This window comes from Photorhabdus heterorhabditis, assembly GCF_018448905.1.
GTDB lineage: Bacteria > Pseudomonadota > Gammaproteobacteria > Enterobacterales > Enterobacteriaceae > Photorhabdus > Photorhabdus heterorhabditis.
Genome location: NZ_RCWA01000006.1, coordinates 57,672 through 173,014, shown reverse-complemented (window position 1 = coordinate 173,014; position 115,343 = coordinate 57,672). Strand labels below are relative to the sequence as shown.

Below are 115,343 nucleotides of genomic sequence, written 5' to 3'. Positions count from 1 at the left end.
CCCCCCTGAGATGTTGTCAGGCTTTCCGGACTCACCAGACGCCGTATCACCGCTTCTTTGTATTCTGACGTCTCTTTGCCCATCAGTTTCAATGCTGCTGAGAGCCGAAACCACATGCCTGGCTCAACCTGAGCCATCACCCGTTTTTCCAATCCTACTTGACTGTCTGACCACCATTCTTTGCAGGTCGGATATCCCCCCTGTCCCGTATTAGCAAAACCATCATCACGGTGCGGTTTCCAGGGAAAATCCGAACGAGGCGTTTTTGACTGAAGCACATCATAATAACCCGCACTATTCAGAAACGTTTTTGACCCTAACCATTCAATATCCCGTAATACCACTTCATCTAGGGTTCTTCCCTCGTCCCGGCGTTTCCACTGATACAATGCCAGCGCATAACAGTCATGGGTGAAATCCTGTAATATCTGAGCCAGTGCCGGATTATTAATCCGCGTATGCTGGACCTCAAAACGCAGTTGCCTCAAGTCGGGACGGCAGGGAAGAGAAGCTATTGCAGCCTGAGTGACCCCTTTGGAAATCTGATGAACCAGTATCCACCAAACCGGAGCCGCCGCCGTTTTACCGTCAAGCGACGATATCACGGACGCATAACCCGTTTCAGCCAGTTTCGGTGTCCAAGTACCACAACTTTTTGCCCGCGAGTCATCATACGTAATGGTACTCAGACTCACATTGACCAACGGCACACAGCAAGCAATCATGACCAGAAAAGCGCCATACAAAGTGTTTTCAATCCGGGTTACTGAGAGCATGCCCTTATTCCCTTCATCCTCCCCTTCTTCCCGGACTTTCAGCCAGATACCTATCATTTTGAATGTCAACGGCAGCACAAATAACCCTGTGGCCAGCAGCACATTCCACAAGCCGTTATTCACTATCCAGCCCAGCAGGGTCAGAAAATATTCCAGATAGCTGTAAGTTGTCATGACTGCTCTCCGGAGACGAAGAACATGGCATACTCACAACATCCCACAAATCCCAGCGAAATGAGCGCCATCCGTTTCAGAGCCGCTTTCTGTGTTAACGGCAATGGGGATCGCCAAAGCTGCCACATGAAACAGGCAATCACACTGTACATGGCCAATCGCCAGGCCAGCCAGCCGTAACGGGTCGTGTACATCCAATGTTGTAAGGCACTGAACTGAGACGGATACGCCAAGCCAACTGCGGCAACAAGTAACATCCCCCCCATCATCAACATGACGATTAACCCCCGCCTGAAATGCCGTTTCAGTCCCACTATCAACCTCTGTTTAGTGCCAGCAGGTACCCGAATTTCACTTTGCTCAGACATCATTATTGTCCTTCACGCCCTTTCGGCGGCACGGACAAGGTGTGAATACGACTGTCGGTATTATCGGTGGATTGCCGTTGCAGATTCATTTCAACCCGATGTTGTTCACGCTCAAGCGTGGTCAGTGCGGTATTTTGTGCAATCGCCCGGCGCAACTCCATTTCATTCTTCAGGGCAGTAATTTCTCTGTCCAGTGTCGCAATACGACGATCACTCTCTGCCATAGCCTGCGCCTGCGCAGCGGCATTCGGTTCTGCCTGCCCGGTCATCAACATTCGCCGCATAGTGAGCGCAGTCTCAATGGTGTCTGCCATCGCTAACTCACTGGCCAACCGACTCACCAGCGCACCACTGTCCGGATCACGTTTCAGGGCCTGGACAACCCCGCGAGTCACCACCAGGCTACCCGTTTTGAGTTTTGCCAGATTGACTACAGTAAGCGCATTTTCCCCGCTGACCAGTTTCATCAATTGCTCAATGTTGGTTCTGGTCGCCTCTTCCAGCATCGGCGCAAACCCCGTCCCAGCGACACTTGCACCCGGCTGGTCTTCGGTACTACCACTAGTACACTGACGGCTGTCGGTACAGGTACGAACCGAACGATCACCTAACACCCTGACGACCGCGTCTGCGGCTTCTTCACTGTTCTTGAATTTCTGGCAAGCAGCGCCATTACATTGTGTGTGGCTGACATTGGCATGGCTATTCGCTGGCAGGTTGTTCATCATATTGAAGCCGGCTTTTGCCAGATCCCGGATAGGCTGAATCGCTTTCTGTCCTTTTCCTCCCCGTTTTTCACCTCCAATCCAATTTGAACCTTGTGTACCGTCCGCAACCTCCATTTTTTGTGTCGTGCCAACCGCATCACCGTTGCCAGTATTCACCAGCGTTTTGTATTCCTCCATCAACGCCGCTTTAGTCCATTTACTGCTATCCGAGAAATCCATCATACGCTGTGACATGTTCTGGCAACTCAGTTGTGATTTGTCAAACGCGATACCTGCCTGTAACACCCCGTTGGTCAGCATTTCATATAATCCCGGATTAGCACGCTGGATAACCATTGCCGGCAAACTGGCTACGGCCCCGGTAGCCCCCTGTATTACTTCCCCCATCAGGTTTTTAAACCCCGAAGTCAGGCCATTAAGCTGATTCCCTACCGTCGTTTTTAAATCAAAGTGACCGCACATCAGGTCACTGCTCCAACCGAGGTTTAATCCGCCCAGATGTTGCAGATGACTGCGGGTCGCCGGCTGCGATATCACTGATCCGCCACCTATGTTGTAAAACAGTTTGTCTGATACCGCCCCATTCAGGCTTTTCCCGTAACCTATCGGGCTGTCAGCAATGGCAAAACCTGCCGCCTGAACAACAGGAGTACGCATAAACGCCAGTGCTATCAACACAGGCAAAAATAATCGTTGTCTCATCCCATGATCCCAGTCTCAAAAATCGGTACTGTAGAGAAAAGTCTGTCCACGCCGCTGACAACAACTGTAGGGTTGCCACAATGCAAAGACATAATTCCCGTCCTTGGCCACTTCCCCGCTGTTATCCGGAAAAACAGCACAAGATGCGCTCATTTTCGGCGCTAAACGTTGCCATTGATGATTTTGGCTACCCGTATTCTCAACTACTTCGCCCGGTGGCCAGTAACCCTGTTTGCGGTTCCCTTTCAGGGGTTGATAAACATGCCCCTGCCCGGTACGGGTGATGATGTCTGCTACCCGTTGTGCTACTACCGCAGCCGCTTTATTATCATCCTGTTGTGTCACAAACCCGCTTCGCGGATAAACATTGCCCCACATATTGCCCCGAAACGAATAACCCAGTTCACGTTTACCTGGAATAAGCGCCTCGGGATAAAACGACTCTGGCACACCGGTCCGCCAAACCAGGCTGTCCAGCGTACTCAAAAAGTAAGGCATAAAAGGCGTGGCGGCACTTTTACACGCATACCCCGAAATTTTTCCGCCCATCATGGCAGTTGCCGGATGCCCAATCGCATCGGCATATTTAAAATGCAGATTATTTTTTCGGTTGCCTGGGATTTTCAACTGATTGTTACCGCCACCCATGACTATCCTGGAAAGTGCACCGGTGACCATATTTTCCACCCCACCGGCTGCCTGGCTGACCTGCGACATTTCTTTCCAGGGATTACCGCCAGGCGCGTTATAGACGGAGACCACGGCCTGAGGAATAAAATGCGCAACTTTTATCGAGGTCCGCACTTTGCACCCCCAGGGAGAACACAGCAGCCAGTAACAAATACCTTTTATCCGCCAACTGATGCACGATACCGACGCGGCACTGACCACAATCTGGGCCGTATTCACACTGGCAACGGCCACGGGCACCAGAACAACCGTTAGTATCAGGGCCATACCGAACTTTTTCAGCCGGGAATACCATGTTAATGACGATAAATCCGAAGATTTCATGGCTGCTTTTCCTGCTGATAGGTATCCCAAAGTAACCGGGCCTGTCTGACGTCTGTCGTACCGTACACAACATAATCATCATCAAAAACCACTGCCGGGAACTTCTTAAGGCCCAACGTCCAGGCATTCAGTAACCCCTGATAAGCCTGACCGATATGTCGCTCCTGTTGATGCCACGATGGAGACTGCAAAATCTGACGGGCCTGCTTGACTGCCTGTTGAGGATCAGCAGACAGCTTACTGAATAACTGTGATTGCAACTGCTCTGGCTTATCTAGGTACACAACTTGGACGTTTTGATCAGCATTGAGCGGTGGATGGCTTGTGTCGGTATATATCACTGTGCTGGCAAACACGGATACCGGCATTAACAACAGCAAAAGCATCCAAAATACCCAGATATTCATAGCCTATACTCCTGCATGGCTAAGAGATCTTCATCACGCACATCTGTCACCTCCCCGGATATCAGACCACGGGCACGGTCCAGCCTGCGCGCCACAACAAAAGCGGCATCCAATTCGCTGCAATGAAGCACTTTCATAATCGCCCTGCGTTCTGCCTTTTCCTCTTTCTCCGTCATACCCAGCGCCAGATACACACTGGGCGGCACCACCCGAAACAACGCCTCCACTTTTTTCGACAACACCACGCCTTCGGTGTAACAGCCCGGGAGTTTGCTGGCTGACAACAACACCGATTTTTGTTCTTCAGACAGCTTTTTAAAACGCGCTATCTGTTCGACTTCATCCGGCGGCATTGTCAGACACAACCACCATTCCGCCATATTCAGCATTTTCTCCGCACTATCCGGATAGTCCGCCAAATTCTGAGTAGCCAGCCACAACCAGGTGCCCAGTTTGCGCCACATCTTGACGACTTTGGTCATATAGGGCGACAACAGCGGATTAGTGGTCAGTATATGCGCCTCATCCACCACAAAATTAATTTCCCGGTCCTCAAACTGGTCACGCTCCGCCATATTGTTGATGGTATTGACCAGAGACACCATCGCCAGCGACATCTGGGCACCATACCCTTCGCGCGCCAACGTACCGAGGTCAATCAGCGTCACATCGGCTTCTGGCCACGGAGTTCCCGGACAATTAAACAATTCCCCCTCAAAACCACTGGTGAACATTGACATCGCCCCCGCCATCTCTTCGGCACGGGCACGACGCTGTTCGGTACGTAATGATCGCCCCTGTTCATCCCGCCGGCAGTCCCGGGCAATTACAGACAATGCCTTTTGCAAATCTTCTGCTATCATCTGTCGGCCATCGTCAGCGCTCGCTTTTGCCGCCATCATGATAGCTTCGCGGATCATGCCCCGATCCGCCCGTGTCAGACGCTCTTCCTCCTTCTTCTCCCCGCCGGTGATCATCATGCGGGCCGCAATTTCCATTTCACCCAGAATATCGCGTTGCTCATCGTCCCCGTCGTCTTCAATTTCCTCTGCCGACTTTTCACCCGCCAAATCCAGCTGAGAAGATGCCATTTGAAGCAATTGGTGGGCATCAGCAAACAGCGCCAGACTGACACCACAGCCCGGTTTAATGCTGATTTTGTTGACACTCAGCCCCAGACATTGACAGTAATCAGCAAACAACCCAAAACTGTTGCCCGCCTCCGCCACAAATAACCGGGGACGGTGCACCGCCATCAACTGCGATAAACTCGCACAAAGCGTAGCCGACTTCCCCGCGCCGGTCGGCCCGAACAGCAACAGATGCGCATTCTGGGTACGGTCATGTTTATTTTGCGGATCAAAGGTCAGCACATCGCCGCCCCGGTTAAAAAAGCTAAGACCCGGGTTACCTGTGCCGGTTGCTCGCCCTGTCACTGGCAGCAACCCAGCCACATGCTGCACCCAAGTCAACCGGGTATACCAGTGATGCTTGTCTCGTTGCGGGTTAAAACACATCGGTAAGGCACGCAGATAACCGTTTAACGGCGCGACGTCGCATTCGGGTTTAACCGGCTGCAACCCCGAGACCAACAGGGTGGCGGCCAGTTGCTGATGCCGACGGTTCAAATCGTCAACATCAGCCCCCTGTAACAGAAAGGTCAGTGCAGAACGGCACAGTTTATGTCTCAACCCCAGATGCGCCTTAGCTTCTTTTACGTCTGCACGCACTCGCCCTGATTCAGTATTTTCTCCCATTGCATTTTTTGACAATCGGTCGAAATCCCGCTCCAGTGTATCCTGCGCCTGTATGACAATGGTCAATGAAACAAGAGTACCTGACGGTAATAAATCCATCAGCGCATTGATATGTTCACCCCGGACCATTTCACCGGTCAGCGTTCCCGGTTCTGGAGGGCGACGCAGCCGTTCAACCGGTACCGCCCGATGAGCAATATTATCAAACCACCAGACACCGTTTTTCACGTCAGAACGCGGCGGGGTAAACCACAAGGTTTCCGTGAAATCATTATCTGGCTTCCACTCACCAGCCTGTGGGGTTGCATAACTAGCCGCCTGATACAACGTCGTTTTATCTATCCAATCTGGAGCGGGATTGAATAACCGCAGTAACCAGTGATGAACCTGTTCACCATCTTGTCGTTCACACAAAATGCCAGCGCTGGCCAGCGAGGCCGTCAGTCGGTTACAGACCTGATTAAGCAACGCCGCTGGTGACAGAACATCCTTCTGGCCTGCCGGGACCCAGCGATAAACGACCATTCGGGTACGGCGTTGCTGCCCTCTCCAAGGTTGACCGGTGATCAATGTGTCGTTAAACAGCCCTTCAGGCCGGGCAATACCCCGCAAATGTCGTTCAGTCTCAGCCAGCCACGTTTCGGTAAAGGCTGTGCCCTGTGCCCAGGGCTTGATATATTGACGAAGCTGCGTCAGCGATGACGACGAGTCATCTTCATCCTGACAAAAAAACTGCACCACCCAGGGAGAAATATCCTCTTCCTCCAGGCTGTCCTGCAACGCATCCTCCACCTGGTCACGGATCTCTTCCAGACGGGCAGCAGGGCGTCCTTCTGTCTGGACCGGAGAGACGGTATAAACCGCCCCGACTGACAGACCGTCATCCAGCAACAGACACTTTTCCTCGTCCAGGTATTCTGCCCAGGGCAAATAATCAATGATAGACGGTGAAGGGTTATACAGTGCCGCTTCATCAGCGTGCGTCATTTTGCCGGGCCGCTTTACAGGTTCACGCCCGATCACGCCGGAAGAAGGCGATAGGTTGTCCGCTTTACGCAGGCGGACTTTATTGAACCACGTCCACATCACAATGCCACCGTCCGCTCACCCGGCAGGGCATACTGCACCTGACTGTAAAACGAAAACACCGTACTGTATCCCGGCACAGGCGAATTTCCCGCAACCAAATGGGGAAAGAGATACATCACCATGTCCGGATTGGGTAGCCGTGGGAAGGTTTGACTGATTTCATTTTCCTGTGTACGACTATAACTTTCAGCATAGTCAGTCGAAATTTGCTGCTCCTGTTCATTGAGCCCCCGGCGCAGCACCTGACGGGCTTCCAGTGTGATCTGTGACGACGCGGCCTTTCCCTGCCACAATGCCAGCATAGTCTGATCTCCCGATGGCAACATGTCCTCTTTGGACGTGCTGCAACCGGTCAGGAGCGTCGTCACTGCAATCAGGCAAACCCAACAACCTGATTTCAATCTGACGCTGCACATACCGGCTCCACAGATATTCACTTTCTCAGTCCAGCCCATCGCTGTTCTCCTGTTCCAGGCTAAAGGGGTATTTCACCTTGCGCCCCTGTGTGTCGTAATCAATGGGGATTTGTTGGGTAATATGTACCGCCACGCTGGCTCCCGGCGGCACGTAGACGGCATCAAAGGTTTGGCCGTAACGGGCTTTGACCCATTTCGACACGGCTTTAAATCCTCCGGCAGCCGCTTGTCCCAAAACCGCTTTACCGGCATCTCCGGTCAGTGATGACGTTGCGCCACCATAACCGTTAGTCTGGGTGGTAAGCTGGCTCTGTGACAGCACATCACCGGCTGCTGTACCACCAGAAAGCGCAAATAAAGTTGGCAAGTAGCTGGATGCATTGGATTTCCGTGTCCCGCTGATACACGGAATACCGTTATCGTCAGACAACCAGCCGATACTGCCGCCATGATTATCCTGAACGTGATGACTGCCATCGATGCGATTATCCGATTTCGGCACGGTTCTGACGGTGCCGTCTGCAAAGACAAAGGTGAAAGAGGTGACATTGCCGCGCACGCAAGACAAGGTCCAGTCACCGGTAGCTGTACCCGAAATAATCGCTCCTTCCACGTCCGGCAGTTCAATGCCGTTGGCAGTCAGGTTATCTTTACCTATCAGTATCTTAAAAGGATACGGGTCAGTGACTTTGTCATTCACTGGCACCCGGCCTAATAATGCGGTCATCGCCTGGCTGCCGACCAGCGTCGTATTTTCGGGCAGGGTATAAACGGGCCGGATAGCCTCGTTTGTATCACCCTCGGTAATGGCTCGCTGATTTTTAGTCATACCGTCATATTCCACTTTCTGACGGCTCAATGCATTGTCTTCCAGAAATGACACAGGAAAACGGGGAGTCGCTGGCTGACCGCTCATTGCAACCTGTGAGTCAGCCGATAATACGTCCTGTGGGGTAATCCAGACCAGCCTGTCCCCGTCTGAAGTCGTATTTTGGCCGGTATCGTCCAATCCTAATCCCAGCGGAATATCACGCTCAACCAAAGGAGAGTTTGTACTTATGCTTTTATTGCCTAACTGACGGGTCAACTGGTCAAGTCGGCTGAACAGCGTTTGCTGCTCTGCCTTCAACACCTGCTGTTGCTTTTCTGTTTCTTCGCGGTTGCCCGCTACCACCTGGTTAATCTGGTCAGTCATGCTCTGACTGCCGTTTCGCCATTTCTCATTGTCCGCCAGTAATTGTGCGTTTTGTTTTTCCAGTGCCGCCTGCTGAACACGGATACTGCGCAAAGCTCCAATCAGGGTGCGCAACGTGTCTTCCGGGGTATCCCCCTCAATCCCCAATGCCCGCAGCTCCCCGGAAGACAGTTCCTCCAAAGCCTGATGACTCACTGTCTGGTTGACGGGCGTCTCTGATTGCCGACAACTCTTGATCCCCACGACCAGCCCCGCAATAACAAAAGCAGGCACGACCCACTTCACCAGACCGTTTGACTTAATTTGCATGGGGATTTCCTTGTCGCTTCATGGGCGTTTTTGACCTCACCGGTTCAGGCAGAAAGGCACGGTCAGGCCGACCTTTCACCACCAAATAAACGGTAGTCGTGTCTTCCGGCGTACCTGACGGTCCCAACCAACGATGCTGAAAGGTCGCTGCTATGAATTGCCCCTGCAACCTGCGTGGATCAAGCACCACGTTCTCACGGTGGGTATTACGCACTTTCAGCGCCACCACAGTGAGGTTATCCACCCCCCAGCCCCCTAACGGGGAAACTATTACCGGCGCAGAGGGATACAATGTGGTCAATCGGGGCGACAATGCCAATGATACCGGGTGAATGCCGGGAACAGCTTCTACTGTACGCAACGGCGCATACAGACTCTGCGCAGCATAACGGGTCAGGACCACCGGCAGAGGAGCCGTATAGGACGGTTTTTGACGCCGGGCGGCCTGACGTTCACCGGCAAGAGAGGGAGACGTTGCTGACGTATTATCCCCTTTGGCTCCATGATGAATCTGATGGTTGTCCGTCAACGTAATCACGTCCCCGTGGTACACCATACGAACCGGCTCAAGGGGACCTTTTCCATTTGTAGCTGTCACATCCAGCAAAATCACTTCACCACTTTCCACATCCTGAAGTTGTAGCCGGGTCTGGGTAAACGTTTCACTCGGATACAGATACACTGCACCACCGGTGCTTTGTACCCGCAATTTGCCATTCAACATCCCGGGAAAGCCAACCCGAACATTTTTATCCACAAAAACCACCCGCTCCTGTCCAACATGCAGGGCAACTGGCAGCGGGATACGCTCCCACTTCATCAACTCCACAGCCTCAACGGGTGAAACCATCACCAGCCCGGCGAATAATAATGCAGTCAATGCCAATAACTCGACGAGTACCTGTTTTTTCACTGGAATATCCCCTTTTTCGCCGGTGCCGGCTGCGATGCTGCTTCCAGCCGTTGCGGTGTGCTGTCATAACAATCCAGTGCCAGGCCAAACGGGTTACGCTCTGCATCCCCTTGCCAACGGGTGACTTTAAGCGGGTAACGTACCAGTGCCCGTTTGACCGGCTCAGCGTGAAAATATTCATCGGCCACTAAATCTAACCGGATAACCCAGTTATCCCGGTCTTTTACCATCACATTGCTGTCACGAAAGCCCCGTTCCGGAATTTCATACACCACCCGCACGCGATCTTTTAGCTCACCCACTTGTGAGCGGTTTTGAGCATCCTGTTCCAGAAATACCTGACAGGAGGGGGTCAGATAAGGAGAAAGCGCCGCTATTTTCGCTGGATAATCGACTTCCCCGTCTTTCGGCCAAGCATTCAATTGCTGAAAAATATAAAAACCAAAGGCATAGACCTGGGAGACAGGCACTTGCCACCACGGGCGGGTACTACCACTACGGACATCCGGCGGCGTATAAATGGTTAACGCTCTCGGCGCCATCATCCAGCCACTCAGACTCAGTAACAACAACAAAACCAGCACACCACAGGCCGCGCGTAACGTTAGGATATGCTGGTCCCGATCTTGAATTGCATGACGAAAACGGCTCATAACCGCCCCATTCGGGTCATTACCCGGTGACGGCGGCGCAACGACCAGCGTTGTGATGTGATAATCAGTGACGGGTCACCCAGACCCCAGCGCCGTTTTTTAACCTCCAGCCGTCGATAGAGATAATGCGCCGGTTTACCGCGTTTCATCCGGGCCAGGTATTTGCCGCCAAAGGCAATCAATAACAACGGCGCAATCAGTGCCACCGTCGGTATCATCACCCAACCCGTTACTGGTGTCAGTAACAAACCAATGACCGTGCCAGCTATCAGCCCCGTTAATGCCGTCCAGCCCAGCTCTGGGGTAGTAAATCCCCGGAACACGACAGGTTCAGCGTTAAGACGGTCAGGTAAAAAACGAATAGTCTGCACCATACTGACACTTCCCTGGGGTTAAAAGAGAATGGACGTCGATTTGCCCAGCAGCCAGATAACCGCCACTAACAGCACCACGCCAACCACCACAATCGCACCAAATTTAGTCCAGGAGGCTCTGTCACTGCGAACTTCAGAAAAAGTATGGATTGCCGCGGTCGCCACATTGATAAACGCGATCGCGGCAACGACCAGCCCGCCTATCACGATGCCGTCCTGCAAGTAACCTTTGACGGTATTAAAAATACCACCGCCACTCCCGCTGGAAGGCGGTTCAACCGTTGGCAATGCCGCTGTCACGGGTTGACAAACCAGATAAGCCAGCACACTGAGTGACATTGCACGGGTATTGATACAGGCAAACAGGCGGAACAGTGACTGACATCCCCGGTTTAACAGATCCATTTCATTTTCCCTTTTTTCCATTACAGGTTAAAAAAACCGATTAGCTGGCAAACATCCAGATAGCCATCACCAGCAACAACGCCACACGAATGACAAAACGGTTCATCGCCGCTTCACGGACCTTTTCATTGGCCCAGCCCTGCCAGACGTCCACCATTCCCCATGCGGCCCAAAGAAATAACACCGCTATCAGTAAACCGATACAGAGAAATTGCATCACATGAGGATCGAGATTGCCGGAAGCCGCCCTGAATGCATTACGTTGTACCTCGTTCACCGGATTCGCTCCTGACGATACTGACCGGTCACATCCAACGCAACCGCAGAAATCCCGGGTTGGGCACGGGAGGGGGTCAGATAGCGGTTAATGCCTTCACGGACAATATTGAGGTCCCGGTTAGCACGTAGATAATCAAAATAAAAACGGTCTGCCTGCCCCTCCTGAACGGCCAAAACCCGGGCACGTTCCAAACTGGCCTGCACCTGGTCAAGCTGTTTGAGTGTGGTGGCCAGCTCATCTTTTTCCCCGGCCAGCACAGGCCAACTCATTAGTATCATCAGGACAAAAAGACTATGGGAAAATAAACGGAAATAAACCATAGCATTACCCTAAATCAGCGTAGATATATACATCAACAGAGTGACGAAAAAGGGTAACGATTACAGTGAATAATTGTTTATCTGATTTTGAAAATTTTGGGTACTTGAATTTAAGGTTGAAACCAAGGCGGGATTCCACTTTGTATTTAACTTAAGGGGCTGTCCTAGATAAGTTATTTTATCTAGGATATCCAGATGAGAAAAAGTCGGATTAGCCAATACAAGCAAAAACGTCTTCATGGGCTCTTCGTTGCCGGGGCTACAACTCGAGTTAGTCGGTGTCAACAAAACGACTTCGGCTTACTATTTTCACCGCCTCAGAGTCCTTATCGCAGGTTATGTCGATGAATATTCTATGTTTGACGGTGAAGTCGAGATAGACGAAAGCTATTTCGGCGGTAAACGTAAGGGCAAACGCAGACGAGGCTCCTCGGGGAAAGTCCCTGTTTTTGGACTTCTCAAGCGAGGTGACAAGGTTTACACCCGCCTAATACCTAACGCTAAATCTGATACCTTAATGCCGATAATCACTGCCAAGATTAAGCCTGACAGCCTGGTCTACACAGACAATTTTGCCCGCTATGATGTGTTAGATGTATCCGATTTTAAACACTATCGAATCAACCATAGTACAGAGTGTGTAGACGCTAAAAATAGTCAAAATCATATCGATGGAATAGAGAATTTTTGGAACCAAGCCAAACGTCATTTGCGTAGATTTAAGCATACCAAAGGAGCATTTTGAGCTCTTTCTTAAGGAATGTGAGTGGAGGTTTAATACACCGGGTGTAAAAGACCAATTACACATTCTAAAACAAATAGTTAAAGGAAGAATATAATCGCGATCTAGGGCAGCCCCAAACATTTTTTATATTGAACATGTAAGACACTATTTTAAGGCTGATTTTCCCGGATTGGTCAGCTACACCTCCGTTTCCCCGTCATCAAGTATTTGAGAGCGTCTCACAGCAAATGAAAACGAGTACGGGCGTTTTATAACTTTAAACTTCATCTGATTATCAATGATTGTGGCAAACTTTTGGCGGTTAAGTTGATCTCAGGAAATTAGGATGATTGCCATCCCATCAAAGCGCGGGTACAAGGATTAACAGGATGGACGATAAAGGGTATTTATCACAGACCTTGTGCGATGAGCTGAAAGCAGAAGGAATAACGTTAATCACTCACCGTAATAATATGAAGGCAAAAGCATTATCTCTCTGGGATAAGCTGATGTTAAGAAGGCAATTTTTGATAGAAACGGTCATGGATCAGCTCAAAAATATTTCTCAGATAGCGCATTCAAGACACCGCAGTCAGCTCGGTTTTTTATTGGAAATCGTCGCTGGCCTAATTGCTTATACATTCCAACCTAAAAAATCAAGCTTGAATTTACAGGATTATGATATCACTATTTTTAAACGAAACCGAGGTTAATTAAAACAAAGTACCGGATAAAAAAACAATACCTTGTCAATAATCTGAAGAAAGCCCGCTCTGCGGACTTTCTCCCTTAAAGATGGAAAACTACGCGCTTACCCGTTGGAAGTGTCACATCAAGACTTAATTCGCCGCCTAATGCTTTCACATAGCGCTTAAGTGTTGATAGCCTTGGATCATTGTCAGCTTGTTCCATTCGAGCAACGGAAGGCTGTTTGACCCCCATAACAGCGGCCAATTCTGTTTGTGAAATTTTTAGCTCATCACGCAATTGGCTAAGGGCGATCTGGATACTGGCTTCTTCAACCCGTTCTGCGACTCGTGCCTGCATTTCAGGACTTTCTTTAGCCAACAGTTCTCTGTAAGTAGCCATGATTATTCCTCCAGTTTCGCAAGATGTTTATGGTACTCGGAATCAGCCAGCCGAATCATATCCTTATAGAAACGTTTCTCATTTAATCCCGTTTTATCGCCAGCACACAAAATAATTGCGCAGCGGGTAGGATCAAACGCAAAAAACGCTCTGATAGGATTACCAGCATGTTGTACACGCAGTTCCTTCATATTGGGGAAATCAGAACCACTCAATGTATCAACATATGGTCTGCCAAGTTTTGGGCCGAACTTTTCCAATACCCCCATAGCTTCATAGACTGACTCCCTTAGAGCATCTTCCTGAGTCAGGAACCACTCATCAAAACACTCTGTCGTTATGACTTCCCACATATCGACTCCATAGCCTATTTGTTATAATCAAGAATATAACGTATTCACTATAATTTCAACCATAGCAGCTCGATTTTATATTCTTTTTTCAACCGAAAAAGCCGAGTTTGAATTTACGGGGTTCTGAACTCGCTCTTCTTAAGCAAAGTTGAGATTAACTAATGTCAGTTTTGCACTTTGATGGAGGTACTGGAACAAAAGTCAAACGTTGAAGGGTGCTGATGATATGAGACAACATTTCAGCTATTCTATTTATTGCCTGCTGCTTATATTTATAATGCTCTTCAGTTCTCTGTAATACACTCTTTTTTAGATTTATTATTAACCTATTCATTTCACTGCAAGCAGAACCTTTTCTGGCTGTATATTCCCCATGAAAGTAACAATAAAACTAACAAATGTCGTCCTCTGCAAGATAGTAGTGATCTCTACGACTCAATTCATCAATTTTTGTAAGACGGTAAGTCACAGATGTTCCCTAATATCCTCATAGTCTTTAACCCTTATAGCCCCTAACGCTTCATATTTTTCCGGCCAGCTAATCGAAGTATTCTTAAAACAAGATTCTAATATAAATAATTTCCTGCCTTGATTCAAAGCCGCTCTAGCTTGCGTCATCGTTCCTGAGGTATCAGATGCCTCAACGATAATAGTCGCTTCAGATAATGCTGACATAGTCACATTGCGCTCAGGAAAAAACAGACGATTACTACGATAATCTTGCTCAATATAACGTTTAAATGGTACCTGGCTAATTAGCAAATAACTTTCTCTAATTGCCTTTTGGAGCTCACTATTCTGTCTTGGGTAAATATGAGACAATGGAGTACCAATAACCGCTATTGTGTTACCTCCCAACTCCAACGCAGTCGTATGAGCAACCGTATCGACTCCCTCAGCCAAGCCAGAAATGATAGTAAATCCATCATTCACAAGACATTTAACTAGCTTTCTTGTTCTACGGCGACCTTCATCAGATATCTTTCGTGAACCGACAACAGCCACACACCGAGTATTAACTAAATCCCACCAACCTTGATAATAAAATAATTCTATTGGGTGACGAGCATCCCTCAATTTATCAGGATACTCACTAGCTCCGTGCACTCTAACACCTAAATGCTCCACAGAATATTTATTAAGAATATATTTCAGTGACTTTTTGACAGACTCTCTTTCTTCTTCGGGGACAAGTTCAGATGGTATCGTACCATTAGGTGCCTGCCGGAATTTATCAGCAATAGTTTTAAATGTGGTGCCCTGCTCAGTCCACAGCGCTTCATATGCAGCCATCTCCTCAAATGGAGATATCGCTCGTTCGAAGGAATCTGAAGATCCAAAATCAAGTTGCAACATTTTATCTGTTCCCAATTCATAACATAAAAGGTTACTAAGAACACCTATACGGTAACTGCCGAAAAGGCAGTACAAAAATATGCTAAATGGTTAACTGAGTAAATGCCATTATTTTTTCTTTTTACTGCCAAATTAGGCTTTTTCGCTGAAAAATCTAACAAAAATCATTAAAAATTTTACCTATTTATTACCTCAAAGATATTTCTTAAAAGTACTCATCATCACGGTAATAGCGATCCCTAATAGGAGAGCTGCAGGCAACAAGAGTAAATTAGGATACACAGCCGATGGCCAGGAGAGATATAACAGACAGGGTACACAAAACGCCGGTTTCACAAACCGTTTGGCATGATGATAAACAAAACTCGACTCATAAGCGGCACCATAACGTCGCAAGTCACGTCGGCTTAGTCCTTCAACGACAGCAACGCCTATAACCATCACAAACAATGGCAAAGACAACACCAGAATAGTGAGCCGGATAATAAAGGTTACGGTCACATATACCGTTGCCAGCAGGTACTTCCGCAAACTTTCCGCCAGTAATACACTCCAATCGCTCAACTCTCTCACCATTTCATAGTGGCTCCGAGCTTGTACTGTATGTTGTTGGTTAATCCAGTCCAGTGCACCACTGTCTACAAACACCCACTGATAACTCCATTTTAACCCGATACTGAGCGTAGTCGCAGGCTCTGATAACAGTAAGCTGCGGGTAAATTCTTTAGACAACCAACCGCTTTCCGTGAGCATCACTTGTTGGCTATGCCTTTCGCCCTGTTCCGGCCAGAAAAAGGCTATCCCAAGGTATTCAACAACCAAACTAAAAAACAACGATACCAGCAAAAAGCCAATGAGCATCCATGGCAGCTCCCACAGGGCCGTTTTTAACGGGCCTGATTTTTTCGGTGGCATCTGCGGCGATTTAGCTTTCTGCTGCGTCATCGTCAGCTTCCTCATCAGGCGTCAGCACCGCTGGATTTAACATCACATTGAAGTCAACCTAACTGTCATCTGGCATTGCACTACCCGACCACCAGGATTCACTGGTACGGTAATGTTTACGCATATCATCAGCGATTTTTTGCAGACTTGCCGGCATCAGGTCATCATCATCGGCTGCTGGCAACGGCATGCGGATCTTCCATAACCGTCCCCCTTCAAGCAAAGCAAATGCCTGACCTTTCGGCAGATTAATCACCTCGGCGGGGGTAATTAACGGCGTTCTGATCGTGCTAACCCGATCCTGGGTATTAGAGGTAAAATGACCGCCTTGCTCTGGACTGGAAATATCGGTAATCCCGGAGACCAAAGTTTTAGTGTACACTTCCACCTCCGGCAACTGGCGGGTTAGCAGTTCGGCAGTGTTGTTTTCCCTGACCCGCAACATAACTAAGGTATTAAAATTTCCTGTTACCTGCGCCGCTTTAGCACTGCTGCCAATACGTGCTTCAATATCAGACAAAGTCTGGGTGTAAGCGGTTACCTCTATCCCGGCACCACCCCCTTTGTTAATCAGCGGGATAAATTCATCGCCCATCAGCTCATTGAATTCATCACAATGTAAGCTAATGGGGAGTTTTCTCGTTTTGCCTTCTGGTAAACCGTCATCCAGACCAAATTTGTAAATGTGACCCGCAACAGAAACTAGGTCCGCGAACATGGAATTACCCACTGCCGAAGCCACTTCGGCATCCGATAAAGCATCCAGCCCCACATAGACGATACCTTTCTTACGTATCACTTGTTGCCAGTCAAAGATGGGACGCGGATCATTCATATCCGTATAATCTGGTGCCAACAGAGCAGCTGTTTTCCCCGTGGTCAGCTTTTCCAGTAATGGCAACAGGGATGCCACAATTTTGTCAAAATAGGTGCGATCATAGCGAACCGCACTGCGCAACCCGTCCAGTATCGGATCGTAGAGTTTTTTCCCCGCTTCTGAGCTTAGTGCCATTTCAATCGCCCAGATTTTCACTGCATTCGTCTGCCCCTGCATATTGCGTGGCAAATCGTCTTCCGTCAGCAGACCCAGACTTTTCTCTACCTGCTCCCATAACACAGGCAGGCATTGCCTGATAATTTTTTCAGCATAAGTTTCATACAGTTCGCCAATATTGGTGACATAACGTAATATCAGGGTGTAATCAGGTCGCTGCCCCAGAGCCACCAAAGCACGAGTAACGATATTGACAAAACGCCAGGCAAACTCACGAAAAGCGGCACTGTTACCCGCCCCACTCAATTGTCCTGCTATACGAGAAGCGACTTCTGAAACCCGACCAAAACGCCCAACAGCATTGTAGCGAGCACTAATATCCGGCCAGCCCAGATGAAACACCTGGAACTCATCTTCCCGCCCGGCACGATGTGCTTCCGCCCACATGCGTTTGAACAGGTCTGCATCCCCTTTCGGATCAAACACAATCGTGATATTACCCCGCCGGATATCCTGCGTGATGAGTAACTCTGCCAGCCGGGTCTTACCAACTCGGGTTGTACCGAGGACCAACATGTGCCCGACCCGCTCACGCAAATCCATTGACACATTGACTTCATCCGGTTCAATGCCATGCAATGCTGGATTGCCTCCTACTGGCGGCAGTGGCCTCACCGGGTTCCACGGAGAATCACGTTGCGTCAGACGACATAAAGAGGGCAATGGGTACTCAAACCGCTGCTCAAATGCCCTCGCTAATTGATAATACCGGGAAGGTTGAACATAACGTTCGACTTCCGGGCGCAGGGTATCCAGAAATCGTTGTGTATGTTTTTGTTGCCAAAGAAACCCTTTCCCCAGAAACAATCTCTGATGACTGACGGGCACCTGGTGGCTGGCCATCACATAACGGGGCAATCGTCGGATATTGCGCCGGTAGTTCAGTATACGTAACCCCTGTCCGAATCGGAAACCTGATAACACGCCAAAACCTGCCGCCATGACATCACTGACCGATGGTGACAATGCCACCGCCCACGGCGCTGCGATACAGACACCGGCGGCAACCGCCGAAACAACAGCGGTATTCAGCTCAACAGCCGGACGTAACCGTGCTTCAATCACATAACGATCGCTCATCTAGCCCGCCATAACACCACAATTGCCAACAACAATCCCAATAAAAGCACCGGGAAACTGTGTGGTAACACCAGCTCGGATAATATAGGATGACGGGGCCACATCAACGCACCTTCTGGGTTAAGCCAGTATCGGTAATCAACACTGGATAATGCTGTAAGCGCAAACGACGAGCCAAATCACTGCCGGAAGCGGGGGCTAATACCAATCCCTCTGCAAGCTGACGCAGTTCATCCAGTTGTGCTTTATCCCGCACACTAACTAGCAATCCCACCGCCTGCTTTTTCCGAAGGCCAACCAAATTTTTCTTCAACCACTGTTTTGACAGGGCATCATCCCCAATCATGAACAACGCCCCCATTCCCGGCAATTGCAACGGACGAGCGTCAACAGGTCCGGGAGACAATTCAGGCGTTTCCACCGGTAACATGCCCCCTTCGGTTAAATCTGGCGGGGTCGCCTCCGTATTTGAAGAAGTCGTCGGTTCATTGTCCTGAGCGTTAATGGCATCAAAATACGCTGCTGTAGATTGTCCACCTAAATCAGCCACAATAGTCAGTGCAGCCTGAGAACAGGGCGTCAATATCATCATCATTAAAAATAAACGGCAGCGATAACGGATTAAGTTATGGATTAACATCTTCTTTATTTTTCCTTCGGTTCAATCCAGGTCTGTGTCGTATTAGCTACAGCAATATTGGTGGACAAAACAGGATATCAGGTCTCCAGCGTACTCAGTTTACGTGCGACGATTTTCCGATACTTACTCGCGGGTTGACCGCCAGCGGGATGGTGATAACAGCCTGCCGCATTCAACCAACTACCCGGATTGGATTGATAACAGGTTTTCAGAATACGGGCTGCCACATGAAGATTAGTATAGGGGTCCAAGGCATCCCAATAAGAACGAAAATAATGGCCGTTCCAGCCTAAATTCACTTGAGTAATCCCCACATCAATACGTTTGAGGGGTACGCTACGCATAAATCCCTGCAACGCCTGCCAGACCGCCTGTCGGGTTGCATAACGATAACTTTTTCCAGCCACATTGAGCGTCCACGGCCAGGGGCGTTCATGTTTCTCCTGTGGCAAACGTTTTGCCGATTCAGCCAGTGCCAACGCATAAAGCACTTCAGCAGGTACGCCATGCACCCGCGCAATCTGCTGATACCCAGGTGGGACGACCTGTTTTACCGCCGCGGCCATACCTTCGGTCACCCAAAAGAGGCTGCCCGCCACAACGAGACTCAAAATGCCACCACACGCCATCCGTCATTCTCATGTTGTAGTACGACCGGCATTTTCCCCTGACCAAATTGTCGCCAGCGCCCTTTGTCATGATTAAGCGTGATTTTTCGGCTACGGACTTTTTCTGAGGGAATATGATGTTTACCTGCCCAGGTACGTAAAACATCATCGTTGCTTTCGCTATCTACCAGGTAAATATCCACCTCACGGTCAGCGGACAAGGCAGCAGCCAGCTGGGCATCACAAGCCGCGCAATCCTCTTTCACAAATAACGCCAGCCGCCCTTGATTACCCTGTGCGATTCCGTCCCCCTTCCCTAAATTAACCGGCAAAATATTCGGCGCCAGACGCTTCCAGGCCGCATCCACCGCCCGCTGGAACGCCAGTTCCTTTTCAGTACGAACATATTCCTGCCTAACCCACAGTTCGGCATAACGTTGACGCTCCTGTACTGTTTCTGCCTCAATGCCCAATGCACTCAACGGATCGAGCCCAGGAGACTGAATGCCCCGTTGCCCCTGCATCAATTGCTGATAACGCTGAAACTCTGCTTCTGTCAGCCCCCACATTTGCGCCTGAATACGGTGGTTTTCAGCCTGCGTGACCTGTTGCTGAGTCGCTTTCATTCCCGTCTCTGTCTGTTCAGAGATAGCAACCTGTGCCGCCGAAGCTGACAGAGACATAACAACGCCAATCAGCACCACCCCCTTCCTCTGGCTGAAAAAATCTTTTCTCATCATTACCCTCCATTGACTGACAGGGTTTGACGGTGCCCTTGTACCTGGAACAAAGCCTGATGATCGGAGATACTGACCAACGTCCATTCAAATGCACTTTCACCCGGAGTCAATAAGCGCATTTGAGATATTTGAGAATGAGGAGCGGTGTCTCGTGGAATAATAACGGCATAAACTTGTTCTCCCCGACGTTCAATACCAGAAAGTAGGAAAGGAGCCACTATCCGTTTCTTCGTTCGAAGAACTTCCCGATCAGGTGTGCCCGCTTTTTTACCCGCATGCTTTTCCTGCTGAGATTTCCACGCGATTAATGCGTCAACGCACATTTCCTGCTGTTTCACGGTATTTTTCAATACACTCACTGCTTCGGTAAGATCCTGATGCGCACGGCTTAAATCAGCCACTGACTGTACCAGCGGTTTCTGTTGGTCGTTAACGGATCCCTGTTGCGCTATCAATGCCTGATGAAACCGGTCATTTTGCATTTGCCAGTCCTGACGGGAAACAAAGCCGGTATCTGCCTTATCAAGCCGTTCGTGCAGCTTTTGCAACTCATCAGGCAAATGCTGGAATGATCCATTTCGCATCAATGACTGAAATTCCACTAACTGATGATGTTGCTGCCGTACCACGAATGCCAGCAATGCGATGCTGACAATAACAAGCAATATTGACAGATACCCCAGACATTTTTTTAACAACAATCTAGGTTGGATCTTTTGAGAAACCGCTTGCTGAAAGCTGTCAATCTCAGCTTCAGACGTCGAAGACAGAGGAGGGATTTCAGTTGTCATACCACACAACATCCTTGTTTTATTTAGCACTGTGTCTGGCACACTTTTCAGTACTATCGAATTGCTTGACAAAACAACAGACACAGAAATGCGACTTATTCAGTAGTGATTAGAGTCTAATCATATGATTACCCGATACCAGGAAGCATACTGGGCAAAACCAGAGAGGATGACGATAAAAAATTCAACATGAAAGAATGAAAATTACACTCCAATATAGAGCATAAAATCTATGGTCACCACGTCAGGCTGCCCATACTGATGCATCGTCTTTTTAAAGAAACGCAGTGCGGTCTTCTTATCCCGATGAGCCGTCAGCAAAAAATCAGCTCGAATCCACTGCCCGGCAAAGGTAACGCCATTATCCTTTGATTTTGATACAGGCTTCATCCATGCGCCACCGACGCCCAACAGCGGGCTTACTACGCCGGTAACGTTTAATCATCAACGGAACTAAACAATGAACCCAACAAGAGAGCGGGGAATGATCAACGGCAATCCCACTCTCCGCCATCATTTCTTGCAGGCTCAGCGCATAGGCCAGATATCAGCGAACACACTGAGCGATGATATCAACAAAATAGTGCAGACGTTTGAATGCTTCTCGAATCAGGGACATCGTCAGTTCAACCAATAAAAAAATGCAATATTATCCAAACAGCGCTTAATGCAACAGAACAAGTGTCTAAATTACAATTCATTAGATTGACTAATTAGATTCAATTTGCTTATATGTTCCGTATTCTTTTTTAATCCTTTTTTAATCGTGTGAAAACTAACCAATTATTGATTTAATTACAGCCGCAAATAAACATTTGCGTTTTTTTGTGCTTTTTATGGGCTATTAGCATCAGACTTTGGGAGCGAATTCTCAAGGCGGTAGCCTGTCTATTTATTAGTTGTCTTATTGGGTTCCGCCGTATTTTGCCGCTGAAAAACGACATTCCTTCACATAGCGTATTCGGACGCCTCTTCGGCCTTAATATGCCCGGAGCAGTTTGAATCAGCTTTCAGATGTTGAGTGGCTGAAACACTTCCGGTCTTATCGCGCCAGGTGGTTAGGGAAAGATCACTAAAAGTATGTTTTTCGAACATAAAGCGCATATTTTCTTAACGAAAATGCAACACACCCATCAAGTAGATATCCAACTAACCATAGTAGTGAACAAGGAATATTATACCGGGGAGAGGCTACATCAATCTTTGCCATGTATAACATCCAAAAGGCAAAGTATAAGTGATCAGCAAGTCTACGTTACGAACCCCAAATTGTTAACTAGTAGTAAATAAGTATCAAGGCGTTATCTGTCATTCCGCAACTATATCTGTAATATACTGATTTAAAATCGTTTGTATAAAATTTATGCATTTGTTAATTCTTAATTAAAACAACAAATTATGAATGCGGTGCGGAATGTCGGGTTATAACTTGGAACATCTAATATTAATGTTTAAGGATACCTCCGATGCCAATGTTATTATCAAATACCCAAGAACGATTTTTTTTTGAATGGAAACTAACTCCCAATAGCCCTGCATTTAATACTCCTTTAGTATTCAAAATACAAGGTAATATAAATGTTAGTGCATTAAATTCAGCTTTGGCTTCAGTAGTGAAAAGACACAACACATTGAGAACAGTTTTTATAGAAGTCAATGATAAAGTTTTTCAAAAGATTCTGGATGATTTAGTTCCTGAAATGGAATTGGTGGATTTAACAGACATTCCTTCATATAAACAAAACGAAGTTAAAATAGACACCATAAATAAAATTATTAGTAAACCATTTGATTTAACAAAAGCACCCTTATTTAAATTTTGCCTAATTAAACTCTCATCAGAAAAATTTTATTTAGTTTTTAACTTGCATCATATTATTACCGATGGATATTCTGCAAACTTTATTCTACAAGATTTATCTTTCCATTATAATCAATTCATTATAAAAAATAGTGTCATTTTGCCAAATATAAATATCTCAATTAATGATTACCTAGATTATGAAGAGAATCTTATTAATAAATCTGAAGGATTTAAAGAAGGAATCAAATTTTGGCTTTCTGAATTAAAAGGGACTGAATTACTTATCAATCTACATGATAAAATTGCCGAAGAAACAACATATGATTTCAATGGGAAAAGATATTATTTTGATATTTCAGACGAATTAACCCATAGAATAAAAATTATTTCTAAAAAAGTAGGAGTAACTACTTTTATTTTATTAACTGGTCTTTTTAGCATATTAATTCGTTACTATACCGGGCAAGATAACATAACGTTAGGTTATACAAAATCAAATAGAAATAAAATGTTTAGCAATCTATTTGCCTGTCTTTTAAACCAATTGCCAATGCGTATAAAACTCAATGGTGATCTAACTTTTTCACAATTACTTGAACGTATAAAAAAGAACCGTAAGAATGCTCGTCAATATGAGAATGTTCCTACTAATATAATTCTAAGGTCGCTTAGAAAACAAGAAAATGCCTCCATACTCAGATTATATAATGTATCTATTTTAAGGACAAATTTTGTAACTTCAGGCCTTAATTTCACCAATGCCTGTTCTGAGTCTATTCTTATTGATACAAAAACCTCCAAGGACGATCTTACTTTCATCTATGACGAAGGTGATTCTCTTCAGTTTGCATTTGAGTATAAAACCGCTCTATTTAGCGACGAATATATTATTGAGATGGCACATAATTTCACTACTTTGCTCGAAAATATGCTCAAAAATCCAGATAGTAAAATCAGAAACATGCAAATTCTCGAAGATCAGAGATTAAAAGAAAAAATTCAAATAAATATAGAGCCTAGGATAGATAGATTACCTAACTTAACAATTTATGATCTATTTAATAAGCAAGTGTCGTTGGTACCAAATCATGTTGCGATAGAAACAAGCCATATAAAATTAACCTATGCAGAGTTGAATCAAGAAATAAATTCCCTAACAAATTTCTTAAAAGAAAAATTGATAAAATCCAATATAAATAAAAAGTTAATTGGATTATGCTTTGATCGTAATTATTACATGGTTGTTTCCATATTAACAGTATTAAGATTGGGTATAGGATATTTACCCCTTGATCCAGGATATCCAGAAGAAAGATTAAAATATATCAGCCAAGATGCTGATTTAGAATTGATTCTCACAAATACAAACGTGTTTAATAATAATAATTCGCTAAAATCAATTAACTGTGACTTAATTTGTGTGGATTCAATAAAATCCCAAGTAAAAAATGCAGTAATTAATTATCCAATATCACCGGACGATTTAGCATATGTCATTTATACATCTGGTTCTACAGGGAAGCCAAAAGGTGTAAAAATCACCCAAACGAATATAATAAGCTTTGTTCTCAGTGCTATTATAGAATTTAATTTTCAAAAAGAAGATAGTTTCTTGGGTATAACTTCCTGGAGCTTTGATATTTTTCTTTTAGAAATATTATTACCTTTATTGACCGGAGGGAAATACATACTTTATGACCAATCCGATAAAAATGACTTTAAAAAAATAAGTGAATTTATAAAGCAAAAGAAACCTACGTTCGTGCAAGCAACGCCCACCTTTTGGGAAAGCATTCTAACTTTTCTAACTGGTTACAAAAATAAAATAAAAATCTTATGCGGTGGGGAACCTCTTACCACAAGTGTGAAAAATGGTTTGCTTAACATCAGCCCAAATGTTTGGAATGTTTACGGCCCTACAGAAACTACAATCTGGTCTACTGTTTATAAACTATCAAACGATCAAGCAATTAAAATAGGTTATCCTTTTAATAATACTGAATTATACGTCCTCAATAAAGACCTTAACCTCCTACCCACTGGCGTTATAGGAGAGTTATATATTGGAGGGCTAGGCGTTGGTCAAGGTTATCTCAATCAGGGGATTTTAACGAAGAAAAATTTTCTACAAAATCCTTTTTCAAACTATAGCAATAAACTCTCATCAATAATATATAAAACCGGTGATTTAGTTAAATCAGGAAAAAATGGAGTGCTAGAGTATATAAGTCGCTGTGATTCTCAAGTAAAAGTCCGGGGGCATAGAATAGAGTTAGGTGAGATAGAAAAAGCGATTGAGCTTGAAGAGAAAATTGCTAAAGCAATCGTTGTTGTGGTTGAAAATAATAATGGGAAACAACTATTTGCCTATTATATAACTAAAAATAAGAATATCGTAGATCCAACAATAATACGTCAGCAAGTACAGCTTCATCTTCCATATTATATGGTACCTACACACTTTATTGCCTTACAACAATTTCCTACATTACCAAGTGGAAAAATAGACAGAAAAAAAATATCAATATTGAAACCCCAAAGTGGGGTTGTTGAAAAATATGATGAAGAGAGTTTCACAGAAACTGAAAAGCAAGTAGCTAATATTTGGAAGAATATACTGGACATATCCAGCCTAACTCATGAACAAACTTTTTTCGAACTAGGCGGTGATTCTATAACGGCAACAAAAGTTATTTATCGTATAGAAGACTGTTTAAAAATCACCCTATCAATTCGTTCTATTTTTGAACACTCTACAATAAAAAGCCTATCAGAATTTATTGATAATAACATAATTAAAAATACTCATGCTATAAGTATTAAGCCAACACCATCACATATTAAATTATTGTCATTAAAATCCCCACTCTCAGATGCCCAAAAAAGACTTTGGTTTCTATATAAGTTAAATAAGCAAAGCCCTGTTTATAATATCTCTGAGGCCTTTATGCTTAACGGAGAAGTTAACGTTATTGCTATCAAATATGCTTTAGAACAGCTGACTAAACGACATGAAACACTACAAGGAAGATTTATTGATACTGACGGAGTAACTATTCAGCAATATGATAAAGATCCCCATTTGAATTTCCAGGTTATAGACCTTTCTACTTCAGAGAACCTAAAGAGAGAGAGTATTTCAGATATAATTTCTAATGAAAGTAATAAATATTTCAAGTTGGAAGAAGAATCTCCATTTAGAGCTTTATTAATTAGTATCAAGAAAAAAAAACATATACTGGTTGTTTCTCTACACCATATCATTTCAGACGGATGGTCTATGGGAATTCTTTTAAAAGAATTTGCCATATTATATAAAAATTATGTAGTACAAGATTCTGGAATCCTACCGCCTTTGAAATATAAATTCAGCGATTATGTTGTTTGGCGAAATGAAAGATTAAACTCATCATATATAAAAGAAGGAATTAATTATTGGAAAAAACGCCTCGAAGGATCACCTGCACTTCTCTCATTACCAACAGATTATCCTAGACCCCCCATCTTCAGTCACCAGGGTAAAAGAGCAAGTTTATCCATATCCAAACAGCTAAGTGATAGATTAAATCTATTATGCAATGAACATAACGTGACATTATTTATGCTATTATTAGCGGCTCTAAAAACCCTCCTGTTCCGGTATACTGGTCAAAAAGATATTGTTGTAGGAACACTTGTTGCCAATAGAAGTCACCCAGATTTTGAAGATATTGTTGGGTTCTTTGTTAACACGCTCGCTATTAGAACAGAGTTGGACGAGAAATTTACTTTCCATGAAACTCTAAACATTATTAAAAATAATACATTAAAAGATTTTTCAAACCAAGAAGTACCTTTTGAATCTATTATTGAAGCTATCAACCCGACACGTTCTTTAAGTTATACTCCTTTATTTCAGGTATTATTTGTTCTACAAAACACACTACCAAGAAACATAGATTTAAGTCCCCTAAAAATAGAATTAATTGATCCTCAATTGAATGTTGCAAAATATGATCTAACGCTTTCATTAAATCCGACAATACAAGGGTTACGAGGATACATTGAATATAGTACCGATCTTTTTACTGAAAAAAGCATCATTAATATTATTGATAATTATAAAAACTTATTGGAAAAACTTACTCAAAATATTGATAAAAAACTAAGTTCAATAGATTTTATTTGTTCTAAACAAAAAAGTAATATATTAACTGAATATAGCGGCAGCAATAAAAAATATAATCTTAAAAAAGATATTATTCAAAGATTTGAAGAGCAGGCTACCCAATACCCTAACAATACTGCAATTATTGACAATAAGACACACACTTCAATTGATTATCAAACATTAGCCAAAGAAGTCGAAATATTAGCTAGATATTTACAGTCATTAGGAATAAAAAAGCAAGACAAGATTGCAATTTGTCTTCAACGTTCTGAATCACAAATTAAAATTATATTAGCTGTATTAAAAATTGGTGCTATATGTGTTCCTATTGATAACGCCATGCCTAAAAATAGGATTTTATCAATCTTACATGATGTCACTCCTGCTATTCTTATTAGCGAACAGATTGGCGAAATTGAGAGTTATGACTATTCTAATATACAATGCTGTCAAGTGGCCGAGCTTCTTCACAGTGCATTTAATCTTAATATAAGTAACGGTTATATAGAAAGAAATAATAATTTTAATACAACTGATTTAGCCTATATTATTTATACTTCTGGATCGACCGGCGAACCTAAAGGTGTTGGCATAACTAGAGGATGTCTATCAAATTTAATTGATTATCATATTGCTGATTTGAAACAAGACACACCGATATCAACACTCTATTATTCACCTCTAACATTTGATGTCTCTTTTCAAGAGTTATTTAGCACCTTATCTTGTGGTGGTACATTGCATATCATTCATGAAGATCAGAGAAGTAATTTTAGATGGCTATCATCGTATATTGATAACAAAAAAATAGAGCGAATTTTCTTACCTTATGTAGCACTAAATATTTTATCTGAAACAGCAACAAGTATTAATATATTTCCTAAACAGCTAAAGCATGTCATTACAGCAGGTGAAAAATTAGTCGTCACACCAGCAATAAGGACTTTCTTTTCTAAATTACCAGGTGCAAACCTTCATAACCACTACGGTCCAGCAGAAACGCATGTTGTAACAGAATTTATCCTAACCGGACAGCCAGAAACATGGCCTGATTCTCCGCCAATTGGTCAGCCAATAAGAAATGCTGAGATATATATCTTAGACTCAAATCTTCAGCCATTACCTATAGGAGGAATCGGTGAAATTTTTATTGGAGGTATACCTGTTTCGCCTGGCTATATAAATAAAGTAGATGAAACCGTTGCTAGATTCCTTTTTAATCCGTATTCCAATGATGATTTTAATTTATACCGCACCGGTGATATGGGATATTGGAGATTTGACGGTAATATTCAATATATCGGTCGGCAGGATTATCAAATAAAGAACAGAGGATTTAGAATTGAATTAGGGGAAATAGAATCAGTATTAGATAAATCTAAGCATATAAAAAAAGCTGCGGTTATTAATAAGCCTTTAGGTCAGGAAGAAGTAAGAATTGTCGCTTTTTGTATAGTGAATGAAACTAATTTATCCAGTGAAAATTATATAGAAATTATATTTAACGACTTAAAAGAATCCTTACCCGATTATATGCTTCCGGCAAAAATATTTATAGTTAAAGAATTACCAATCACGGCCAATGGTAAGGTTAACAGAAAAAAACTACTAAGTGTCAAAGAAGAAAATGAAGTTAAAAAGGTTAATAACAAAAACCTTAATGAGTATGAAAGGAAAGTATTTCTTATCTGGCAAGAAGTATTAGGTCATGATAAATTCAGTATAACCGATAATTTTTTTGATGTTGGCGGTAACTCCCTAGCGATGGTTCGAGTACAAAATGCTTTATCTAAAGAATTTAATAAAGAAATTAACTTAATTGAAATGTTCAAATACACAACCGTATCTTCAATAAGTAAATATTTAAACACACCACACATAGAAACAAATAAAAACCAAAGAATTGCAAGTGAAAAATTAATATTACGTAAACAGTTTCTCCTGCGAAAGCAGAAGAATAAATCCTAATTGGAGCATGGCAACATGAATATTGAAAATGAATTAACGTGTGATGATATGCTTAATGATGTAGCTATTATAGGAATGGCAGGACGATTTCCGGAAGCTGACAATATCGATCAGTTCTGGTCTAATTTATGTGAAGGGAAAGAGTCTATAAAATTCTTTTCCGAAGACGAATTATTGGCACTCGGCGTTAAAAAACAAGTTATAAAGCAATCTAATTATGTACCTGCAAAAGGTAGTATTGAAAATTCTGAGTTTTTTGATGCAGAATTTTTTGGGTATACTCCTTATGAAGCCGAATTACTCGATCCTCAACACCGGTTATTTTTAGAAACGGCCTTTCATGCATTAGAAGATGCCGGATATGACACTCTAAGATACAACGGTAATATTGGCGTGTTTGCTGGTGCTGCAATGAACACTTACTTAATAGATCTGTATTCGAATCCAGGAGATATCGACCCGGTCGGCGGTCTACATCTAATGTTGTCAAACGATAAAGATTATTTACCTACTCGCGTATCATATAAACTCAATTTAACTGGACCAAGTGTTAATATTCAAACAGCTTGTTCGACCTCTTTAGTTGCTGTCCATATGGCATGTCAAAGTGTTCTAAGCGGAGAGTCTGATATAGCTCTCGCAGGTGGTGTTTCGATTTCTATCCCTTCACAAACCGGTTACCTCTATCAAGAAGGCGGTTTTTTCTCTCCTGATGGACATTGCCGAGCTTTTGATGAAAAAGCCCAAGGGACAACTGACGGTAATGGGTTAGGCATTGTAGTATTAAAAAGATTGGCTTCTGCAATTGAAGATAAAGATCATATCTATTGCATTATCAAAGGATCATGTATCAATAATGATGGCAGTGGTAAAATTGGATACACTGCACCAAGTGAAGAAGGACAATTTACAGCAATTAATACTGCATTGAACATATCTGGTGTCAACCCAGAAGACGTCACTTATATCGAAACGCATGGAACAGGAACAATATTAGGCGATCCAATTGAGTTATCTGCCTTAAAAAGAGCTTACGCAAGCAAGAATAGAATTTCTCCTTGTCTGATCGGTTCCGTAAAAACAAATATCGGTCATCTTGGCATCGCCGCTGGAATAGCCGGTTTAATTAAAACTTCTCTTTCCCTAAATAAAGGAATAATACCATCATCGCTTAACTTTGATAAACCAAATCCAAAATTAAGACTTGAAGAAAATATATTTTATGTCAATACAAAGCTAACATCATGGAATACCATCTGTGCTAGGGAAAAGTATGCCGGCATTAGTGCTTTTGGCATAGGTGGAACTAATGCACATATTGTTCTAAAGGAGTACCAAGACCATAATATAAACTCAACCAATAATAAAAAAAATCCACACCTAATTATTTTGTCTGCTAAACGTGCTACCGATCTGGCTGTAATGTGTCAAGAATTATGCCATTTTCTAGAAAAAGAGAACTCTCCTAACTTAGCAAATATTGCTTATACTTATCAAATTGGCCGGAGTCAATTTGACTCAAGAGTTTCATTAGTATGTCATAATAAAACCGAGGCCATTAAACGTTTGCAGGAACTTCTTCATTCAACATCTGCCACAAAGGAAATTAACAACGACAAAGTGGTTTTCATGTTTCCTGGTGGTGGCACACATTATCTAAGAATCGGACAAGAGCTGTTTGAAACTCTCCCCATATTTCAAAAAACATTTAAACAATGTTCAGATCTATTATTAACTCAACTAAAATTAGATTTATGTTCAGCACTATACTCAGGGGACCTCCCATCTGAAGAAATAGAAACGTTACTAGAAAAAACATCTATTTCATTGCCATTAATTTTTTCAATCGAATACTCTTTGGCCTGTCAATTAATGCACTGGGGGATTCAACCGCATTCTATGATAGGTCATAGCCTAGGAGAGTATGTAGCTGCATGTATTTCAGGTATTTTCTCACTTGAAGACGCAATTTATTTAGTTGCATGTCGTTCTCGCTTATTAGAAGAAATCTCAGGTGAAGGTGCTATGCTATGCATCATGTGTAGTGCCGAAAAAACATTAGAATACCTAGACGGAACCGAGCTATCTTTAGCTGTTATCAATAGTCCTAATCAAACTGTCGTGTCTGGCCATCCTGAAGAAGTACAAAAGCTTGTAGCTCGTTTAGATAAAAATAGAATCGCATATTACAAAATTCCTATCCATACAGCTGGCCACTCTCATCTCGTTGAGCCTGTCCTTAAATCATTTGAAGAGGTTCTGCAAACAATAAAGTTTGGTTTACTAACTATTCCATACGTTTCCAATGTAACCGGTACATGGATAACACAAGAAGAAGCACAGAGTAAAAAATATTGGTTAGAGCATTTAAAAAATACTGTAAATTTCAGTGCCGGGATAAGTAAGCTACTAAAAGATGACTATCAAATATTTCTAGAAGTAGGGCCGGGTAGGGCTTTAACAACGCTTATCAAGGACCATAATCCTATCAGCCCGATATTAGCAATAAATTGTATGAAACGAGCTAAAAGTAATGATTCTGACTCATCAATTTTATTAAATGCAGTTGGAAAATTATGGGAGACTGGCGTTACTGTAGACTGGTCTAAGTTTAATGAAGAAAACAAATTTAGTCGGGTTAGCTTGCCTAAGTACCCATTTCAGAGAAAATATTTTTCAAGAGCAAGAAAGCCAGAGCTTCCGGCTCTACTAAATGATCAACTATCTTCATCAATTGCAATTGAAAAAAGTAAAAATATTGATAGGTGGTTGAATATTCCAATTTGGAAAGAAGCTATTTTATTGTCGCAAGAAAAAAAACCTGAATGTGTACTCGTTTTCCTTCATAAGGAAGATAGCATCTCTTGCCAGCTTTTAAGCAAGATTCAGCGCATAGCTGAAAATACTATTATTGTTTATTCCGGAGCTGAACCATACGAAAAAGCAGAAAATACTTTTTATATCAATCCTGGCGATCACTCACACTATGATAAACTCTTTTCAGAGCTTGATAAAGAAGGGAAGACTCCAGACGTCATAGTTAATTTATGGCTCATACCTAATTATACATTTAACGAAAAAGTTGATACCGTACTTATTGATTATTCTTTTTATAGCATATTATATATAGCGAAATGTTTGTCACAATACGCGATTGGTAAAGATATAGCGCTGTATTACTTCACCTGCCAGTTAGCTACTTTTAACATATATGATATCCCGAATGCTCTTAAGTCACTCATTCTTGGACCGAGCAAATCAATCTCTCAAGAATATCCCAACATTACCGTTCAATGCGTAGATATACCCACTGAATCAGAAGATCCTCAATATTATTTAGATGCTTTAATTAAAGAGGTTTTTTCTGAACCAGAAAACTCTAATTTTATTTACCGTCAAGGAAAACGTTGGAAACAAAATTATATAACTTTACCGACAACAGACGCTGTAAAAAACACTTCTGCGTTGAAATATAAAGGAGTCTATTTTATCACCGGTGGCTTAGGGCGTGTGGGTTTAATCCTAGCTGAATATCTAGCTACTCATTTTAATGCCAAATTAGTCTTGTTAACTCATTCAGACTTTCCTCCCGAAGAGGAATGGGATCGTATTGTTTCGCAAGTAGAAAGTAATCCAAAAATTATAAATTGCATAAATAAACTTTCCCAACTCAAAAAGTTAGGCTCAGAAATAATGGTAATAAAAGCAGATGTTGCCAGTAAAGAGCAAATGAGTGAAGCGATCAACCAAACCTTAGCAAAATTTGGAAAAATTAATGGTGTTATCCATGGCGCAGCTACGGTGGGGGAAAGAGCGGTTAGGTCTGTAACTGAATTAAATAGGAATGATCTTGAATTACAGTTAAATACAAAAATATATGGAACGTTGGCGCTTGCCAATGCTTTGGATAACGTTGAATTAGACTTTTGTATTTTAATGTCATCACTATCCGCAATTTTAGGGGGATTAGGGTATTCAGCATATGCCTCGGCCAATGCCTTCATGGACGCTTATAGCCATAATAAGGGTAGGCCGTGGGTTAGCATAAACTGGGATCTTTGGGATACAAATGATGGGAAGGTTTTTGGTAAAAGTTTATCAAAACTACCTATGTCTCCCTCTGAGGGGGCGGAAGTTTTTCATAGAATTACAGGCTTAGTTACCTTTTCTCAAATTGCAGTTTCAACCGGTAATTTGAATTCTCGTATCAACCAGTGGGTAAATAGAGAAGGTCTGCAACTACATGATAAAATAGCTGGAAATGATGTTTCCTGTCTAACAACTTATCCTCAATATACATCACAATATGTTACCCCGGCCAATTCACTAGAAACTGTTATCGTCAATATATGGCAAGAATTATTTGGTATAGCCGAGATTGGTGTAGAGACAGATTTTTTTGAAATAGGTGGACATTCCTTATTAGCTGTACGTCTAGTTTCCCGAGTTCGAGATGTACTTAAGATTGACTTTCCACTACGTGAATTATTTAAAGAGCCGACTGTTAGAGCAATGAGTGAAAAATTAGAAGAAATTGGTCATAAAAATGGTATTAATATTCATGAAATCTCAGATCTTTTAATTAGGATAAGTGGCCTATCCGAAGATGAAGTAAAAAAGGAAATATGGAAGGAATTAAATGATTAACTCTATATCACAACAACAATCATCTTGTTTATTGGAAAGCGAAGATCCTTTATTAAGTTCATTGATAAACAAAGAATCTAAGCGCCAAAAAAATGCTCTATCAATGGTAGCATCGGCAAGTGTTGCCCTACCAAGCGTTATTGCTTGTGAAAATACGACATTAATCAATGTTACAACAGAAGGTTATCCGAATTCACGTTATCATGGAGGTTGTAGGTTTGTTGACCAAATTGAAGAATTAGCTGTTGAAAGAGCAAAAAGCGCATTTAGCGCCAAATATGCAAATGTCCAACCTCATTCAGGTTCCTCCAGTAATGAAATTGTAATCTTTGGCTTGCTAAATCCAGGAGATCGCATTTTGGGGATGGATATTTGTAGCGGTGGTCACTTAACTCACGGTGCTCCGGTTTCTGCTATTGCTAAATATTTTGAAGTCTACTCTTATGGAGTTGATCCAAAAGGATATATTGACTATGAACAAATAGAAGATATAGCTTTACATTGCAAACCAAAACTTATTATTTGTGGTGCAAGCTCATATCCGAGGAAAATAGATTTTGCCAAATTCAGAAAGATAGCAGATAAGATCAACGCCTTTTTATTAGCTGATATTTCTCATATAGCCGGCCTTGTTGCTTCCGGGCTACACATGAGTCCAATAGACCATGCCCATATCACAACAACTAGTACATATAAGCAATTATACGGCCCTAGGGGAGGATTGATTTTATGTGGTAAAGATTATGATATCTGCGTAGAAAAAAACGTCACATTATCCCAAAAACTGCAAAAAGCAGTATTTCCGTTTTATCAAGGGACGCCGATCTTAAATGCTATTGCAGGAAAGGCAAGGGCTTTGGATTTTGTTAATAGTAAAGAATTCGCTTTGTTAATGAAAAACGTTATCTTGCATTCTAATACATTAGCCAATAATTTAATCGAATTAGGGTACAACGTTATTACTCAAGGCACGGATAATCATATGGTTTTAGTTAATCTGCTTGACAGAGGAATTACAGGATATTGCGCAGAAAAATCATTGGAAAAATGTAACATCATTGTTAATAGAAACCGTATTGCCGGAGATAATAAATCATCAATGATAGCAAGTGGGTTACGTTTTGGTACAAATTCCTTAGCTTTTAGAGGACTTGGTCAACCAGAATTAAAACAATGCACTGAAATTATTAATGAGATTCTAACCCACACAACCGTAATATCCGATACACAATTCCGATTGGATGAAAATATAAAGAACAAAGCTGTTAACCAAGTAAAAGCTCTGTGCGATCAATTTCCACTATATCATGTATAGCATGTTGCTGATTTTAGTAATTAGAGTTAAATGATGTTTAGATCATAATATTTGGAGCGATTTATGGCAGTAAAACTATCTAAAGGGTTCCCCATTCTTTCTGAACAGCAAAAAGAACTGTTTGATCTACTACTTAAAAAAAAGGGCATTCAACTGGCAGAAAAGGAAAAAATACAACCAACGACCCAAAGTGAAATCCCTTTGTCTCTTGCTCAAGAGAGGATTTGGTTTTTACATCAATTAGAGCCTAACAGTGCATTTTACAACACTCCTTTTGTCATTAAATTAAAAGGACAACTGGATTATTCTGCACTGGAAATGGCGGTACAAACGGTTATTGATAGGCATGAAATATTACGAACCATTTTCCCTACCGAAAATAACATGCCACTCCAAAAGATAATGCCATCTCTTAGTATAAAGCTGCCTATCATTGATCTCAGTAATTATGATGATATTGGTGACAGAGAAGCAAAAGCGCACGAAATTACAGATGAATCAGTACAGGATATCTTTAATTTAGAAAAAGGGCCATTAGTTAAAACCAAGCTAATTAAATTAAGTAATGTTGAACATTGGTTTATATTCTTAACACACCATATGGTATTTGATGGGTGGTCTGTACCTGTTTTAGGGCGAGAACTAACTATTGCATATAATGCTTACCTTGAAGGCGTTAAGCCAAATTTGGATGTATTATCAATACAATACAAGGATTTCTCTGTTTGGCAAAGGGAGCGATTAACGACAAAAGAACACTCAGAAAAACTATTAAACTACTGGAAAAAAGAATTAAATAATTTTATCCCTAATTTAACCATTGATGGGGACTATTCAAGACCTTCTATTCAGAGGTATAATGGAGCCTCTATATTTTTCGATATATCCCAAGAAAAAGTTAAAATATTGGACAAAATTTGTCAGGAAAATCATGTAACCTTATTTGTCGGTCTATTAACAGTTTTTAAATTACTAGTTTATATTTATACGGAAGAAACAGATATTACGATTAGTACAGGGATAGCTAATCGTAATAGAGCGGAAATAGAACCACTAATAGGATGTTTTATTAATATATTGCTATTACGTAGCGATCTTTCGAACAATCCTACATTTATTGAGCTAATCCGAAGAATAGGTAATAAGACAAGTGAAGCTTTCTCACACCAAGATCTTCCTTTTGAACTATTAGTTTCAGAGTTACAACCGAAACGTGATTCTAGTTTTAGCCCTTTAGTACAAATGATGATCGTATTCCACAATGCAGACTTAGAAGTTGATACAATGAATAATCTTTTTTCAGAAATGATTTCACCTGAAAAAAACATTGCACAATATGATTTGTTATTACATTTAATTAAATCAGATAACGGCGTTAAAGCTGTATTAGAATACAATACTGATCTTTATAAAAAAGAAACGGCAAGAAGTATTACCCAACGTTTTAATATTTTATTAGAAAAAATAATCACAAATCCGGCAATAAATATCAATAGATTGAATTTACTTAATCAAGGTGACGAGTATTTCCTAGCAAAAGTCAATAATACAACAATACCGATAGAAAATATTCAACTGCATGAACTTTTTGAAAGGCAGGTAGCCAATAACCCACAAGCAGTTGCCGTTTATGACGGGGAACAGGTTATAACTTATTCTGAGCTGTCTCATAAAGTTAATCTGACTGTACAAGCTCTTTATCAGTTTGGTGTAAAGCCTGGAGCGATAGTAGCAATCTGTGTAGATCCTTCCACAGAATTAATTCAATATATGCTTGCTATTTTAAAAATAGGCGCTGCTTATCTTCCTCTAGACTCTAGTTATCCTGAAGAAAGATTACAATACATGCTAGATAATGCAGAGGTAGCAACGATAGTTACTCAGAAAAAGTATGTTAAAAATATCAATACCGAAGAAAATAATAGACAATTACTTATTGTAGAAGAAGCAAACAATAATAGTCTACCGACCGACTCTAAACTCTCTTATCATGCGGATCCTGAAAGTTTGGCCTATGTAATTTATACATCAGGTTCGACAGGAAGACCTAAAGGAATTGCAATCAAACATCGAGGAATTGTAAATAACCTGCTCGACTTAAACTTAAATTTTTCTCTCAAACCAAGCGATCGGCTAATATTAATTTCATCAACAAGCTTCGATATGTCTGTCTATGAAATTTTTGGTACTCTAGCTGCCGGTGCGGCTGTAGTTATACCAGAAAGAAGTAAACATAAAGATCCGCGTCACTGGGTTGAACTAATTGAAAAATTTAACATAAGTGTCTGGAATTCAGCTCCAGCAATATTGTCTCTGTTAATAGAATCAATAAAAATCGTAGATAGATATAAAATTCAATCAATTAGATTGATAATTTTAGGTGGTGATTGGGCCCCTATACCATTGTTAAAGAATATTAAAGAAGAGGTGATACCTAACTCAGAGATCGTAGTCCTCGGTGGTGCTACAGAAGCCTCTATCCACTCCATAATCTACCCAGTGAAGTCTATTCAAGACCACTGGAAGAGTATCCCTTATGGACATCCAATGAAAAATCAAACGGCCTATATATTGTCAAAAACATTGCAGCCGCTACCAATGGGTATGCAAGGTGAACTATATATAGGCGGAATAGGGTTAGCCAAAGAATACATAAACAACTCCTCTTTAACAGCAGAGAAATTTATACCTAATCCTTTTTCTAACATTACTGGAGAGCGACTTTATAGAACTGGAGATTTAGCTCGTTGGATGCCAGATGGGAATATTGAATTAATTGGCCGTATAGATACCAGCCAAGTAAAAATTCATGGCCTAAGAATTGAGTTGGAAGAAATTGCCAACGTTATAAAAAAAATACCTGGTGTTTTAGATTCGCTAGTAATTACTCTCAATAATGAGAATACTTCGAAGAGTTTAGCTGCATTTATTATTATGGCTCCAAAAGTGGAAACTACAGTTACACAAATTAAAAGCCATATTAGTGATTACCTTCCTACATTCATGGTACCTTCTCATATAGTCTTTATCGAAAAAATCCCTCTTTCGCCTAACGGTAAGGTTGATAGACGGCAATTACAAGAGTGGTGCTATTCAAAAATTGAATTACGTCAAGACATTACTCTTCCTATAACTCAAACAGAAAAAATGCTCACCGCAATTTGGAAAGAAATCTTAGATGTTGAAACAATATCTATAGATGATGATTTTTTTGAGATAGGAGGCAACTCTTTAAAATTAATCAGAGTAATACAAAAACTACCTATTAATATTAATGTGATCGATTTAATGAGAAATCCAACTATTTCTCAGCTAGCTACTAAGATTGATAATTATAGCTCTTGCCAAAAAAATGAAAAGCTCATATATCAGTTCTCAACCAATGCTAATCATGCTGAAGAAAAGAAAACGATTGTATGTGTACCTTATGGCGGAGGGAGTGCAGTTATTTATCAATATTTAGCAAAGTTAATCGAACATAAGTTTAATGTATACGCAGTAGCAATTCCAGATACTCAAAATAACAACAAGTCTATAGAAAGCATCGCCGAACAGTGCACAAATGAGTTAAAAACTGTTTTTGGGGAAACAATATCTCTTTATCTTTACGGGCATTGTGCTGGCGTTGCTTTGGCTCTTGAAATTGCTAAGCAATTGGAAAAAAATGGTTTTAAGGTTGAAAGAACATTTATTGGTGCCGCATTGCCATGGGCAAGAAACAAATTATTAAAAGCAATAGGTAATATTCAACTAGTTAATCCATTTAGGAACCAACAAGCTATATTGAATTACATACAAAAGTTAGGGGGAATTGAAGAGATAGGAGATCCAACAAAATTATCTTTTGTGACAGAAGCATTTGTTCGTGATGCTAATTGGGCTGAAGACTATATATATAATCACCTTAAATCAAAGGAAAAATTAAAATCTCCAATTACGTGTATTATTGGAGGAAATGACCCATTGACACCAAATTATATGAAAAAATATAAAGAATGGAGCGCTTTTAGTGACCAAGTTGATTTAGTTGTAATAGAAAATGCTGGTCATTATTTCCTAAAAGATAAAGTTACAGAGTTAAGCCGTATTCTAATCGAGAGTACTAGTAATATATCATCTGCTACTAATGGAGAATAACATGGAACAAGTAGAAGTATGGATGTTATACAAGGGGCTTGAAAGGAAAAATCTTGAAAGAGAAATGATCTATATTAAAGATATTGAGCCGGAGGAAGTGTTAGCTGAACCTCTTTATGGATGCTGGGAAGGTAATATGGAACACGCTTTAGAACGCCAACCAATTGACATCTGTAAAGAAAGAAAGGAGGACAAAGTTGTTATTGGTAATTCAGGTGTTGTTCGCATTCTCAAGGTTGGTAATACTATAAAACATTTACGAGAAGGTATGATCTGTATTTTATTTTGTGGTGAAAATACAAGAAATGATAAATTTCCGAAAAAAATTTATGCCTATGATCAACCTAATACAATAGGATTATTATCGAAAAAAGTTAAGTTACATCATAAATATCTTATTCCAATACCTGAAAACTCAAAATATACGCTACCACAGTGGGCTGCTTTTTCTTTACGTTATATTACAGCCTGGTCAAACTGGCAAGTATCTTATAACTGTTGGCTGGCTAACATTAAAAACAATAAAGCTGCATATTCTGATGCCTATGTATGTGCTTGGGGAGGCGGAGTTTCATTTGCCTTTGTCACTCTAGCAAAAATTCATGGTTTTAATGCAGGACTTATTTCATCGAAAAAAACGATGTTAAAATATATTACAGATGTCGGTCTTGACTCAATCGATAGGAACTTATTCCGCGATCTGGCTTATAATGAGGAACTTTATAACACGGATAAAAATTTCAAAAAAAATTATCGGCAAGCTGAAAAAACCTTCTTAAATATTATTAACGAAAAAACTTCTGAAAAAGGCGTTGCTATTTTCATGGATCTAGTAGGTTTTCCAGTGTTCAGGGCAACATTAAAGGCATTAGCTTCTCCAGGCGTAATAACAACGTCCGGTTGGAAAAAAGGAATGCATCTGACCTCTTCCCGGGCTGTGGAGTGTATTAAGCGCCACACTCATGTTCACACACATTATGCTTCTTATGAAGAAGGCCTAGACGCTGTTACCTTTGCAGAAACAAATAGTTGGCTCCCCCCTATAACCGATAAAATATGGCAGTGGGATGACATCCCCCATCTTTCTAAGCTCGGTTTATATGAAAGTTTAGACACTTATTTTCCAATATACCAAATTAATCCTATCTAATAATTCAGGAAATAGACTTTTATGAAAAAATTGTTTAAATATTTTTTTTTCCTGTTCTGTTTCTCAACTTTCGGTTTTATTGCCTTAGTCGGCTATCTGTACAACTCGACCAGTCCAAAACATGACGGGCAGATTAAATTCAAAGGGTTATACGGAAAAGTTACTATTGCGCGCGATGAACTAGGTATTCCTCGCATAAAAGCCGAATCAAACGATTTAGATGCCTACTTCGCTTTAGGATTTACTCATGCACAAGATAGATTTTGGCAAATGGAGGTCCAGCGGCGTATCGTTCAGGGTAGGCTCAGTGAAATCTTCGGGGAGGAAGCGCTTGATAATGACAAGATTCTTAGAACCTGGCAATTTCAACGAGCGGCCAAGTCGTCACTCGATGTTTTGAATGATAATACTCAAAAAATTATAGAAAGTTATACTGCTGGCGTTAATGAATTTTTAAAGTTAAAAAAGTACCCTATCGAAATTTTACTATTAGGATATGAGCCAGAACCCTGGACGAATATTGATACTATATCCTGGCAAAAAATGTTAGCTTGGAACTTAGATCGTGCCTGGGAGGAAAAATTAAAGAACTATCTTGTGATAACACAACTTGGCCAAGAAAAATTTAATCTTGCAAGCATAAGCTACCCCAAAGATGCGCCTATCACACTTTCTGATAGTGATTGGACTTCTTCTATAAGGGAAAGCAATAAGTTAAATCATAGTGTTAGTACTAATATATCTACAATAAAGAATATTAAGAAGAAAGATCTGTTTGATGGAAAAATTAGTTCTTATATTAGATCCGTGGAGTCTTATGGTCTTGGTTCTAATGCTTGGGTTATCTCTGGGCAACATACAGAAACAGGGAAACCAATATTAGCAAACGATCCTCATTTATCTTTTTCTGCACCTAATTTATGGTACTTAGCTACCATGCAAGGACCTAATTTAAACGTAACCGGAGCAACAATTCCCGGTTTCCCATCGATAGTAATTGGACACAATAAAAATATTACTTGGGGAGTTACTGCCGCAGTCATTGACAATCAAGATTTATTCATTAATCCTTCAAACCAAGTGATAATTGAAGAAAGAATCAAGGTAAAAAACAAACAGGACGTACTCTATTCTGTAAAATTAAGTGATGAAGGCCCTGTTATTAGTAGCATAGAACCTATAAATAGGATTGGAAAAGATATTGCAATAAAGTGGCCAGCGCTTATGCCTAGTGATAAATCTGTGCAAGCACTAATAGCATTAGGGTATGCAAATAACTGGGAAGAATTTAAATTATCTTTAAGCGAATATGTTGCACCCGCACAAAATTTTCTCTATGCAGATATAAAAGGTAACATTGGGTATTATCTGGCTGCAAGGATACCAATTAGGAACAATATCGACCCGAGATTTCCAGTAAATAGCGGTAGTTGGACAGAATATATTCCCTTCAATGAGATGCCCCATGTTTTAAATCCAGAAAAGGGTTATATTATATCAGCAAATAACAAAATTATTTCTGAACAATATCCGTTTTCACTCACCAGCAGCTGGAATGTTCCCCCCTACCGCGCAAAACGTATTACCGATACAATCATAAATAGTCAAAAAATCAATATTGAAGATACAAAGAAGCTTCAAAATGATGTAAAAAGTTATTTATGGTTAGATTTTATGCCTATCTTATTGGAAAAAACTAAACCAAATGACGATCTTAGTGAAGTCGCCCTTGAAAAATTACAAAAATGGGATGGTGAAATGGTTAGGGATAGAATTGAACCTACAATCTGGTCATATTGGTACGAAGAATTATCCAAAATGAATAATATAATTGATACGCCCTTTAAGTGGTCCGAATCATTATTCCTTAAAAAACAGCTAAGCTCTGAAGGCTCTTTTTGTCTTACGGAATTTACACAAAATTGTTCAGATTATTTATCTAAATCACTTCATGCGGCGATGACTAGGCTTAAATCAGATAATGGAGATAATTTATCGAAATGGCAATGGGGAAGGGTACACCAAGCCCAATTTAAAGGATTAGTCATTGGTGAATCGCCATGGCTAGGTTGGTTATGGAACAGGAATATTGCCACTAGTGGCGGGAAGTATACAGTAAATGTTGGAATATATGATGATGACTTCAAAAACACCGTTGGTCCAGGTTATAAACAAATTATAGACCTAGCAGATATAGATAATAATAGCCTGTTTATTTTATCACTAGGTCAGTCAGGAAATACTTTACATAAAAATTATGATGATATGTTACAATTATGGCAAACGGGCGATTATATTAAATTATACAATAATAATTTTATAAAAAAACTTTCTTTTGAACCATCATCTAAATAGATTGTTATTAACAACCATATAAGGATTTCACATTATGAAATCAGGCTTGCTTATTATAGATATGCAAAAAGGATTGTTTATGTTAGATAAGCCAATTTATGATGAAGTACGATTGATCAAAAATATAAGCTCTCTTATTAGTCAGGCTAGAAAAGCTGGAATACCAATTATATATATGCAACATTGTGGAGGGGAATGTCATCCGTTGGAAACAAATAATATTGGCTATCAATTTGTTGATCAGATAAACGTAACGCCCAATGACATAATAATTCAAAAAAAACACCCGGATTCCTTCCAGTCAACAGAATTACATAGCGTTCTTAGTGAGTTAGCTATTAATAACATTATACTTGTTGGAATGCAGACTGAATATTGCATTGATTCTACTTGCCGCCGAGCATACTCATTAGGCTATAATGTTACGCTAGTTGGGGATGCCCATAGTACTTGTGATGGCGATGTATTAGATGCTAAACAAATTGTTGCTCATCATAATGAAATTCTTGGTGCGCTATTTGCGTCGGTCATCTTAACTGACAAAGTCATATTTAATAATAATTAGAATCCCATCATCAGCTATACCTGTGTTCAATGAAGATACTTGATTTCCCCCAAGAAAGTGATCATGCAGGGAAAGATCACTGAAAGTGTATTTTTCGAATATAAATCGCATGTTTCCGTAACTAAAATGCAATACATCCATCAATCAGATATCCAACTAACCATAAATATGATTTGATATTATCCATTTGACATAAAATGGAAACGACATAATGAATCTGTAGAACCAATTTAGTAATGTCACTTTTTATGGCATAAAGGATAAAACCCTTATTGCCATAAGAAGGACATTCGGATGTTGGTGATTATGTCAGATAAAGCATTAAACCGAGTTAGCGTTATTCAGATCATGATTAGAGTCTAATCATATGATTACCCGATACAGAAAAGCATACTGGGCAAAACCAGAAAGAATGACGATAAAAAATTCAGCATGAAAAAATGAAAATTACACACCATATAAAGTGTTATTTTTCCTGTTTCACCACCACCATAACACCACAGGCAACCGTCGGAGCATAACGCCACTCATACAGTAAGTTTTGTAATGTAATTCCTGTTCGTTCCCAGCGAGGGATCACTACGTTAACCATCCGGTAACGCCATGTCGGGTAACGTGCCAGAACCGAATAGGCCAGCTGTATCTGAGCAGGCCGCATCAAATGAGAACGAAACAGAATATCCCTGTCTGCCCGCAAAAGTGCCCCCTCAAGTTCGCGAACAAATGCCGCATGAAAACACCGGGTTCGGCTTCGCGTCAGACGCCCTATCCTGTCAGTCGGGGACAGATGAATGATGTAATACCGTTTTTTCCTGTGTCGGAAACCCGAACAGATAAATCCCCGCCAGGGCGTTAATCCGCTCACCAGTGCAAAGCAAGGACAACACAAAACCCCTAAAATAAAAATCAAATATATTAACACGTTACGTTTTAAAGCTATTTACAGCAGGTAATGACATAGGCTGATTCGCTGCGTTGGTGACCCACAAATTTAAGTCCCGCCGCATAATATCCGGGCTGACATCGGTGTTCAGCGAAATCACGTCCCCCCCAGTTTCCATCCTGATAACATTGATTCTGCTGCAAAGTAGCCTCTGCTTTTGTCCACAGACCAGACTGGCAGGACAGTATGGCGCCTTTGCTGTCGCGGCTAATCAATCCGTTGGGTAAACAGGCCGTACCCGCCACAGCTACTTTATCAAGTTGTAAAAACTCCCCTGTTGACAGACGACCATCAGCCCGGAGGGTGCCGCCTTTGATTTGTCCCTGCGTATAAATGCTTTTATTATTGACGCTGCGAAGCCAATTACTGTCCGACATCATCCAACCACCACCATAAGTTTCATTTAACCAGCCTTTATTCTTTGTCGTCACAATCCAGCCATCGTGGCTACGAATATCCCCCTGAAACTGGCCGGCATTCGCCCGGATATCGCCACTGAAATGACCAGCCTGTGCATTCACGGTAGCCGTATTGTTCAGGTTGTTGCCTCCCATATTAATGTCAGTATGCATTTTGTTCAGCTCCGGACGACCGGGGACAGCAAAACGGTACAATCGGTCACTCTCCTCACGAGCAGTGGATAACTCATCTGCGCTCAATAACACGGCCAGGTGACCTTCACCACTGTTTATCCCAAAATCCTTTAAAGGCACTGTCCATGTACTCATTGCGCCAGTAGCCGTCTTGCCATCCCGAATATATCCCCCCAATCCGCTAGAGATATCCATCGATATCAGGCGCAGGGCTTTATAAGGTAATGGACTCCCTTCTTGTGTCACTACTATTGCCTGCAATAGTGCCGGATCCTGGGTATTGCGCACTACAGCGGTCTGATAGCGCTGTCCTGAACTGTTGGTGTCTTTAAATCCGGATGGCAACAGCCCGGTTTTTCTCAACATATCCGGGGTGATCATCACCGGTTGGGTTGTCGTTGCTGAATTCCGCAACCTACCATAATAACGGCCAATATAAGCTTTCGACGCTGCACTGAAACGACTGCTTTGCGCCGCCATGACCTGCCAGGACTTCTCTGTCAGATAATCGTTGTAAATGCGGGTTCCCAACGCCGCCAGTACCAGCAATATCATAAGTCCGGCAGCAGTGCCCAGCATCATATATCCCCTATCCGGTCCTCTGCCCCCGCTACAACCCTCTTTTTCTGTCACTATTAGATTACCCATATTGGCTGATATAATCGTTCCAACAACATGACCACACTCCCCAAACTAAGCCAAGGCCCCAGTGGCCCGCCTTTCGTACCTTGATGAGGTAATTGTGCCAAATGCCACAACACGAAACCGGATAAACCAATCAAGCAACCTATTAGTGCCGGTAACCCTGTCAGCCAGGCACACAGTGCTCCCATCAGCCAGACATCCCCCATCCCCAGCACTTCACATTGAGAGTGCCAGTTCATCAGCTCGCGTAACACTCCCATCCCAGCAAGCATAAGCACCGTAGCCAAAAGAGTTATGGATACTGACGGCAACGAAATATTGACCAAGACACCGGACACCAGACAAGCCAATGTAAACTGACGAGGAAGCCAGCCACTCAAAACATCCATAACCGATAATTGCAGCAAAAAACTCAGCAGCAACAGTGCGGCTATCCGCTCCATCAGCGGCGCTGGTGATAACAACATCAATGTGCCCGACACCACGTACAAACAGATAGCTATTCGTGGTGCCGGATGCACTGAACACATCAACAGACCGTATTCCTGCAAAAATTTACTCACCGGACTAAGCAGCACGCATCCGATGACAAATAACGTCATCATAACCAGAGGGGTATATTCTGTAGGAAAGCTAACCGCAATCAGTGTCTTCATTTAACCATTAATCGTAAAGATCAGTTTATTGGTACCGGTACGACCGTTGTTCCTTGTGCATTCTGTACTGGCACTTTCCAGTGTCACCTTGCCATCAGCGTGATGAGTATTATTAATAGTAATCTCTGACGCACTTCCTCCCCGGCTCATCCCAGTCGCTAATGAAACACAGGCAGACTGCGGGACTCTCTCGTAAGTTACCGTGAACCCATTATTAAATCCCCCCGTGCTGCTCGGTCCGACCTTAACCTGACCACCCCAGGTATTCCACAGCGTGGCATTACCGACAGTTGTATCTCCGCGAACCGTCATACTCTTCGGCACGCCACCCAACTGAATCAGGACACCGGTCATCTTGTCTGCGTGACTAAATTCATACCCGCCGCTGCCTTTCATTAACCCCTGAGTACTGGAGATGATAGTTTGCAGATTCGTTGCTTCCACAACCGCATCCTTACGGTCATACAACATATAAATTCCCCCCAAAACCACAGTAATCACGGCAATCACAACCAGAGCCACCGCACCATTTTCCAAAATAGCCCAACCCCGTTCAGGGGAACGGACCATTCGGTCTTGTTTCTGTATCACCATGTACTGCATTGATTTATTCCTTATATGAAGTGTTCTTTACGGAGAAAGTCGTTAAAAGGAGGTTTAATTTAAAGGGATTACGGCATGATGTTAGCCATATTCTGTATTTCCATGACGGCCAGCAAAATCAACATAAATGCCCCGACAACCAGCAACAGTGAACACAACATGACCAAATTGGCCCGCCTGTTCACCCGAACGATGGTTTGGTCCAGCCACCGCTCACCATAGCGTCCAATCATGTCAGGAGTGCCATCACCTTCCGTCAATAATGACAGAAAATTCACCGCTTCCTTTGACGGAAAGTCATAGCCACAGTGATGCAATGCCCGGCCAAAGTGATCCCCTTCGCGGACACAATCAGCAATAGACTCCAGACGAATCTGTAACCAGGGAGATGCAAAGCGTTGCAGGATAATTAACGCATCCAGCGTCTGAACCTGGGCACGCAAAAGGGAAGCCATGTTCAGTAAAAAAATGGCACCCTGAATATCGCTATAGATCGACCAGGGGATAAAATGATCCGCTATGCGGCGCAGACGGTTGACCCACCGCGGTAGCGAATACGCCACGCCCACAATAAAAGAGAGCAGTAAGACACCACACCACAGAAAAGCATGCTCAAAGAATGTCGCCACCCCGTTCAGCCATGCCAGCACACCCTGCCAGTTTTCCGGATCGGCAATATTTTTTAGCGTTGGTACCAATTCTGTTGCGGTGATCACCAGTAATCCCGCCATCAGTAGCACCAACAGCAAGGGATAAACCATCATTCTGAGTGACACCATCAGAATACGCTGACGGCAACCTATCAGTGTAATAGCCTGACTCAACGCTTCAGGCAAATGACCGCTGCGCATACCCGCACTAATTAACGCCGCCTCTTCTACCGGTCCCCAAACAGCCAGCACATGTTCCAAAGTATTCGTTTGACTGTTATCAGTGAGCGCCGAGATGCAATCGTCAATGAGTTCAGCAAACGGATGCCAATGGGTATCGAAATGAGTATACACATCACGTATCTGCCGCAACGCTTTCAATAACGGTATCTTGTTTTCCAGTAAAAAACGCAACGCCTCATAAAAAATGATGCGATAACTCGGTAAGAAAGTGTGGCGAACTAACACATAGCGCAGACGCCTGCCCGATGACATTTCACGCATCACACGGCTCCATCAGCAAATAATCATCTTCATCCAGCGGACAAACTAAGTCGGCTTCCAATGGATCAATCAGCCCGGCATTCAGCTTATGCAGTAGATGCTGGCAACGAGTTATTCCACTTAAATTCGATACCCAGTGTTGTCTCGCGGCCTCTTTGCCCTCAGTCATCAACAAGGTAAAAAATCGGGCATCTGGCCTAATGACTTCTGCCACCACGCTACGACCGGTCACTCCCCGGTTAACAATCCGTCCGCTCAGGGTAATCGTCTGGCAACAATGTTCACATCCTTCGGGATGACGAAAATACAAATTCTCTATGCAACAGGTACCGGGAGCATGGCAATAACGCATCAGATAAGCCCGTTGTTCCTCATCCAGTACCGCCTGTTTCTGTGCCCAAGGTACTCGACAGTACGGACATAATGTCTGTACTAAACGCTGACTAATCAACGCAATCAAAAGCTGTGCATCGGCAATCAACCCCGCATTCACCCCCATGGTTATCATGCGTTCAGGAATACCGACTGCGCTATTGGTATGCAGCGTCGTCATGACACTATGTCCCGTTTGCGCAGCATAAATTGCCGTTAGCATGGAAGTCAGGTCTCGCATTTCGCCTGGCATAACGGCATCAGGATCAAGACGCAGCGCAGAGGTGAGCGCCCGGTGCCAGGCAAGCCTGACCGCCTCTTCATCACTTTTGTCACACACGATGGGCGTTTGAATCGCACCGGCAATCCTCCCCTCCGGAGGGTCTTCAACGGTCAATAACCGCTTTTTACCTCTTGTCCTGTCAAGATACTGGCGACAAAAAGTGCGTAATGTCGTGGACTTCCCAGAACCGGTTGGTCCCGATAACACAATCAGGCCCTCGGGCAGTCGCAAAATACGGGAAACCAGTTTGATTTGCTGCGGCAAAAAACCTAATTGTGTCAGTGTAGGCACTTTGTCACCATCATCAGCAATCACACGCATCACAACATACAAACCATCTGCGGTTGGCGTATGGCTGTACCGGGCACCATACAAATGTACCCGACGCAGAAAATCCGCTTTAATCCTCCCGTCCTGCTGACGGCCGGGAAAAAATTGCGTTTCAGTGACATCACACATCGACAGGATGATTGTGGATGCGAGTGCCATTCCCTCCTCTTCCGACAGTTCATTGACGACTTCCAGCTCACCGTGAATACGCATTTCAATTCGGGTTAACCCTGGACTGATAGTCAGGTGAATATCTGACGCATTCAGTTTTTTTGCCAGTTCAAAACAGGTCAGTACCTGCTTCTGGCGTTCACTCACATCAGTTAAGTCCGACAGACACACGCCCTGTTCATTCGTCCGCTGATTTTGTTTCTGGCGGTTCGCCTGCAATTCTGACAAATTGACAAAGCGAATTTCTGCTTCTGGTATGGCTTCAAGTAATTGCATGACCCGAGTCTGGACCTGTGGATCGCCCCGACGATTGTTGTCAATTAATACCGTAGCCTGCTGTTCTTCACATAACAGCAACACAGCATCATTAACCTGGATGTTTTCTTTCATTCCCTGTCTTCCCTCAGAACGTGAGTACCGAACCATCACTTAGCGTGACCGCAGAAAGCGTGATCACCTTAACTTTGAACTGAGTGCCAAGCACTGCGTCACCGACAGCTAACTCCATCACACCGCGGCCCGGCAGGCTTACTTTCGCCCGCAATGCATGCCCCCGACCATAAATCTCCTGAACCACCGGACGGGTCACAGGTTGTCCCGCCGTTATCACGGGCGATACGGTCACCGGCAGATCGATATTATTATTGCCCGTCAACCCCAAAGGCTGACTTTCTGTCAGTTGGCGTTGTAATTTAGCCCGCTGCAATTCTGCTTCCAGCAGCAGATTTTTCGCGTGTAAATGCTCTAACTGTCCCACAGTCACACCCGCAGATGCCTCTGTAATCCCTATTACCGAAAGAGCGCTATCTTCTGTTGCCCATACGGGTGAACTGATAAAAATTAGCCCACTTAACACACTGATCCACAAGGCAGTATTATTTCCGGGCATAAATGTATCCCTCAGTCTGATAGGTTAACTGTCCCTGTGAGGTCAGGGTAAACGTGAGGCTGTTCATTCGCAGCCCTGTATCATCCAGTTCAGCAAATAGCCATGCTGGCATCACCCGACTACTGAAGCTGAACAGGTATTCTCGCCAATCCTGGGAAGGTATAGATTGCCCGTCGCCCGGTAATGCCGATGCGGGAGTCAGTTCATTTAACGTCAGAGGGATCTGCCATTGCTGGAAATTCGAAACCATCTTTATCAACTGTACTGAAACAGCAGGCACCGTTTCATTGCGAACCGGCAAAGGTTTCCACGGCAGGAATACCCGGCCTTCTTTTGCGCCCTGAACCAGGTCAAAAACCGGTGACTGCTTAAATACACTCTGTACACGCTGAACAAAATGCGCTGCTGTACCGCCAGGCATAATCTCGTAGTGAAGGCGGACGCCATCTTTTCGGCATGAACCTGCCGTCAAGCGCCAACCCGCCAATAACACCGGGATCGTCCGACTGGTCATGACACAACGTGCCAAAAACGCGGGTAACAACGGCTTATCGGCCCACGGATGAGGTAAGTCAACCGGTTTTGGCGTTTCTTCAAACAATCGTGATGCCCTGACTTGAACGGTTTCAGTCATCGGTAATCTCTCATCGGGAGATTTTCCTGACTGCAATAACACCCATACGACAATCAACAAAGAGATGAATACAGCCATCAACAATAATGGTGACCGCCACCGCCGTTGCAGGCGACACATCCGATACTGATGAGCCGACAAAGCAGAAATTATTGAGCGCCAATGCGCCGGATTATCAGGGTCAGATACCACCCGCCAGCTTTTATCTGGAGCCGGGTTAAACGTTAAAAAACGGGACAGTGCTGCATTGACATTCTCGCGGGTTCCGACAATATCTGCCATCACGGACGGCAAACCCTTCTGCGTTGCCAAAAATAACCATTGCCCTTCGCCCAAATCATAGATCCCGTACCCGTTTGGGCCGGAATGCGATAAAAAAGCGATGGCTAAAGAATACGGTGTGTGACGGCAATACAATTTCCTGATTATTCCCGTTCCCATCATGCGTGTAGTCTGCTGACGTCTCCCCGAACGATTGCCCACGACCAGATGTACATCGGCGTATTGAGATCGACTGACTACCGGACGAACACGTTGCCTTCTGCGGTGTCCCCGTTTCACCTTCATGTACGGTGACCAGCGTAGGCCACCGATCCAACAATGGCGCTCGGCCTTTACAACCGTGACTTCGGGTATCTCACCGGGTATTTCTAAATCGATGCTTTTCATTGATTCATGCAGCCTTTCATTCCTCAATCCAGTAATACGGGGGTGATCAAAATAACCAACGTGCTGCGCTGATTCTCTCCGGACTGTCCTCCCCCAAGCAGGAAATTACCTGGTGTAAAGGTTCCCGTCTTAGTCACCCGAGTATCAGCCTGTTCAAATCCGGTGAGTACCAGGGCCTGCCCGGCACGTAGATTCACTTTCTGACTCAGTGAACGTAACCGGGTATACGGCATCTCGATATAAGAATTGCCTTCTTTAGATGTGAATGAACGGATAGTCGGCGGATCAGACAGGTTAAAAGCCACTTGTAACTGAACATCACCATTACGCTGTATCAACGGCAATAAGGTCATATTAAACCCGGTAGTAATCATCCCGGGTGTCAGAGCTGTGGTGGCTCCCACATCTGCGGCAGTCGTTGTACTGCTTTGAGCCACATACACCGTTTGATCAGCCATCTGTATCGGAATCGGGGTCAAATTAGTGGTCGCACTTCCTTGAGAGGTCACCACACTGACATTACCTTGCTCGCTCAACGCCTTTATCAGCAGGCTGGAACCCGAGAGTTTTGCCGCCTTCCCTGTTGCACTTTCCAAAATACTGACCCCCGCAGAGGTTGCCCCACTGCCCATACCACCGAAACTGCCAGACAGCGTAGCCCCCAGACTATTCAATGAGTTATAAACCAATCCCCAGTCCAGCCCCATTTGCTCTTTACGGGTAGTGCTGACACTCAGCACCTGAACATTCAACAAAACCTGACGGTTGAGAACAGTATTTTGTTCTTCCACATAACGGGATACCGAATCCAGTACCGCCGGCGTGTCTGTTACCATCAGCGTTCCACTGGAGCTTGACAACCAGAACCGACCACGCTCGGGCGTCAACATATTCTCGACTGTCTTACGGATGTCTTCGTATAAATCACTGTTCAGATCAACCGTGGTTTTCTGTGAAGAGCTGGCCTCTCCAGAGACAGAATTATTGACATTACCACTGCCCCCTGATGTCCCCATACTACTGGTTGAACCTGAGGCAACACTGGCATTACTGCTGGTACGGGTGTTGAGAACATTCAACTGAAATGTCCGGGTTTCAAACCGATAAAACACGACGGCCCTGTTATCCCTCTTCCATGCAATCCCTAACCGGCTGGCAATATTGTCTAAAAGCCCCGTCAGCTCCCCTTGCCAATTGAGACCCGTGAGGACTTCTGGCTCTCGACGCTCATCAGCGTTAATTGAGTGTATATCTCGATCATCCAGCCAATCCAATGGCATACGTCCTTTATCATCAGCTGTCGGTAATGTCCTACTCATCTGGCGCGTCAACCCACCCGCCGTGGTTGATACTCGTGATAAAACATCGGGCGCTACCGTGACCCGAATACCACAAAGTTGGGTAATGCGTTGTCCCAGTTCCGGTAATGTCAGCCCGACTTTACTGTTAATCGTTATCTGGCAGGACGGTAACTTTACCGACGCGACAGGCTGAACTACCGGTTTCAGATTCACCCAGGGTTTATCTACCCAGGTTACCCCCGGTTGTTTCAGGCTATGCTGTTGATGCAAATGTTGTTGTGCTACCCGACTTTGCACACTGGCCTCATGCGCCATATTATCCACTGCCGGCAAGGTACAACCGGACATCAACGCCATGCCGATTACCGCTGCCAGTGGAGCAAGGCAAGTACAAAGCCTGAGTGAACACCGTTTATTTTTCATCACATCCTGTCCGTTTTTTCAGTTGAAATACACCACATCACCATCGCTAATCCCGTCAGGAAGAGTGAATCCTATTGCTTGGCCAGATAAGCCATACAACCGTCCCTGCCGGGCTTCACCAATCAACATGGACCCCTTAGTGCGTTCGCGCAGAGCGGTGACAAGACCGGGTATTTCCGGCATCCACACCCAGAGCCGGCCTTGACTGATAACATGCCGGATACGGGCATCAGGCTGAAAAGGCAGAATGAGCTTACGGAGATCCACCGTGCCATTTTTAGATGCATAGCCGCCACGCCAGTGATTAATGGCACTGGCTAACAGCAACATTTGATCTGCCAGTATCTGAGCTGTTGTGTTGTCACGATCGACGTGCAGTTGTTCTGCCTGTCGCAGCTGTATGCCACCTGCAATCAGCAAAAAAACCAAGGCAAACGCACTAATGACGTATCCCATGACGGCTTACCGGGTCACGGGTTTATCACTGACTGAAATCAGGCACTGAAGGCGGCTGACTTCGGCAAACAATGGCTTCTCAGCCTGTCGATAAAGATCAAACACTTGTACCAACAAGGACTCAAAGTTGCCTTTGAACATCAACGGCGCATCAATGCGGTAATCCGTCGGTGACGACCACACCACTACCCAATGTCCCCCTACCGGGCAATCCGTTGTATTAGCCCACCGCTCCAACGTTCCACGCAAAGTGGTTCCTGTTTCCGCACGCCAGATGTTGCCTATCGGTATCGTTGTCACGGGTGTACTGCCGCTCAGCAGGGATTTAATGGGCTGAGTAGGTGATACTGAAGAAATGGTTGTGGGTTTCCCTTCTGTCACAGGAATTTTAGGGGTATCTGTTTTTGGTCTTTCAGCTATCGGAGGCTTCACCGGTAACGGAGTGGCTAATGTGCTGTTGGACAATGTAGGTGCCGGTACCCGCATTTTTGGCGGTGTCATCCGGTTAACAGTTGTCTCGGAAAATTGACGATATTCATCACGTAAAACAAAACATACTTCACGGTTCACCTCATCTACCCGGATACGCCATGCTGGCCCGGCAACAATCTGCAACGCCTCACTGAGCCGTATCGGCCCCATTTTGCGTTGAATAGCCGGTAATGGCCTGCCTATCAATTTAACGAAATGGGTTGCGGTGGTATCACACAGCGAATAACCGGTTCCAAAAAGCAGATAGCGCAATCCATCACCAATGCGTTGTACCAATGGTACTACTGGCATGGTGATATTGATGATTTGATTGAGGGGTTCACGCTGCGCAGCCTGGCTGCCTACACTCACCAAAGTATAGCGATCATGGCGTGTAACTTGTGGTGTCAAAGAATAGATATCGGATACGGCGGGACGTGCCTGATGAGAACGGTGAAAACTTACACCGGATGCGGTAGCCTCCTGAGTTTGTCCGGCACACCCAGCCAATACCATGACGGACAGCCAACTGAGTGAGAAAAAAACAGGGTTTTTCATGAGCGTTCCCATGCAAGTGATCCTAAATAAATGCGACTTACTGTGCGGGGATCCGGGACTGAGCTCAACGTAGAACTCTTTTTGCAAAATCAAAAAAAACGCACCAATGGAAGTTAGTGCAATGCGTCAAATAAGTCATTTCATTGAAATTACTGTGACAAGATTTTCACCTGCACAAGGTATTGAGCAGCTTTTCAGTCCACTCAGAACAGTTCTACACACTTTTCACACAGGTCTAGCCTCAATCGGTTACCGTCTCCAAAAACAGAGCTATAGCCAGCTAATTTATCGATACATAAAAATTTCTAAGCACTAGTTGCTTTGAATCGCCACAGGTTTGGTAGACACCTCTGTGTCATTTAAGATGGCTTCACGAGGCAACGACAGAATATAGCCTTAGAACAAACTCCGGAATGTGTAAGAGAAGCGGAAAAGCGGTCTAATCAGACTCTGTGAAAACTTTGCTTACAGTTAGTGGCGCTAATGGATAAAATGGGTTCTCAACTACACAATGAGCGATGACCGATGAACAATTCACCCGTTCTTAAGCTACAGGACATGGCAAGTTCAAGCTCAACTGATATCGAAGAGTTGCTCTCAAGAGCAAAGATGATATCGGTGAAGCTTGGCTTGCAAGATATTTCAGAATGGCTTGAGCATGAGCTAAACGGATATCCATCCGTAGACCTTCTTCCTGATTACAGAGTAATAAAAGATGCTCCAATAAGGGCATTCAATCCATATATAGGATGGATTCCATATCAGCTTAGTAATTATAACAAAGAAATTTACGCCCCCCTGACAACGATTCATATTAACAACCCCGTATCCATGTTGGCAGAATACGCCAAAAGCGATACAACCTTATATAGTGACTTGCCTGTTCTTATGGCTGATTTCTTACAGAAAGCTGGTAATTGCAATTTCCGTATGGCGTGGAGTATTAACCCAACTCAAATTACTAAAATACTCTCAAACACCAAGTCAAGGATACTCGATTGGGCGTTATTGCTAGAAAGTAAAAAAATTTTAGGTGAAGGATTATTGTTTTCTTACGAGGAAAAGAAAGAGGCTGCAGATATGACTGTAAATAATATTAATAACTTTAATGGAAATGTTAATAACGCTGGCACTATCGGTGCAGGCAATACCGGTGACATACACCAGCAAAACACTATCACGGCAGGTGACTTCAATTCCCTTAAACGTCAACTTAAAGAATACGGTATTGAAGATAAAGATATCGCTGAACTGAGACAGGTTGTTGAAGAGTCTCCTTCACCAAAATTATCAAGTAATCTTGGTGCCAAAATCGGTGGGTGGGTTGGTAACATGATTGGTAAAGCTTACTCAGGTAGCCTCAAAATTGCAGGTTCAGCCGCACCTGCATTGCTGACAAATGCTCTGTGCCACTACTACAATATTCCAGTCTAAAGCCTTGCATGTGATTTAGGTGTAACTGTTGGTAGTTCAAGGAGATTTATATGGATAACTCACCTGTTTTGGAGTTACAGTCTCTGGCTAGTGACCCTTCGTCAAACATTGTTGCTGTGCTGTTGAAGGCGAAGATGATTGCTATAAAGTTAGGTCTGGATGACCTAAGTGAGTGGCTTGAATATGAGATTGGGGGATACCCACCAGAAGTAGAGGTTCCGGATTACAGGACTGGAAAGGGAGTTGTTAAAGCTCTGAACCCACTTCTCGGCTGGATACCAGTTGATTTTGGCGATATACCTCCCAATGTTGTCGAGGATGTTTTAACCTACAGACTCACGGAGTCTATCTCTTCGATGCAGAATCCTCATAGTGAGAATGGGTGGCTGCGTCTTCATATGTCACCGCATTGTTTAACGCTGATTTTTGGCACGGATAACCCCCCAGCAGAAGCATGTTGGTTTTTTAGTGCTAACAAGCTTGGACATATAGTAACCACAGTAAGAAATAAGGTTCTTACTTGGTCTTTAGAACTTGAAAAAAAAGGTATTTTTGGTGAATGCCTACTTTTCACACAGAAAGAAAAGGCTGCTGCCCCAATGACAATTAACAATACGAATAATTTTCTTGCTCCGTAATGTTCCGGTGGACTCACCTTGCGTTGTCAGATAACAACAAAATGGGATGTTAACGGAAGGGATTCTCAGGCCAGGGCAACAGCTCATTCAACCGATTGTTCGGCCAGACAGGCAGCCGACTGAGGACATCACGTAACCAGACCCAGGGCTCATGTCCGTTGGCTTTGGCCGTTTCCAGCAGGCTCATTATCATGGCCGCCCGTTGCCCCGCGGCCAGTGAACCCGCAAAAAGCCAGTTCTTTCGGCCGAGCGCCACACCCCAGACCGCATTCTCCGCCCGGTTGTTGTCTATCGGCACCCGACCGTCATCCAGATAACACACCAGCGCCGGCCAGCGCTTCAGCGTGTAATCTATCGCTTTGCGTAACCCCGAGTTGGGGGCCGTTCGGGTCTGCATCGTCTGCAACCAGGACCGGAACTCATTCAGCCACGGCCGGGCATAACGCTGTCGCCACTGACGCCGTTTATCCGGCGGCCGGTGTTTGATTTTTCGCTCCAGCTTGTACAGCTCCCGGATACCTTCCAGCGCCTGTTTTGCTACCGGACTTTGGCTCGCTTTGTATTGGTCAAAGAATTTGCGGCGGGCGTGAGCCCAGCAACCCGCTTCGGTGATATCCGCCCGGGCATGCAGCGCGTTGTAACCGGCATAATCATCCGTCACCAGCGTGCCGCCCGACCAGTCTTTCAGCAGGCTCTGGGCGTAACGGCCGCTGCGGCCGGGATGCAGCTCATAGTACACCACTGCCGGCGAGGTATCGGGGCCGGTGACAGACGTCCACAGGTAAGCCCGCTGGGTCTGGCCTTTTCCCGGGGCCAGTATCGGCAACGGGGTCTCATCGGCATGCAGCACCGGGGACGTCAGCAGCGTCTGCTTCAGGGCATCGGCCAGCGGTTGCAATGCTACAGCCACCTGCCCCACCCAGTCCGACAGGGTGCTGCGGGCCAGGGTGACACCGCTGCGGGCATAGATTTGCTGCTGACGGTAGAGCGGCAGGTGGTCACGATATTTAGCGACCACCACCTGAGCCAGCAACCCCGGCTCCGGAAGGCCCTTTTCAATCAGCCGGGCGGGCTGGGCTTTAGCATGAATTCGCTGGCAGGCCGCACAGCTGTACTGCGGACAGACATAACGCCGGACGATAAACGTGGCCGGACGGTATTCCAGTCGCTCACTGATTTCATCACGCAAAAAGCGCAGGGCATGACCGCAATCCGGGCAGCTCTCCGTCTCCGGCGTCAGCCGGATATCTTCACGGGGTAAAGTCGCCGGCAAAGGCTGACGTTTAGGCTGGGCCGGGGTCGCGTTTTCCTTGATATGCAGGCGTGACAGCTGGGTTTCCAGCACCGCGATATCGGTATCGGCATCTTCCTCAAACTGACTGCGTTTGGGACCGGCAGGCAAGGTTTCGCTGTGCGCGCCAAAACGCCAGCGTTGCGCCTGTTTCAGGGCCTCTTCCAGCTGGCGAATATAATCACCTTGTTGCTGAAGCAGCGCCAGTGCCCGCAGGCGGAACTGGCCGGGGTCATCCAGCGCCATTAAGTCATTGAGCGTCATGCCGACAGTGTACCGGATAATTCCCCGCCGTTATCCGGTAAAAGTGTGACCGGGGTAGCGGAATTAGCTTCGCCAGCCGGACAGGTCATCTCCCTCGACTTGTCGCCAGTGAATGCCGCGGATGAGCCAGTCAAACTGGGCGGGCGTCATCACCCAGCTGCGTTCGCCCTGCTTCGGCCAGACAAAATGGGCCCGGTGCAGACGGCGGGTACACAGCCAGACGCCGTGTCGGTCCCAGCGCAACACCTTCAGACGGGAGCGGGCCTTGTTGCAGAAAATAAAAGCGGCTTCGTCCTGCCAGCGCAAATTCAGCCCCTCCAGGTGCTGGGTCAGGGCATCAATGCCCCGGCGCATGTCGACGGGCTCTCGCACCAGAAAGAGCTGTTGCGGTTTCAGCATCGGGCCAGTACCCGCATCACGTCAGGCAACAGCGTCAATGGACAGGCGATGGCATAGCCGTCTGGGGTATGCAGGGTGACGGTGCGCGCGTCGTCAGGCTGGAGTGAAACCGGCAAGAGGGCGGGCAGTGTCTGGCTGAGAGGTTGGGGGATGTTGTTACTGTCGGCAATCCAGTCGCGGAAAGAGGAAAAACTCAGCTGATGCTGTTCACAATATTGTTTTCGGGTCAGGTCACTGTGGCGCCATTGGGTCACATGTTGCTGTTTTTGTTCCGGGGTATATCGGCTACGGCTCATGGTGTCAGTCTCCAGGTGAAGATAAGGAAGCAGTAGCGTGCATGGGCCGGAGAGGAAGAACAAGGTGAGATGACCGGACGTTTACCTTGCTCCAGTTGATAACACTGGTTCAATTGGTGCGGGTAACATTGGTGACATCCACCAGCAAAACACCATTACAGTAGGTGACTTTAACTCTCTTGAACGACAACTTAAAGAATATGGTATCAACGATAATGACATTGCTGAATTAAAGCAGGCAGTAGCAGAAGAATCACGCAAACCATCCACGCCTGAGAACTTGGGCGACAATATTGGCTCATGGCTTGGTGACAGGGCAAAGGAGTGCTATACAGGAGCTTTAAAGGTTGCTCCCAAGGTAATCGAAAAGGCTCTGTTTAGTTATCTTGGTTTATCCTCCTAAAAACATTTCAGGGTCACTATGGTTTGCCTGTCTCACAAACCCATTTCAATAAAATCCATAGTGAACCCCTCAAAAACCCTTATCAAATCTCGATGCTATATTGACCTGTCCTCTCTGCTGATTAACATGCAGAGACGTTTGTTATAAATAGCCACAAAAAAATAATTTCATATCATTTTTGAGAGATTCTGGCTCACAAAACTTTAAGTACTGTAATCCAACCATGTAAGGGTTTCGAAACTAGATTAAAAATTCAGAGCAGCTCTTTGCCTGTTGGCGGACCAAAACCAGCTTTGTTGTGAAGGTTAACATCGGAAATTCCCCCAAGGAGAGTATCAAGAGAGTGCTTTTTGGTTTCCACAACTCCAATAATGATACAGCAATTTTTTTACTTAAATATCAATGACATCAACGATATCAACGATATTGAAGCCAACTTTTTCCATAACAGATTCCAGGATCCTGACCACCGGGCTGTTCCCCCATTTTTCAATAACTATCTAAACCATCATTGCTCCTCATAGGTATCAGCATACAGAGTTTCTATAATACTGTAGATATGGCAGTGTCCTGAATCGCAGGTCTTTAAAGTCATTTTGGGCTGTCCCTACCACAGAACATCCTCATAAATACTAGCTAAAAATAAACTAACTCTTTGTTCTGGGAGAATTATTAAAATATCCCACTACAGCACATCTGTACAAGGATGCTAGCATGTCATTGATTAAATGATATTTTAAATTGAAACTACATCCCAATTTTTGATGTGCTGTAGCGGGGAATCAAGTACCAACATTATACTAACCAATTGATATAAAAAGAACTTTATCCTTATCTGTATGCATTGTTACTCAGAACGTTCTCCATTCCTTTGTATCAACACTTCTTCAGATGTCACCACATCTCCTTTCTCAATATCCTTTTTAGATAATACTAGCAGCTTCAACATAGCATTGATCTGCTCATCCTCTTTCCAACGAGCTAGCTCAGACTCACGCTCTGCTGCGGTCTGGAGCTGACGCCATACATCTTCTCCATGCCTACCTCGCTTAAATTTTACACAACTTCAAGGTAAAACATATCCTCAAAACCATCCATTCATTTTTAACTTCTTTACATACCAATTAAAATAAAAAACCTCCGATAAATCGGAGGCTTATAGTGATATTTTTGGCAATTGTATCTAAGGTGAACTCTAAAAAGGGATCAAATCGTCAAAATCGATTGGGGGTTCACTTCCTCGGGACGGCACTGACGAAGAGGGTTGCGATTGTCCCCGGTCACTTGAACGAGAAGGTTCGCTTTGACCGCAGCCACCCAGCATCTGCATTGTACCTTGCTGACTAATCACCACCTCCGTGCTATACCGATCTTGCCCATTCGTCTTGTCAAACCATTTACGGGTACGCAGCTGACCTTCAAGATACACCTGGCTGCCTTTTCTCAGATATTCACCAGCAATTTCAGCCAGTTTGCCGAAAATGACCACCCGATGCCATTCGGTACGCTCTTTCTGCTCTCCGGTTTGTTTATCCCGCCAGGTTTCCGATGTTGCCAGTGACAATACCGCCACTGTATCACCCTCTGGCCGATAACGCACTTCTGGTTCTTGTCCCAATCGTCCAATAAGTATGTCGGGTAGCAGCGACACATTACTGCACCGCCGCCCCCTAAGAACGGTACGTGCGAGTTTCCCCGCATACCGCTCAAGCCTTTATAAGCTTCTTATTAAAGAAACCAGCCTCATTCGCATGTAATTGTCGATGGCAATTAGGGTGCAGCAATATAAGGTTGTCAATTTCGTCTCCTCCCCCCATTAACTTCCTGATTTTGTGGTGAACATGCCAACCTGTTTCATTGGAAAATCGTTGACCACACATGGGGCAGACTTGATTTTGTCTGTACCAGATTGCTGCTATCTTCCTTTTATTCCGTTGGGATTTAATCCATAATTCATCCTGTCTCTTCTCGAAATAGGATTCCCACCGAATTTCATAAGGGTTTGCCTCGGCCTTAACTTTGGTATGTCTTACTATTGGAATCGAGTCTGCTCTCAGTAACTCATATTCCTTACCCGTAGGATCAATACCGAAGAATATCCAGTTCCGCATTCCACTTGACCTGAAATACTTTCTGCGTATCCATCGTTTGTTCTTTTTCGGGTGTCGCCTGACACACCATCGCCAAAGTTTTCTCCAGATTTGGGCATCTACATAACTGTAAGTTTCCTTGGATACCACATGCTTATGATAGTTCGCCCATCCCCTGATAATTGGGTTCAGGAGGGCTATCAGTCGCCATGAAGTGGCCATTTTGTTACTGTCTATTATGTACCTAATCTTTTTCAGAACGTTTTTCAGGTTTCTTCTGGAAGGCTTGATTATCAGCTTACCATTGAATTTTCTGACATTCTGCCCCAGAAAATCAAAGCCATCATCAATGTTAGTTATTACCGTTTTTTCATTAGAGAGTTCCAGCCCCCTTTGTTGCATGAATGAAACAACAAGGGGTTTAACTTCGTTTACTAATATTTCTCTTGATATACCAGTAATAATAAAATCATCGGCATAACGAACATAATTCACTTTGTTTTTCTTGCTAAACTCAGACTTTTTCTTTCCGAACTTTTGCCTTAGTTCTTTTTCAAGACCGTCTAGAGTCATATTTGCCAGTACGGGAGAAATAATCCCGCCTTGTGGTGTACCGGCTGCTGTGGTGTGGAAAACGCCTTTGTCTAAGTATCCAGCTCTCAACCATTTATTGAGTACCTGTTTATCCATCGGGATGTTATTAAGTAACCATTCATGGTTGATATTGTCAAAGCAACCTTTAATGTCGCCTTCCAGTATCCATTTAGCAGAGTAGCTCATGGAGCAATTCCTGAATATTTGCTCAATTGCGTCCGCCGTACTTCTTACTGGTCGGAAGCCATAGCTGTTGTGGTCTGCATTTACTTCAGATATTGGTTCCAGAGCAAGCAGATAAAGCGCCTGCATTGCTCTGTCCTTCATCGTCGGAATACCCAGAGGGCGTTTATTCCCATTGGCTTTCGGTATATAAACCCTCCTTAGAGGAAGGGGTTTGTATCCCTTTCTTCCAAGTTGAGCAATAGCATTCCACTTTGCTTCTGACGTGCTCCATATTTGCTTATCGACTCCCGGTGTCCTTTTACCGGTATTTTCTGTTACTCGTTTAATCGCTACAGCTTTCCCTGCGAACGATCGGGTTAACATGCGTTGAAGGGACTTCGCTTTTCTCCATTGCCCTTCTTTTGAAGCCTTCGCGATACGTAATTGCAGTTTCTTCACCACACGATGACATTTGTACCAGTTGATACCGTGCCATGATTCGTGGTGGGAGACCGCAGATACTTGATTTACAGTATTCATCTTGCCTGCCTCCATCCCGTCGATTGAATGCGTCATTTGATAGCACTGCATTCCGGGATTAAATCCTTTGCAATTGTTCTCACGATTAAAGACCAGATGGAAGTCTGCACATTTTCATGTTGGGGCAAATTTTGAACCCCTGTCTCACCCATTACAGACGAGCGTTCGCTTTCTCCATCATCCTCTACCTGCATTCCCATCAGTTAATCTTACGATTAGCCTTGCCCGAGGGCGGAAATTCAGGCTTACCAAGTTCTGTGCAATACACAAATGACTGGTTTAGATTCTGCCTATCCACCGGAAGCTTAATGTCCATGCATCCTTAAAAGTAAGAAGGATGACCAGCTTTCGCACCATTTTGGTTCAGGCTTGTCAGCATCTTTAGCCTGTTCGTTATGACGATGTTTATCAGCAGTTCACATATGTTAATCATGCCAGTCAGCCTAGCGCCCCATCCGCATGATGCTTGCAGATAACAGTTGTTCCTCACGGATAACTGCCGAATTCTCCGGGGCTACATTGTCTCGAAAGCTTCTGACACAGCCGTTACCCGCGATGCCTGTTTCGATAGGCTACGACTAATGGAATAGTCGGATTCATACAGATTTACTGTTGAAACAATGCATTACACAACTTCTTGTCGCACCACTTTATTCACGCCGCGTGAAGCCATGTAACTTCCCTTTCAAAATGTAGATGAAAAAAATTCCCCGAAAAAATGCACTCCGGAGAGACTTCAGGGGCAGTCAAAATGAATTCTCTGCATAATGCTTTTGCGAAGACTGATTCTGTACAGGCGGCACGGATTCAGGTTTTTCAGCTTTATAAACCATCTCCTGCCCGATTTTGATCCAGTCAATTTTAATCAATCGCGCTCTTAAACTGACACGCTGTTCACCGGCATGCTCACCCTTGTTCAACGTAAAAATCCCGGTAGACGGCTGACTTAATGTGAAACCCAGTAAGACTTTTTTGTCCTCATCAACCGCTTTCTGACAGCGGCTGATTAAGTCACTGTTTTCCTTACCGGCAACAGTGACATCAAAGCGAACATAAGACGGATTCTCTGTTGGTCCACTCAATGCATTGATGACAGCGCTGAAAAAACTGCCATTCGGACCATTCACCTTGCGGACATTGCTGAGATACCCCAATCCATTGATATTCAGGTTGAAATATTTATTTTCAGTGGTAATTGCAGACATGATGTTCTCTCTATGAAGTGAAAAAAAGAAACGACGGAGAACACATCACCCAGGGCGGGAAGTGATGTTTCCCGCCGGGAAGCCCGTGTCAGACACCGGCTATCTGATAAGTTAAAAATACACCTTCATCACTGTTATCAGTGATACCCGTTTCCAAAGGATAAACGGGTTTACCGCCCGCAGGCACCATCTCTCAGGCTACAATGGCTTTATGACAGGTCACACGAAAGTGTCAGTCTCAGACCTTTCTGACATTGAGAGCAGTCACCCAAAGGCATTCCTCTCAGACTGCGGGAATATTGGCGATTGTCCGAAGACAACAAGTTATCCCACGCATTTTTGAATCAGGGGGCCAGACTGTCAACGAGGAAAATGATTTTTGGGAAGCGGTAAAAAATAGCGCCGCCCAAAGGACGGCGAGGAATCTGCACTGGCATATGGTACAAGGATGGAAGCTAAGTAGTCTCAACAAACTCCAGGGACATCGGCGCAGCTATTTACCAACCCTTCAAAAGAAGCCGTTTACCGGACTGACAACAGAGAAAATCCATGCACGACTTGCCTGTCAAACCGCAGTCGTGGGGTGCAATGTACCAAAGCCAGTTTACCTTCCCAGAGCTCCAGCTTAGGTACACAACAAAAAATCAGCTCACCCTGTCATTGCCGGTTTTTTCGGTACGTTCTTATGCCGGGCAGATCTGGTTTTTCTTTTTCCACCGACGGTGCTGACTACCCCACTGCATTCCGGGTATTTTATACACCCCCAGAAAACACCGTTTTTTCCCTGGCGTTGACGCGTCACGCCTCCACACACCGGACAAGGCAATGAAGGCGGCGGCGTGATCACGACTTTCTGCGCCTGAACCTGCTCCATTAAATATTGGGTCCATTGTATCTGACGAGCCATAAAATCCGGCAACTCCGCCTGTCTCTGAGCAATATCATCCAACGCCTGTTCCCACAATGCAGTCAATCCAGGGTTTGTCAACGCGGTAGGCAACGCGGCTATCAACTCGCTGGCAATCTGCGTAGCGTGGATATATTTGCCCTTTTTCGTCAGATAACCCCGTTTAAACAACGTATCCAGTACCCCTGCCCGGGTAGCCTCCGTTCCCAGCCCTGCATTGTCCTTCAATACCTTCTTAAGTTGCGGGTCACTGACAAAAGCAGCGGCATTTTTCATCGCCGCAATCAGTGTGCCCTCCGTGAAGTGAGCGGGTGGCTGAGTTTGCAACATTCGTAAAGTAGCCTCATTAACCTGACATTGGCTGCCTTTGACCATCGACGGCAAACTTTCTCCCAAAGAATCGTCTTTCCCGATGGATGTCGATTCATCTTTACCCGCTGAAAACAATACCTTCCAGCCAGGAACAATCACTACATTGCCCCGGGTACGAAACAATTGCCCACCGATATCAAAAGTCACTTCAGTTATATCCATTTCATGCAGAGGAAGGAACTGTACCAAATAATGCTGACGGATAAGCTGATACACTTTACGCTCATCATCCGTCATCTTATTCATATCACAGGGCTGTTTTGTCGGAATGATACCGTGGTGCGCCGTAATTTTTTTGTCATTCCAGATACGCGAAATCAACGTCCGGTCCAGACTATCTACCACAATCCGCATAGCCGGATCACTTTTAACCACAGCATCCAATACTTGAGGAATTTCCGCCTGCATAACCGTGGGCAAATAGCCACAATCTGTGCGGGGATAAGTGATAGCCTTATACGTCTCATACAAGTTTTGAGCAATGTTCAGTACTTGTTGAGCTCCCATATCCCATTTTTTTGAGCACGTCTGTTGCAAACTGCCAAGATCGAATGCCAGCGGAGCCGCATGCTTTTCCCGTTTAGTATTGATTTCCAGGACAGTAGCCGTACCAGTTTGTTGGCATAACTTAACCACTGTCTGTGCCACATTCTGATGAATACAGCGTTTTTCTTCATCGCAATAAGTCGCAGCGGGTACCCAATCCGCGCGGAAAATTCGTCCGTCAAACTGAAGGTCAGCCACCACCTGCCAATAAGGTTTAGCCGTAAAGGCGATAACCTCCTGATCTCGAAAGACAACCAGTGCCAAAGTGGGCGTCTGAACACGTCCAATAGACAAAATGTCACTATATCCGCATTCACGGGCTTTCACGGTATAGAGTCGGGTAAAATTCATGCCAATGAGCCAGTCAGCTCTGGCTCGTCCCAGCCCCGCCAAATACAACGATGCCGTTTGTTCACCGGGCAAAATATTAGCAAGCGCCGCCCGAATACTCACCTCATCCAGAGCAGACAACCACAAACGGGATATTTTTCCCTGAAACTGGCAATAATCCAGTAATTCCCGGGCAATAACCTCGCCTTCCCTGTCAGCATCAGTGGCAATCACCACTTCGTCTGCCTGTTTCAGCAGACGACAGATAACAGTAAACTGGTCAGCCGTCTCCTTTTTGACCACCATTTGCCAGGAGGCCGGCAATATCGGCAACACTGACGCCCGCCAGGGAGCGCCATATTGCTCCCCGTAAACTTCTGGGCTGGCAGTTTCCAGTAAATGCCCAATTGCCCAGGTTACTGTCACCCCCGGACCCGTTAAATACCCCTGCCCGCGCTTTGTTGCACCTAATACCGCCGCTATATCCCGCCCCTGAGACGGTTTTTCACACAGAAACAGTTTCATCGCTTATTTCTGCTTTACCGTACTTTTTAATGCAGGAGAAAAAACAGAACGTTTTTCGCCCCGCATAACAGCCTCATCCGGTAGCCCCAAACGGGTAATAGCTTCCCTGCCGGCAGGGGTTTGGGAAAGGATATCGTCACGAGTAACAGCAAAACTACGGTACGGCTGGACAGCACCGTAGATTTGGCGTACCCAGTGTCCCCCTTTTTTTAAAAACCCGTCACATTGTTGACGGGAAATCAGCGCATAATGGTGCGCCTGCAAGACTTTCATCACCAGTTGATCGTAACCCACTAATAGCCAAACACAGCGGTAACCCAAAGGAGTGCGACTGTAGACACCAATATTGAGCGGGGCAACAGAGGCAATCTCAGATAAATGGATCTGAGCAGGTACCCCCGAGAGTGTAGCCACCAGTTCCGCTAACGCCGCCTGCATCTGGTCATGAGCAGAAGCAAGCTTAGTTTCCAGTGCCAACATCGCCATATCGGCATACGGATTATCTATCAGGGAATCCTGACTGATCCGACCGGCTAGTGAGAAAAATCGTGGCATGCTAATAATCACCGGTTTATTCTTTTTGCTGCTTTCATCCCGGCGACCATTCCACAGGCTGATAGCGTAATGAGTATGCAACTCAATGGTAAGTGAGGAATGCAGTGCGCCTGAGCGAACAGCATGTGTCTCTTTAGTTTCAGTCATGGTACATTCTCTCTGTGACATAAGGATATCGCTGAGATAGTTGCGTTATCAGCCTGTGACCACAATTCAAAACTCTTTTTTGCTCACCCCAAAAACCTGATTAACATCCCATAACCATAATGATTAGACTCTAATCACTGTATGTCTTTTGGCCCATGATTAGACTCTAATCACGACCTGGATAAGTAGCCATTTTTGTGCCCGTCGTTCTGTCAGGCAATCCGATAATATGGGAAAGTCTGCCCAGCACAGTATTCAACAACACAAAAAAAGTATCCCATTGAAATTCATTCATATTTATTGACAGAATCATAATTTGAAAAATCGCTATTCCTTCACTGCATGACTGTCGCGACATATTCATAGTGATATGGTGGATATCGTATCCGCTTATTTATTCTTCATAAAATTCTGCCGGATTTCAGCAATCACTTTTTTCATTACGGCAGGATTGGCCTTTCTTTGCACCTCTGGCAAAACAGGTCTGTCTTTCTGACGGCTGGCAGGCACAGGCTTTTTCATGCCGGGGTTTTCCCCCTGATTTGCTGTACCGGGGCTTCTCAACTCCCCCTGCCTGGCACGTTTCATCAGTGTCAGGAGGTAACCCACCGGATTTTTTAACGAGCCATTTTCCAATGGAACTCGCAGGCTATCCAACACCAAATGCCTCTGAGCAGACGGAAGTGCCTGGAGCTGTTCAGTCAGCATACTGATATCGTCATCAGAGAGTTGCTTGCTTAACATCGTGGGCAACAGAGGCTTATCCATCGGGTCGTCCCCATCCGATGGGGCTACGTACGTATTTTTATTCACACTCTGTGTGAAATGACGTACGTAACCGTTCGATTGCCGAACTCTGTCATAACTCGTTGATTTTAGACTGAGTTCGGTTGCCGAACTCGGATTACTATCCCCTGTTTTTGTATTGAATTCGGTTACCGAACTTGGCTGACTTATTGCTTGCAACGCCGCCATTTGCTGCGGCGTTTGTACCTGACCTAACCGATTTTCCAGTAAAGCAATGCGGGAACGGCGATGCCGCATCATCGGATCATCTTTAACTTCCATCAATACTGACCAGGCAGTCTGACTAATCACCCGGTTTTTGTGGCGACACGCCTCCCCCACCGTGTCCAGCCAGTTGGGATCAAGCGCTTCAGCATCATGAAATGTCAGAGGCTCATCATGCTGGGCGTAGATGTTTCCTTTCACCCGCCCTTTTTCATCCCTGACGCGTTTGCACAAACTTAGCCAGCCGGTTATTCGCAACATCAACAATACCCGGCTGACGGTTTCCCGGGAGGCTTTACCGCTGTGTGGAGAGGCCAGTTGCAATTGCAGTTCATCATAGGTAGGGAAGACCGCTCCCGCATTTTGTTGTGCATACAGCCGTATCATTATCCAGGCCATCTTATCGAGCGGAGATAATCGGGTATCCAGAATTAACTGACGGGGAATAGCATCATGCACGTTCCCCAGATACAACAGCCCACTGCGCAACTGTTTTTTTTCATCACCCTCAGCTTGCGCTGCCAGTCGTGCATTCATCTGCTCCAACGTAAAAGCAATGAGGCTATCAGAGGACAAAGGAGCCTTCCGTGTGTTATTTCCAGATTTCATTGTTGTACCGCTCATGTGTCATCATTTCCCAATCTCGTCCTCCGTTACGACTTAACAACCGCCAAAACATGCCAATATCAATTTTTAGGCAACGATGAGAAACTTTACCTTTGCCTTTCGCTCTGATCCGAGTGTAATTTTTGCTACCCTGTCGATAACGTTTCAATTGTTCTACCGCTTTCTTTCTATAGACGAGTGGTACAGAACAGGGGGCCAGCAACCCCTGAGTGATCTCTGTCTTTTTCACCTGTCTTGCCGTCCCTGACCAACTTCAGGTTTTACTGTGTTCTTTTCGTCTTCAATCCAGCCACGTACAGCATTCCAGACTGCCGTCAGTGACACGACCAGCTGTTCAGCGGCCTGCATCATCACCTCCAGCCCATCCGCACTATCCAGATCAGTGACATGCGCTTTCCACAGTCGCCAGACCTCAGCACTGTCTTTATCTGTCAGCATCAGGCATCGACCCTGGCGAGCTTCAATCCCTAACATACGACGACGGGAACTCACCTCAACAGAAGTCAACCCAAAGTAGTGTTGCATCAATTCAATTGAGCCCCCTAACATCAATGCCCGATCAAGACGTTGCAGACGTTTTTGTTCACGTCGGGCTTGTTGCAGCATTAACGCAAAATTTTCATGATGGATACGCAGCGTAAGGACTGACACTGGGCTATTCATCAGATAATGCAAGTCTTCCACAGTCAAACTGTGTAACATCCGCATTTCTTCGTCCATCAAACCCAGTGCTTCACAGCGACGGAGATAACCCGATTTCAACTCCATGACCAGTTGAGTTAACAAGGCGTTGGTTACCTGGGATATCTGGCTCATAAGGCACCTCTCTCAATGCAATACGATACGTCTGAACAAAATTGGAACACATAAGATCTGAACTTACCCACCACGATGACCTCCGGTAATACGTCTGACCTGTTCCCAATGCTCAGCAATTTCCTGACATCCAACACACAACTGGACGCCCGGCAAAATCTGCCGACGTTGCTCATCAATCCGATCACCACATCCTTCACAATATTTCAGTGACACCCTACCGGTATGCATCTCACGCCGTACAACGGCGATCTGTTCTTCCAACCACATCGTAGTAACAGCCTGAGCCCTCGTGTCATCAATATCATCAGACATTGCCATTCCCCTCTGCTGAGACGACTGACAACTCACGTTGCAGTTCACGTAACCGGCGCAACACCCGAATAAGACGCATAAATTTCACTACCGCGACATCAGGCAATACTGGAGTGTCCTTGTCAGACCCGACAAACCAGGTTCCCAACATGCCTATACCTGTATCTGCCAATTCACCGTTATGGTCACTCTCCCCCGTCAACGACAACAGCACCTGTACAAAACGTGATGCCGTATGGGAATAAGCTAATCGATAACCCACTTCACAGGCCGTATCTTTAGCTTCCTCAAGCTCATCCGCTCCTCCCATCTCTTCGGCTAACTCGAATGCCAAACGAAACGCCATATCTTGTAAATGCTCAATATCATCTCGTACCGGTGAGATAGACCAGATATCACTAACTGGCTCCAGACCAGTTTGTGCAAAACTCAATCCATCAGATGGCGTAGGCTCTGTTAATAATGAAGTTTGTGGTGGTGTTGGAAGACAGTGATTAAATTCACTTAAAGTAGAGGGAACTATCTGCGATAAAGGTGCTGATACTAAAGGCGCAATATCTTCCTTATCCTGTATTGTCGATAACTCACTGGATAAAGTTGGCCGAGTTTCATACACATCAAGCTGAACTTCAACTTTGGGCGGTTTGGGCGGACAAGCTTCATATTCCTCAGTCTTTTTATCTTCCTGACATTCGATAACATCCCCATGCGACTCAGGTTCCACTGCCGAAACGCAGGCAGCGCTTTTAGTCACAAGAGGTACCGACTTTTCAGGCACTTCAGCGGCTTGTCTATCCGCATCGCGCAAATGTTCAGCAATAGGAGGGGGCTCACCAAATAACTGACGACGGTTTCGCTCTTTCGGATCGAGCTCCAATAACCAGCGATCATAATTAAGGGCAGGATGTGGCAAAGCTTTTATTAATTCCCCAATCAGTTCATCCCGTAGCATGTCAAAAGAATAGAGTTCAGGATTATCAAAGCGCTGACATACCTCACCAAAAACTGAATCGAAGTCCTTCCCACACGATGCCTCTGAAGAAAAACTATTCCAGTTTTTTTGAGCATCAACTCGTAAAGACAATATGTTTACTGCTTGCGGACGCCCCATACCCGATATCAACAAATTAGGCATATGAGGATATAAATATTGCACCGTGTTATGCATCTGACTGATGCTGGTTTGTGATATTGGAAACCCTTCTTGTTTTAATAAATCTGTCAATTCTCGTTGTGAGACCGGTCTTCCCAAACATTTCTCATGCATAGAACTTGCGTTAAAAACACCAAGCGCTTTCTCTATAAACGTTAAATCCCCCCGAACATCATTTTCTGCCAGATGCCCAATGACACACTGCAACCGACCAGGCCAGGGTTTAAACAAACAAGGGATTCGGAAAAAACGTTCCTCACCCGTTTCTTTCCATAATTCACATAGGATTTGGTAACGGGTATTGCCTCCATCACTGAAAATGTAAACATTTCCACTGTCTTCCGGATCTCGCGTCACTTTCGGTACAGAATCCAGTCCTCTGGCACGAACAGAAGCTTTAATATCGTCAAAACGGGGATTACGGCTGAGGCGAGGATTATCCGGGTTTGGCTGTAATTCATCCAACGTTAATACCATTGGCATTTCTGCCATAGGCAAAACAACAGTACTGGTTGGTGATTGTGGTGTTTTGCCACGTTGAAGTATTGCATCGCTTAGAGAGGTTTTATGCTTACTCATATATTTCCCCTTTCAGCACCAAGATCATAATACCTCTCTGTAAGATCACTAAACCGGGTACAGGTGCCATCAAACTGGATCTTGACTGTTCCAATCGATCCCTGGCGATGTTTACCAATAATGATTTCGGCCATCCCAATATCCGATGTATTGGCGTCATACACTTCATCCCGGTAAACAAACAAGATCAGATCAGCATCTTGCTCTAGCGCCCCCGATTCCCGTAAATCCCCGTTATTAGGACGTTTATCTGTACGCTGCTCTAGTTGACGATTAAGTTGTGAAAGCGCCAGTACTGGGCAACCCAATTCTTTACCCAGTGCTTTCAAGCTACGGGAAATTTCTGCAATTTCCTGGGTTCGGTTTTCCTGCTCCGGGCTTCGGATAAGTTGCAGATAATCCACCATAATCAATGAAGGTCGACCATACTTGCGCACATTTCTGCGGGCACGGGCGCGTAATAAAGCCGGGGTCTGATAACTACTGTCATCAATTATCAGCCGATTTTCCCATTGAATTAGCGTCTCCATTGCTCTGCTAACCCGTGCCCAATCTTCATCATCCATTAATCCACTACGCAGGCGTTCAAGCGGAACACGTTCTAACATGGACACCATACGCATCAATAATTGATCCATCGGCATTTCCAGACTAAAAATCTGAGCAACAGCATCAGGAGCACTCTCCAGTGCGCTCAGACAGAAAGCCAGTGCCAGTGCGGTTTTCCCCATAGAAGGCCGACCGGCCAGCAGGATAAGGTCGCCCGGCTGAAGACCACAGGTTTTTGTATCCAGTTCACTAAAGCCTGTCGGCGTACCCGTTATCCCATTACCGCCATTGGCCTGCTCTAATTTTTCAATCAGCAAACCCAGCCCTTCTTTCAAGCTAATATCTTGGCGCACAGCTTTCTGCTCAGACAGCGTATATAAACGCTGCTCCGCCATTTCGGTAATGTCAGTAAAATCAGCACGAGGATGACTAGCCTGATCGCTCATCTCATTTCCCAGCATTATCAACTGACGCAAGCGACTTTTCGCCTGAACAATTTCCGCATAAGCAACAATGTTTGCCGTACTCGGGGTGTTTTTGCCAAGTTCAGCTAAATAGGCAAATCCCCCAACCTGTTTTAGCTGCTCCTTTTGCTCTAAAATTTCAGACAACGTTAGTACATCAACAGGCAAATTGGCCGCAAACATGGTTGCAACAGCGCCATAAATCCGTCGATGAGCGGGCAGGAAAAAATCATCAGCATGTATCAGTGGTACGATTTCATCCCATCGATCATTATCCAACATCAGCCCACCAAGAACGGCTTGTTCAGCATCGCAAGAATACGGTTGTTCAATGCCATCCGGTAAAGAAAAAGGGTTACGCATTCTTCGCCCCCTTATTCGCCATCAGTGCATCAAACTGTTCATGCCATTCAGGGAACAACTCACAGGCCAGACAGTACATTGTTTGTGCGGCAGCGGGACTTTTACGGGAGGTTTTGTATTCAAGACGGTGAACGGGTTGGGCACGTACGTGACCCAGCTTATAAATATCCAGCAGATCGATGCGGGTTTTCAGCAGTTGGTATACTCTTCGCCCACCAAAAGAGGACGTATCGTAACGTTTATGCTCGATAATATGGGCCAGTTCATTCAACGTATCGCGGTCAAGATTAGTGCCTTCAATACCATTCGCCAATATCTGAATTAAAGGTAATCGAATACCATAATTTTCAAACGGTTGCAGTCGCGTCAACATACGCAACGATCCCCGCAGGAATTCACGTACATCCGGTAGAATGGGCTTAATCACCCCCAATACAAATTCAGTAGCCGTCAGCACAACCAGCTCGGCCATCACACCAGTAGCGCCCTTTGAATCAATGATGATAGCGTCATACTGACTGAACAGAGGGTGCTGCAATATATTCCTCAGACGCAAACGTCCGTCAGGCGCATGAAGCATGGCCGTAGGCAGGAGTTCATCAGGATCATTGGAAATGATGACATCCAGATTATTTATAACAGAACGGGAAATAATCTGGTCTTTCTGACCCAGGTCAGCAGTCTGCATAAGAAGTTCATACAAACCAGCTGGGGCTTCATACTCAAGTGCAAAAATACTGCTTGAAGTGGGTTGAGAATAATCAGCGTCAAGAAGGAGAGTTGTGAATCCGGCATCTGCAAGAAAACCGGCTACATTGGCGGCATGTGTGGATTTACCTTCGCCACCTTTAGGCGAAATTACGGGAAGTATCTTCATTTTGCACACTCGAATTTAAGTAATTCGAAATATGAAAAGTACTAACCCAGTATCTTAATTACAAAATTCTCGCATTGATTACAAAACATCAACATCTCAGCAAGAGGATTGAAAATCCTCGTGTCGGTGGTTCGATTCCGCCTCCGGGCACCAATTCAAAGTACGTTTGTTGGGAGATAAAAAACTCAATGAGCGTTCGATACCGGAACCTGAAAATGCATAACTGTAGATTGATCGGTTTTGCGCCGCTTAGATATAAGTATAAAGGTTATAGGGTTAGGATATCTGAGAAATCGGATGTCCTTTTTCGTTCGGGCGAAATACTTACAAGTTCTATTGCAACTGTCAAGCCATCCAAACTAAAATCAATGAATTAACTCAATGTTTTTTACCATATTTCCAATACCAGACAACGTTCACTGGGGATACCCAATAAATAACCCAATCTCAGCATCTTAACCAGTATAATGGGATCGATGGCGGGCCAGCCATTACTATGGCAATGCACGTGAAAAGAATGTTTGCTGAGATCGATACCGATAAGTAAAAGGCAGTTGCTCATTAAACGCCGGATAAAAACCCGAACTTTGTCAATAAGCTGTGGGCCATTTGATCTGCCCACAGGAAATATTAACTATTCAGTAGTTCAAGCTAACCGCCAATTTTGCGCGGATTGCTGTAATGTCCAAAGATCATGGTAAATCCCTCGATTTGCTAATAATTGCTGATGTTGTCCTTGCTCAGCAATTTCACCATTATTCATCACCACAATTTTGTCCGCATATTCAATAGATGACAATTTATGCGCAATAACCAGCACAGTTTTATTAGTTATCAATGACTGCATCGCTAATTGGATATCTCTTTCATTTTCTGGATCAAGCGAAGCCGTTGCTTCATCCAAAATAACCAGAGGCGCATTTTTTAGTAATGCCCTTGCGATAGAAAGCCGTTGCAATTCTCCGCCAGAAAGGTGTATCCCATCAGCACCAATTTTCGTATTCAATCCATCAGGCAATTTATTCAGTAAACTATCCAATCTTGCCAGACAGCAGACACGCAATAACTCTTCATCATTGGCATCAGGGCAGGCAATTCGCAGGTTATTACCAATCGTATCATTGAGCATATAATTACTCTGGAATACCACACTGATATATTGCTGCCAATATTCCACCTCCATAGAGGCAATATCGACTTTTTGGTTGCCACTACCTACCCAAATACTTCCTGCAGAAAGTTGCCAAAAACGAGCTATTAATGCAGCCAGCGTTGATTTTCCTGAACCAGATGCTCCAACCAAAGCGGTCACTTTATTCGCTTCAATAGTTAGATTTATTCCTCGAAAAATTTCTGGTTTATCGGGATACGCAAAATACACATTATCTAATTCAAGCGTCATATTATTGAGCTGCGGTCGAGTATTTCCCTGCGATAATTCAGGCAATTCAAATACTTTTTTAACCCGTTCTGTTGCCAGACTAAAATAATTCAACTCAGCCAGAAACATTGACATATTCAATAATGGCCGGAAAAAACGCACCGCTGCAATAAGAAATACCAGTACCTCCGCTAATGACAAGGTATGCCCCAACCACCCCCAAGTCAGTGCGATCAACAATACGATAAATCCGCATTCCACCAGCAAATTAAAACTGTATATCGGCCAGACGCCCGCTTTTTCAGCAGTCAGCGATTGCTGATAAGTCGTCGTAAGTACATTGTTCAAACGGCCAAAAGCCTGACCAAGCATCCGATAAGATTTCAGCACTTTCAGGCCATCAATATACTCCATCAAAGCATCATTAAGTTTGAACAGTAATTGCTGCATCCAACTTTGCCAGCGGCGCGCATATTGTCTCATCAGTAAATAAGCACACACCGCCAGAGGTAAAGTTGAAAGCATAGCCAACGCCATACGCCAATCTTTTAATAATAATCCGATAGAAAAGAAACAGAGTACAGAAGCCGTTGCAATTATTGGCGCATACAAATGCGTGAAGATATGTTCAATCATATCAATATCTTTCAGCAATGTATTATTTACACTATTCATATCCGTCCGTTGGAAAAACCCCATCGGCATACGGCGCAAATGTTCTCCCAGGTTTTTACGTAATGTACGCCCGGCATCGAAACCAATCAGTGCAATATTGAAATAAAGTGTACGAGCCAGTAATACCCGAACCAACATCAAAGCCGCACAACCACCTACCAGTTTAAACTGATACATCATATCGGGCATATCAGAGAGCATGTCGAGAACGATGTAGTAAAGAAATGCGTAAGGCGCTGATGCCAGAAAAGCATCTAGTATGGAGAGAGCCACCATACTGGAAAGCCCTTTCAGTGGTTTTCCAATCAGACGAGAAAGGTTAAACGCCTTAAACATGTGAAACCTCCTGGCTACGCATAGCCACATGCCAGCTTTTTGCCGCCTGATGAGCATCCCACATATTCTGATAAAGCTGGCAACCCTGCAAAAGTTGCTGATGCGTTCCTTCCGCCACTTTACCTCCATTATCCATCACAATGATTTTATTAACATTGACCAGTGTATTCAGCCGATGAGCAATCACCAGCACTGTGCGCCCTTTCATCAAATGGGACAGTGCCTGCTGGATTTTCACTTCATTTTTCGCATCCGCATAAGCGGTCGCTTCATCCAAAATTAAAACCGGAGAATCTTTTGCTATCGCTCTGGCAATAGAGAGCCGTTGAGCCTGCCCACCACTGAGCGAACCCTGCTGAACCACTGTTTGATATCCTTGCGGCAATTCACGAACAAATTCATCAACGCAAGCCGCTTTAGCCGCAGCAATAATCTGCGATTCGGTAATATCCTGGTTCCCCATCCTGATGTTATTCATAATGGTGTCTTCAAAGATAAATACATCCTGAAAAACAAAACTAACCAGCGACATTAATTGATCCAAAGGCATCGCGGTAATATCGCTTCCCCCAATCGAAATACAACCTTGTTGATACTCATATAACCGGGGAATAAGTTGAGCGGCGGTGGTTTTCCCTGCCCCAGAAGGGCCGACAATCGCAGTAATTTCCCCTTGCCGAGCGATAAAAGAGAGAGCATCTACCGTAGGAATAACCGCATTATTATGGCGGAATGTGACATGTTCAAAACAGATATCACTACCCTTAATTGGCTGTGGAACAGCCCCTTCACGCTGCCGGGGCTGCTCAGAAAAATCACGGATATTTTCCACACCTTTTAGCATTTCGCTGAACATACCCGCAAATTGCAGTAAGTTGTAGAGTGGTTCCATCAAGCCAATTCCCAACAGCATGAAGATAAATAATGTCGCCAGCGCCACATCCCCTTGGGCATACAGCCAGATACCAACGGGCATAATACATAACAATCCCAAATCCAACGCCAGCTTAAACAATGCCGCTGGCATTCGGGTATCGACAAGCCACCCTGTGACTAACCGATGATGTTGTTCCACGGCATTGGCATACCGCTGATGGGAATCTACGGTCATATTGAAAGCTTTGACCAGTGGCATACTTTTCACAAAATCCACTACGCTGGTATGCAAATCTGCGACAACCTGATGATAAGCTCTAATACGCGAATCAAACCCCTTGAAAATCCAGCACTGCATGGCAATGGCTAATGGCAAAGGGATCAACGCCAATAACGCCAACCTCCAGTCAAAGAAAAACAGCAATGTGGCCGCTGCCAGCGGTGAAACAATAGCGGCAGCGATATCCGGTAAATGGTGAGCAATGAATGTTTCAATTCTACCAATATCGTCTGAGATAATTTTCTTCATTGTTGCAGAGGTATGACGATTAGATGCTCCCAACGGCAAATCACCCACTCGAGCAATCACTTTGCGGCGTAATTCAAACAGAAGCTGGAAAGCCGCTTTATGCGATAGTAAACCGGAAAATAGTTGCAATATTATCTTGCCAGCCAACGCCATGACTGCCAAGCCAACCAGCCACCATACCTGTGATGCAGCCGCATCCGGCTGATGCAGAAAAGTATCTATCAGACGATAGATCAACACATAAGGCACCAACGCCAACAAAGAGTAGATAACGGCTAAGGTCATGGAAGCGATCACTCTTTTCTTCTGAGTCCCGATCAGTTTCATCAACCAAGAAAAAGCGCTGTCATCTGATTTCATTGTTGTACCTCAACTCGCTGAAGCTGAACAGACGGGCGGTTAATCATAGACGAAGACAGACGGAAGCAAATGGTCACAATAATAATTGTGGTAACACTTCCTGCAACCGCCGCATAGAACGCATTGGTAAATCCCCAATAGTGCGCCAGCGTTCCGGCAATGACCATTGCCGCACTACTACCAAGCACTTCACAACATTGCAGCAAGGTAAAATTGGTTCCTGGCTGAATAACATCCTGTTTGCTATCTCCTTCGCTCCAGCGCATGAAACAAGAGAAGAAAGAAACACAGCTCAGATTGAAAAAGAAACCTTCCAACATAAAGAAGATAAAGACCATTGTGGGATCTGTTGATGATACCGTGAGTGAAATCGCCAGTCCTAACCAACATAACGCACTGGCAATCAGTCCACTTAATGCCAAAGCCGGGCTGGAAAACCAGCGATGAAGAAAACCCGCAGCCAGCGCTCCGGTAATATAACTGATAATTAATACACTGCCGGAAATCAGAGCAATAAATTCCAGATTAACACCCATATCGACGAGCAGAGGCGATATCAATCCGGCACCAAGCGTACTGGCAAATTTAAACAACAATGCCATCAGAATAACCGGCAAACTTCCCTGACGACGGAATATTTTCCAGACGGAAGCACTGCCCGGTTTAACGGGAAGCTGCTGATCGATATTGAATTTATCCTTATTAAGCATAAATGGGATATGGCAAACTATCTGAACCAGTAAAAAGAACAGCACCATGTTGTGCCAACCCACAGAGCTGAAAACATAAAGGCTGAGAATACCACCAACCAGCATCCCCAAACTAAACCCAGCAACTTGACCGACATTCACTTTGACATGACGACTGCCTGCAAAAGTGCGCACTGCCAGAGCATCAACCGCAACATCTTGGCTGGCATAAAGAAGATTGATGAATGTGAGTATGATTAGCAAACCGATGACATCAGTTTGTGGGCTAAAAAACCACAGAGAAGCGATAGCAAGCAATGAAAGTATTTTAAATAGTTGAATCCAGGCTAATCCGGCAGAAAGTTTGCCAAATCCCCACGGTTTATGGTTTTCAATGAAAGAAGCCCAGATAAATTTGAATGCCCAGGGTAACATGCATAAACCAATAAGGCCGATAAACTGCATATCAGCCCCTTGTTGCCGTAAGATCCCCGGCAAAGCAAAAATTGCCAACCCCAAAGGAGCACCTTGCGCGCAATAAAGGCCAAATAAACCAACAAGGTTATGATTATATTTCATGATATTTCCTAAATTTATTGATTGCGCAATGATACTATGAAGCAGCAATATTACTATTGATATAGTCAAATAAAACTGAAGATTGATCATTGAGGTAAAAATGCCCGCCATCAAACACTTTCAGTTCAAATTTCCCTTTAGTTATCCACTGCCACTGCGCCATCTCTTCCAAAGAAACCTCCGTATCGCGTTCGCCAGCACAAGCAAATACCGGGCAATCAAGTTGTTGCTGACAACGGCGTTGATATGTTTCGATAGCCTGAAAATCCGCTCGGAAAATGGGCATTAACAACGCCTTCAATTCAGGCATTGCCTGATAATCAATCGCAGAACCGCCCAGAGAAGTAATTTTATTCAACAATTGCTGTTCATCTCGACGGTGATAATCATTACCACTATTTTTGTGTGGCGGCAGACGGGCAGAAACAAATAATGCACAGATTTTTCTACCCTGTTGTTGCATACGCAATGCCACCTCAAAGGCCAGCGCAGCACCCATGCTATGCCCAAAAAAATAAGTCGGACGTAAAGGCAAAATATTCAATGCCTCGACCAAGCTGTCTGCCAACTGATGAATACAAGTTTGTAACGGCTCGCTAATTCGCGAGCCATGTCCTGGTAATTGAACGGCATAAACCGCAGTATCCTTTGAGATCCCGTCACGCCAGGGGATAAAATATTCTGCTCTGCCCCCGGCATAATGAAAACAGATTAGTTGGCTACCGGTTCCCGGCTTTATCAGTCGCATTGCTCTATCAAGCGATACCTTATCAAACATAGTGAACATCCCCCTGTTGTTTCAGAAATTCACTGATCTCCGGTTGAGGTGGAACAGGATCAGGCACATGCAAACTTTCTGGGTTGCCAACCTTACTCATTAAGGTTTTCCAAACAGAAGCCATTGTCAGTAAATATTGCGCCATGCGGGGATCAGGCCGTTCCATCTGTATGGCAAATTGCCGCAAAGCATGACGAATAGCCTCAGGCCAATGCTGATTAGTGATCTGTTCCAGACTTGGGCAACAGTCATACAATGAAACAGCCGTTGGCGGTTTAAAGTAATGGGTAGCCTGTTGTGGTAATAGAGGCTCCCTTACCCCACTGGTTGTACGTTGGCGTGGTATATGGAAGCGTGAATTCCACAATACCGGACCATGTGTATTCACCAGCAGCAAATTACCACTGGGCAGACCGACACAAATGCGTTGCATAATGTGGAAATGGTTATCCGGATCGCCAGGATCAAGCTGATTCTGCAAATTCAGGATTAACGGTATCCCCATAATAACCCCTTGAATAGTGGTATAAGGCGGATAACTGGCGGCCTGCGTCAGTAATTGTTTATCCCAGTGATGGGCGTCGCCAAAAGCAAAAGGAGTGAATTTTCCTAATGCACGCCCCAAAATATCCAGCAAACCGCAAATTACTTGAACGCCACAGGTGGCTTCAATAAATAAAGGTTGCTGATGCTGCATAGCCTGTTGCAAATAATCAGTAAATTGCCGTACTGCCGGAACATTCGGATAGTGCGTATTGACCGAGTAACAGCAATTATTCTGGCGAGCCAGTTTCAAACATTCCGCCACATCACGCTGATAAACCGGATGTTCCTGTAAAACATGAATGCCTCTGCTCAACAATTGTTTTGTCAGTTCACTGCCCGCGCCACCGACAATGGCAGAACGTACCACAACACAAGCAATATCAATATCATCCGGCAACTGGGAAACGTGTTCATACAAAGGTACCTGATATTCAGCCGCCAGCCGCTGCGAGCGCTCACTGCCACGGGCAATAATGCCCGCCAGTTCAAAACCGGGAAAATGGGTTTTAAACGCTGACAAATAAACCTGACCGAACAACGTACCACAGACGATAACACGTAATGGACGACTCATAGTTCCCCCTCAACATAATCTGTACTTTGACGCTGTTTCATTTCTATCTGCCAGTATTCAAAGGCCCCCATGTGCTCAAGCCCTGATAATAACTGCTCTGCATCAGCTAAATCAGATAGCCATTTCAACCCTGATTGTGGTGTTTTTAGCATCATATCCGCCGCCAATGCAGCAACGACTCCGGTAAAACGGTAACTATCAGTAAAACGTCCTTTGGCAATAAACGTCACGGATTGCCCCACCAGTACGCCTTCTGCTTCCAGCAAAATATGTTGCTGTTGACCATAATGATGCGTTAGTTCTTCACTCTGGCTGATTAGCTGTTTAATTCCCTGCTCACCATTAAATTGATCTGTCAGCAATAGCTGACGATCCGCCAGTAAATTAAATGCAGCGAAATCAACCAGATTGAGTTGACGGGCAACTCTTTCCAACTCAAAACTGAGATATGGTAGGGCATCAAATGCCCTGTTAGCGGTTTCAGGCTGAACATTTTTTTCTATGGCTGCCCGTTGTAGCGTTCCTCCAGATAAGATATGACCTGCTTTACCATTCTGCTCATTCAGGCTATCAATAAAATCAATGGCGGAAGTCACCGTAAAAGGTTCTATTCCTCCAAGATATGACCGCATTTTACTCACTGATTTCAGCCGGTTTGCCGCTAAAAAAGGTAAAATCGAGGCAAATCCCGGCACATATCCCGCGCCCAAGACACAAGCTGATTTCTGTAATAAAGGCGCTAATTTCTCATCTGCGGCTAATTTCTGCCAAACAATAGGCTCTCCCGCAACATCCAGATAATGCGTTGCCGAAGCCAATGCTGCTCTGGCGATTCTGTCCTGAATTTGCGAAGCAGGACCTGCGGCATTAATGATCAAAGAAAATGGCTGACAAAGTTCAGTCAGTGCTTTTTCATCAAATAAATCTATCTGATGATAATCAGCTAATTCAGCACAGGGACGACGCCCTGCACCCGATACCTGATAACCCAATTGATTTAATGCGGTAACGACAGAACGGCCTACTGCGCCCGTAGCGCCTATTACCAGAATTTTTCTATCCCAATTCATTTAGCTTACCTGCGCTTTGTTCTGCTCAAGATGGTTTACCAATGGCATCACATTATCCGATTTAATACAGTCAAAATGGTCGCCATTCAGTGAAAGATAATTGACGTTTCCAAGACAATATTGTTGCCAGAATTCTTTCATGTCCTGCTGGAGCGCAGGCAGCAAATAGGTATCACTATTTTGGCAGGCAAACGTCAGATCACCGGCAAAATAGTCTGGCTGATAACGACAAACACCCCGAATGCTGTGACGGAAAACAGAACACATCCGGATCAACTCTTTCTCAGCAATCTCATTTTTACGAATAGCACTGACCAATTGCTGTAAACGCTGATCTTCCGGGATATCTACTACGGCCATATAAGCATCGGCAAAGGCATCCATTCCGCGGGTACGGGCATATTCAGCGACGGAATGCCGATCAATTACTTCTGGCTTCTCCGCCAGCAAAGCTTCATAAACAGTTTCCAGTTGTTCCTGAGGCAACGGCCACGGACATTCCACTGACAATCCCCAGATAATCGCCATATCTATCATCAATGGGTCATCAATCAGGTAAGGGATCTGATAACTGCTGGCAATCGTTACGGAGGCAACCGGAGTCTGATTTTCCATTGCCTGACGCGCCATTTCAAAAGCCAATAACCCACCCATGCAGTAACCAAATAAATGGCAATGACCAGGCAAAGATTGAATATCACGCAGATAATGCCGTGCCAATTGAGAAATTAACTGCTCAGACGGAATTTGCAGGAAAGCTTCTGTATCTACCACACTCAGCGCATAAACCGGCCCGGAAAGTTTTTCGGTCAAAGGCAGGCAAGGCAGTACTGTACCACTGCCTTCATGCAGAATAACGACCGGATCACCATGACCTTCCTTCAACAACGTCAAACAAGCATGGTTATCTGATGCTCTCTTATCCTGCACTGACTGCGTACGCAAAAATGCCGCCAATGCACGAACAGTTGGCTGCTGTAGTACCTGACGCAAGCTACCTTCCCACGGAACGTTATTTTCCCCAAGTTCCTGACGAATCCGGCTCACCCACTGCGTTATTAATAATGAGTCACCACCGCTGGCGAAGAAATCATCATCAAGACCAATATTATTATGCCCAAGCAGTTCCCGGCACAACGTCAGTAAGGTCTGTTCCAGTTCGTCACTGCTGTTGCTTTCTGCTACTGGTTCATTCCCGCTATGCTCCGGTAAATCCGGCATACCTTTACGATCCACTTTGCCATTAGCTGTCACAGGCAGACGATCAAGTACGGTAAGGCGAGCAGGCACCATATAAGCAGGCAGTTGTTGTTTTAATGACGCCAACAATTCTGTGCTGCTACATGGTTTACGATTGAGGTTAAATTGCGCCAAAATAAAACTCTGCCCCAATTGATAAAGCGCGTCTTCTGCTGGCGGATAAGCCCATAACGTCTCCGCACCCACATCGTTCATGGCATTAAGCCAGTTTTTCTGCGGCATAAACGGCGAATCCAGCTCCAGCCGTTCATCGGCAAAATCACTCAGACCGTGCTTAAATTCCATAGAAGTCATCAACTGGTAATTATCCCGTGTCGCTTCAATCACCAGCAGCCATCCATCCGGCGCCAATAACTGACGCAGATGTTCTAATCCCTGACGAGCAATAACCGCATTGTGCAGAACATTAGAAGAGACAATCATGTCAAACTGACCACAATCCAACCCTTGTTCCACCGGTGTACGATTGAAATCAAACAACCGGTAACGAATAAAATCAAACTGCTGATAACGCAATTTGGCCTCATTCAGGAAGAATGGTGAAACATCGGTAAAGGTATATTCGACTTTCCAGCCTGCCAGTTTCGGGATCAGTACGTTACTGGTGCCGCCCACACCAGCCCCAATTTCCAAGACCCGCAGGCAACGCCCTTCCTCATGGTTAATCTGAGCCGCTTTTTGTTCAGCCGCAGCCAGCAACAAGCGATTCATCATTTTACTGATCAGATTGTTTTGGTAAGTTTTGGTCGCCACATCCAACTTGCCATCAGGGAACAACAAATTCAGCGGATCTTCTTTGCCTTGCAACAATTCCGGCAGACATTGGCTACTGCGTTCCAGATAGGTAAGCAAGCCTTGGTCATCATCCAATGCTGACATCAAGTCATAACATTGTTGCCAACACTGCTTGATTTCATACTCTGAAACATCAGCATTGAGCTGGTAATACTCACCTTGCTGCTGAATTAGCTGATGCTGAACCAACGCTCTCAGCCACCGGCGTGTTAATTGCCGGTTTTCTGCCGCAATACTGCCGTTTTCCATCACAGAATCGAGGGTAGCAGACTTTCCTGCCTGTAAAGCACCGACATCTACCAACGCACCCGCCATATGCAACAGGGCTACACGATCAAGGAACCAAACCAGCTTTTCTACCTTTTGCTTATCTATCGTTGCTTCAATATTGCTGGCAACTGAGCGTACTTTTTGTAATGCCATCTCATAGCGTTGATACAGCTTTTCTGCCCGTTCCAACGAATTTTCTGTCGCCGCTTCAACGAAAGCATGTAATTCCTGATTATGTTTATCCCCTTTTACGACAACCGCAGCCTGAGCCACACTATTATGTCGTTCCAACACGGCTTCTATCTCACCCGTTTCCACCCGATAACCACGAATTTTTACCTGATTATCACAGCGTCCAAGAAACTCAATAATGCCATTGATGGTATAACGCCCCCGGTCTCCCGTGCGATACCAGCGTTGTCCCTGGCTGTCAGTGATAAAGTGATGGCGAGTTTTTTCTTCATCCTGCCAATAGCCTTGGGCAACACCACGGCCACCAATCCAAAGTTCTCCCGCAACCCAGTCAGGACAAGGTTCCCCACGGAGATCCAAAATACGGAACTGCTGATTAGCCAATGGCGTGCCATAAGGAATACTGTTGTGATAGGTTTTTGAAGGTTCTATCGGCCATATATTTGACCAAATAGCAGCTTCAGTCGCCCCACCCAGGCTGAACTGATAAGCATCTGGCGCATGCTGATAAATAGCGGTTGGCAAATTAAGCGGGATCCAGTCACCAGACATCATCACACAACGCAAGCTACCAATGGATTCCTTCCCACCTTCAGACAGATAGCGGGTCAGCATCGTCATTTGCGCTGGGACAGAGTTCCACAACGTCACCTGATGCTTACCAATTAGCCGCGCCCATTGTGCAGGGTTTTGTAAATCCTGTTCCTGCGGCAATATCAGCGCGCCACCTGCGCTAAGTACACCAAAAATATCGTAAACAGAAAGGTCAAAACTCAGCCTCGCCAGTGCCAGCATGCGGTCAGTCGATGTGACATTCATACGGCGATTGATATCGCTGATGGTATTCAGCGCCGCATCATGGCTTATCATCACGCCTTTCGGCTGCCCGGTACTCCCGGAGGTATAAATAATATAGGCCAGATTATGCGGGTCATTTTGCTTCACTGACACAACGGAAGTCGTTGCCAGCTCTGACAGATTCTCTGTGCTAGCAGCATTAAACCCCTGTTCCCGCAACTGTTGGGCTAAAACTTCATTATCTGTCAATACTGCACTAACCTGTGCATCAGTAAGAATTTGTAATATCCGTGGTAACGGTTGTGAAATATCAAGTGGCAGATAAACACCACCAGCGATTAGAATCGCCAGGGTTGTAATAACCTGCTCCGCACCTTTCTCCATCAATACCGCGCTATGTCCACCTTGAGGCAAAAAGGCAGCCAATTTTGTGGCGCGTGTTACCATCTGTTGGTAGGTCACCTGCCCACATGCATCAATCAGCGCCAATGCATCAGGCGTTTTACCGGCCTGTTCTAGGATACCCTGATGTAATAGCGCCGATTTAATCACTTCCTCAGTCGCATTAACCTGTTGCCGTATTTTTTGCTGGTACTCAGGCAGATTAATGACGAGTACCTGATCCCACACATCAACATGTTCCAGTACCTGATGTATCGCGCCAGTAAAGCAATTGAACATATCGCGGATGAGGTCTAGCGGGAATACTCCCTCCATGATATCCCAGTTGACCAATAACCCTCCGTTACGGGCCATCACCTGGCAATCAATCCATACCTGTGGGGTCTGGCTGATACCATAGCCAATCTCAATATCCATCGGTAATTGGCTGATAATATCCTGCGCCTGCTCTTTACCCTCGCCAACTAATGCACTGGTAAATACTATCGGCATTCTCGCAGCTTCTGCTCCCCTCTGTCGTGCCAGCTCACGCATCACCTCAATACCGCTGAATGCGTTATGCTCCAAATCCTGCCACAGTTGCGCCTGTAGATTTTTCACCCGTTCCAGTAAGGAGAGTGGCTGGCTAATATCCGCCTGTAATAGGCTAACGCTGGTAAAATCCCCAACCATCCGGTGAATATCTTCATGAAGATCACGGCGGTTCATTACTGTCAGATTGAGGCAAAAAGATTTCGTTTCTGACCAGCGAACAAGTGTTTCACTAAATAGCGCCAAAAGCAGTGCAGAAGGAGAGACGCCCTGCAAACGACAATGTTGTTGCAATTGCTCCCACTGCTTAATCGTGAGTTGCAAATCGTAACGACTGAAACGAGGAACAACGCCACTTTGTACTGGAAGGTGAGGTAATTGTGGGCTGGCCGGCAACTCAGGCAGACGTTTCAACCAATATTCACGCGCGCTGGCATAACTGCGCTGATGGTGGCGGCGCCGCTCAAACTCCATCACATCACGGAAACTGGCCTGCAATGGAGCAAGTTCTGTCTGAGGCTCTTGATAACCTTTTAACAGTTCTGCCAGCAAAATTTGTACACTGAGAAAATCTGCAATCAGCAAATCAATACTGAAATGAAGGCAGGATTTCCCTGCCGCTTGGCTGACTTTCAGATCAAATAGAGGCCAACAATCTGTCTGATAAACCCGGTGAGACAGGGTTTGTCGAAGTTCTTCCTGCGAAGAGGAATCGCAATCAATAGTAAAACGATCCACTTCCGGCAAAATCTGTTGCTGCCCCTGAACAGTGAATACTGCCCGCAACATATCGTGGCGTTGGATCAGTTGATTCCATACCTGTTCAAGGCGTTTAACGTCCCAATGTTCAGTCAGAATCTCAAAATAGCCGTGACAACCAACACCACCATAATCGAACATTGCATGACGCCCGACAAAATAGGCTGACTGCACATCACTTAGAGCAAAAGGTAAATGCTTCTGTGCCGGGTTTATCACAAAACTCTGTGGTTCCTGCCACTCCTGTATTAACGCAACAATTTGTGGTTTCAAATTTTTCAACTGAGCAATAACATGAGGATTCATCACTCCCTCAGGCGCGCGAAACTTCAACGCATCACCTTCCAGCCAGAATTTAGCCTGTTGTTGTTCAAGTTGCAGTAAAAGCTGAACAGCTTGTTGTGGCGCTGATAGCTGTACTGTTTTTTTCTGTATCGTTTCCTGGCTATTCATAGAGAACCTTCCTCAAAAATCATTTCCGCTTCTTCTGCGGGTGCGGATTGTAGTTGTTGCGCCATACGTGCAATAGTTTGCAGGTTAAAAACCTGCCAGAGTGGCAAATCAATGTTATGACACCGCCTCAGTTCAGAAGTGAAACGGGTTGCAATAAAGGAGTCGCCACCAAGGGCAAAGAAATTGTCATGAACGCTGAGTTGCGTCAGATTAAGTAATGGCAACAGCACATCTGCCAGCTGTTTTTCCAATGGGCTTTCCGGCAATGTATCCATAGCTTGATTGACAACATGCCGTAGTTGTTGCTCAATCATTTTGCGATCTAGCTTGCCATTGTCTGTCAACGGCCAGCAAGACAACCAACCAAACTCGACCGGAACCGCATATTCTGGTAATTGTGCTGACAGTTGCTGCCGCAACAGCGACCAATCCGGCTCTTGTGATGCTAAAACGCAAGCTGAGAGGGATGGACGTTCGCCACGTCGATTAACAAATACCAACGCATCTTCAATACCATCACAACCTTTCAGAGCCTGTACGATCTCACCCAGCTCAATACGGTAACCGGAAATTTTAACCTGCTGATCACGCCGTCCCAAGAATTCCAGTACGCCTGTTGGGTGATAACGCCCCATATCACCAGTACGATACCAACGCTCCCCTTGCCAGAAAATAAACTGATTGGCAGTGCGCTCATCATCACCGAAGTAACCTAGCGCCACACCATGACCACCAATCCACAGTTCACCGGCAACCCAATCAGGACAATCCTCCGTTAGTTCATTGACTACACGGAAACGCTGATTCGGTAACGGTAATCCATAAGGAATAGAATTCCATTCAGGATCAAGCTCATCCACTAACCAGTAATTCGACCAAATGGCCGCTTCGGTCGCGCCCCCCATAGAAACCAGTTGTACCTGTGGTATCCAGCGTTTCAAACGCTCAGGCAATGCAAGGTTAATCCAGTCACCAGAGAGCATGACCAGACGCAAACTAGTAAGCGCATCGGCCTGTTCACCGTTTTCACTCAGTAACAGCGCCATTTCCAGTAAGGCTGGCACACTGTTCCATAACGTTATCTGGTGCTGTTTTATCAGAGTCAACCAATGTGCAGCGTCCTTGGAATAGGTTTCAGGTACCGTGACCAAAGTCCCTCCCGCTGACAACACACCAAAGATATCCCACACAGAAAGGTCGAAATGCAGTGCAGACAGCGCCAGAACTTTGTCCTGTTTACCAACACAATGCTGCCGATTGATCGCTTCAATAGTATTGACCGCAGCACCGTGACTGATCGCTACGCCTTTAGGTACGCCAGTGCTGCCAGAAGTGAAAATAATGTAAGCCAGATCTTGAGCTTGTGAATGCCAGAGTTGAATCACCGTTGTTGTCAGCGGTGACTGGTTAATATCAACAATTGCGACAGATTCCGTCCATTGCAAGTGGCTATCCGCCACAACACAAATCAACCCCGCCTGCTGAGCAACCTGTTCCCGGCGCAGTACCGGCCACTCGACAGAGATTGGAACATAAGCCGCGCCCAACCACTGAACAGCCAGTACTGCGACGATTTGTTGATAACCCCTCGGCAACGCAACACCAACACAATCACCCGCACAAATGCCTTGTTCAACCAAAACCTGGGCTAATCGTTGCACATGTTGCTCTAACTGCTGATAACTGACCTGCTGCTCACCATCAATAATCGCTGTTCGATCCGCAAACTGTGTCATCGCCTGCCCAACACGCTGATGCATTGGTGCAAAACTCAATTCCTGATGCGTATCATTAACCCGTTGACGACATTGCTGCTGTTGTATCGGCAGCGCTACATTCACCTGAGTACGCCAGTCCGGGGTCACACTTAACTGCGTCAGCAAATCACAATATGCGCTGAACATCGTATCAATCATACCTTGCGGGAACAGGCCATCAACCACATCCCAGTTGAAACGTAATTCTCCATCCTGTTCATATACCTGATGATCGATCCAAACCTGAGGAGTCTGAGAAATTCCCCAGATAGCCGGCGGGAAAGGTTGTGCACTCTCTTGATAAGGCATGACTTCTGCCCCTAACGCACTGGTAAACACGACGGGCATAGCCAAATCGGTAACTTGCCGTTGTTTATTCAATTCACGGATAACCCATACAGCCGAAACATCAGTATGAGCCAGATCTTGCCAAAGCTGTTGCTGTAATCGCTGTGCTCTGTTAAGCCAGTTTTCATCGGTTAAATGATGACATTCCAGTAACAGAAGTGAAGTGAAATCCCCCAGAATATGGTTGATATCAGGATGTAATGGCTGACGATCAAACAACGTCACATTGATACTCAATGACGCCGATTCAGACCATTTCGCCAACACTTGTGCATAACAAGTCAGCAATAAACAAGAAGGCGTCACTTGATAATGCCGGGCTTTTTCTGTCAGCGTTTGCCACTGCTGCCGAGGCAAAACAGATTGCCAACGTTTAAACCGAGGCGTACCCAATGACTGCGGATCACAAATCAGTGGCAGCTTTGGCGCTTCAGGTAATTCTGCCAGCCGGGCCTGCCAGTAATTTGCCGATTTACGGCTCTTCTCTTCATCAGAAATCACCGTGGTGAGATAATCTCGGAAACCAATCCCAACGGATGGCAATACTCCTTCCGGTTGCTGATAAAGCTGCTCAAGTTCGGTGAAGAAAATACGCATACTCAAACCGTCAAGGATCAAATTATCCAACCCGATATACAGGCGGTTACGCCCATTATCTGACTGAATCAGCGTCACATGGAACAGCGGCCATTGTGTCGGATCAAGTACCCGATGAGATAAGCGTTCCCGCAATTTACTGGTTTCTTCTGACCATTGCTGATCTGAACAGTGGATCACGTCTAGCGCAGGTTTTGGCTGCTGTGGCAACACCTGTTGCATTCCTTGCTCGTCAAATACAATTCTCAATGCATCATGGCGAGCAATCAAGGCAGATAAAGCCTGTTCTAACCGCATTGCATCAAAAGGCTGGCCTTCGTATTCGTTATAATAATGAGTGGCAACCCCACCGAGACGGAAACCAGCCTGACGCCCCATCAGATAGGCACGTTGTACATCTGTAGGCGGGAATGGCTGATAACACTCACTTTCCTGATGTTGCAGCTGCATCACTTTTGTTTTTGACAGTTCAGCAAAAGTCATCAAACGAGCAAAGTCACGCAATACCGGGGAGGAGAACACCTGAGCCAGTGTGACATCTACAGCCCCTGCTGATTCCAACGCCACAACAATACGGGTGGCATGTAAACTATCACCACCAAGCAGGAAGAAATTGCTGTCAGCCATTGGTTCTGTTCCCAATACCTGTTGCCAGATTTTAGCCACCAGATATTCGGCTTTTCCTGACAATTCGACACCTTGGGCAGATTGCAGAATTTCCTGTTCTGCCCCGTCTACAGCTAATTGCTCAAGTGCTTTGCGATCTATTTTTCCATTAGCGCTCAATGGTAATTTATCTAAAACATGCAAATACTGCGGCAACATATAAGCTGGAAGATAATTTGTCAGATGCTGTGTCAGTTCGTGGCGATTAACCGTAACGTTGCCACGACAGTTTTTGCACATCAACAGTACAGAGTTTTCACCCATTACCGTGACAGACTGCACGGGTAAATCACTTTGCAACAACTGCTGCTGCCAACGTTTCTTATCCAGTAGTGGATCTTGCTGACCTTGTCGCAGATCAGTAAAACCGTTTTCATCTTGCAGCAGTAACACCGTTAATTGTGCCAGCGGGCTGAGATATTGGCTTTCAAACACCAATACGCCACTGCCAGAAGATGCCAATACTTGCAGATCAGAGATTCCCCGACAGATATCGGCATAACGATGCAATGCGTTATTACTGATGACCAAATCGGCACTATAATCTGCCGTTTCCCGCACTGTGCAAACCTGACTCTGATGCGGATAACCTGACAGACGATATTTCGCCAGTTCACGCAGTGAACCGGCCTGTTCAACCAAGCAATATTCAATCTCCAAATCTGATAATAGACTGAGTAACTTGCCTGCAAACAGACCACTGCGGCCATTCAGCTCTGCGACTCTGACAGGCCGCTGCAATATCGTGGATAACCGACGGATTTGATCCGCAATAAGGGTAATGACCACTTCGGTTTCCGGTGAACCAACAACCAGAACCTCCGGCGACAATACAGGATCGTCGATAAGCATCAGTGGGTTCTGTTTCCCCTGAATGACTTGAACAATCCAGTCACAATACCCATTAAGCGCCTGATAAATTCTGTCCATTCGTGATGCCAGAACCGGTTTGTTATCTGGTTGCCAACCATGATTCAACTGCCAGCCTGTTTCACTTTCAGATAACCATCCCTGATGCGTCAACCACGCCAGCCACTGAATAAATAGTGGTTGATAACGAGGTATCACCCCTGCCTGTTGGTAAAGTATTTCTGCACTTTGCGGCTGAGTGAATGTCAGTTGCAAAGAATCAAGCAATATCTTTTGCAACAGTGACAAAGCGATATTCTGTTCATCATCCTGACTGTTTTCTACCTGAATAAATGATGGCATTTCAGGCAATATATCATCAGCGAATGTTGAAGAATCACCCGTTATAACCTGGCCTTCAACGAATAATCTCAGATGTTTCTGTGGTTCAGATAAACACAATGCAACAGCTTTACTGATTGCTGGGTGACGTAAAGCCACCGTTTCAATTTCACCCAGTTCAATCCTGTAACCATTCAGTTTAATCTGGCTATCTTTACGGCCAAGAAACTCAAGGCATCCTCCCTGCCAAAAGCGGCCATAATCTCCGGTCCGGTAATAACGCTGCCCTTGATGCAGAACAAACTGAGCATCTGTTTTTTCCCGATCGCCGTAATAGCCCAGCGCTACACCTTTTCCGCCAATCCACAACTCTCCGGCGACCCAATCAGGGCAATCCCGTTGTTGTGAATCCATGACTCGGTAATGCTGATTAGAGAGCGGATAACCGTAAGGAATTGAGCGCCATTCCGACGGGATAACATCGACATCAATCGCGTTAGACCAGATTGCCGCTTCCGTCGCTCCCCCCATTGCCGTTAATTGAGCCTGACTGCCGACTTCACGCAAACGGGGAAGCAGATCCAGACCAACCCAATCACCGGATAACAACACCTGTTGCAATGAATCCGGCAAGCCACGAGGATCATTTTCAGCAGCCACCAGCAACATATCAAACAACGCAGGGACACTGTTCCAGACTGTCGCCTGTTCCTGATGCAGCTGTTCCAACCACTGTTTTGCTTCCCGCTCATGGCCTATCTCAGGCATCACCAAGGCTCCCCCTGACGCGAGAGGGCCAAAAATGTCATACACCGACAAATCAAAATTCAGTGCCGACAGGGCATATACCCGTGTTTTTTCCTGCTGACCATAACGGCGATTAATATCATCAATTGTATTAGCGGCAGCCTGATGAGATACCACAACACCTTTAGGTGTACCGGTAGAGCCAGAAGTAAAGATGATATAAGCAGAAAGTTCCGGTTCCCCATAAACCACCTGTGATAATGGCAGTCGTGAGTCACCTGTCTGCTCAATATTCAGAACCGCATCAAACCAACCACTAACAAGCTCCTGATATTCGTTATTTGTAATAATCAACGAAATATCCGCCTGACTGATGATGGTCTGTAAACGGGCTGATTGCTGCGCGACATCCAGCGGAACATATACCGCCCCAACACTCAAGCAAGCCAAAACAGCCACAACTTGCTCTGTACCTTTTGGCAACAGTAATGCCAGGTTATCTCCGGCTTTTACTTTTTGCTCTTTCAGCCTGTAAGCCAGTTCCAGTACATCCTGTTCAAGTTCGCCATAACTGAGTCGTTGATGAGGCGTGATAACTGCTGGTGAATCTGCCCACAATGCAGCAATCTCATAAAAACGACGATGCAGCAAACGTGGCGTAAACAGCATGCCATCACGATCTTTAGGCTCTGTACGCTGTTCAATAATTTCCGGCGTGACATAATGCGAAACCGGCTTTAAAAGGAGTTGAGAATTATCTGTAATTGCGCTGATCAGATGAGTCATAAAACTAAACATTTGATCAAGCATGCCTTGAGGGAATAACCCATCGACACAATCCCAGCTGACTAATAATTCGCCTTGATGTTCCATCACCTGGCAGTCAATCCAGACTTGCGGCGTCTGGGATACCAGATAATTCAGTTCTCCCAGCTCATTACCGTTAAGCAGATCACGGCCAAGATTACTGGTGAATACCACCGGCATGGGAACTTGATGCCCGTACATCTGCGACCAGTCCCGCATAACCTGAATCGCGCTGTAATCCACATGATCCAGATCTGACATAAACTGGCGATTGAGAGCCCGGCAATTTTCTAAGATGCTGTTCCCCGCTTGTGTATGACAAGCCAGCAACAATAATGTTGTGAAATCTGCGACTAAATCAGGTAGTTGAAGATGTTCTCCGCGACGGTTGAAAATAGTCAGATTCAGTGTGAAATCCGGCGATTCAGCCCAGCCACGCAATGTCTCAGCAAAGCAATTCGCCAGCAGCATTGACGGGGTTATACCATTGCTGCGGGCAATTTCCTTTAATGATAACCAACGCTGTTGTTCCAGACTCCACTGACGATGATGGAAATCAGGCTTATCAATATGTTCCGGTTTAACTGCCAGCGGTAACTGAGGCGCAAAAGGCAATTGCTCAGCCAATCTGTTTTGCCAGTATTGACGACTATCGATTAACTGATTATCAGCGGCCTGTTCACACAGATATTGCGGGAAGCTGTAATTTAATTGAGGAAGAAGCACACCCGGCATCAAAATAAGCTGACTGAGCTCTCTCAACAAAATCTGAAGGCTCATAGCATCCGCCATTACCATATCGATATTAATATGTAAGCGACTGCTATTTACGGTATGGCTTACTACCACGCCAAATCCACTTTCAATTGTCAGATCTGCAACTTTAGTTTCCAGACGTTTCCTAAGCGTGAATCTTTTCTCTTCCAATAAACTCGGTGAAAGTTGTTGCCAATCATAAGATTCAATGGATACCGGCTGGTAAACCGTAATCTCCCCTTTACCATCACCGGTAATACGCATCCGCAACATATCATGGCGCTGATGTAATTGATTCACTGCCCATTCAATATCGCTGTTCTTCAGTAACGGACAATCCAGTTCCAGATAGACTTGACAAGCGATTCCGCCCAGCGTCTGTTCTTTTTGCCGCCCCGTCCAGTAGGCTTGCTGAACCGAAGTGAGTTCAAAAGGCTCGCCATTCCATTTTATAACCGGCTGTTCTGACTCTTTTGAGACATTTTCAGATTGAGCGGCAGAAAACCAACACTGTTGCCATGCGGCTAATGTTGGCTGCTCGAATAAAGAAGATAATGACAGAATGACATGCTGTTTTTTACACTCATCCACCAGATCCAACATCTGCAATGAATCAATGCCCAAATTAAGCAAGTTATCATCCATTGCTAATGCGTTAGGCTCAGTTCCCAGCACATCCGCTATCCAATTGATAACGAAATCAAAGCCTGTATGACCTGAACAAGATTCGGATTGATCCTGTGTTTCCTGTACAACTAAACGAAGTTCTTCCAGCCAGTAACTGTCACGATTAAATGGATAGAGAGGCAGTTGTGCTAGTGTAAATCGGCTAACCGGCATGTTTCCAGCATACTTAACCCAGTTATAGGATTGCCCTTGTAACCAATCACAAGGATCACTCCCCTTCTCTAACATTTTTACACGATCAATTTGAATTGGCTCAACATGGCGTAAATGCGCGATCAGAGTGGCTAAATTCTGATAGCTGATTAGCGCCCGCCAGCCAAAATGATGATGGCGTTTCTTCAACCAACCGTTGAGCAGTTCACCAGCTTGTTCCTGATGATTTTCCAGCAAATCCGCCAGTTGATTAGCCATCTGCTGCAATGCTGATGCACTACAGGCGGAAAGCGGTAATAAACCATTTTCAACAAATGGCGCTGGGATAGTGGTGTCAGATAAATTTGCTTTACTCAGCACTAAACCCGCCATTGTGCCGGTAAAACTGAATGAACTGATCGCAACTCGTTCTATTCGGTGGGATTCAGTCTGTTTACTGTAGCGATAACGTGGCATTAACGCTGACAATTTAGCACTGAACGAGGCCAAAGTTGGATGACCAAACCGTTGTTGCTGTTGTATCTGCGCCACAGCCCGAACCACAGAGGCCACACCTGCGGCAGCTTCCAAATGACCGATCTGTGCTTTACAGGCGGCCAACGGCAACGGCTGGTGTCGTTTACCATAAACACTGTCAATCGCTTGTAACTCAATCGGATCACCTAAAGCGGTACCCGTGCCATGCATCTCCAGCAAATCAATATCATCAGGCGCAATATCAGCCTGTTCCAACAATCGCTTAAGCATTGCTGACTGGGCTTGTGGATTCGGAGCAGTCAAGCTGCTACTTTCACCATCCTGAGCGACACAACTGGATTCAATCACGGCCAACACCGGATCACCATCATCCAAAGCCTGTTGATAAGGTTTGAGTAATAGTAAGGCCGCACCTTCACCTCTGACATAGCCATCCGCGTCTTCACTCAGCGTAGCGCATCGGCCCTTAGGCGATAACATGCCAGCGTTTATCAATGTCTGTTCAATCTGCGGTGACAGTAAAATGTTAACGCCACCGGCAACAGCAGCGTGGCATTGCCCTTGCTGTAAACTGCGAATCGCCGTATCCAATGCCACTAGAGAAGAAGAGCAAGCCGTATCAATAGTGAGTGCAGGACCGGTTGTTCCATAGAACTTCGCTAATCGGCCAGAACTTGCACTCGTATTAATCCCAGTAGCCAAATAACTTTTGGCATATTCAGGATTATTCAGTTGCAGTAATTGCTGACCAAACTCACTGCCGCTCTGACCGATAAAGAAACCCGTATCCGATTGTTTCAGTTGCTCCGGCAACCATCCGGCCTGTTCGAACAGATGCCAGCTTAATTCAAGCAATAGCCTCTGCTGAGGATCAAGTAATAGTGCTTCCCGGCCTGAAATGTTGAAGAAACGGGCGTCAAATTGGTCAATATGTTCCAGAGCGCCAATAGGAAGCGCAAACTGACGAAGTTCTGAATTGTTGGCTTTAACGGCTAACTCTGCTTTTGCCAACCATTGCCCATATTGTTGCCATTTGTTACTTGTTTGCCCCGGTAAGCGACAACTTATCGCAATAATTGCAATCTGTTTATTTCCGGTTGATTCAGATTTTGTGGCAGATACCGTGATTTTTTCATCTGATAATTTATCAATATATTTAGCCAACTGAGTAATAGTTGGGTAAGCAAATAAATCCGCCGGGGTTAGATTACAACGCCAGATTTTATTTATCTGCTGGCAATAGCGGACTGCTAACAGGCTGGTTAATCCCAATTCAGCAAAACCACAGGCAGGATTTGGGTTATCTAAATGAAGCAAACTGCAAAGAAGCTGATAAAGCCAACCGGGCAAGGAAGAAGCTTCTTTTTTGTCAATATCAGACTGCAAAGCAAAGAGCACTTTTAGTTGGCTATTCTCAAAATCAGCCAACATTTGTTTACGTCGGATTTTTCCACTGGAAGTTTTTTTCAACGCGCCATGAGGCAATAACACCACATTCGCCAGTGAAAGCTGAAAATCCGATGCGACTCTGGCAGCAATCTGCCGGGCAATAACCTGTAATTTAGTCGCTTCAAGGTGGCGATAAACTTCGGCAAAGACAAACAACTCACCGCTTTCTACCCGTTGGCAAGCACAAGCTCCACCAATTTTTACGTCTTCACATCCCATCTCGATACTGGCTTCAATATCATTTGGCATGTAATTTTCGCCAGCGACAATAATAAGATCTTTATGTCGGCCACAGATATAAAGCTCTCCTTGCCAGATAAAGGCTAAATCGCCTGTCCGCAAATAATAGCTTTTATCTATAGACTGATTAAGACAAGCCATAAAAGTCTGCCGGCTAAGTTCGGGTTTCTGCCAATAACCAGGCGCTTTAGAATCACCATCAACCCAAATTTCACCAACCCGCCCTTCCGGTAATATTTCACCGGTTTCAGGATCAACAATCCGTAATTTCCATCCACTGACAACCTGCCCTGAACTCACCAGTTCACGACCATTTTCCGCAGGAACAGCGTAACCGGAAGCAAGTCTATCCGCATCAAAACACTGGCTAATGAATGGCATCCCGGCGGGTTTGCGGCTGATGACAAGTGTTGCTTCCGCCATACCATAGGCGGGCACAAAGCTCAAAGGGTTAAAACCTGACACAGAAAAGTGACGGGCAAACTGCGGCATAGTTTCAACCCGGATAGGTTCTGCGGCATTCAATACCATTTTAAGCGAAGAGAGATCGAATTCTGCTGCCTGCTCTTGAGTGATACTATCAACGCACAGTTGCCAAGCGAAATCTGGTGCGGCTGTGGAATTTGCAGAATAATCAGTAATCAGTTTTAACCAGCGGGCAGGATCAGCCGTAAAATGGCTGGGAGAAATAAAGTTGCAACAACCGCCAGATAATAGTGGCGTCAATAATCCGCAAAACATGCCCATATCATGATAAAACGGTATCCAATTGGCCGTAATAATTCGTGGCTGGCAATCGCGATGTAATTCAAGCAATATCTCATGTTGGGCCTGCATATTTGCATCAAAATTGCAGACAGCTTTCGGCTTACCGGTAGAACCAGAAGAATATTGAAGAAATACCGGACCATCATTCGGACACATTAGCTCTTTATATTCATTAGCTGATGGTATTTCTGATATATCATTCTCCGTAAGAATATCATCAAGCACAATAACCTGACGACCTACATGCCATTGCCGCTTCTCAATTTCATCAACCGAGCTTTTTAAAGTAATAATATATTCTGGCTGACAATCTTCAAAGATATGATCAATTGTATCCGCTACTCGTCCAAGACGATGACTGGCTGGTAAGTTAACGGGGACAGCGGTAATACCACGGATAATACAAGCTATGAATCCCAAAATAAACTGAGTATTACCCGGTATCAGAATAATCGCTTTAGCATTTTCGCGGTAACTTATATGGCGGGCAATATAGCTACTGAGACAGATAATATCTTTATAGTTAAATTCTTGTGTATTATCCTTAAGGCAATATCTTAAAACCGTTTCGTTAGGCTGTTTATTTGCATATAAATAAAGAGTATCTCTTACCCACCCTGATAAATTATTATTATCATTCATACCTTAATTCCTTATAATTATTACCATCATTTAAAATAATAGTAATAGCAGGCAGTGAAAAATTTATAAACAATGTATAGCATATAAAAGTAGTTAATGAGTTTGACTACTCTTATAAACCACCACAACAGGGATTGTTGTGGTGGCCAGTATAATCATTAAGTTTACTATTTATCAGAACTTAACATTGACTGTCGCACCAAAAGTCAGAGGCTCCCCTGCACGACCATACCAACCGTTCTCTCCAGTCATTGGGTTATCCATTGGGAATGCACGAGTAACATAAGTCTTATTTAACAGATTTTTTGCCCATAACGTAATATCGTAAGTTGGCGTCTCATATCCAGCCCGAAGATTCAACAAGCCGTAATTAGACTGCTTCTCAGTATTAGCATTATCGAAATAAACTTTACCGGCAACATTATAATCAGCACGGATAAAATATCCGTCCAGGAAACTGTAATCTACACCAACGCCATAAGTATAATTTGGCGTATTTGCCGGACGTTTATCTTTATAATCCGTAACGCCTACAATTTTGCTACCCTTTTTATCATAAATATTGTCTTTAAACTCAGTAAAGTGAGCATCATTGAAACCTGCATTAGCAGATAATGTCAGCCCCTTAATCACTCTCCAAGAAATTTCCGACTCTAGCCCTCTACTGATTGATTTCCCTGCATTCTGGGTAACGGATTCTGGATAAAATTGCTTTTCAACCTGCTGATCGGTAAAGTCAATCCAAAATAATGAGGTATTCCAGCGCACTGTCTTATCCAACCATTCTGATTTCAGACCAATTTCATAGTTGGTTGTGTATTCAGCATCAAAACGGCGCTGATCCTTCGGTGCTAAACTGTTAAACCCTCCACTTTTATAACCACGGGCAATACTGGCATATAACATAGCGTTATCCGTAGCATAATAATTGACCCCAGCTTTTGGTAGCCAAGCATCAAACGAGAGGTTATCAGTCAAATTTTCTCTGGTTATTCCTGAGAAATTTTCTGTCTTTCTGAATTTCAGATCCTTTTTCTCATAATCATAACGCAGCCCAGCAACCAGCTCTACATTATCCATTAGATAATAACTGGTATTACCAAACAACGCATAATTATTGGTCTTAACGTTGGTATTTTTAATCTGATATCCGACCGGTAACATCCTGTAATCAATATCTAATTTATCATCTTGATTAAAGTAATACATACCAACCAGCCAGTTAAATGGCCCGGTATTTTTGGAGTTAAGACGTAATTCCTGAGAAAAGTAATCTTGTTTACGATCAATTAGCAATTTTGAAAGGGATTTACGGGTAAAATCGAGATCCTGATAATCTTTTTTATCTTCTGAAGTATATGCACTAATTGAAGTCAGATCCATACGATCCCATTGATAGACCGCTTTAATAGATCCTTTATAAATATTAGCGTCTGATTTACCTGCATAGTCAGAATCTATCGATTTTGTCCCTCTCTTTATTTTATCGATCGGTGCAAATGAAGCGTTTCCATTTCTGCGGTTTTGTGCATCAAACGTAGTAATAATATCCCACGGCCCATCTGATGGCTGCCAGCGAAGCTTAAATCTGCCGTTAAAATCATTAACATTATTTATATTCTTTTTATTATCATAATCCCGTTTAAAATAACCATCACTATTCAAATAACGTAATGCTGTACGGTAAGACCAATCGCCATATTCATCAATACCACCGCCTAAAATAGCAGTAGTTTGCAAACGATTATAACTACCATATGAAAAGCCCAATTTCCGTTCTGTTACCGGATCGGGATCTTTGGTAATGATATTAATGACCCCTGCTTCAGTATTGCGGCCATATAATGTTGCCTGTGGACCGCGTAATACTTCAATACGTTCAATATCCAGTAATTCAGTATCAAATGAATGGCTATATACACCGTCAGTAAAGAAGCCGACCGATTGTTCCCCTTCCATTCCAGGCGTCACACCACGTAATGAAATAAACCCAGCATCAGATGGGTTACCTGCTTTTATCATATATAAATTAGGAACTTCTGAAACAACTTCATAAAAGTTTTCAATCCCTTTCCGCTCAACATCAAAATCAGATAATACTGTCATACCTATTGCTGTTTTTTGCTGATCTGCCGAAACTTTCTCCGCAGTTACAACAATGGTATCTAACGAATCTGTTTTGCTATTTTTATTTGCCAAACTCTGATGAGAATAAAAGACAGATAACACAGCAATAGTGGTGACGCCATGTTTTAACATAGATAGATAATCTCCAAGAAAAAGCGGGTAGTAATACCGGCAGAAATGCTTTTACCATCCATTAGTAAAATACTTGAGAAATTATATAAACAACCAAAAAAAAATGCAAATGCAAATGATAACCACTTTTATTATCATCACTGAAAATAAAATAGCGACATTAACCTCAGCATAAGTCATTGTTTTAATTTAAATTATTAGCCATCCAGATTTGGTGCATAAGGAAGTTACATTATCCATATCTTATTTGCTGTTTTTTTAGCAAAAGGGTAGAGCTAAAAATGGAATACATTTATCCACTCAATATATTTTAAACATATCCCTATTGGTTAATATAAATATGTCACAGTGATGAAAGAGGAAAAATATATAGATGCAGTGTATTGTCAACATCATCAACCTGACTCTATTATATCCAACAAACCGAACTCAAATTCACTGATAGTAAACTCGTAGTCATTACCTAGACCATTCTTTCTATATCCGTTATCTTTCAAGTTGCCTCTTTGTTGGCTGCACTCACTCACCCCGGTCACAGAGTTATCTATACTCCCGGGAATTCGCTCCCTTGCCGTCGCGATCCATTTTGAAATCCATTGGGTATATACCCTTGCTCATTAAAACTGCTTGATTTTCCCCAAAATGAAGCTCATGGTATCAGTCATGAAAATATTCATTACCGATGAACAAAAAGCCGAACTTGAACGCATCCATCACACCTGCCGTGATTAAGAGGGAGACAGATGTCATAACACACACGCAAACTCGTGGAATCAATAAAAGCAATCCCCGTGAATTTTTCTTTTGATTGAGTCAAATAACTGCACAGCAGCACCAAAACGGAAGGTGCGACACTATTCTAGGCGTTTACCAGAACTTTGCTCCAGTAACAGGCCCCCCCGTCAATTTCTTATCCAGAATTCGGGTTAGCTATGATATTCATCAGTCTAAGTATTTAAAAATTTTGAATGCTGAAAAAATATTTAATTGTAAGGTTTGAAATGAAGCAGAATACGAGTGGCTTTTTAGGACGAATAGGTATCCCTAGCACATTATCATGGGGATATTTGGGTATCCTGGCCTTTATGATTGGTAATGGAATAGAAATAGGCTGGCTAAGCCCCTATCTGGTAGATAATGGGTTAAGTATCCAAGACATTTCCACACTATTTAGTATTTACGGTATAAGTGTAGCCATATCTTCTTGGTTTGCTGGCGCATTTTTTGAGGCATTTGGGGCTAAACGAACCATGCTATTAGGCACAATTTTTTGTGTTGTTGGCACTTTTGCTGATAACGCAAGCTATTAAAGGTTTTGGATATCCGCTATTTGCCTACTCATTTTCAGTGTGGATTGCCTATATACCCAATAGATTTCAATTTGCAGCGCGGCGGCAAGTGAACGCAGCCAACAAAGCAGCAACTTGAAGGATGAAAGGTATAAACTCATGGGAGAAGTAAGCTGATATGATAAAGACTCAAAACGACTGGCACCCAGCAGATATTATTGCTGCATTGCGCAAACGTGGCACAGCACTTACCGCATTATTACGGGAATCGGGATTCAGTTCATCGACACTCTCAAATACATTAGCTCGCCAATGGCCTAAAGGAGAAAAAATTATTGTGGACAGACTCGGAATAGCTCCTTCAGTTATTTGGCCCAGTCGATATTTTGATAAAAATGGCAATTCCATTAAGCGAAATGTTCGAAATTGTTATAAATAATGTAGTTAATTATAATGACTGGTAGATTCACATAATAAGCTTGTATCATAGTAATTAGCCTGAATTCTGGTTAAGCCGTCACTAACCTATCCATTTCTTGAGCGGGAAATATTCAGTGACGGTTTGTTCTCTTTGAGACAATAAGCGATTAGTCACATCATTAACACCAGTGCCATAATTACCTCTTACACGTTATGAACTTTAATTTTTGCCTGTGCCCGATGTTTTTTACGATGATCGAAGCTGTATACATCCACCAGTCGCCAGTTAGATTCATAACTTTTTACTAGCTGAAATTTCACAGTTGGAAAGAGAGCATGAAAATAAATGCAAAATTCGGTTGCACCATTGCGCTGGATCTTCTGCTCTCTGACTGCATCCGGGAGATGGTATTCCTTCAGTTCGGGAGTATTCAGACGTTTTTGTAAGAGATGAATTGCACCTGCATTTGCGTCGTGCATACACAGCTTCGCAAATTTAACAAGAGCGGACTGAGTCACTTCGATATCACCAATAGGTGAATTCAAGACTTCTCTTACCGTGATGTAAGGTAATTTCGTTTTGTACCAGGATTTACTGGATTCAGACAGTGCTACATTCCGCATAGTTAATTGCATTGGCATCATTCTGACACCGTAGAAGCGGGTATGTGTATACTCCAACAACTCTTGAAGATCGTCTGTCACTTCGGTTTTCAGGAGAAAATGCTGGAGCTGGGTCGATGCTGTTTGCCACATAAGATGACGGCCATCACGCATAGGTTCCAATTTATGGGTCCGACTTAGCAGAAATGAAAAGCCGCACAGAAGCTCTACCCTTAATTCATCTTGCGATTTAGGATTGATAGCGCTGGTCATATCGACGGTATATTCCATTTTATGATGAGCCTCCAAGCAATGCTTTGTAGCCCATACGGCAACACGGAATACCCTTTTCCCTAGGTTTTCAACGGCGGTCGAGATCCACAACATATTAAGTTTCCTTTCGCTGCTATTTTCTGATTTTTACCAGTCCCATAGGAACACTGATTTCGGTGGTAATAATTATACAAATCGTCAATGCAACTGAAGATATGATCCCTTAAAGAGCGTAGCTTATCAGACATAGCGTAAATCCTCCTTATTCCTCTTGCCTTGATTTCGACCTGTCTGAAATGGAGTAGCCCTGTCAGAGCTGCGTTGTGCAGCGATTCTTCGAGAGTCATGACGATTCCTTAAACGATTTGAATACAGCTCCGTTCGGGGGCATGAATAACGGTATTTCCCGGGTACGCCACGGGTAATGTATGATTTTCCCTGCACGCGTGATCCTATTCATACGGTACCGGCCACCGACCCTGTCAACAGACCAGTAACCGTCCAGCACTGCCGTTTTGTAACTAAAAAGGCGCAGACTAAACCAGTGGACGCTGTGATACAGATAGCTGCCCTGTTCGGTCAATCTGCACTTTATTCCTATCAATACAGGCGGAAAGAGCCATAACAAAAACCACTCATAGGGCAGATTTATTCCTATCAGATGCCTTGTAAGCATCAATGCACTGAGCAGGGTGAAACTCGCCATTCCCCACAGGACCAGCCAAGTTAACCAGACTCTGGTCGAACATAATTTCCATTCGAGGAGGTAAAGTTTGTTTTTCATAGGCCCCTTAATGCAGCATTCGTGAATCCTGACTGAAAATTATCAGCCGAGGAAGCAATAGTTGTTCCAAGACATCGTTGCTGCTTGTCCACCCATTCACAATATGACGCCCTTCTTGCTGATTAAATGCAATCAGCTGATCCTTGAGCTCGTACGCTAGCTTATCGTTCATCTCAAGATATTCAGATGTGAACATCAGGAGACCATTAATCACCTTATCAAAAAGGATCGACATTGCTTCAGATTGGGTTAACTCATCGTTGTCCAGCTCAGTACCATCAAACGAAAAAGTACAGACAACTAGGCCACCCACATTTTCTCCGGAAGCGAACCCATTTTCACTAAGGGTAAAACGGAAGAAACATCTTGATTCTTTAGCCGGGTTGTTTCGCTCAGGATTAAACATAGTCCTTGCCCACCGGTAATCAGGATCAGACAGAAGCCAGCAGGTTAGAGCTAACGTAATTTGTTCTTTGGTGAATCGTTCCATGGATGGTTGCTCTTTTATCATCGCCTATATCTTTGAGTGAGCCTGACTGTATGAGAACATATTTTGGCATGCAGGCAAAACTGTTTGGTACCGCTCAGATCTCACCGAATCCTGTATCTGCTTCTTTAGTCGGTGATCAAAAAATGTCGATGCAATGTCAACAGGCATATTTTCTTCAAGATACGCAAGAATGATTTTCTCGTTTTCAATCGCCGTAAAACCACGCCTGACGAACATTTCTTTTGTCCGTAAAAGGTGGTTTCAAGCTTTTCGACTCAGAGGCGTATCTCGCTGCTGGTTACGCGTCTCAATGTCAGGTACGTCGTTTAACCTATTTTTGTTAATGGTCATAGTATCTCACGCTAAATCAGGGATGTGATGGAAGTTCACAGCAATAGAGGTTTCAGGTTCTCCATTTTCAACCAGATTCAACCAAGTACGGGACTGTAGTTGGTCTTCGCAGGCCAGCACATAGCCGTTATTAAGGTCATTTAATGCGATTAGCTGGTTACTGACATCACTGGATGACAGACCGAGAGCAAATGGAGTGTAAAGATATTGGCCTGCGGGGATCTTCTCAGCGAGCAGACTGAGCAGTACCTGTTTTTCTTCAGCATTGTCGGGCAACACCAGAATGACCCGCTTCCCCTGTTCCACACAATCTTTCAGGTTGGCAACCAGCTTACTGAACCGTAATGAATACACCATCAATCTGAACCGAGTGCCAATCAGAGCATATACCGTGAAAGCGACAATCATTAACCCGTAAAACGACCGGTAAAGCCACCAGTTAAGTCCACCGATAACAACCAGAGCGGCCAACAACACAAGGCTGAAATAAAAAAGTATGCGCGGATATCGGGTCCTCCGCCCTTCCAAATAGATTGACAAAAAAACAACAGCTGTAATTCCGTAGGTCAGATAATCTAAAGTTGATTGCATAGCCGTTCCAAAGTTATTTTTGTTAGAATTAAGCTGCTAGAATCAGGGGTTGTAACAATATTATTTTACGTCCGTACCGAAATAAGCTACCAGTCTTCCATCTTATGACCTTGACATCCTCTTATGGTACAGAAATTATCGCACTTCACGTTGGTGGTAATTTTAATTCCCGCCCTCAGCTTTTCAGTTAAATCAGCTCTCACCACATCAGCAGGCCGCTCAAAGATATATTCAAATAAATTATCATCTGCGGTAGAAAGCAATTTTTCTATATTGAAACTTGTGTGTGTGAATAGCATAGCCCCTCCTGTTCATGGACATTATACGTACACGCTTTCCTAGGCAGGGACAGATTGAGGGGGTTTTTACTTTTCTGTAGGCAAAAAAACGCGGAATCCGCGTTTTAAAAGTGTAATAAGGGGAACGTATGCTGTTTTCCTATTAAGTCCGCCTAAATCAGATAGAAGCTGACATACCATTTCAGACATGTACCCCCTCCTTTCTGAAAGACTGAATTTGCCATCTACGTCATAACTGGCGTAAGTGTCATAGTCGAGTAAGCTTCGCTGACATCATCATCGGCATCAATGAACATATCTTCATTCCTGATGAAAGGAGTCATACTCCTCTTCAGCTATTATCTTTAGCGAATAAATTGTCATTGACCTTGACCTCTTGAACCCGATACTACGCCATAGACACATCAGATAACGTATTGTAGGTACGAATAAGCCTTTCAGATATATCGGTTATCTTTCAAGTTGCTTCTTTGTTGGCTGCACTCTCTCACCCCGGTCACATAGTTAGCTATGCTCCCGGGGATTCGCTCCCTTGCCGTCGCGATGCATCTTGAAATCTATTGGGTATATATATATCTTATAAAGTTAAAATTCCAGAATTGTTCTGAGGCAAACTGAGTGTAACTTTAAGTTCAGCAATTACATATTTATGTACAACAGTAGATTTTTCCTCGTAAAAGGGAAACCCCTGCAAATGCAGGGGAGTTACCTTTTATTTCAGCTGGTCGAGTAATTCAGAAGCCCAACAAACCGGAAATCCCTCAGCTCCCTTAGATAGCAGCACATCGTTCCAGTCAATCCCCTTCTTCCCTTCGGGAATCGGTTGTACTGGTTCGAAGACCTCAATCGTCAGCTGTGCAGCCGGAAAGCGCTTTTCAAACAGCGCGGTCATACGGGTTTTCAGAGCTAATGCTGCTTCTAACCCGACATAAACACCTTGTTCATTCGCACGCCCCTTATCCGCCCATATGTAAAAGTTGATGGCTTTCACATTAGGGGGAGGCAGAATATTGTCCGGTATCTCAACGTATTCCATAAACCATGCAGAACTTGCAGCCCAGCATGGAATAGATGTCGCCTCTACTACTGACAACGCGTTTTCAACACCTTCTGAAACACCCAAGGTCCAGACTTTAGAAGCCTGATCATAGTGTGGTTCATAAAGATGAATCGCCCCGCCAGTCATATTAGCTGACGGTTTCATCATCATTTTTGGACAATCAACTTTTGCCCCATCACCATTTCTTTCCAGAAAAGTGCGGTGAATAGTCAGATTCTTACCTTTATTGTCCCGATAAATCGAAACCATTGCAGGCATTTGAATCCCTTTTTCATTCGCCTTGTCCCAGTAATATAACTTGGGATTACAACCGATATCTTTAGGCAGCTTATTCAAAACGCGTTTAAAGCCGCGCTTACTGAGATAACGCCACACCGCAGAATCAGCTGTTACTGGTTTTGTATAGTGATAAACTGCTTCAAGTTTTCTTACCCGTTTATCTATTTCTTCATCGGTCAGTTCGACCGATGATTTAACGATATTCTGGTAAGTCTGGATATTTCTTATATCAGCGCCTGATAATGGCACGTTTATATCATCTCCAAAATAGTCAGCCAATATTTGTTTACATGTCTGATAGTTGGACAATCCATAAAACTCGGCCAGAATATCAACTCCATTGCAGAACTTATTAACCGGATAGTCATTGTGAATTGTACTACCGGTATAAGCTTCTTTACCATAAAAGCGGAACTTCGCTTTCCCTGCACAAGTAAACTGACAGGGTATTTGGTTAGGCGCTATATCAACTGCTTTTGCAAAAGTGGGTATTTTAGAGAAAACAAACTCTCTACTATTCACACCGACAATTCGAGCGTGAACCCGATTTATTAGTTCCTGAGTAAGTTCTTGCAAGCTTTGTTTAGTCTGTTTAGGAGACGCGTGATATGCAGCAACAGCGTAGGTCATAGTGTACTCTCTTAACTAGCATTGTGGGTTTCACTATGCCTTCTGAAATACAGAAGACATAAAGAAACCCACAACGCAGATAATGAATGAGGGATGCTGTAAAAGCCATCCCGTTAACTTAGACTTCTTTTTTGAAACCGTTACTCTCAAGCTTTCGGATAAAACGATCAACAAGCACTTCTTTCTTATTGAGATCGCCTGCGGGGTACATAACCCTTCTGACTGTTATCTCTTTTGGAAGTGCTCCATCAACCTCTTCACCCTCCCGAATGAAAATATTGGCTTCCTGCTGTTTGCCGCTGTCTTTTATCTCTATACGGTATTGTTTTATATTCGCCATACGTTTGCTCCTTACGTCCTTCAAAGAGCAAAAGATCCCGGTTGGGGACTATATGCCCCAATCGGGAGTAGTTTATTAGTTACGACGCCAGCACTTTAAACACCAAATCTCTTATAGAATTGGTGAGTTGTGACAGGTCATTGACTACAACAAATGATTCTTTTGAAAAATCTTCTACAATTTCAGTGGCAATACCAATTCCTGCGACTTCAACGCCTAAAACTCTGCTTCCTGTATTACAGCCGGAGCAGAAATGTCCTAGTCTGACGGATTTGGCTGACACTTTTAAAAGGTATATGAAAATATTCAGCGAAGTCCTTATTAGGTCAGGAATTTACAACATGAATATAATTACCATCCTCTGCGAAAGAAAAAATCTATCCATTTTGTCTTGATAATATCTTTCTCATTTCCTAATAACAGGAAACGAAGGATTTAACCATCAGATACAACTACGATCACCTTTTCTGCCAGAGGCCGGCTAAATATTAATACCGAATGATAAATCATCCGGCTGGTTATCATCAGGTTCTTTAATCAGATCGAAAAGTCCATTTGATGTTCATCTATAAAAGCCTTTTTTATTTGCATGGGAATCCCATAGGGAGAATCCCATGGTAAGGGATTGCTCCCTTATTGGGGGGTATCAGTTCTGTTTAGAATTTGGTTGACCAAACCTATCCAGTTTGTACATCTATAAAACTTACTTCCCGTAATTCTGGAGGAACTTTGATCTGGATAATACATTCAATATCCGTTTCATCATCCTCTGTCACCACTTTCCGCTTGTTTACCCGTTTAATCAGTAATGCAATATCTCCAGCATACAAATGACAATGCCTGATACCAACACTTTGTTTATATTTCCAAGAAATGTCATGTTCTACTCCTCTCTATATAAAAGAGAAGCTCCTGTAAAGATCCTCCATTTTCAGGTTATTCATGAGAATGGAAAATAAATTTATTAAGCAATAACCAAAACACATAGCCAATAATCTTAAAGACATTAAAACCTATTTTGCGTTTGTTAGTTGAATCGTTTTTCGTATCTTTAGCATCATCGTCAGATAAAACCTTATATTTCTCTTTGAGAGCTTCAAGTTTGATACGTTCCTCTATAAGGTAATATTCCTTTTTAGCGAGAAATTCGATTTGCTTAGCAACTGTATAATCCCAAGATTTCGAATCATGAAGTTTCAGTGAGTTAAATGAATGATTCACCAACTCTTCAGGAAAACCAAGTTCTAACATCAAAGGGCGTACTGCATTGTTGAAATCGTCGAGTGAATCATAGTGTGCTTCAGAAACCTTAACGAAATGCTCACGCAAAATATATTTGCGTTGCTTGTCGATAATATCAGCCAACCATGCACTCAGACGTTCATTATTTAACTCTTTAGCTTTAGCAAATGAGTAATGAAGGTCTTCAGCATTTAAATATTCGTTCAGACCAAAAGACTCAAATTGTTCGCTAACTTTTTTATTAAACTCTTTTTTGTCTTTTACCATACGGATAACAGGAAAAGATCGCAGCATTTCTACCTCTTTGTTAAAATCAATTTCTTTAACATCTAATTTCTTGCAATTCACATGGTAATATTTACTGTTTATAGAAACCATATTGCCAATGCTTTGCAACGGAGTTAACGCATTAAGCTTTAACACTATTGCTTTATCCCGCTGAAATACTACTGCAAATTCTGCGTCACTATTTTCATCATTGAAAGCGTTTCGCAGGTCTTTATAGATTTCCTCAGACTTAGCTTCGCCATAGATGCTTGCATAAGTTTGAGACAGGGCTAACGCGAGGGCATGGTTATCTTTGGGGTTTAAAGTTGTCATGTTTAGTACCTATACACATAATTTAGTCAACAATCAGACACTGTCGTGTATTGATTGAATCTAGACTTTCGTCTGTCGTTTATCTCCCGTAGAAAATAAACCGCCTGATTTTAAACTGATCTGGCATTAGACAGTACGCAACTTGCTATAGCTCCAATTGGAGCTATAGACTCGTTACGATTTGAGAAAATCGGATTAGCCGGACTATAGATGTGCGAAATCGCATCAGCGACAAAAGTAAACTTTATTACTTTTTACGGTGATGTCCTTCAGCCTGATATCAGAGCTGGCCGCTTTTGTCGGCTAAAGTTTGAAAACCCGTTTTGATGGGTCTGGAGCTGTTTAGTACTGCATTTAAGTCTATTTAATTTGTAGGCACTGCTTTATTTTTAATTTTTTTATCTAGCGTTTAATATATACATCAATAAATGTCAGATGTAAATACTGTCCTGGTTATTAATTTGCTCCTCGTCACTGTTCCTTATTAATCATAACTCTGCATCCTATATATCTTTTTCAAAATAGATGATTTCTCAGGATCTCAATTACCCGCTGAATCAGCGTAAAATATTTACCACTCCCCGGTACTGCAATAAGAATATTATCTCTATTCATATTGGGCATGATTATTTTTCGTTCAGATGTGGCATACCCATACGTCCCTCTTTAGTTTTACAAAACGATTATAATCCTTAGTAAATTCCCCCTTGCCGATTACTGGCGCAAATTTTATCTGGGTGCATAGCAGCTTTTTGATTTTTTCTGCGTAATTCGACAGTTGTGTATTAGCTACAACACCATCAAAAGATACCGCTTTTGGTGACTGATTATTTGATTACCAGACGATTCGTCCGGCTACTGGACCGGAGCTGTCTCAACTCAATTTGCCTAAAGGTAATTATTCCCTCATCCGTTATACGCTAATTCCAACAACGATGGATGAAGGTTCTAAAGGATTTAATGGCTTCATTTTACGTCCTAACAATCCGAAAACCTCTCCTCGCATGCCGAGCGTATCTATTAATGGGAAAGATTACTACTTGTTCTCAGGTGAAACGGGGAATAAAGGGTTCCCGGAAAAAACACTGGTTGGCAAATGGTAATGTAGAATTTGGGATAAAAGAAAAGGGCCATTTCGGCCCCTTTTTTAATATTTTGGTAACTCCTTCCCTGTCAACGGATCTTTGCTGGTCGACCCGACCTCACAAATCGCCGGACGAGGGAGATAACTACAATCCACATTTTCTTCCTTTATCGCCTGAGTTTGCTCAAGTCTAGCCTTAATCATATTATCTTCTCCTTCCATCGCCTTAATCGTGCGATCTGTTGTTCCTATATAGTCGTTGTTCTTATATGGAAGCATTTGTGCTACCGACTCTTCAGAAAACTGGGAGTATTGATCAGGGACTTCTCCGACTTGTACTGCATCGTTAATCCATTCAGTAAGATCTATCTTATCAAAATCGAGATTCTGTATTTGCACAATTGACAGCCCCGCGCAGTTTGAGGCTACAGGATCTATCCCTAATTGAGGGTATGCCTGTTGCATTATGACTCGTGACAACATCGAGTTGTAGCAACACATATCTGTCGCCTTTTTAACGCATTTTTTTGTGAAACCAAGGTTAAGATATTTCACACATCGATCAGTGTCTAATGTGAAACATGACTTCTGGTTTTTATGTATTGAGGCTTCCATTTCCTTTTGATCGCAAGCTACCAGCATCTCAAGAAGCATTTTGGTTATCTGGTAAGCAGTATATATCCAACCAATAATGTTAAGAGCCAGCATAAAGTTTGTTACCGCAGATGAAAATACTGCCTGTCCAGTAGCTTGTGTTGCGGTTTGGTCAAACACAAAGTTTCTGATAGTTGCTGGCATATGTTCATAAGCCTTGTTCATTAACTGTTGTTTAATTGCCCCCATGCCAAATGTTTGCATTGTGTCTTTTGTTAGCTGCCCGCCCGTTGATGCAGCGCTACCGGACACACTAGTAGAACCAACCCAACGGCTCAGGTTTCCTGCAATTGATTCGTATGCAGAGGTAATAGGCTGTGTAATATTACTCCACATCTGACCAATAGATTTACCAGCTGTAGCTGTCCATTCACCTACCGCATTTGCCATGGTAGACCACGTACCCGTTTCCCCTCCCGTCCATGCAGCTAATTTACCACTAATATATTCCCAGTTCGCATTCCTCATCATTGAACCGGCGTAGACGATTGCTTGTAACGGACTAGCCGTACCTTGGGGAGCTTCACAACAATCTGTTTTTGCTAATCCATTAACAAATCCGACTGAACGTCCACACCATTCTTTCTTACCTTCAAAGACAACACATGTGTTGGGATCATTCGGGTCGGTACATTTAGCTTCCCCCTGCATGTACTGGACCATGTTACTGTAGGCTGCTACCTTACCGAAATCACCGTTCTCCCCTTTTCGGCCTGTTTCACAGGTACCGCCAGAGCAAGGGATCATACTCACACATGAATTGGTCTCTGATTCCACTTCACGAATAACATCGTTGCCACGATCACATGTCCATTTCTGTTCATACATATAGCAAGTGTTTGTCCCACTATCGAGCCATCCTTCTGCACAAGTCTGTTTATCCATGGTGCAGACAGCGTCATTCTTATACTGCGCACAAGCGTCAGGCATATTTTTGATGTCGTTATACGTGTAGCAAAGGTTTTTCCCTGCTTGGTCCTTCATGATATTTCCATTTGCATCGTAAGCACAGAGTTTCTCCTTTGCTAACGGATCACAAAAGTAACCTTCCAAGTTTGTCTTCCAGGTCAGATAACTTTTATCCCCATCGTATAGTGGCTTCGCCAAATCAAGAATGTCGTTAGGAAGACGCTTTGTACCCACATCTATATCCGCAAATCGGTCAAAACGACAGAAGGTGTCCGGGGTTTTCACCGCGTCGTAACATCCGGCCGGTTCCTGGATATGTTTATCTTCGAGCTTGAGATTTTCGAACGTTAATTCAACCTGAAAATAGCCTTCACCTTTTCCCCCAACCCAAACACGCGAAGCCATGGTCACTTCGCGGTCGGGTTCGTTATAAACCGAATCCCTCACCTTATCTGTTATATCGATAACGTGATCTAGTTTCCACGAATGGCCTAATTCCCAACTACCTCGCGGAGCTTCATAGTCTGTTTCACGATAAACTCCGTCGAAATGGGCGAAAATTTGCTTATTATCAAGTGTTACTCGCATATGGTCATCCCATTCAGCTGCAATAATTTTTGCTGAAGCGAGCTTCGCGTCTTGGTGGAATTTTAAAGTCAGGGCATTATCGTATACGCCATCTATCCAGTAGTTATCATCACGTCGACCGAACCAGATACGTACACAGTTGTCACCACAAACTGATAAATCCCCGTTACCCCCGGATATGTAGACAGGTACAGTAAAATCCCTAGTTATGGTACAGCTGCTGAAGTTATCCTTTTTCGGAGAATTACAGTAATACTCTTTGTAATCGGGGTAGTGTGTCGTTATTGTCTGCGTTTTTTTATCTGTAGAACAGTCCTGCAACCAGTTACCAGTGCCAGCAACCGCATTACCAATTTCATTTCTACCAGCTGTAAACATCGGGTCATTGGGTTTTATTGCCGGTGATGGGTTATCTTTGTTCGCATTAACAAGCGTACGATATGCGACGCCATCGTAGCTTTGTGCATCGAATAACTGACTTTTTCGGGTTTTTATGTCATTGATAAAGCCATCTTCGTCGCCATAGCTATCCCCCGCAGCGAACTTAGAGTCTCCATGATGCTGTTCTGAACCGAATATTTCTTCGGTGCTTGTTTGGGTCCCAGGAGTGATATTCGGGTTATTACTTATTTCTATATTACCGCTGTCATCACGCGAAAGTAATTTAACGCCTTCTTTCGTATAGTTGGAATTGATGGTTGAACCGGTCATACTAGGTAATGAAACCGAGCCACCAATGGACTTCCCATCTTTAGAGGCATTACTCATTACTGACTCATTGGTGTTAAATGAACCATATTTTCCGACATTAAGATCTTTAGTTTCAGCGTTGCCTATATATTTTTCACTTATCGTTCCGCTTAAATTCTCACCGGAGCTGGCATTTTTGTATTTTTCTATAATTTCCTGAGCACTGGTCGTAGCGTTACGGTTAGAGTTTGGATTTGCCAAGTCAAAATTATTATCGAGCTGGTCAAATATCTCATCCGCCGCAATAACTCGCGGCGTCAGTGCCAGATTTATGAGCGTGACATAAAATGCCCAGCTCATAGTGTTAGTGACTAGGGAAACAGCAATCAGTGATGCTATTGTTTTTTTTAGCTTCATCAATTTTCCCTTTCGTCAGAGGAAACGAACACAACAATCGTTATAGCGCCATAACATGTAGACATAGCTATCTACCCCGATACGCTTACGCCCACCTTTAAGGGTTGACCAAGCATGGACTGAATCACCAAGCCGGTGGCAGCAACCCGGCCCCTCAGCTTCAGGAGTCGGAAACAGCATTGAAAGCCGGTATTGCGAACGCGGCGTAAAGTATTCCCATGACTTTTCACACATCGCGTCTGCGCCCATGGTTCGCATGAGCATGCCCTGCCGGTGGAGTTTGGTAATCATTCGTTGGGTAACCAGAGAACTAGCCCGTACTGCGTCATCATTTGCGTAAACATGTCCGGTCAGGGGATACATATTCCCATCGCAACCGGCACAGAAGTGCGCTGA

The 115,343-nt window shown here is 44.1% G+C and carries 81 protein-coding genes and 5 pseudogenes (2 of these 86 cut by a window edge); 16 read left to right on the top strand and 70 right to left on the bottom strand.

All coding sequences use genetic code 11. The features are described from left to right. The 14 genes from EAE89_RS06000 to EAE89_RS05935 form a co-directional block, all read right to left on the bottom strand. Window positions 1–950, bottom strand: the 5' portion of a protein-coding gene (locus tag EAE89_RS06000) for a conjugal transfer protein TraG N-terminal domain-containing protein (protein WP_214085540.1). It extends 565 nt beyond the left edge of the window; 950 of the gene's 1,515 nt are visible here — the first part of the coding sequence; it begins with the start codon at window positions 948–950; its stop codon lies off the left edge, out of view. Further along, window positions 947–1,318, bottom strand: coding sequence for a hypothetical protein (locus EAE89_RS05995; protein WP_214085539.1), 372 nt, complete (start codon window positions 1,316–1,318; stop codon window positions 947–949). The genes EAE89_RS06000 and EAE89_RS05995 overlap by 4 nt, the downstream gene beginning before the upstream one ends. Before the next feature lie 2 nt (window positions 1,319–1,320). Next, window positions 1,321–2,748 carry an integrating conjugative element protein gene (locus tag EAE89_RS05990; RefSeq protein WP_214085538.1) on the bottom strand — a complete coding sequence of 476 codons (1,428 nt, stop codon included), beginning with the start codon at window positions 2,746–2,748 and terminating at the stop codon, window positions 1,321–1,323. A 15-nt stretch (window positions 2,749–2,763) separates the two neighbouring features. Continuing rightward, window positions 2,764–3,705: a TIGR03756 family integrating conjugative element protein gene (locus EAE89_RS05985; RefSeq protein WP_422615505.1), complete on the bottom strand. Its 942-nt coding sequence runs from the start codon at window positions 3,703–3,705 to the stop codon at window positions 2,764–2,766. 53 nt (window positions 3,706–3,758) lie between these two features. Further along, window positions 3,759–4,169: a TIGR03757 family integrating conjugative element protein gene (locus EAE89_RS05980; protein ID WP_149615912.1), complete on the bottom strand. Its 411-nt coding sequence runs from the start codon at window positions 4,167–4,169 to the stop codon at window positions 3,759–3,761. Then, on the bottom strand, window positions 4,166–7,012 hold the full coding sequence (locus tag EAE89_RS05975; protein WP_420849738.1) for a conjugative transfer ATPase: 2,847 nt from the start codon (window positions 7,010–7,012) through the stop codon (window positions 4,166–4,168). Before EAE89_RS05975 ends, EAE89_RS05980 begins: the two co-directional genes overlap by 4 nt. Continuing rightward, window positions 7,012–7,431 (bottom strand): TIGR03751 family conjugal transfer lipoprotein, encoded by a 420-nt coding sequence (locus EAE89_RS05970; RefSeq protein WP_149615914.1) that lies wholly within the window; start codon window positions 7,429–7,431, stop codon window positions 7,012–7,014. The genes EAE89_RS05975 and EAE89_RS05970 overlap by 1 nt, the downstream gene beginning before the upstream one ends. 25 nt (window positions 7,432–7,456) lie before the next feature. Continuing rightward, window positions 7,457–8,935, bottom strand: a complete 1,479-nt coding sequence (locus tag EAE89_RS05965; protein ID WP_214085536.1) for a TIGR03752 family integrating conjugative element protein — start codon at window positions 8,933–8,935, stop codon at window positions 7,457–7,459. Then, window positions 8,925–9,785, bottom strand: coding sequence for a TIGR03749 family integrating conjugative element protein (locus EAE89_RS05960; RefSeq protein ID WP_244866218.1), 861 nt, complete (start codon window positions 9,783–9,785; stop codon window positions 8,925–8,927). Before EAE89_RS05960 ends, EAE89_RS05965 begins: the two co-directional genes overlap by 11 nt. 59 nt (window positions 9,786–9,844) lie before the next feature. Then, window positions 9,845–10,501 carry a PFL_4703 family integrating conjugative element protein gene (locus EAE89_RS05955; RefSeq protein ID WP_214085534.1) on the bottom strand — a complete coding sequence of 219 codons (657 nt, stop codon included), beginning with the start codon at window positions 10,499–10,501 and terminating at the stop codon, window positions 9,845–9,847. Continuing rightward, window positions 10,498–10,872: a TIGR03750 family conjugal transfer protein gene (locus EAE89_RS05950; protein ID WP_214085548.1), complete on the bottom strand. Its 375-nt coding sequence runs from the start codon at window positions 10,870–10,872 to the stop codon at window positions 10,498–10,500. The genes EAE89_RS05955 and EAE89_RS05950 overlap by 4 nt, the downstream gene beginning before the upstream one ends. A gap of 21 nt (window positions 10,873–10,893) precedes the next feature. Next, window positions 10,894–11,214, bottom strand: a complete 321-nt coding sequence (locus EAE89_RS05945; RefSeq protein ID WP_149615969.1) for a TIGR03745 family integrating conjugative element membrane protein — start codon at window positions 11,212–11,214, stop codon at window positions 10,894–10,896. Between the two features lie 106 nt (window positions 11,215–11,320). After that, window positions 11,321–11,557 (bottom strand): TIGR03758 family integrating conjugative element protein, encoded by a 237-nt coding sequence (locus EAE89_RS05940; protein ID WP_011145430.1) that lies wholly within the window; start codon window positions 11,555–11,557, stop codon window positions 11,321–11,323. Beyond that, complete coding sequence (locus EAE89_RS05935; protein ID WP_262499869.1) at window positions 11,554–11,880, bottom strand: integrative conjugative element protein, RAQPRD family; 327 nt, start codon at window positions 11,878–11,880, stop codon at window positions 11,554–11,556. Before EAE89_RS05935 ends, EAE89_RS05940 begins: the two co-directional genes overlap by 4 nt. Before the next feature lie 195 nt (window positions 11,881–12,075). Between EAE89_RS05935 and EAE89_RS05930 the strand changes: the two are divergent. After that, window positions 12,076–12,719: pseudogene (locus EAE89_RS05930) on the top strand (IS1595 family transposase). A 97-nt stretch (window positions 12,720–12,816) separates the two neighbouring features. After that, window positions 12,817–13,317: pseudogene (locus EAE89_RS24335) on the top strand (transposase); the annotation flags it as partial. A gap of 76 nt (window positions 13,318–13,393) precedes the next feature. Here EAE89_RS24335 and EAE89_RS05920 read toward each other — a convergent pair. The 10 genes and pseudogenes from EAE89_RS05920 to EAE89_RS05875 form a co-directional block, all read right to left on the bottom strand. Beyond that, the gene (locus EAE89_RS05920; protein ID WP_065389842.1) at window positions 13,394–13,693 is read right to left on the bottom strand and encodes a helix-turn-helix domain-containing protein; all 300 of its coding nucleotides are present in this window, start codon (window positions 13,691–13,693) and stop codon (window positions 13,394–13,396) included. A 2-nt stretch (window positions 13,694–13,695) separates the two neighbouring features. Beyond that, on the bottom strand, window positions 13,696–14,046 hold the full coding sequence (locus tag EAE89_RS05915) for a type II toxin-antitoxin system RelE/ParE family toxin (protein WP_214085533.1): 351 nt from the start codon (window positions 14,044–14,046) through the stop codon (window positions 13,696–13,698). A gap of 465 nt (window positions 14,047–14,511) precedes the next feature. Next, window positions 14,512–15,402 carry a DNA-processing protein DprA gene (locus tag EAE89_RS05910; protein WP_149615919.1) on the bottom strand — a complete coding sequence of 297 codons (891 nt, stop codon included), beginning with the start codon at window positions 15,400–15,402 and terminating at the stop codon, window positions 14,512–14,514. 192 nt (window positions 15,403–15,594) lie between these two features. After that, entirely contained in the window at window positions 15,595–16,347 is a 753-nt protein-coding gene (locus tag EAE89_RS05905) for a TIGR03747 family integrating conjugative element membrane protein (RefSeq protein ID WP_149615920.1), read from the bottom strand. A gap of 58 nt (window positions 16,348–16,405) precedes the next feature. Beyond that, window positions 16,406–18,481 carry a type IV conjugative transfer system coupling protein TraD gene (traD, locus tag EAE89_RS05900; RefSeq protein WP_214085532.1) on the bottom strand — a complete coding sequence of 692 codons (2,076 nt, stop codon included), beginning with the start codon at window positions 18,479–18,481 and terminating at the stop codon, window positions 16,406–16,408. Between the two features lie 103 nt (window positions 18,482–18,584). Beyond that, on the bottom strand, window positions 18,585–19,121 hold the full coding sequence (locus EAE89_RS05895; protein ID WP_149615922.1) for an integrating conjugative element protein: 537 nt from the start codon (window positions 19,119–19,121) through the stop codon (window positions 18,585–18,587). Between the two features lie 77 nt (window positions 19,122–19,198). Then, complete coding sequence (locus tag EAE89_RS05890; protein ID WP_422615504.1) at window positions 19,199–19,687, bottom strand: transglycosylase SLT domain-containing protein; 489 nt, start codon at window positions 19,685–19,687, stop codon at window positions 19,199–19,201. Between the two features lie 41 nt (window positions 19,688–19,728). Continuing rightward, a complete protein-coding gene (locus EAE89_RS05885; protein WP_214085531.1) occupies window positions 19,729–20,466 on the bottom strand; it encodes a TIGR03759 family integrating conjugative element protein in 738 nt (245 codons plus the stop codon). Window positions 20,467–20,468: 2 nt separating this feature from the next. Beyond that, window positions 20,469–21,260, bottom strand: a complete 792-nt coding sequence (locus EAE89_RS05880; protein ID WP_214085530.1) for a hypothetical protein — start codon at window positions 21,258–21,260, stop codon at window positions 20,469–20,471. A gap of 228 nt (window positions 21,261–21,488) precedes the next feature. Next, a pseudogene (locus EAE89_RS05875) lies at window positions 21,489–21,879 on the bottom strand (IS6 family transposase); the annotation flags it as partial. Between the two features lie 847 nt (window positions 21,880–22,726). Between EAE89_RS05875 and EAE89_RS05870 the strand changes: the two are divergent. The 7 genes from EAE89_RS05870 (at window position 22,727) to EAE89_RS05840 (ending at window position 43,351) form a co-directional block, all read left to right on the top strand. Next, a complete protein-coding gene (locus tag EAE89_RS05870) occupies window positions 22,727–29,182 on the top strand; it encodes a non-ribosomal peptide synthetase (protein WP_214085529.1) in 6,456 nt (2,151 codons plus the stop codon). A 15-nt stretch (window positions 29,183–29,197) separates the two neighbouring features. After that, a complete protein-coding gene (locus EAE89_RS05865) occupies window positions 29,198–33,829 on the top strand; it encodes a type I polyketide synthase (protein WP_214085528.1) in 4,632 nt (1,543 codons plus the stop codon). Further along, the gene (locus tag EAE89_RS05860) at window positions 33,822–35,144 is read left to right on the top strand and encodes a serine hydroxymethyltransferase (RefSeq protein ID WP_214085527.1); all 1,323 of its coding nucleotides are present in this window, start codon (window positions 33,822–33,824) and stop codon (window positions 35,142–35,144) included. The genes EAE89_RS05865 and EAE89_RS05860 overlap by 8 nt, the downstream gene beginning before the upstream one ends. 63 nt (window positions 35,145–35,207) lie before the next feature. Next, entirely contained in the window at window positions 35,208–39,281 is a 4,074-nt protein-coding gene (locus EAE89_RS05855) for a non-ribosomal peptide synthetase (protein WP_214085526.1), read from the top strand. Between the two features lies 1 nt (window position 39,282). Further along, complete coding sequence (locus EAE89_RS05850) at window positions 39,283–40,431, top strand: MDR/zinc-dependent alcohol dehydrogenase-like family protein (protein WP_214085525.1); 1,149 nt, start codon at window positions 39,283–39,285, stop codon at window positions 40,429–40,431. Window positions 40,432–40,452: 21 nt separating this feature from the next. Beyond that, window positions 40,453–42,786, top strand: a complete 2,334-nt coding sequence (locus EAE89_RS05845; RefSeq protein ID WP_214085524.1) for a penicillin acylase family protein — start codon at window positions 40,453–40,455, stop codon at window positions 42,784–42,786. A 34-nt stretch (window positions 42,787–42,820) separates the two neighbouring features. After that, window positions 42,821–43,351, top strand: coding sequence for a cysteine hydrolase family protein (locus tag EAE89_RS05840; RefSeq protein ID WP_214085523.1), 531 nt, complete (start codon window positions 42,821–42,823; stop codon window positions 43,349–43,351). A 466-nt stretch (window positions 43,352–43,817) separates the two neighbouring features. On the opposite strand, the gene EAE89_RS05835 is transcribed toward EAE89_RS05840, so the two are convergent. From EAE89_RS05835 to pilL2, 11 genes are all read right to left on the bottom strand, one after another. Further along, the gene (locus EAE89_RS05835) at window positions 43,818–44,216 is read right to left on the bottom strand and encodes a hypothetical protein (protein ID WP_214085522.1); all 399 of its coding nucleotides are present in this window, start codon (window positions 44,214–44,216) and stop codon (window positions 43,818–43,820) included. Window positions 44,217–44,287: 71 nt separating this feature from the next. Beyond that, window positions 44,288–45,466: a shufflon system plasmid conjugative transfer pilus tip adhesin PilV gene (gene pilV / locus EAE89_RS05830; protein WP_214085521.1), complete on the bottom strand. Its 1,179-nt coding sequence runs from the start codon at window positions 45,464–45,466 to the stop codon at window positions 44,288–44,290. A 56-nt stretch (window positions 45,467–45,522) separates the two neighbouring features. After that, window positions 45,523–46,188, bottom strand: a complete 666-nt coding sequence (locus EAE89_RS05825) for a prepilin peptidase (RefSeq protein WP_214085520.1) — start codon at window positions 46,186–46,188, stop codon at window positions 45,523–45,525. Continuing rightward, window positions 46,189–46,791: a type 4 pilus major pilin gene (locus EAE89_RS05820; protein ID WP_214085519.1), complete on the bottom strand. Its 603-nt coding sequence runs from the start codon at window positions 46,789–46,791 to the stop codon at window positions 46,189–46,191. A gap of 68 nt (window positions 46,792–46,859) precedes the next feature. Then, the gene (locus tag EAE89_RS05815) at window positions 46,860–47,945 is read right to left on the bottom strand and encodes a type II secretion system F family protein (protein ID WP_214085518.1); all 1,086 of its coding nucleotides are present in this window, start codon (window positions 47,943–47,945) and stop codon (window positions 46,860–46,862) included. Next, the gene (locus EAE89_RS05810; protein ID WP_113042329.1) at window positions 47,938–49,491 is read right to left on the bottom strand and encodes a GspE/PulE family protein; all 1,554 of its coding nucleotides are present in this window, start codon (window positions 49,489–49,491) and stop codon (window positions 47,938–47,940) included. Before EAE89_RS05810 ends, EAE89_RS05815 begins: the two co-directional genes overlap by 8 nt. Before the next feature lie 13 nt (window positions 49,492–49,504). Next, window positions 49,505–49,990, bottom strand: a complete 486-nt coding sequence (gene pilP, locus EAE89_RS05805; protein ID WP_113042331.1) for a type IV pilus biogenesis protein PilP — start codon at window positions 49,988–49,990, stop codon at window positions 49,505–49,507. Then, window positions 49,977–51,293: a type IV pilus inner membrane component PilO gene (locus EAE89_RS05800; protein WP_214085517.1), complete on the bottom strand. Its 1,317-nt coding sequence runs from the start codon at window positions 51,291–51,293 to the stop codon at window positions 49,977–49,979. The genes pilP and EAE89_RS05800 overlap by 14 nt, the downstream gene beginning before the upstream one ends. Window positions 51,294–51,316: 23 nt before the next feature. Next, window positions 51,317–53,017 carry a PilN family type IVB pilus formation outer membrane protein gene (gene pilN, locus EAE89_RS05795; RefSeq protein ID WP_244866205.1) on the bottom strand — a complete coding sequence of 567 codons (1,701 nt, stop codon included), beginning with the start codon at window positions 53,015–53,017 and terminating at the stop codon, window positions 51,317–51,319. 18 nt (window positions 53,018–53,035) lie between these two features. Continuing rightward, window positions 53,036–53,473: a type IV pilus biogenesis protein PilM gene (gene pilM, locus EAE89_RS05790; RefSeq protein WP_214085515.1), complete on the bottom strand. Its 438-nt coding sequence runs from the start codon at window positions 53,471–53,473 to the stop codon at window positions 53,036–53,038. 6 nt (window positions 53,474–53,479) lie between these two features. After that, window positions 53,480–54,502, bottom strand: coding sequence for a PFGI-1 class ICE element type IV pilus protein PilL2 (gene pilL2 / locus EAE89_RS05785; RefSeq protein ID WP_214085514.1), 1,023 nt, complete (start codon window positions 54,500–54,502; stop codon window positions 53,480–53,482). A gap of 525 nt (window positions 54,503–55,027) precedes the next feature. Between pilL2 and EAE89_RS05780 the strand changes: the two genes are divergently transcribed. Then, window positions 55,028–55,936, top strand: a complete 909-nt coding sequence (locus EAE89_RS05780) for an AbiTii domain-containing protein (RefSeq protein WP_214085513.1) — start codon at window positions 55,028–55,030, stop codon at window positions 55,934–55,936. Between the two features lie 50 nt (window positions 55,937–55,986). After that, window positions 55,987–56,574: an AbiTii domain-containing protein gene (locus EAE89_RS05775; protein ID WP_214085512.1), complete on the top strand. Its 588-nt coding sequence runs from the start codon at window positions 55,987–55,989 to the stop codon at window positions 56,572–56,574. A 49-nt stretch (window positions 56,575–56,623) separates the two neighbouring features. On the opposite strand, the gene tnpC is transcribed toward EAE89_RS05775, so the two are convergent. The 6 genes from tnpC to EAE89_RS05745 form a co-directional block, all read right to left on the bottom strand. Next, window positions 56,624–58,129 (bottom strand): IS66 family transposase, encoded by a 1,506-nt coding sequence (gene tnpC, locus EAE89_RS05770; protein WP_214085511.1) that lies wholly within the window; start codon window positions 58,127–58,129, stop codon window positions 56,624–56,626. 63 nt (window positions 58,130–58,192) lie between these two features. Continuing rightward, the gene (gene tnpB / locus EAE89_RS05765) at window positions 58,193–58,528 is read right to left on the bottom strand and encodes an IS66 family insertion sequence element accessory protein TnpB (protein ID WP_214085510.1); all 336 of its coding nucleotides are present in this window, start codon (window positions 58,526–58,528) and stop codon (window positions 58,193–58,195) included. Next, a complete protein-coding gene (tnpA, locus tag EAE89_RS05760; RefSeq protein ID WP_244866203.1) occupies window positions 58,522–58,824 on the bottom strand; it encodes an IS66 family insertion sequence element accessory protein TnpA in 303 nt (100 codons plus the stop codon). Before tnpA ends, tnpB begins: the two co-directional genes overlap by 7 nt. Before the next feature lie 1,598 nt (window positions 58,825–60,422). Further along, on the bottom strand, window positions 60,423–60,878 hold the full coding sequence (ssb, locus tag EAE89_RS05755) for a single-stranded DNA-binding protein (RefSeq protein WP_214085508.1): 456 nt from the start codon (window positions 60,876–60,878) through the stop codon (window positions 60,423–60,425). 55 nt (window positions 60,879–60,933) lie between these two features. Beyond that, the gene (gene ltrA, locus EAE89_RS05750) at window positions 60,934–62,616 is read right to left on the bottom strand and encodes a group II intron reverse transcriptase/maturase (protein WP_214085507.1); all 1,683 of its coding nucleotides are present in this window, start codon (window positions 62,614–62,616) and stop codon (window positions 60,934–60,936) included. 746 nt (window positions 62,617–63,362) lie between these two features. Beyond that, on the bottom strand, window positions 63,363–63,821 hold the full coding sequence (locus tag EAE89_RS05745) for an STY4534 family ICE replication protein (RefSeq protein ID WP_214085506.1): 459 nt from the start codon (window positions 63,819–63,821) through the stop codon (window positions 63,363–63,365). A 299-nt stretch (window positions 63,822–64,120) separates the two neighbouring features. Here EAE89_RS05745 and EAE89_RS05740 point away from each other — a divergent pair, with 299 nt between their 5' ends. Next, a complete protein-coding gene (locus EAE89_RS05740) occupies window positions 64,121–64,450 on the top strand; it encodes a hypothetical protein (protein ID WP_214085505.1) in 330 nt (109 codons plus the stop codon). Between the two features lie 20 nt (window positions 64,451–64,470). Here EAE89_RS05740 and EAE89_RS05735 read toward each other — a convergent pair whose 3' ends face one another. The 20 genes and pseudogenes from EAE89_RS05735 to EAE89_RS05645 all read right to left on the bottom strand — a co-directional run. Then, window positions 64,471–66,501, bottom strand: coding sequence for a DNA topoisomerase III (locus EAE89_RS05735; protein WP_214085504.1), 2,031 nt, complete (start codon window positions 66,499–66,501; stop codon window positions 64,471–64,473). Window positions 66,502–66,504: 3 nt separating this feature from the next. Further along, window positions 66,505–67,203, bottom strand: coding sequence for a PFL_4669 family integrating conjugative element protein (locus EAE89_RS05730; protein WP_214085503.1), 699 nt, complete (start codon window positions 67,201–67,203; stop codon window positions 66,505–66,507). Between the two features lie 390 nt (window positions 67,204–67,593). Then, window positions 67,594–68,838, bottom strand: a complete 1,245-nt coding sequence (locus EAE89_RS05725) for an STY4528 family pathogenicity island replication protein (protein ID WP_214085502.1) — start codon at window positions 68,836–68,838, stop codon at window positions 67,594–67,596. After that, on the bottom strand, window positions 68,807–69,070 hold the full coding sequence (locus EAE89_RS05720) for a ParE family toxin-like protein (RefSeq protein WP_041379952.1): 264 nt from the start codon (window positions 69,068–69,070) through the stop codon (window positions 68,807–68,809). Before EAE89_RS05720 ends, EAE89_RS05725 begins: the two co-directional genes overlap by 32 nt. Then, window positions 69,067–69,657 carry a DUF2857 domain-containing protein gene (locus tag EAE89_RS05715; RefSeq protein WP_214085501.1) on the bottom strand — a complete coding sequence of 197 codons (591 nt, stop codon included), beginning with the start codon at window positions 69,655–69,657 and terminating at the stop codon, window positions 69,067–69,069. The genes EAE89_RS05720 and EAE89_RS05715 overlap by 4 nt, the downstream gene beginning before the upstream one ends. A 63-nt stretch (window positions 69,658–69,720) precedes the next feature. Then, window positions 69,721–69,972, bottom strand: coding sequence for a TraR/DksA C4-type zinc finger protein (locus EAE89_RS05710; protein ID WP_110086124.1), 252 nt, complete (start codon window positions 69,970–69,972; stop codon window positions 69,721–69,723). Then, window positions 69,965–71,704 (bottom strand): ParB family protein, encoded by a 1,740-nt coding sequence (locus tag EAE89_RS05705; RefSeq protein ID WP_214085500.1) that lies wholly within the window; start codon window positions 71,702–71,704, stop codon window positions 69,965–69,967. The genes EAE89_RS05710 and EAE89_RS05705 overlap by 8 nt, the downstream gene beginning before the upstream one ends. Beyond that, a complete protein-coding gene (gene dnaB-PI / locus EAE89_RS05700; protein ID WP_214085499.1) occupies window positions 71,701–73,080 on the bottom strand; it encodes an SPI-7-type island replicative DNA helicase in 1,380 nt (459 codons plus the stop codon). The genes EAE89_RS05705 and dnaB-PI overlap by 4 nt, the downstream gene beginning before the upstream one ends. Further along, entirely contained in the window at window positions 73,073–73,957 is an 885-nt protein-coding gene (locus EAE89_RS05695) for a ParA family protein (protein WP_214085498.1), read from the bottom strand. The genes dnaB-PI and EAE89_RS05695 overlap by 8 nt, the downstream gene beginning before the upstream one ends. A 394-nt stretch (window positions 73,958–74,351) precedes the next feature. Beyond that, window positions 74,352–74,468, bottom strand: a pseudogene (locus EAE89_RS24150) (transposase); the annotation flags it as partial. Between the two features lie 135 nt (window positions 74,469–74,603). After that, window positions 74,604–76,349 (bottom strand): ABC transporter ATP-binding protein, encoded by a 1,746-nt coding sequence (locus EAE89_RS05690; protein ID WP_054477282.1) that lies wholly within the window; start codon window positions 76,347–76,349, stop codon window positions 74,604–74,606. Beyond that, the gene (locus EAE89_RS05685; RefSeq protein ID WP_054477281.1) at window positions 76,342–78,114 is read right to left on the bottom strand and encodes an ABC transporter ATP-binding protein; all 1,773 of its coding nucleotides are present in this window, start codon (window positions 78,112–78,114) and stop codon (window positions 76,342–76,344) included. The genes EAE89_RS05690 and EAE89_RS05685 overlap by 8 nt, the downstream gene beginning before the upstream one ends. Further along, complete coding sequence (locus EAE89_RS05680; protein ID WP_149615947.1) at window positions 78,111–79,382, bottom strand: MFS transporter; 1,272 nt, start codon at window positions 79,380–79,382, stop codon at window positions 78,111–78,113. The genes EAE89_RS05685 and EAE89_RS05680 overlap by 4 nt, the downstream gene beginning before the upstream one ends. A 34-nt stretch (window positions 79,383–79,416) precedes the next feature. Beyond that, the gene (locus tag EAE89_RS05675) at window positions 79,417–80,160 is read right to left on the bottom strand and encodes a thioesterase II family protein (RefSeq protein WP_214085497.1); all 744 of its coding nucleotides are present in this window, start codon (window positions 80,158–80,160) and stop codon (window positions 79,417–79,419) included. Next, window positions 80,153–81,280 (bottom strand): Gfo/Idh/MocA family oxidoreductase, encoded by a 1,128-nt coding sequence (locus EAE89_RS05670; RefSeq protein ID WP_054477275.1) that lies wholly within the window; start codon window positions 81,278–81,280, stop codon window positions 80,153–80,155. Before EAE89_RS05670 ends, EAE89_RS05675 begins: the two co-directional genes overlap by 8 nt. After that, a complete protein-coding gene (locus tag EAE89_RS05665) occupies window positions 81,277–82,350 on the bottom strand; it encodes an NAD-dependent epimerase/dehydratase family protein (RefSeq protein ID WP_149615949.1) in 1,074 nt (357 codons plus the stop codon). The genes EAE89_RS05670 and EAE89_RS05665 overlap by 4 nt, the downstream gene beginning before the upstream one ends. Further along, window positions 82,351–87,810, bottom strand: coding sequence for a non-ribosomal peptide synthetase (locus EAE89_RS05660; RefSeq protein ID WP_214085496.1), 5,460 nt, complete (start codon window positions 87,808–87,810; stop codon window positions 82,351–82,353). After that, on the bottom strand, window positions 87,807–99,095 hold the full coding sequence (locus EAE89_RS05655) for a non-ribosomal peptide synthetase (RefSeq protein WP_214085495.1): 11,289 nt from the start codon (window positions 99,093–99,095) through the stop codon (window positions 87,807–87,809). Before EAE89_RS05655 ends, EAE89_RS05660 begins: the two co-directional genes overlap by 4 nt. Before the next feature lie 174 nt (window positions 99,096–99,269). Further along, the gene (locus EAE89_RS05650) at window positions 99,270–101,354 is read right to left on the bottom strand and encodes a TonB-dependent receptor (protein ID WP_214085494.1); all 2,085 of its coding nucleotides are present in this window, start codon (window positions 101,352–101,354) and stop codon (window positions 99,270–99,272) included. 733 nt (window positions 101,355–102,087) lie between these two features. Then, window positions 102,088–102,210: pseudogene (locus tag EAE89_RS05645) on the bottom strand (IS982 family transposase); the annotation flags it as partial. Between the two features lie 145 nt (window positions 102,211–102,355). On the opposite strand from EAE89_RS05645, the gene EAE89_RS05640 reads away from it, so the two are divergent. Both EAE89_RS05640 and EAE89_RS05635 read left to right on the top strand, forming a co-directional pair. Continuing rightward, complete coding sequence (locus EAE89_RS05640; RefSeq protein WP_214085493.1) at window positions 102,356–102,664, top strand: hypothetical protein; 309 nt, start codon at window positions 102,356–102,358, stop codon at window positions 102,662–102,664. 157 nt (window positions 102,665–102,821) lie between these two features. After that, the gene (locus EAE89_RS05635; RefSeq protein WP_149615953.1) at window positions 102,822–103,082 is read left to right on the top strand and encodes a helix-turn-helix domain-containing protein; all 261 of its coding nucleotides are present in this window, start codon (window positions 102,822–102,824) and stop codon (window positions 103,080–103,082) included. A 185-nt stretch (window positions 103,083–103,267) separates the two neighbouring features. Here EAE89_RS05635 and EAE89_RS05630 read toward each other — a convergent pair whose 3' ends face one another. Both EAE89_RS05630 and EAE89_RS05625 read right to left on the bottom strand, forming a co-directional pair. Then, the gene (locus EAE89_RS05630; protein WP_149615954.1) at window positions 103,268–104,053 is read right to left on the bottom strand and encodes a hypothetical protein; all 786 of its coding nucleotides are present in this window, start codon (window positions 104,051–104,053) and stop codon (window positions 103,268–103,270) included. 677 nt (window positions 104,054–104,730) lie between these two features. Next, on the bottom strand, window positions 104,731–105,213 hold the full coding sequence (locus EAE89_RS05625) for a hypothetical protein (RefSeq protein ID WP_149615955.1): 483 nt from the start codon (window positions 105,211–105,213) through the stop codon (window positions 104,731–104,733). 50 nt (window positions 105,214–105,263) lie between these two features. On the opposite strand from EAE89_RS05625, the gene EAE89_RS05620 reads away from it, so the two are divergent. Then, the gene (locus EAE89_RS05620; RefSeq protein WP_214085492.1) at window positions 105,264–105,407 is read left to right on the top strand and encodes a hypothetical protein; all 144 of its coding nucleotides are present in this window, start codon (window positions 105,264–105,266) and stop codon (window positions 105,405–105,407) included. Window positions 105,408–105,570: 163 nt separating this feature from the next. Here EAE89_RS05620 and EAE89_RS05615 read toward each other — a convergent pair whose 3' ends face one another. From EAE89_RS05615 to EAE89_RS05595, 5 genes are all read right to left on the bottom strand, one after another. Further along, window positions 105,571–106,155, bottom strand: coding sequence for a hypothetical protein (locus tag EAE89_RS05615; RefSeq protein WP_054477254.1), 585 nt, complete (start codon window positions 106,153–106,155; stop codon window positions 105,571–105,573). Window positions 106,156–106,241: 86 nt separating this feature from the next. Then, window positions 106,242–106,454: a hypothetical protein gene (locus EAE89_RS05610; RefSeq protein WP_054477252.1), complete on the bottom strand. Its 213-nt coding sequence runs from the start codon at window positions 106,452–106,454 to the stop codon at window positions 106,242–106,244. A 712-nt stretch (window positions 106,455–107,166) separates the two neighbouring features. Continuing rightward, window positions 107,167–108,423: a DUF7146 domain-containing protein gene (locus tag EAE89_RS05605; RefSeq protein WP_054477250.1), complete on the bottom strand. Its 1,257-nt coding sequence runs from the start codon at window positions 108,421–108,423 to the stop codon at window positions 107,167–107,169. A 118-nt stretch (window positions 108,424–108,541) separates the two neighbouring features. Beyond that, window positions 108,542–108,763 (bottom strand): hypothetical protein, encoded by a 222-nt coding sequence (locus EAE89_RS05600; protein ID WP_054477249.1) that lies wholly within the window; start codon window positions 108,761–108,763, stop codon window positions 108,542–108,544. Between the two features lie 936 nt (window positions 108,764–109,699). Then, on the bottom strand, window positions 109,700–110,605 hold the full coding sequence (locus tag EAE89_RS05595; RefSeq protein WP_054477248.1) for a hypothetical protein: 906 nt from the start codon (window positions 110,603–110,605) through the stop codon (window positions 109,700–109,702). An 884-nt stretch (window positions 110,606–111,489) separates the two neighbouring features. On the opposite strand from EAE89_RS05595, the gene EAE89_RS05590 reads away from it, so the two are divergent. After that, window positions 111,490–111,708, top strand: a complete 219-nt coding sequence (locus EAE89_RS05590; RefSeq protein WP_054477247.1) for a hypothetical protein — start codon at window positions 111,490–111,492, stop codon at window positions 111,706–111,708. A 44-nt stretch (window positions 111,709–111,752) separates the two neighbouring features. Here the strand turns inward: EAE89_RS05590 and traN are convergent, their stop codons facing one another. After that, window positions 111,753–114,947 carry a conjugal transfer protein TraN gene (traN, locus tag EAE89_RS05585; protein ID WP_214085491.1) on the bottom strand — a complete coding sequence of 1,065 codons (3,195 nt, stop codon included), beginning with the start codon at window positions 114,945–114,947 and terminating at the stop codon, window positions 111,753–111,755. 15 nt (window positions 114,948–114,962) lie between these two features. Continuing rightward, on the bottom strand, window positions 114,963–115,343 hold the end of the coding sequence (gene trhU, locus EAE89_RS05580; RefSeq protein WP_188093288.1) for an IncHI-type conjugal transfer protein TrhU. 669 nt of this gene lie beyond the right edge of the window; 381 of the gene's 1,050 nt are visible here — the last part of the coding sequence; its start codon lies beyond the right edge, outside the window; its stop codon occupies window positions 114,963–114,965.

Coding starts and splice junctions, on each gene's coding strand:
- EAE89_RS05715 (WP_214085501.1), bottom strand. CDS start 69,657: ATGAGCCAGATATCCCAGGTAACCAACGCCTTGTTAACTCAACTGGTC.
- EAE89_RS05985 (WP_422615505.1), bottom strand. CDS start 3,705: ATGGCCCTGATACTAACGGTTGTTCTGGTGCCCGTGGCCGTTGCCAGT.
- pilV (WP_214085521.1), bottom strand. CDS start 45,466: ATGCTGGGCACTGCTGCCGGACTTATGATATTGCTGGTACTGGCGGCG.
- EAE89_RS05935 (WP_262499869.1), bottom strand. CDS start 11,880: ATGGTTTATTTCCGTTTATTTTCCCATAGTCTTTTTGTCCTGATGATA.
- EAE89_RS05690 (WP_054477282.1), bottom strand. CDS start 76,349: ATGTTTAAGGCGTTTAACCTTTCTCGTCTGATTGGAAAACCACTGAAA.
- EAE89_RS05595 (WP_054477248.1), bottom strand. CDS start 110,605: ATGACAACTTTAAACCCCAAAGATAACCATGCCCTCGCGTTAGCCCTG.
- EAE89_RS05810 (WP_113042329.1), bottom strand. CDS start 49,491: ATGAAAGAAAACATCCAGGTTAATGATGCTGTGTTGCTGTTATGTGAA.
- EAE89_RS05880 (WP_214085530.1), bottom strand. CDS start 21,260: ATGACAACTGAAATCCCTCCTCTGTCTTCGACGTCTGAAGCTGAGATT.
- EAE89_RS05735 (WP_214085504.1), bottom strand. CDS start 66,501: ATGAAACTGTTTCTGTGTGAAAAACCGTCTCAGGGGCGGGATATAGCG.
- EAE89_RS05845 (WP_214085524.1), top strand. CDS start 40,453: ATGAAAAAATTGTTTAAATATTTTTTTTTCCTGTTCTGTTTCTCAACT.
- EAE89_RS05675 (WP_214085497.1), bottom strand. CDS start 80,160: ATGTTTGATAAGGTATCGCTTGATAGAGCAATGCGACTGATAAAGCCG.
- EAE89_RS05625 (WP_149615955.1), bottom strand. CDS start 105,213: ATGGAACGATTCACCAAAGAACAAATTACGTTAGCTCTAACCTGCTGG.
- EAE89_RS05945 (WP_149615969.1), bottom strand. CDS start 11,214: ATGTCACTCAGTGTGCTGGCTTATCTGGTTTGTCAACCCGTGACAGCG.
- EAE89_RS05975 (WP_420849738.1), bottom strand. CDS start 7,012: ATGTGGACGTGGTTCAATAAAGTCCGCCTGCGTAAAGCGGACAACCTA.
- pilL2 (WP_214085514.1), bottom strand. CDS start 54,502: ATGAAAAACCCTGTTTTTTTCTCACTCAGTTGGCTGTCCGTCATGGTA.
- EAE89_RS05730 (WP_214085503.1), bottom strand. CDS start 67,203: ATGACTGAAACTAAAGAGACACATGCTGTTCGCTCAGGCGCACTGCAT.
- pilP (WP_113042331.1), bottom strand. CDS start 49,990: ATGCCCGGAAATAATACTGCCTTGTGGATCAGTGTGTTAAGTGGGCTA.
- EAE89_RS05820 (WP_214085519.1), bottom strand. CDS start 46,791: ATGCAGTACATGGTGATACAGAAACAAGACCGAATGGTCCGTTCCCCT.
- EAE89_RS05685 (WP_054477281.1), bottom strand. CDS start 78,114: ATGAAATCAGATGACAGCGCTTTTTCTTGGTTGATGAAACTGATCGGG.
- EAE89_RS05955 (WP_214085534.1), bottom strand. CDS start 10,501: ATGAGCCGTTTTCGTCATGCAATTCAAGATCGGGACCAGCATATCCTA.
- tnpC (WP_214085511.1), bottom strand. CDS start 58,129: ATGACGCTCAATGACTTAATGGCGCTGGATGACCCCGGCCAGTTCCGC.
- EAE89_RS05775 (WP_214085512.1), top strand. CDS start 55,987: ATGGATAACTCACCTGTTTTGGAGTTACAGTCTCTGGCTAGTGACCCT.
- EAE89_RS05990 (WP_214085538.1), bottom strand. CDS start 2,748: ATGAGACAACGATTATTTTTGCCTGTGTTGATAGCACTGGCGTTTATG.
- EAE89_RS05705 (WP_214085500.1), bottom strand. CDS start 71,704: ATGAGTAAGCATAAAACCTCTCTAAGCGATGCAATACTTCAACGTGGC.
- EAE89_RS05860 (WP_214085527.1), top strand. CDS start 33,822: ATGATTAACTCTATATCACAACAACAATCATCTTGTTTATTGGAAAGC.
- traN (WP_214085491.1), bottom strand. CDS start 114,947: ATGAAGCTAAAAAAAACAATAGCATCACTGATTGCTGTTTCCCTAGTC.
- EAE89_RS05660 (WP_214085496.1), bottom strand. CDS start 87,810: ATGAATAGCCAGGAAACGATACAGAAAAAAACAGTACAGCTATCAGCG.
- dnaB-PI (WP_214085499.1), bottom strand. CDS start 73,080: ATGCGTAACCCTTTTTCTTTACCGGATGGCATTGAACAACCGTATTCT.
- EAE89_RS05800 (WP_214085517.1), bottom strand. CDS start 51,293: ATGAAAAGCATCGATTTAGAAATACCCGGTGAGATACCCGAAGTCACG.
- tnpB (WP_214085510.1), bottom strand. CDS start 58,528: ATGCTGAAACCGCAACAGCTCTTTCTGGTGCGAGAGCCCGTCGACATG.
- EAE89_RS05650 (WP_214085494.1), bottom strand. CDS start 101,354: ATGTTAAAACATGGCGTCACCACTATTGCTGTGTTATCTGTCTTTTAT.
- EAE89_RS05630 (WP_149615954.1), bottom strand. CDS start 104,053: ATGTTGTGGATCTCGACCGCCGTTGAAAACCTAGGGAAAAGGGTATTC.
- EAE89_RS05600 (WP_054477249.1), bottom strand. CDS start 108,763: ATGGCGAATATAAAACAATACCGTATAGAGATAAAAGACAGCGGCAAA.
- EAE89_RS05840 (WP_214085523.1), top strand. CDS start 42,821: ATGAAATCAGGCTTGCTTATTATAGATATGCAAAAAGGATTGTTTATG.
- EAE89_RS05995 (WP_214085539.1), bottom strand. CDS start 1,318: ATGTCTGAGCAAAGTGAAATTCGGGTACCTGCTGGCACTAAACAGAGG.
- EAE89_RS05710 (WP_110086124.1), bottom strand. CDS start 69,972: ATGTCTGATGATATTGATGACACGAGGGCTCAGGCTGTTACTACGATG.
- EAE89_RS05965 (WP_214085536.1), bottom strand. CDS start 8,935: ATGCAAATTAAGTCAAACGGTCTGGTGAAGTGGGTCGTGCCTGCTTTT.
- EAE89_RS05815 (WP_214085518.1), bottom strand. CDS start 47,945: ATGCGTGAAATGTCATCGGGCAGGCGTCTGCGCTATGTGTTAGTTCGC.
- EAE89_RS05655 (WP_214085495.1), bottom strand. CDS start 99,095: ATGAATGATAATAATAATTTATCAGGGTGGGTAAGAGATACTCTTTAT.
- EAE89_RS05870 (WP_214085529.1), top strand. CDS start 22,727: ATGCCAATGTTATTATCAAATACCCAAGAACGATTTTTTTTTGAATGG.
- EAE89_RS05680 (WP_149615947.1), bottom strand. CDS start 79,382: ATGAAATATAATCATAACCTTGTTGGTTTATTTGGCCTTTATTGCGCG.
- traD (WP_214085532.1), bottom strand. CDS start 18,481: ATGAGCGATCGTTATGTGATTGAAGCACGGTTACGTCCGGCTGTTGAG.
- EAE89_RS05850 (WP_214085525.1), top strand. CDS start 39,283: ATGGAACAAGTAGAAGTATGGATGTTATACAAGGGGCTTGAAAGGAAA.
- EAE89_RS05960 (WP_244866218.1), bottom strand. CDS start 9,785: ATGGTTTCACCCGTTGAGGCTGTGGAGTTGATGAAGTGGGAGCGTATC.
- EAE89_RS05725 (WP_214085502.1), bottom strand. CDS start 68,838: ATGAGCGGTACAACAATGAAATCTGGAAATAACACACGGAAGGCTCCT.
- EAE89_RS05895 (WP_149615922.1), bottom strand. CDS start 19,121: ATGTTAATCCATAACTTAATCCGTTATCGCTGCCGTTTATTTTTAATG.
- EAE89_RS05905 (WP_149615920.1), bottom strand. CDS start 16,347: ATGACGCAGCAGAAAGCTAAATCGCCGCAGATGCCACCGAAAAAATCA.
- EAE89_RS05825 (WP_214085520.1), bottom strand. CDS start 46,188: ATGAAGACACTGATTGCGGTTAGCTTTCCTACAGAATATACCCCTCTG.
- EAE89_RS05620 (WP_214085492.1), top strand. CDS start 105,264: ATGAGAACATATTTTGGCATGCAGGCAAAACTGTTTGGTACCGCTCAG.
- EAE89_RS05890 (WP_422615504.1), bottom strand. CDS start 19,687: ATGGCCGCGGCGGTAAAACAGGTCGTCCCACCTGGGTATCAGCAGATT.
- EAE89_RS05970 (WP_149615914.1), bottom strand. CDS start 7,431: ATGTGCAGCGTCAGATTGAAATCAGGTTGTTGGGTTTGCCTGATTGCA.
- EAE89_RS05610 (WP_054477252.1), bottom strand. CDS start 106,454: ATGCTATTCACACACACAAGTTTCAATATAGAAAAATTGCTTTCTACC.
- EAE89_RS05605 (WP_054477250.1), bottom strand. CDS start 108,423: ATGACCTACGCTGTTGCTGCATATCACGCGTCTCCTAAACAGACTAAA.
- EAE89_RS05915 (WP_214085533.1), bottom strand. CDS start 14,046: ATGTGGGAAGTCATAACGACAGAGTGTTTTGATGAGTGGTTCCTGACT.
- tnpA (WP_244866203.1), bottom strand. CDS start 58,824: ATGAGCCGTAGCCGATATACCCCGGAACAAAAACAGCAACATGTGACC.
- EAE89_RS05980 (WP_149615912.1), bottom strand. CDS start 4,169: ATGAATATCTGGGTATTTTGGATGCTTTTGCTGTTGTTAATGCCGGTA.
- EAE89_RS05665 (WP_149615949.1), bottom strand. CDS start 82,350: ATGAATTGGGATAGAAAAATTCTGGTAATAGGCGCTACGGGCGCAGTA.
- ltrA (WP_214085507.1), bottom strand. CDS start 62,616: ATGAATACTGTAAATCAAGTATCTGCGGTCTCCCACCACGAATCATGG.
- EAE89_RS05745 (WP_214085506.1), bottom strand. CDS start 63,821: ATGTCTGCAATTACCACTGAAAATAAATATTTCAACCTGAATATCAAT.
- EAE89_RS05780 (WP_214085513.1), top strand. CDS start 55,028: ATGAACAATTCACCCGTTCTTAAGCTACAGGACATGGCAAGTTCAAGC.
- EAE89_RS05865 (WP_214085528.1), top strand. CDS start 29,198: ATGAATATTGAAAATGAATTAACGTGTGATGATATGCTTAATGATGTA.
- EAE89_RS05640 (WP_214085493.1), top strand. CDS start 102,356: ATGAAGCAGAATACGAGTGGCTTTTTAGGACGAATAGGTATCCCTAGC.
- EAE89_RS05670 (WP_054477275.1), bottom strand. CDS start 81,280: ATGAGTCGTCCATTACGTGTTATCGTCTGTGGTACGTTGTTCGGTCAG.
- EAE89_RS05695 (WP_214085498.1), bottom strand. CDS start 73,957: ATGAAGATACTTCCCGTAATTTCGCCTAAAGGTGGCGAAGGTAAATCC.
- EAE89_RS05635 (WP_149615953.1), top strand. CDS start 102,822: ATGATAAAGACTCAAAACGACTGGCACCCAGCAGATATTATTGCTGCA.
- pilN (WP_244866205.1), bottom strand. CDS start 53,017: ATGAAAAATAAACGGTGTTCACTCAGGCTTTGTACTTGCCTTGCTCCA.
- EAE89_RS05920 (WP_065389842.1), bottom strand. CDS start 13,693: ATGGCTACTTACAGAGAACTGTTGGCTAAAGAAAGTCCTGAAATGCAG.
- EAE89_RS05910 (WP_149615919.1), bottom strand. CDS start 15,402: ATGTTGCAACTTGATTTTGGATCTTCAGATTCCTTCGAACGAGCGATA.
- EAE89_RS05615 (WP_054477254.1), bottom strand. CDS start 106,155: ATGCAATCAACTTTAGATTATCTGACCTACGGAATTACAGCTGTTGTT.
- pilM (WP_214085515.1), bottom strand. CDS start 53,473: ATGGGATACGTCATTAGTGCGTTTGCCTTGGTTTTTTTGCTGATTGCA.
- EAE89_RS05885 (WP_214085531.1), bottom strand. CDS start 20,466: ATGAGAAAAGATTTTTTCAGCCAGAGGAAGGGGGTGGTGCTGATTGGC.
- EAE89_RS05855 (WP_214085526.1), top strand. CDS start 35,208: ATGGCAGTAAAACTATCTAAAGGGTTCCCCATTCTTTCTGAACAGCAA.